Raw genomic sequence first — 115,343 nt, 5'->3', positions numbered from 1 at the left:
TAAAAAGATGGAAAGACAAATGGCGCATTAAAACAGCAGTTTTTTCTGAAAAAGATTATGTGATGACAGTGAGTATTACTTTGGAAGATGGCACAATATATAAAAATCTTGACTGTACTCCGTTAGAAGAAACTGTTGTTACAAGTGAAGAAATCCCAGAAGAAGCACAGCGGAGATTATTCAGCATTTATACTGAATGGGATTCCGAACGCAAAAAGAATTCCTTGAAAGATTGTACTTTTAAAGATGAGTTTATGCGTACAACTTTTAGCTGCGAAACCTATGGCGGCGAAAAGTTTAACGATATTGCCTTCCGTTTCAATATGAAAGGGCAAATAGAAACAGAAACACCGGTACCTGAATATGTTTTGAAACAAATAATAGATGCATATCGTTTATATGAGATGCAGAATAAAGAATAATTAGGGGGATAATATGCAGGAATTGTTGGAGAAAATTGAGAAAAGGCGCACTTTTGCCATTATTTCTCATCCTGATGCTGGTAAAACAACCTTAACTGAAAAATTGTTGCTATATGGAGGGGCTATCCATCTAGCCGGCTCAGTAAAAGCGCGAAAAAGTAATAAACATGCAGTCTCTGACTGGATGGAAATTGAAAAACAGCGTGGTATTTCCGTAACATCTTCTGTTTTACAGTTTGATTATGCTGGGCACCGCGTAAATATTCTTGATACTCCTGGCCATCAGGACTTCTCGGAAGATACTTATAGAACCCTGATGGCCGCAGACAGTGCTGTAATGCTTATTGATGCTGCTAAAGGTGTTGAACCGCAGACTAAAAAGCTGTTTTGGGTTTGCCATCGCAGGAAACTGCCAATTTTTACATTCGTTAATAAATTGGATCGTTATGGAAGAAATCCGTTTGATTTGATGGCAGAGCTAGAACAGGTTCTTGGTATTCATGCTTACCCAATTAATTGGCCTATTGGCATTGATGGTAATTATAAGGGCGTTTATGACCGTATCAAAAAGCAGATCGAACTTTTTGAGGATGATAATAGCCATGGTTCTAAAATTTTAAAATCTACTACCGGTTCTCTTGATGACCCCCAGATTATTGAGGCATTAGGGCAAGAGTTATATGATAATTTGTGCAATGATATTGAACTTCTTGATCTGGCAGGCGATGAATTTGATATGACGCGTGTAAATAATGGCGAACTGACACCGTTGTTTTTTGGCAGTGCTATGACTAATTTTGGTGTTCGCAGCTTTTTAGAGAAATTTTTAGAGCTTTCTCCACAGCCACAGCCAAGAATTTTGCAGAATGGTGAAATTTTAGATCCTTCTACAGAAGAATTTTCTGCATTTGTTTTTAAAATTCAGGCTAATATGAACCCAGCTCATCGTGACAGAATCGCTTTTATGCGTATTTGTTCCGGCGTCTTTGAAAAAGGGATGTCTGTTTATCACAAACAGGGAGGAAAAGTGGTTAAACTTTCACAGCCACAGCAGTTTTTGGCTCAGGAAAGAACTATCGTAGAAAAAGCTTATCCCGGTGATATTATAGGCGTTTTTGATCCAGGTATCTTTGGAATCGGTGATTCCTTAAGCGATGAAAAAATGAAAGTCCAATTTGAGGATTTCCCTGTTTTTCCGCCGGAAATTTTTGCCAGAGTGCAGCCAAAGGATTCTCTGAAGCGGAAACAATTTGTCAAAGGAATTACTCAATTGGCACAGGAAGGCGCTATTCAGGTCTTTGAACAAAAGGATATCGGCATCGAAAGCTTTATTGTTGGTGTTGTTGGTGTTCTTCAGCTGGAAGTATTGGAATATCGGCTTATCAATGAATACAGTGCCCAGCTTTTGATGAATCAGCTTGCTTATACCGTTGCCCGTTGGGTTTATGCGGAAGATAAAAAACTTATTGATAATATTAAAGGACTGGATAGCGGTATGCTTGTATATGACCAAAAAGACAGACCTGTTATTCTTGTTAATAACGAATGGTCATTGAACTGGATTTTAGAACGAAATCCTGGCATTCAATTTTTGACAGTTCCTTCAGATGTTGCTAAAATTTAGATATTAAAATATAAATTATGTAATAATTTAAGTAAAGTTAATTGTAAAAACTTTAAAAAGTAGTTTATGCTATAAACAGTGGCAAAAGAATTTTTGGTGAGGTGAAAAGTATGACATATAAAAACGGAACAAATAAATTCACCTTATCACAAAAAATAGTTCTTCTGATAACGTTTGTTATAGTTGCATCATTATTGCCTGCCAGTTTGCTTATAGCTCATAGAGTTTCCGGTGTCGTTGATGAACGTATAAGTGTAAATGCTGTCAGTATTACTACTTTACTCTCTCATTCGCCAGCTGTAATCCGTTCGCTGACATATGAAACTGATATCAATAATACCAATGAAACTCTGAATAATGTCGTTAACATGGCGGCCAAGTCATGTAAAGCCAGTATTATTATTTTAGACCGCAATAAAAATATACGGGTATTTCACAATCCTACTTCGATAGACGGATTTGAAGATGAAGCGCGTCAGATAGTGGCTGAACAGGGACTGAGTACTAATCTAAACTGGTATGATACTTCAGTTTTTAATGAAAAGGCAGTAGGGGTCATTCGCGATGACCGTAATACTGTTGTTGGCTATATTGTAGCTGGAGTATCACCTAAAATGATTCAGGATTTGACAGTAGAATCAGTTCTGCTGATTTTTCTGGCAAGTTTATTTGGTTTGTTTGTAGGTATAGGCGGTGCTGTTTTTTTAGCACGTCATGTAAAAGCTACTTTATTTGGATTAGAGCCTGAAGATATTGCCACATTGTTACAAGAACGCAATGCATTGCTTAATTCTGTAAAAGAGGGTGTTGTTGCAATCAATAAAGATGCTGAAATAACTTTGATTAATACTGAATCAGAGTTTTTGTTTGCTCAGGCAGGAATACCTAATCCACACACACTTCTAGGCAAACCGCTTGAAACAGTTATGAACGGATTAACGCTGGATACTGTTTTAAAAGAGGGAAGAGCAACATTGGATATGCCGGTACAGGTAGGTTCTGTTCTATTTATCGCAACTCTTGTTCCGTTATTTGACAATGGACATATCGGTGGTGCCATTATAACATTTCGTAAAAAAACGGAATTAGAAGAATTGGCTAATCAGTTGACTGGTGTACGTAATTATGCTGATGCACTAAGAGCTCAGACACATGAATTTATGAATAAAATGCATGTTATCATGGGTTTGATTGATATGAAAGCTTATGACGAGTTAAAACAGTTTACGATGGAAATTGCCAATAACCGGCAGGCTGAAGCTGCTTATGTAGTCACCAGATTAAAAGATATTACATTAGCAGGTTTTATTTTAGGGAAAATCAGCAGGGCAAGAGAATTAGATATCGAGTTTTCTTTAACAGATGAAAGCGAACTTACAACCGAATTTATTCGTCCTACAGTACAGGAGCTGATTCTTATTATTGGCAACTTGATTGAAAATGCTTTTGATGTTCTGCGTGATCATCCCAGTGAAAGAATTGTAAATCTGAGTATTTTAACCTTTGATAATGAAATAATGGTCATGGTTGAAGACTCCGGACCTGGTATTCCTGAAAATAAACTTGAAACTATCTTTGAAAAAGGTTATTCTAGTAAGGGGCCCAGACGCGGTATCGGACTTTTTTTAATAAAACAGACAGTTACCCATTTAAAAGGTACTATCGAGGTTGAATCAACCGTAGGCGAAGGTACCACGTTTACCATAAGATTACCAATCGTAAGGACGGTGAAAACATCATGATCAAAGTTTTAGTAGTAGAAGACGACCCGATGGTAGGGAAGCTTCACGAACATTATTTGACCCAAATCAAAGGTTTTCAACTATGTGATATCGTTCGCAACAGTGATGAAGCTTTGAAAATTATGCAGACTAAAGAGTACAATCTTGTCATTCTTGATATTTTTATGCCAGGAATGGATGGTCTGCAGCTGCTGGCAAAAATCAGAGAACAGGAATATGATGTCGATGTCATTATTGTATCCGCTGCCAATGATAAAGATAAGATTAAAGCAGCACTGCGGTTAGGAGCATTTGACTACATTATAAAACCTTTTGAATTTGAAAGATTTAATCTGGCGTTAAATAATTATAAGAGCCGCTATAACTTGGTTGAAGAACAGTCCATCCTTAAACAGGATGAACTTGACAAAACTATCATTCATCAGGATACAGATGTAGAAGTTACTTTACCGAAAGGTTTGGACAAGAATACTTTAAATACTGTTTGGTCTGAAATTATTAAAATCGACGGAATGTTTACTACAGAAGAAATTTCGGCTAAAGTTGGTATTTCACGTGTTTCAATCCGTAAATATTTGGAATTTCTTAAATCCTTGAAACTATTGAGCCTTGATCTTCATCGAGGCAGTGTAGGTCGTCCTGTTTACAAATACAAATGCATTGATAAAAATGCAAATATTATTGATCTATATATTCAATAAAGGTTGTTGCTGATGGAAAAAATTACTGCTATTCAGGTTTTGGATGTACCTGTGCACCCATATAGTATGGATGCGGCTGTTCAATATCTTGATGATAAGATACAAGAACAAAAGCACTCATTTGTAGTTACTGCTAACGCAGAAATTATTATGATGTGTCAAGACGATGCAGAATATAAAAATATCTTAACTAATGTTGCCGATTTAGTCCTGCCTGATGGCGCCGGTACCGTTTGGGCAGGCAGACAGTTAGGATATGCTGTGCCGGAGAGAGTTGCAGGGTTTGACTTATTTAATCGTTTACTTAATCTGGCTGCTGAGAAAGGTTATAGAGTTTTTTTCTTTGGCGCGTCGCCTGGTATAGCTGAAGCTGCAAAGAAAAAAGCAGAAAGTTTATATCCTGGTGTAACTGTAGTTGGATGCAGGGATGGTTATTTTAAAGACAGTGATAACAAGTCTATAATAGATGCCATTAATAATAGCGGCGCACAGATTTTATTTATTGCGTTGGGAGCCCCTAAACAGGAAAAATGGCTTCAGACACATCTTCAAGAGCTAAAACCTTATATTACTATGGGAATAGGCGGTAGTTTTGATGTGTTGGCCGGAAAAATGGAACGTGCACCGTTATGGATGCAAAAATATTCTTTGGAATGGCTTTTTAGGCTCTACAAACAACCGAGCCGTTTTACAAGAATGCTTGCTTTACCTAAATTTGTTATTAAAGTAATTTGTTCCAAATGAAATAAAAATGGACAAAAAGATATGGCTGTATTATAATAATGTGATGAACTAAAGGTTCATCACATTATTGTTTTCTTTTTCTTTTCTTAAACTTGCCGAAAGAGAGGGACTCTCTATGAATATAGTCAAAGACGGTCATCCGTTCATATTTGCTTTTGCTATTATTACTTTTGCTGTAGGTTATTGGGGTAGTTTAATATGGGCCGTAGTTCCTGCAGTGTTAATGCTATTTTTTATTTATTTTTTCCGTAATCCCAATCGTCCTACACAATCAGATGACTCTATTATTTATTCTCCTGCAGATGGAACAGTAATGGCAATAGAAGACTTTTATGATGAAGAATATTTAAATGAAGATGCTATAAAGGTTACTATTTTCCTTTCCGTTTTTAATGTGCATGTCAATCGCAGCCCTGTTAATGGTGAAATAAAATACCAGCGTTATACATGTGGGCAGTTTGTGCCGGCATATAAAAAATCTGCCTCTTTTGAAAATGAACGTCATGCTATTGGAGTTCAAAACGATAAGATGAGAGTTTTGGTTATTCAGGTTGCAGGATTACTGGCGCGTCGTATTGTATCGTGGGTGACTTTAGGTCATAATTTGAAACAAGGCGAATGTTATGGTATGATTAAATTTGGATCAAGTACTGAACTCGTTTTACCAAAAAATGTTGAAATTCTTGTAAAAAAAGGTGATTCAGTAGTTGGAGGAGTTTCTCTGATCGGGAGGGTTCATTAAAAGATGAATTATCGTCGTATCATACCTAACAGCATTAGTGCATTAAGTTTAACATTTGGCGTGTTATCTATTTTTGATACATTTGAAGGCAATTTTTCCAGAGCAGCTATATTTATAATATTGGCTGTTATTGCAGATTCTATGGATGGAAGAGCTGCTCGCTTTTTAGGAGTAGGAGGCGGGGAATTTGGTAAAGAACTGGATTCTTTATGTGATTTAGGTTCTTTTGGTGTCGCTCCTGCTATTCTTATTTATCAATATGGTATGACAGATTTAGGTTTACTTGGAAAACTCATTGCTTCCATTTTTACAATTTGTGGTGCTATGCGTTTAGCAAGATTTAATGTAAATGTTGGTGAGGTAAAGGGATATTTTCAAGGCATGCCGATTCCTGCGGGAGCCTGTGTTTTAGCAACGTATGTTCTTTCTGATTATTCCTTTTCCACTTATTTTGTTGCAATTCTAACTTTTGTAATTGGTTGTATTATGTATAGTAATGTAAAATTTCCGGATTTTAAAGGTAAAGGAAATCCAATGTTTTTACCTCCGGTAATTGTTGCTGCTGCTGTTGGCATATATTTACTTTATGTAAACCTTTCAGCATGGCCTTTTGCGGCCATGTTTACCTATTCGTTAGCTGGGATTATTAACTGTGTTTATGCAAAAATGCTAAACAAGCAGTAAATATTTTTAGAAAGCAAGGAGATTTTTGATGAGTACCTATTTTGACTTGATCATGATTCCGTTGCAGCTTTTAATTGTATTCTTCACGATCTATTATTTTACGCTTTCTTTCTTTGGCCTTTTTGGCCGCAGACCAGAAGAAAAAATTTATGATGAGCAAAAAACTTTTGCTATGATCGTTTGTGCACACAATGAAGAGCAAGTTATCGGTCAATTGGTCGAGAATCTGCATCTGCTCAATTATTCTGATCATTTATATGATATTTTTGTAGTTGCAGATAACTGTAAAGACAATACAGCGCAAATTGCCCGTCAAGCAGGAGCAATCGTTTATGAACGCTTTAATGATAATGAAAAAGGCAAAGGATTTGCAATGGATTGGATGTTCCAAAGGCTTTTTGAAATGGAACGTCAATATGATGCTGTTTGTGTCTTTGATGCAGATAATTTAGTTCATCCTGACTTTTTAAGAGAAATGAACAGCCGTTTATGTAAAGGCGAACGATTAATTCAGGGATATTTGGACTCTAAAAATCCTAATGATACCTGGATTTCAGGAGTATTTTCTATTTCTTTCTGGGTCGTAAACCATGTATGGCATTTAGCTAAATATAATATCGGTTTATCTAGCTGTCTTGGCGGCACTGGTATGTGTATTTCTACAGATATATTGCGCAGACATGGCTGGGGTGCTACATGCCTTACAGAAGATATGGAATTTACAATGAAAGCTTTGTTGGAAGGTATACCTACTACTTGGGCACATGATGCCATCGTCTATGATGAAAAGCCTCTTACTTTTATGCAATCCTGGAATCAACGTAAACGTTGGGCTCAAGGGCATTTTGATGTAGCAAACCGTTATATCGGTAAATTGTTTGTAAAAGGCATTAAGGAAAGAAATATCGTTGTTCTTGATGGAATAATCAATTTATTCCAACCGTATTTCTTACTTATTTCTACTTTTTTTGTCATTTGCAGTTATATCTATCAATTTTATCCTTTCTATACAAATGTCTTATATGCTATTCTACCGTTAGAAGTTTGGACGCTGATAGGTATAGGTCAGTATATTTTTCCTATGATTGTACTTTTTAAAATTCATGCTTCTTTTAAATCATGGATGTACCTTTTATTGTATCCGCTCTTTATTTACAGCTGGATACCTATTACTGTACTGGGGTATATTCACAGGCATGATCATGAATGGAGCCACACTGCTCATACTCGCGGAATAAGCTTTAACGAAGTTTTAATTCCGGAAAATGCTGAACTTGGCCCGAAACAAGTCGTATTTCCTAAAAAACAATAACTTTTGACCGCTCTTCTAAAGAGTGGTCTTTTTCTTTATAAAATGCTTGAATTCTTTATTTTATAAGGCTTTTATGTTATTATAAGATGATAAGATATAAAATATATAAGGAGAAGTTTGTGAAGATACGCGGTATTTTATTTGATTTAGATGGAACATTGATCGATACTATCGATTTGATAATCCAAGCATTTGAACACAGCTTTGCAGTTTGCTTGAATAAAAAGATGCCACGTGCAGAGTTGGTGAAATATTTTGGGCTGCCGTTACGCAGTGCTATGGAAAATTATGTAGATAAAAATCAGGTAGAAACATTATGTGCAGTTTATAGAGAGTTCAATCTAAAATATCACGATGAGCTTATTAAACCGTTTCCAGGGGTTAAAGAAACATTGTCTGTTTTGCAGCAGCGTGGAATAAAAATGGCTGTTGTTACTTCCAAAAAGGTACCAATGGCCAAACGCGGTTTGCAGTGTATGGGGTTGGAAACCTATATAGAAGCGGTTATTGGATGTGATATATGCCAACATCATAAACCACATCCAGAACCAATGGAGAAAGCCTTGAGCGCTCTTAAACTGAAAGCTGAAGAATGCCTTTGTATCGGCGACAGTCCTTTTGATTTACAAAGTGGACAGGCGGCAGGCTGTTATGGTACGGCAGCTGTTAGTTATACCAGCTTTGACTGGCAGGAAATGCTTGATGAAGGTAATCCAACGTATATTCTGAAAGAAATGCCAGATTTGATAAAGATTATTGATGATTTGAATAATAAACACTAAGGAGGACAATATGCGTAAAATAGCAATCATAGGTGGAACAGGAATCTATAGTCCGGAAACGTTACAATGTTTTGAGGAAAAGGTGATTCAAACTCCTTATGGAGCAGCTTTATGTAATATTGGAACAATGTGCGGCAATCAGGTAATTTTCATTACCCGTCATGGTGTGGGACATAAAACAGCTCCGCATAAAGTAAACTATCGTGCAAATATCTGGGCACTGAAAAGTCTCGGTACAGAAGAAATTTTTGCGACTACTGCAGTTGGATCTTTAAATCCTGATATGGAACCCGGACATTTCGTTGTATGTGATCAGGTTTTAGATTTTACGAAAAGCCGTATCAATACTTTTTACGACAATCCAGAACGTGGTGTCGCTCATGTTGATTTTACCAATCCTTACTGTCCAAGATTACGAGACAAAGTAATTAATTGTTTATATAAAACAGATATTATTTTTCATAAAAAAGGCTGCTATGTATGTACTGAGGGACCTCGCTTTGAAACTGCTGCTGAAATAAAAATGTTTGCAATGTTGGGCGGTGACCTCGTTGGTATGACTAATATGCCGGAATCCTTGCTGGCCAGAGAAGCAGAAATGTGTTATACAAATTGTTCCATAGTTACTAATATGGCTGCCGGAATTTCTCCGACACCTCTTTCTCACAGTGAAGTAGTTGAAGCTATGGATAAAAGTATTAAAAATATGGAACAGCTTATCAGCGCCTTTATTGCTGCTAATGAAGCTGATAGTATGGAGTGTGGATGCCCGCAGTGTATGACTGAATTTGGTGGTTTTACTTTATAAGGAGCCTGTAAAAATGGTTAAAACTATGGAATGGCAGGGACAGAGCCTGCTTTTATTAGATCAGACGAAGCTGCCATCAGAAATTATAACTATTCTTTGTAAAGATTACCGTAGAGTAGGAGAAGCAATAAAACGTTTGGAAGTACGAGGAGCACCTGCTATTGGTGCGGCTGCGGCCTTTGGAATGGTATTAGGATGGCAGGAGCTTGCATCAAGATATGCTGATTTCAGCCAGGAAACTCTTTTAATAGAGTTCAAAAAAATAAAAAACTTTTTGCTTTCTACTCGCCCGACAGCAGTTAATCTTGGTTGGGCAGTTGAAAAAATATATAAACATGCTGTTGCTATGATAAATGCACAGCAATCTTTAAAAGCTATTGAAACTTCATTGGGAAATTTAGCCTGTAAAATTTATCAGGAGGATATTGAAGTCAATAGAAGGATTGGTATCTATGGGGCCGCATTATTGCCGCAGCAAGCCAGAATACTCACGCATTGTAATGCAGGAGCTTTAGCTACCTGTGGATGGGGAACTGCCTTGGGGGTTGTCAGACAAGCTTTTTTAGATGGACGGCTGGAGATGGTATACGCAGATGAGACACGACCGTTATTACAGGGGGCGCGTTTAACAGCCTGGGAATTAATAGAAGATAATATTCCTGTTACTTTGATTACCGACAATATGGCAGCCTGGGTTATGCAAACTCAACATATAGACTCTGTTATAGTCGGCGCAGATAGAATTGCTGCCAATGGTGATACGGCAAATAAAATCGGTACTTATGGAGTGGCATTGGCTGCAAAATATCATCAGATACCATTTTATATTGCTGCACCGATCAGTACTTTTGATTTTACTTTAGAAACTGGCAAACAGATCCCTATTGAAGAACGTTCTGCTGACGAAGTACGATTGCTTCATAGTGTGGTAACAGCACCACAGCAGGTGAATGTTTTTAATCCTGCTTTTGACGTCACTCCGGGAGAACTGATTACCGGCATTATTACAGAATATGGTGTTATATCTGCGCCATATATAGAAAATATAAAAAAATTGCAGAAAATACTGCAAGAGGAGGACTAATATTAACTATGGAAAGTATGATTCGTGATATAGCTTTAGCACCATCCGGAAAGCAAAAAATCTCTTGGGTAAAGGAGCATATGCCTTTGCTCAATATTCTTAATGAAAAATATAGTAAAAATCAAATTTTTAATGGTTTGAATATGGTAGTTACCATTCATTTAGAAGCGAAAACTGCATATTTGGCCCAAGTACTCAAAAATGCTGGCGCTAATGTAGTGGTAACCGGCAGCAATCCGCTGTCTACTCAGGATGATGTAGCTGCAGCGTTAGCTGATAGCGGTGTTACTGTTTTTGCAACCCATAACTGTACTGATAAAGAATACGATATGTATCTCAGCAAAGCATTAGATGTTGAGCCTGATCTTATCATTGATGATGGCGGGGATCTTGTCAATATGCTGCACGGTGAACGCAAAAATTTGGTTGCCAAACTTATTGGCGGCAGCGAAGAAACTACTACTGGCGTGCATCGTTTAAAGGCTTTATCCAATAACGGTAAGTTGGCTTTCCCCATGATTGCAGTTAATGATGCTTATTGCAAATATCTTTTCGATAATCGTTATGGCACTGGCCAATCTTCTTGGGATGGTATTATGCGCACTACAAACCTTTCTGTTGCAGGAAAAACAGTAGTCGTTGCTGGTTATGGCTGGTGCGGCAAAGGTGTAGCAATGCGTGCTAAAGGATTAGGAGCTAATGTTATAGTTACTGAAATAGACCCTATTAAAGGGATAGAAGCTGTTTTTGATGGGTTCAGAGTAATGCCTATGCAGGAAGCTGCTAAATATGGCGATTTCTTTGTTACCGTTACCGGCTGTAAAGATGTTATCACAAAAGAACATTTTGCTGTTATGAAAGATGGAGCCATTCTTAGCAATGCTGGTCATTTCGATGTTGAAATAAACATCAAACATCTTGAAGAATTAACTGTAGAACCGTCGTATGAGGTTAGAAAAAATATCAGAACTTTTACGATGTCAAATGGCCGCAAAATAAATTTATTGGGAGAAGGCCGTCTTGTAAATCTGGCCTGCGGCGATGGACACCCTGTAGAAGTAATGGATCTTTCTTTTGCGATGCAGTTTTTAGCAATGAAATATCTGTTGGAACATAAAAATGAACTTGAAAATAAACTTTATGTTTTACCAGAAGAGTTGAATACAGAAATTGCTGCGCTTAAATTACAAGCTATGGGTGTAGGTATTGATAAGTTAACGCAGGAACAGGAAACATATCTGCACCAGGCCTAAAGGAAGTGTTAATCTTGCAGGATGATCTCATTATTGATGCGGCTCGTAGACAAATAGTTACTGCAGGCATAAAAATGGTCGAGCAAAAAATGATTGCAGGATCTTGGGGAAACCTAAGTATAAAAATAGATACTTCACGTTGTGCAATAACACCATCTGGACGTAGTTATGACAGCTTAAATACTGAAGATATTGTTGTTGTGGATATGCAAGGTAATAAAATAAAGGGAGCTTTGATTCCTTCATCAGAAACACCTCTGCATCTGGCAATCTATAATGCTATACCTGCAGCACAAGCCATAGTTCATACACATAGTGTTTATGCCAGTGCCTGCGCTGCGCTGCATAGATCGATACCGGCGTTAATTGAAGATCTGGTGCAAATAATAGGCGGTAGTGTGGACGTTGCCGAATATGCGTTACCGGGAACAAAAGTATTAGCTGAAAATGCCTTAATAGCTTTACAAAATAAAAAAGCTGCATTACTAGCTAACCATGGAGTTGTATGCTGGGGAAATTCTTTAGAAACTGCTTTAATGGCTGCTGAAATAGTTGAGAAAGCAGCACATATTTATTGTATTTGTGAAACTATGGGCGGTGCTAAATTATTACCGGAATCAGACATTGCTATAATGCATGATTTCTACAAGCAGCATTATTCTAAACGCCAAATAGAAAAGGGAGATGAAGTACTTGAGTAAATTACTAATAAAAAATGTAGAAATAATTTCTGCTCCCGATAACGAAAAATATTTTTTAGGCATTGATAATGACACTATCAGTGTTATCAGTAAAGAAATGCCGACAGGTTTTGAAAATGCCGAAATAATCAATGCTTCTGATAAGATTGCAGTGCCTGGTCTGGTAAACACTCATACACATGCTGCTATGACTTTATTGCGCAGTTACGCAGACGATATGGTATTGATGGACTGGCTGCAAAATAAAATCTGGCCTGCAGAAGCGGGATTAAATGATGAAGATATCTATTGGGGCACAATGCTTTCAATCGCAGAAATGCTTAAAACAGGAACTACATGTTTTGCAGATATGTATTTTGCAATGGATAAAGTTGCCCAGGCAGTGAATGAAACTGGTATTCGTGCTTCTTTAAGCCGTGGTCTGGTTGGACTTACACCAGATGCTGATGAAAAACTGCAGGATAATGAAATGCTTTTTAAAAACTGGCATGGAAAAGCTGATGGCCGTATTAGAGTAATGTTTGGTCCTCATGCTCCCTATACTTGTCCTGTCTCATATTTAAAGAAAGTTGTAGCTAAAGCCGGTGAATTGAATGCGGAAATTCATATGCATTTATGTGAAACGGCAGGAGAAGTAAGTGATTGTGTAAAAGAGCACAATATGACACCTATAAAACTAATGAATAGTTTAGATATGTTTGATTGCGGAACTTTAGCTGCACATTGCGTGCATGTAAGTGAAGCAGACTTGGATATAATGGCTGATAAAAAAGTCCGTGTAGCACATAATCCGCAGAGCAATCTAAAGCTGGCCAGCGGTATTGCTCCAGTGCCGGCAATGCTTAAACGTGGTATTATAGTCGGTTTAGGTACTGATGGAACTTCCAGCAATAATAATTTGGATCTTTTAGAAGAGTGCCGTCTGGCAGCTATGCTTCATAAAGGAATAAGCGGTGATCCATTGCTTATTCCCGCCCAGGAAGCTTTAAAATTGGCAACTAAACAAGGTGCTTCGGCTTTGGGATTTACTGATGTAGGAGAAATTGAGGTAGGTCAGAAAGCTGATATTGTTCTTTACGATATGCAGAAGCCTTATTGGTATCCACGCCATGATCGTGTTTCTTTACTGGTTTATGCTGCAAGCGCAACTGATGCTGATACAGTTATTGTCAACGGTAAAGTTTTAATGAAAAATGGCGAACTGTTGGAAATGGATGTAGAAAAAATTTATGCGGAGGCCAATATGCGAGGCCATCGCTTAACTAGATAAAGCAAAAAAACTTTAGGAGTGACGAGAGTGGCAAAAATACTTGTAAAAAACAATTTAGCACCTGCTGTTTATGAATTTATTATTGAAGCGCCAATGATAGCTCATAAATGCCAACCCGGTCAATTTGTTATGATTCGTACAGATGAAAACAGCGAACGTATCCCTTTGACTATAGCTGATTTTGATCGTGAAAAAGGGACAATAACTTTGATTGTGCAAACAGTAGGCAATACTACAACACATCTTTGTGAAACTTTTATTGTTGGTGATGAAATTTTAGATGTTCTTGGCCCATTAGGAATGCCTTCACATATGGGTAAATTCGGTACTGTTGTTTGCGTTGGTGGCGGTATCGGCGTTGCACCGGTTTATCCCATTGCTCGTGCTTATCATAAATTGGGTAATAAAGTCATTTCTATTATCGGTGCCCGCAATAAAGATCTGATTATTTTTAAAGAAAAAATGGAAGCTGTCAGTGATGAATTGATTATTACTACTGATGATGGAAGTGCTGGTCAGAAAGGCTTTGTTACAGATCCTCTGAAAGCAATGCTTGAAGCCGGTGAAAAAATTGATTTAGTCTTGGCTATTGGACCTGTTATTATGATGAAGAATGTTGCAGAAACTACCCGACCCTATGGAACTCCGACTACTGCAAGTTTAAATACTATTATGGTTGACGGAACCGGAATGTGCGGTGGGTGTCGTGTCAGGGTAGGGGATGAAAATAAATTTGCATGTGTTGACGGCCCGGAATTTGACGCACATTTAGTAGATTTTGCTAATCTTGTTCAGCGTCAGCAAATGTATAAAGGTCAGGAAATGCTTGAATATAGCTGCGGAGGTCATTGCAAATGCGTGGAGGAATGAGAAATCCTATGCCGGAACAACCGGCTGATATAAGAAATAAAAATTTTGAAGAGGTAGCGCTTGGTTATGATATGGCAACTGCTATCGATGAAGCACAGCGTTGCTTAAATTGTCCTAAACCGCGCTGCGTTGAAGGTTGTCCGGTTAATGTAGAAATACCAGCTTTTATTCAAGCTATTGCTCAAAGTAAATTAAATGAAGCTATAACTATCCTGAAACGTAAAAATAGTTTACCAGCTGTTTGCGGACGCGTTTGTCCTCAGGAAAATCAGTGTGAAAGTAAATGCGTTTTAGGTATCAAAGGAGAATCCGTTGCTATCGGACGTCTCGAACGCTTTGTTGCAGATTATGCTCGTGAGCAGGGAATTGATATCACCAAAACTGATATAGATTCATCAAAAGATAAAAAGATAGCAATTGTTGGCAGTGGTCCTTCAGGTTTAACAGCTGCAGGAGATCTTGCGAAAATGGGCTATGATGTTACTATGTATGAGGCTCTTCATGCTCCAGGTGGAGTTTTAATGTATGGTATTCCACAATTTCGCTTGCCGAAAGAAATTGTAAAACACGAAATTGACGCCTTAAAAGATTTGGGGGTAAAAATAATCCCTAATGCCGTCATTGGCAGAACCTTCACCATCAAAGAATTAATGGATGAAGAAGGATTCAGTGCCGTTTATGTAGGTACAGGTGCTGGATTGCCACATTTCATGCATATAGATGGCGAAAATTTAAATGGAGTCTATTCTGCAAATGAATTTCTTACTAGAGTTAATTTAATGCGTGCATACCAATTTCCTAATGTTGCAACTCCTGTATATGTAGGTAAAAATGTTGCCGTTGTCGGTGCTGGAAACGTTGCTATGGATGCCGCGCGTACAGCAAAACGTCTTGGCGCTGAACAGGTATATATAGTTTATCGCCGTAGCGAAGACGAAATGCCGGCTCGCAAAGAAGAGATAGGCCATGCTAAAGAGGAAGGCATTGAACTGAGACTGCTCAATAATCCTACCCGTATTCTCGGAAATGATAAGGGCTGGGTTAATGGTATGGAATGTATAAAAATGGAACTTGGTGAACCTGATGCATCAGGACGGCGCTCTCCTGTAGAAATCAAAGGTTCAGAATATGTTCTTGATGTTGATATGGTAGTTATGGCGATAGGCCAAGGGCCTAATCCTTTACTCAAACAAACAACACCTGAACTGGAAACTAATAAACGCGGCAATATTGTTGCTAATGAAGAAGGTGCTACATCTATTCCTGGTGTTTTTGCCGGTGGCGATATAGTTACTGGTGCGGCAACAGTAATTTCTGCTATGGGAGCCGGTAAAAAAGCAGCTCTGGCAATTGATGAATATTTGTCAAAACATTAATTAAAAATTTCTTTCTCTGATAATAATAACCGTATAAAATATCCGGCAAAAATTTGCCGGATATTTTTAATTTTCTATTCATATTTGTTTTTATTTTACTTAACTTCAGAATGGTAAAAACTTCTATGATATGTTAAAATAAGTAAGATAAGTTTTATATTAAAAAATTTTCTTCGAGGTGAATAAAATGCAATTTCCGTTAGTATTAGGAGTTTCTGCACGTCATGCTCATTTATGCCGCGAGCATATGAACATTTTATTTGGTGAAGGGTCTGAATTACACCCAAAAAAATATATTGGACAACCGGGACAGTATTCTTCGGAAGAGCAGATTACTTTAGTAACTGCTAAAGGTGAGATGAAATTAAGGATCATCGGTCCTTTGCGTAAATATACACAACTGGAGCTATCTTTTACTGATGCCAGAAAAGTAGGTCTGAATCCTCCAATTCGAAATTCTGGAGATATTAAAGAATCTGCTGGAGGAAAATTAGTAGGACCTAAAGGTGAAGTAGAAATTACAGAAGGTGTTATTATAGCTGCACGGCATATCCATTTATATCCTGAAACAGCAGAAACATATGGTTTAAAAGATGGCGATATCGTTTCTATCCAAACAAATGGAGAACGTGCTTTAATTATGAATAATGTTTTAGTGCGTGCCGGTGAAGGGAATGCTGATGAAGTACATATTGATACTGACGAAGCTAATGCATGCAATTTAGACAGTGGTATGATGGTTGAAATTATTACAAAATAATTAACGAGGTGGTAAAGTGATAAAATTCTTGATATTTCTATCCCTGTTAATTCAATTGTCATTACTAAATATCGGTTATGCAAAAGAATATCGTAATCCTGAAGCTGGCTTTAAAATAAACATACCACAACAGGAAATAAACATTGTAAGTAAAAATTTTTATGGTGGAATGCAGCCTAATGGTAATTTTATTTACGTTTATAGCCTGAATCAAAAACAGGCATCAGATTTATTAGAAGAAAATTTCACTACAGATGCTTTTAATGATGATTATACGGCAATTGAATTATTGGAACGTTCTGGTATTGATCCTCAAAAAGCCAGTCTTAAATTATTGGATCCTGTTCTCTACTGGCCTTCAGATAAACCTTTTATTAAACAGCTGCCCAATGATGTTGCTTTTAATATTCAAACTCAAAAAATCCATGGCAGAAAAAGTTTAAATATGCAGTTTACTGAAAATATGGAAAACGAAATTAAGGATAAAAATTCATATTTATGTTCAATCGATTTGCTTTCTGCAAATAACAGATTATACGTAATCAGTACCAAAGTCTTAAACAGCCAAAAAGAGTCTGAAGTATCAGCTGAATCAGTACGTAACGAGTATCGAAAAGGTGTGTTAATAACAAAACCTTCTGCAAATACTAATACATTAATTTACACTGATAAAATAGGAAAATTTAGATTTGATCTTCCTGAAAATTGGTATTATGTTCAAAGTTACTTTTCTGATAATCCGAAAGCTTGTTTGACTTTTGCCTTACCGTTGGAAACCTTGGAAAAAATTAAGGAAAAAACTCAAAATTTGGAAGCGAATGACTTAGATAAAGAGAAAATAGCTGATAATGTTTCCGAAGAAAATATAGCGTCATGGATGGATTTACTAACAGAAAGCGTATGGTCAGTTTCCTGTGAAACAAAAGAATTTGAGACAGCTGCTTATTTAGAAAATCCAGAAGCTACTAAAGCAGAGATGCAGTTGTTGTTTTCAGAGCTAAAAAACTATATTGAAAGCAGCCGCTACTATAAAAACAGTAAGTTTGATTTTGATGTCAATATTACTCCTAAAATAGGATATATAAATTTCGATCTATCATTTAATTTAAAAGATAAAAAAGATTTCGACAATACCGGCAGAATTTTCTTTACAAAGAAAAAAGGTGGTCTTGTAGTTTATACATCCACTCTTAGAAATACAGAACAACCAGCTTCTAAAGAACTCATAGAGAATATTAAGATGCTTGATTTACAGTGATTTTGATGCCCCTTTACTTAGCAGTATGAATGCAAAGGAGACATAAATATGAGAAAAACAATCTGTTCAGGAATCATCACATTCGGTATCTTGGTTAGTCTTTCCAGCTGCTATGCTTTCGACTATCGCAGTGAAGAAGCTGGTTTCAGTGTCGATATTCCAGATGATAACACTATTATTGTCAGTAAAGATCTGTTTGCGGCAGGCAGCAATAAGTCTGGCATGCATGGTATAGCAGCTATAAGTCAGCAATCTATTGAAAAATATACGAAAACAGCTTTTGCTACCAATAAATTTGAAAGTGATTTAAAGAAGATAGCTGAAGATATTAAAGCTGGAAAAGATATCTTAGCTGATCCTGCTTATGCTTATCTTACTGTACCGCAAAATGAGTTACAAGTATATATGCAGAAACTTATGCAGGATAATCCACAATCTTTACCTGGTAATAAAAACTATAAAATAACAAAGATTAACAAAATACCAGCATTAGAAATCAACAATGATATGCTGTTGAATTATGAAATAAAATTGCCAATTGCTTATACTCGGAAAGAACAGCAGAATATACAAAAATATAATCCTTATGTTAAATTCAGTGCTGATGGTAAACAGATGACAGCTCAGTACAATTTAATTTCTAAAATTTATATTTTGTCACAAAATAATCAATTATATAACATAAGCAGTGGATATGTTGAGTTTCCTGCAATAGAACAAAGTGAAACAGTGGTTGCAGAAAATAAAGCTGATAAATTTATTCAAAAGTTTACAGACAATAAAGTTGATAAACGTGCATATAAGAAATTCTCTAAAGCGTTTACAAAAAAACTGAATTTCTTTAAACCACAATTATCTAATTCTGAACTTATTATTAAAGATGGTATTTTTAACAATGAGTTCAAAGTCCCACATAACTGGCTGTACATTCAAAGCAATCAAAAAGTGGAAAATATGCCTGTCAGTTTCTTCGCTGCATTACCTGTCAGCAGCTTGGAAAAGATGGGGAAGGAGTATATAGATTCTAAATTATTTAATATTGAAACTACCAAAATAGGTATGAATGTGGAATCTAATAATATTGATGACTTTGATTTTAGCAAAATTTTAAAAGCTTATTCCGAAGGTGTTATAGGTATTTCGGCAGAATATAAGCCAGCTCGTCCTCATGACCAAGGCCCAAAGCAGTTTTTAGAAAATCCTGTTTTTACTAAAATTATGTTCGAAGAATTTATGAACAAACCGTTTTTGAATCCACGTGAAAAAGCAAAACTAGAAAAGTTTGTTCAGATTAAAAATTTTACACATGATATTGATATCAATAAAGAAAACTGCCTGCTTCAATTTACTTATGATGTAGATTTACATTTGCCACAAACTTTATCTAAAATCAACCGACCTGGTTATGACATTTTTCAAGAAACCGATTTAACAGATTTATCTATACATGGGCAAAAGAAAGTTTACTTTGATGCAGATAATCGAATTAATCTGTTATGTTATTTTACACAAGATAAAACGATGAAATCAAATTTGATCCAAAAAGAATACGACAGCTATAATTTATTCAAAAGTTCTTTGTTAAAAGAAAAATATTAAAAAATACTTTCTAACACCTGGATAATAAGTCTTAAAATATTATCCAGGTGTTTTTATCTAAAAATACATCGTCATAAATCGTTTTTAAGGCAAGTGAAAAACAAATTGAATAGAAGTTATAATACAATCGATTAAAACAGCTTAAAAGAGAAATTTACGCATATATGTGGATTTATGTTAAATATTTACGTTATAGAGTTTAACTGTATCAAAAATATCGTTAATACTTGCCGATGGCCGTGTTGCGGTTTATAATCTTTATGTAGCTGCTTTACATAATATATATACAAAGGACATAAACTATAGACTAATTCATTATAAGAAACTGACACACAAAAAGATTCGTAGGGGGTAGTTTTAGAATTTGGTGTCAGTCGGCACAGTTACATCAAGTGGGTAACTGTGCCGACCCCTTTATTCGGGGTTTTAACGAGTAATTTTACGAATCACTTTGAATAGGATTATCGTTGGAACTACTATTCCCAACAGGAATATCACTGAGTACATCAATAGGTTTATTAAATAATCCAAGTTTAACACCTTCTTCATGGTTTTCAGGATCTTTACAAAATTCTACCATGTTTAACGGATTATTGTCAAAACGTTTTCTTATGGACGCTGGGAGAGCGTCAAATTTCTCCTGAGCGTCGATTAATATATGTTGGGCTACCTGATAGTCTGGGATATCACTAAAATCGCCATAAAGGGGCTTTTTAGCCGTCAGATGGTCTATTACGCCTGTCTGCTCATAACGTTTTAGAATCAAATTAACATCACATTCATTTTTAAATTGTTGTTGAGTAAATGAAGGTGCATAGAATGTTTTACCAGGAACTAATTCCTTTTCATAGTTTTTTCTGAATTCCATATCATTCACCAATGGGGGACTTTTCGCCTACGGCGATTCCACTGTCTACAGGTGCAGACGCTACGCTGATTTCTGCACCTTGCGCCAGCGGCTTTTCATGAGGATGAAACTCAATAGCTTCATGTACTAAAATAGGAGTAGGGTAAGAAGCAAGGCTACCAGTATGTTCATCATATTCACCAAGAGAAAATAAGGCGAAATCATTAGGATATTTATAGATCATAGAATCCATACTTTCAACGGCTCCAGCAAAGGCTCGAACAGCTTCAATTTGAGCGGAAACAGCAATAATAGAACCAAAGAACATAGCTTTACGGTCATAGATAGCATACAATTTTTTCATAATAATTACCTCACATTTCAATAGGTCGAATTAACGACTCAAGTTGTTTATTTTTACATTTTTCTTTAACACCTAAACGGATATAGTCAACAGTTTGGTCAGTTTTAAGAGCTTTTAATTTACGGACTGTTAATACATCTTTAAAGGCAATAGGATCAATTTCATCAAATATTTTGTCATAGTATCGTGGGGGCCTAACTACTAATCCATCTCTAATAACGCATTTATCATTAGGAAATATATCATTTTTATAGCGTAAGAACCATTCGTGCGCGATACCAGGACGCCGACTCATGGTAACGTATTCTGGTTGTCGCCCTTTGTAGTGGGCTTCTTGAGCATCTCCTGTAACCTTTTTAAGGACGTATCTAGCCACATATGCAGCAGATTCAAAAGAAACATCACCAATAGAAGCATAGCCAAAAGGCCAAAGACGTGAGAGACTATCTGATACATATAATTTAAAGCCATTATTCACCTTCCATAACTTTTTATCCTCAAAATCATGATTAAACAATATAGCATGATAGTGGGGACGTTGATTTAAAGAACCATACTCTCCACAGTGAAAGAATCTAATACCTTCTCCGTAACGCTTTCTAAGACGCTTCATAAAATCTTGATAGTGTTTCATCTTAAGCGAACGGTCAGATGGTAAATTTTCATCATTGTAAGTAAGAGTAATAAAACAATTACGTTCATGGAGCGAAGCCTCATGAACGCAACGGACAGCCCATACTCGGGAACGTTCAAGGCGACAACCTACACACTGACCACATGGTATTTTCAATGGCTCACACTCCCGCCAATTAGCGGGAGCAGTGAACACCAAAGAAGACTTGCCAGTCTTAGGATTAACCTTAGAGGAATCACGCCATGCTAACAAAGGATGATAACAAGGCATTTTAATTCACCTAAATTCTGTAACCGCCACGCATTGGACGGGAACGGAGATTTTTGGAACGAGTACGAGAAGCAGTTTTACTAAATAGTTTTCTGGAACGTCTGCGGGACATTTTATGTCTTCGCACAATCATCACTCCTTAAAATTTAAATTGGGTAATACTGGAAACGATAGCGGCTAACAATGCAGATACAAAGGTAGCATACTTTACAAACTTGTCTATATTAATCACCTCCTTATCAATATCCATACATTGGGAAAACATTAGAAAACATTTCACCTAAACGAGCACCTTTTTGACCAACAGAATCATGTCCATTATCACTATCATAAATAGAATAACGAGTGCTTTTCTTTTTATAATCTAAATCCATATTAGCCATCTCTTTTTCAATCTTAGCTATTTGCTTAGCACTAAAACCTGCATTTGTCATAGCATTATGCCAAGAAGCTCCAGCATTAGAAAGAGCAGCATCTCCAGATTTGTAATAATAATCTGCTTGAGCAGCAGTAAGTATTTTACTGTTTTCAATATCCTGCGCTAACTTTAGTCCTTGTTTAGTAAGATACAAGACATTAGCGGCAGAATTAGCAGTATCAACAGCATTTTGTGTTTTAAGACGTTCAACGGTAGCATTGTTAGTACCTACAGTAGAGTTACCAACTTTCACTCTGTTTTCCATATCTTTAAGTTCAAGCTCTTTAAGACGTTTATACTGATAGCTTGATGTAGCTAAGCCAGCGGCAGGATTTTCAGCAGTAGGAGCGGCAACAGAGGGAGCACCAACAGAACCATGAGTAGCACTTAGAATAGGATTTAGACCAGCTTTTTTTAGATCTGCAACTTCCCATTGATGTTGGTTTTGATAGAACTCTTTTTGTCTGTTATAAGCGGCTTTTGCTGAAGAACTATTCATACCGAAGGAAAATAAAGAACCTGCGGCTTGTAAGCCTAAATCACTTCCAAAGCTCATATAATCACCCCTTAGAAGTGGTCAATTAAGCCAGGTACACTATACACAGGCATAGGACGCACACAGTTAAGCTGAATGTAACTATCAAACAAGAAATGAGGTTCGGACGGAACAGCAACAACTCGGTCAATAGGGGGTTCATCTACGATAAATTCAGCATTTAAGACGGGACGTGTTTCAAATTTCTGGCTAAGATGCCAAGCGTCCAAAGGCTGTGCGAAGGTAGAACGGAATTTCCCTGTAATTTTAGAGGGGAAATAACGATATTCTGCAAAACGTTCTTGATAACCAAAAACATCATCATCTGCGGCAGTACCATCTGCATATATCTCCTTATTGAGTACAGCTTGTTCTCCAAGATGTGCAAGGGCAGGCCAATAGAAGTCAAAGCGGGTTTGTCTGCTCCACATTCTGTTTAAACCTTGCTGATAGGTAAGATCGGCACGGACATTAACTAAACCGATAAGATAACCATGTTCAACGAATGATTTTGTAAAACCATGAACACGGCTACCAACAAGACCATAAGCGGCAAGATTGCCCTGGGGAGTGGTGTTATCTGTCGAAGACGTTTGCTGTACAGGGTTTATAACGACAGGTGAGGAGGAACCGCCGAGATATTCAGGACGCTGTAAGCGAGCGTCAGGAGAGACAACACCAAAGTGAGCAGTAAGCATTTCCGTGTAACGAGTACCGCCACGAGCATCACGCTCATACAATCGTTGTACTTGGAAAGCCATACGGAAAGAATTAATTGTTACGGCAGTAGCAGTAGAAAGGTCAGCAACTAAACCGCCTGCAGGCAATGAAGCCAAAGGATTATAAATATTAACTGATGCACCTTCAAAATTTCCTAGTCCACCAATTTGGGAAGAATCAAGACGAGGAACAATCCCATGACCTTGCTGGTCCGTATCCCAATAAGTAGCAGGATAAGGTTGTTGGTTAATATTAAAAGTCAAAGGAATAGGCGCATTAACATCATAATCATCTGCAAATTTAACATCTGCTAAACCACCTACAGGTAATTCAACTCCAGGCCCTTTTTGTGGCCAAGGCAAGCAGGAAGTAAAATAATCATGACGTTTGCCACGTCTAAGAAGTTGATAATCCATAACATCATCAGTACCATCATCTTTAGGAACATCAACAGAATCCTGTAAATTTTCATCTCTGAACCATTCGTTCCAGATAAGATTATAGGCTCGGAAAGGCATAGAATTGATATTAGATAATGAAACACCTGTAGGAATACCAAAGTAATCGCCTAAAGTACCAACATCAAAAGTCGTATTATCGGCTAATGTAGGGATTAAATAATCGGTACTATCTCCGGGGTTATCTTGTGCACCGTTAAAGCGTTCCCAGTTTTCCCAGAGTAAGCGACATGGAACAAAGAAAAAGAATGTATCCATGAACAGATTATCCATGAAGGGAACTATAGGAGTTGCCAAACGTGCAAACAAAGTAGCTCGACAGTTAAACGTATCACCGGGAAGCACTTCATCGACAAAGAAAGGAACTAAATAGCCAGCATCAAAAGTTGTCTTATGACCATGAGAACGATTAAAGCTTGACCGTTGTATTTCAGCACGAGGAACACGGCTAAAATTATGGGACATTACTGATTTCAAAATATCACTCCTTTACGTCAAAATAATTATTATGGGAATTTGCTTGTATATAGTCGCCACAATGATTATCAGAATTTCATTTTACATAATATATATTATCGGACGTAAAGTGAAAATTGATAAATTTCGTTGTAGATAGTTGTTGAAGAATAATTTCATTAAACGAACAATTGCAAACAGATGTTTTGACATTCTTACCTGTTCCTGATATAATAGAAACAATTAGAATAGAAATAAATGAACTTACTATCTTTAGAAATTTTTTGAGTATATGATGATTGGAATTGGAGGCTGGTTTTATGGCAAGAAGAGCACGTTTCAGCGATTTTGATGGAGTTATTACAGAGGAAATGCTTTCCGATCGGCAAAGAGCTATTTTAGATTTCATTCGTGAGCACGTTTATGCTAAGGGATATCCTCCTGCAGTACGTGAAATTGGTAAGGCAGTGGGTTTATCTTCAAGTGCCAGCGTACACACTCATCTGCATAAATTAGAAGAATATGGTTTTTTGCAAAGAGATCCAGCCAAACCACGCGCTATAGAATTGATCCAAGACAGCAGCTGGCGGCAGAAAACGGTCGTTCCTGTTCCTTTGGTTGGCAAAGTCACTGCAGGGCAACCTATTCTGGCAGTTGAAAATGTTGAGGAGACCTATCCCATTCCACTAGATTTGCTTGGCTGTCAAGAAGATGTTTTTATGTTATCTGTTTCTGGAGATAGTATGATCAAAGCTGGTATACTTGATCATGATTACATTGTTGCCAGAAAGCAAAATTTTGCTAATAACGGAGATATAGTTGTTGCTCTTATTGATGGTGAAGAAACAACAGTTAAGCGTTATTTTCGTGAATTACGTTCAATTCGTCTACAACCAGAAAATGATGCCTATACTCCCATAACAGGTACTGATAATATTCAGGTTCTTGGTAAGGTAATAGCAGTATTCAGAATGCTGTAATGTCTATAATACACCAAAAAAATATCATAAAGACAGCTATATGATGTCATATAGCTGTCTTTATTTTCTGAGATAATTAAAAAGCAGATAAGAGGAACAATAAAAATCCTCTTATCTGCTTTTCTATTGATATAAAATTTGAGTTTTTATTTCTCCCCTACCATTTTTGCAGCTGACATAATTGCAATACGCCCGTGCTCAAAAGTAAGTCCTCCTTGAAAATATACATTATAAGGTTCACGGCAAGGGCCATCAGCACTTAATTCTATTGATGCGCCTTGTACAAAAGTCCCCGCTGCCATAATTATTTCATCTTGATAGCCAGGAATTATTGCAGGAACTGGAACAACATGTGCATCAACTGGTGAATTTTTTTGTATGGCTATACAAAAATTACATAAACGCTCTTTAGTTTCCAAACGAATAGTCTGAATTATATCACTGCGTCTATCATTTGCAGAAGGAGTAACCTGATAACCCAGGCGTGAAAATACTGCAGAAGCAAAAATTGCTGTTTTAACAGCTTGCAAAACTATATGCGGAGCTAAGAATAAGCCCTGGTATAATTCTCTGGCCGTATCTCCAAGTGTAGCCCCCATTTCTCCGCCTAATCCTGGAGCGGTTAATCTATATGACGCAAGTTCTACTAAATCCTTTCGGCCAACAATATAACCACCAGTAGGTGCAAGACCGCCTCCAAGGTTTTTGATAAGAGAACCGGCCATTAGATCAGCTCCAACTTCTGTTGGTTCTTGTTTTTCAATAAATTCACCATAACAGTTGTCAACAAAACAAATAATATCAGGCTTTATTGCTTTTACTGCTTTACAGATCGTTCCTATTTCTTCAATTCTTAACGTTTTACGCACACTACTGTAACCGCATGAACGTTGAATATGTATCATTTTTGTTTTATCCGTAATTGCAGCTGTGATTTTTTCAAGATCAATTTGTGAACCAATCATGGGAATTTCTTTATAGACTACGCCTAAGTCAGTAAGAGAGCCAGGGGTTTTTACAGGTACGCCTATGATAGTCTGCATTGTGTCATATGGAGCTCCTGTAGCAGCGATTACTTCATCGCCTGCTTTCAAAACTCCGAGTAACGCAACGGCTAATGCATGAGTCCCTGAAACAAACTGAGATCGTACCAATGCCGCTTCCGTTTTAAAAATATCAGCATATATTTCATCTAATTTTTCTCTGCCAACATCGGAATAGGCATATCCAGTAGTTGGTTTTAAATAAAAATCTGATACCATATGCTTTCTAAAAGCTTGCATAACCTTTTCTGTATTATACAAAGCTGCTTCTTCATAGCTTTCAGCAGCATGTAATACTTCTAATAATGCTTCCTCTTCTATTTTTTTAAAATCAGTCATTTACGTATAGTCCTCATATTATAAATTTTTCGAAATCCTCTAACTGTTCTGATGCCAGACGTACCTTCATAAAAGTACCGTTTTCTTTATATTCTTGTTCTAAAACAGTACCTATAGTATGTAGTTTAGCAGCTTTTTCAGATTCTGTATATGGAATAAGCAGAGTGACTTCTATAGATTTTAATTTCAGATTTTCTGAAATCAGAGCAAGGAGTTCTTCGATACCAATACCACTCTTAGCCGATATACAAACACTATTTTCTTGCTGTGCTAAACGCTGTGCCAAAGCATTTTCAGAGGGAAGTTTATCTATTTTATTGTAAACGGTGAGTATTGTTTTATTTTGTGCACCTATTTGTTCTAAAACCTTATAAACAGCATCACTTTGTTCCTGATATAATTCATGGCTCACGTCAATGACATGCAGCAATAAATCTGCCTCAGCAACTTCTTCTAAAGTAGATCTGAATGCTGCAACTAATTGATGAGGCAAACGTTGTATAAAACCAACAGTATCAGTAAGTATTGCTTCGTGCTTGTCTGGTAATATTAACTGACGTGTAGTAGGATCAAGAGTTGCAAACAATTGATCTTTCGCATAAATATCAGACTGTGTTAATAAATTTAGTAATGTAGATTTACCTGCATTAGTATAACCAACAAGACTTATTGAAGGAACTTGGTTTTTGGCGCGCTTAATCCTATGTAAAGTCCGGACAGCGCGAACTTTTTCTATGGAGTCTTTGATAAAAGCTATACGATCGCGAATACGCCGTCTATCAACTTCTAATTTTGTTTCGCCAGGACCGCGGGTACCAATACCGCCGCCTAAACGTGATAAAATAAGTCCTTTACCCATAATTCGCGGTAGATTATATTGCAGCTGTGCTAATTCTACTTGTAATTTTCCTTCATTAGTACGAGCCCGCTGGGCAAAAATATCCAAAATTAAAGCTGTTCTATCAAGAATACGAACACCCATTACCTGTTCTATATTTCTTTGCTGCGCCGGTGTCAGTTCATCATCAAAAATGCACAGATCAATATTTTCCTGTTGTGCATGCAAGGCCAGCTCCTGTACTTTTCCTTTTCCTATAAAAAATGCCGGATCCGGTTTAGCACGACGTTGAATAAAACGGTTCACTACTACAGCACCTGCTGTATCCGCAAGCTGCTTTAACTCTTCAAGCGAATCTTCAGCAGTCCAACCGCCTTTTATCTGTCCCCAGTCCATACCAACTAAAATGGTTTTCTCTGCTGCTACTGCTAAACTGGAACTACTTGTTTGCTTGTCTAAAATCCGCTCTATTGTATTGATTACATTAAGAAAATTAATAGCTTCTGCTTCTTCCAGAGAAAAAGGTCCATATTCATCGCAGATAAACTGTTCTTCTTTGTCAAGCCCAACTATCATGCCAAAAGAAATTATGGACTGCGTGTAATCAGGTGCGGTAACACCTATTGTAACCATGGCATCGAATTTATTATTTTTTAACGCTGAAAAATCAACTCCACTCAACACTGGATTACCATTTGGATGAGTGTGGACACAACGGATTCCACTTAATCTGCCAATACCTCTGCGACCTTCTACTGCTGGCAGTTCTACACTGTCATTACCACCGATTACAATATTAGTTATTTGCCCGCTTCTAGAAATATAAAGAGAGATTTCTCTGTTTATAAATTCTGTAATATCAGCTAATTTTAAAGCTAATTCCGCAGAAATGAGCTGCCCTAAAGGCACTTGTACATCGTACAAAGCAATTAATTCATTCAAAACAGAATCCCGTATTCCTTTTTTGTTACCTAAAATTTCACGCATGATTTACACCTTAAAGAGCAGACATGGTATTTTACCATATCTGCTCTTCCTTTTCTTACAATTACTGACGAACGCGTGCCGGCTCGACATTTATTTTATAGCCTTTAATCGTGTTTTTGTGCATTACACCCAAAACTTTTTCGGCCATATCTTCTGGGACTTCTACAAAGGTAAACTTGTCATAAATATTGATCAAACCTACTTCTTTGGCAGGAATATCAGCTTCAATAGCAATAGTTCGAACTATATCCTGAACAGTAACTTTTTGGCTGCGTCCAATATTCATGAAAAGACGAACCATGCCAGGACGACCACCAGTATTACTTAAATCTTTCGCCAGAATATCTTCAGGCGAAGCTTCTAAAGCTTTATTACCTTCCTGCATCAGTTTTAACGCAGCAGCAACCACATCTTCAGCATCATATTCTTTTAATAAGCTTGCTGCAATAGGCATATAATCATGATAGTTAGACTGATCCAGCACACTCTGCATTTTGGAAACGATCATTTCACGCTGACGCTCAATAACATTGGCTGTAGTCGGTAATTGACGACGTGTTATTTTGGTTTTAGTAGTGCGTTCGATAAGTTTCAACTGACGGAATTCACGCGGCGTAATAAAGGTCATAGCAACACCAGTATTACCTGCACGGCCGGTACGTCCAATACGATGAACATAGCTTTCCGGATCCTGAGGAATATCAAAATTGATAACATGAGTAATATTATCAATATCTATGCCGCGGGCAGCGACGTCCGTAGCGATAAGAATATCAGCTGTTCCGTCACGGAATTTCTTCATAACACGATCACGTTGAGTTTGGCTTAAATCGCCATGTAAACCTTCAGCCATATAACCGCGGCTTCCCAATGCAATAGCCAGATCATCAACACCTTTTTTAGTGCGGCAGAAAATAATCAGCTTACCATCTATTTCTGCATCAAGCAAACGACATAAACCTTCGATCTTATCCTTAGTTTCAAAATAATATTGATCGATAAGCGGAACTGTGAGTTCCTCTTTGCTGATCGTAACATTTTTAGGAGCCTTCATATATTTTTTTGTGAGGCTTAGGATCGGTCTTGGCATAGTTGCTGAAAACAACAAGGTTTGACGTTCTGCAGGAAGATTTTTCATAATTTCTTCCATATCGTCTACAAAGCCCATATCCAACATTTCATCAGCTTCATCCAGGACTAAAAATTTAATATGATCAAGTTTGATAGTTTTACGGTTTATATGATCAATCAAACGGCCTGGAGTACCAATAACTATTTGCACGCCGCTGCGTAAAGCTCTGATCTGACGGTCGATAGGCTGTCCGCCATAAACAGGTAATGCTTTAATTTTAGAAGTACGTCCAATTTTACCAATCTCTTCTGCAACCTGGATTGCCAGTTCACGGGTTGGAGTCATAATCAGAGCTTGAATATGGCGATGATCGGTAATACTTTGTACGACCGGAATACCAAAGGCGGCTGTTTTACCAGTACCAGTTTGTGCCTGACCTATAACATCGCTACCCTCTAGTACTAAAGGAATAGTTTGCTCCTGGATCGGAGACGGTTCTTCAAAACCCATAGCTGTTAAAGATGCTACGATTTTTTTATCCAGCAGTAAGCTGCCGAACATTTCTTGTACATTAGTTGTCATTGTTTAAATTTCCTCATTTCTTCTTGCTTTTATTTTATCTATCACCATAGAAATAGCCGTTAACGCACTACGCAGTTTATTTTCAGTTCTGGTTCCGCCGAAAAGATGTTTCACACAATGTACGTCATTGCCATCAGCTACAGCCATATAAACTAAGCCTACAGGTTTTTCTTCTGTGGCACCACCAGGACCTGCAATACCAGTGATACCTACACCATAAGTTGTTCCAAAAAGATCTCTCACTCCGGACGCCATCTCACAGGCAACCTGTTCGCTGACAGCGCCGTATTTTTCTAAATTTTCCGCAGATACGTTGACCAGTTTTTGTTTGGCCATATTGCTGTAAGTCACAACACTGCCCAAAAGATATTCACTGCTGCCAGGAATATCAGTGATCATGCTGCTGGCTAAACCTCCTGTGCAGGATTCCGCAAAGGCAATCGTACTACCGCTTTTTAATAGTTCCTGACCAAGATATTCTGCTAAAGAAGCATCATCAACGCCATAAATAAATTTACTTAACCGTTCATAGATTTGTGCTTCTGTGCCGGAAATCAAGGCTTTGGCTTCTTCAACATCGGACGCTTTAGCTGTAATACGAACAATAATTTCACCGCGACGAGCATAAATGGCAATGGTAGGATTACTTTGTGAAGTGATAATATCATCAAGCTGCGCTGCAACAGATGATTCTCCAATGCCACGCATTTTTAAAATACGCGAATAGATTATACCTTGTTGAGCATAACGCTGCATAAGTAACGGTAAAAAGCGCTGTTCACATACGTAATTTAATTCTGACGGAGGTCCAGGCAGCAAAACAATTAGCTTGCCATTATGTTCTAATACCAAACCCGGCGCAGTTCCAACTTCGTTGATTAAAATTTCTGCACCTAAAGGAACCATTGCCTGTTTATCATTATTAGATGACATACAAAGACCTTTTTTAACAAAAAAACTATTAATCCTATCCCATGTATCTAAATCCAGATACATTTCCAGTCCCAGCATATCAGCAATAACTTCTTTAGTGATATCGCCTCTTGTAGGGCCAAGACCACCTGTAGTAATAACGATATCCGCTCTTTCTAAAGCAATTTCTAAAACGCTTCTAAGCCTGGTCTCATTATCGCCAACAGTCGTCTGATAAAGCACATCATAGCCTAGTTTATTTAATTGTCGTGATAAGTACTGAAAATTAGTATTAAGTATTTCTCCCAACAGCAGCTCAGTACCTGTATTTACAACTTCAACGATCATTTGTTTTGCCCCCTTGCTGGCAAATTAAATTCTCTCTCCTACCATTTCGTAGGTGAAACCCTGTAAAATTTTTACTTTAATAAACTCACCTGCTTGAACACTTCCTGCGTTTTCGACAAAAATACTGCCATCAATATTAGGAGCTTCTTTATATGAACGACCAAAAACAAGATCAGGGTTTTCCTCATCGCAACCTTCAACAAGTACTTCTAAAATCATATCTTCCATATTATGATGCATATCTTCTGATATTTGTGCCTGCAAAGACATTAATTCATGAAAACGTTCTTCCTTGATTTGCGTATCTATCTGTTCTGGCAAATCAGCTGCTACAGTTCCCTCTTCTTGGGAATAAGAGAACACACCGGCATTGTCGAAACGCTGTGCTTCAACAAAAGCTTTTAATTCTTGGAAATCAGCTTCTGTTTCTCCAGGAAAACCGACAATAAACGTAGTTCTGATAGTAATACCTGGTATACGCTGCCGTAATTTGTTCAGCAATGCCTCAACTTCTGATTTAGTATCATAGCGATTCATGCTGCTTAGCAATCTATCGCTGGCATGCTGAAGCGGAAGATCCACATATTTGCAAACCTTATCCAAGCTGGCAAAAGCTTCAATCAAATCGTCAGTAAAATTATTTGGATAACAATACATGACCCGGATCCATTTAAGGCCTTCCAGTTTATTAAGTTCAGACAAGAGCTCCGGCAGGCGCAGTTTACCGTAAAGATCTTCACCGTATCTGGTGGTATCCTGTGCAACAACTATCAGCTCTTTAACACCCTTATCAACTAATGCTTTGGCTTCGCCAAGCACTTGTTCAAACGGTTTGCTGACATAAGGTCCACGTAATTTGGGGATGATACAGTAAGAGCAGCAATTATCACAGCCTTCGGCAATTTTTAAATATGCCATATAATCAGGAGTTGTTAAAATACGCGGTGCCGGGATTGGCGGCGCCAGTTCTGCTTTTTTCAGAGACTCCAGCATAATGAACCGCTCTCCCTGAGTGACCCTTTGGATAACATAAGCAATATCTTCATAGCATTCAGTACCTATAACGGCATCTGCTTCAGGAATATTTTCTAAAAGTTCTTCTGCATAACGCTGCCCTAAGCAGCCGGTAATAATCAAATATTTACAGGTCCCTGTTGTTTTATACTCCCCCATTTGTAAAATAGTATTAATAGATTCTTCTTTGGCAGATTCTATAAAACCACAGGTATTTATAATAATCAAATCTGCTTCTGCAGGATCGTTAGTAATTGTTATCTGCTGTTCATGAATCAATCCCAACATTGTTTCAGAATCAACGAGATTCTTAGGACAGCCGAGACTTACTAAGCCTATTTTCACGTTTGTTCCTCCATCTATTTTACTGCAAATCTAGCCGACTGCAGCCATTTATTTGTTAAAATCTCCTGTTGTACCAGAGTATTATAAGCCGTATTAAGCCATAATTTTTCAGGCTGCTCAATATGATTGCCATTTAAACCATTGGATAGTAAAAACATATAACCTGTATTTTGCTCCAACGCAACTTTCTGCGGTGCCGATGACATTAAAAGCCAGTCTCTGAACATTTGTGCATCCTCATATTTTTTAGAAGCAGCATCAACGGCTACCCCATATAAGCTTACAGGAGTCCCTTCACTGGGAAAGACGATATATGCAGGAAAATCATTTTCCAAATATTTGAATACGTAGCTGCGCCGAGTAATAGCCAAGTCTGCATCACCAACAGTGGTCAGGCGAATTGGTGTGAAAGGAAAGCGGGAATATTGAGGAATTTGTCTGTTAAGACCTCTGAAATATGCCAGGCTTTTTTCCTCGCCTCGAACACTTGCAAAAGCAGCTAAAAAGTTACGCGTATTTGCCGAATCGGAAAGATTTTCCATAGCCACACGCACATTTTGAAGCTTAATGATATCCTGCCAACTCAAAATATTTTCCTGACCGTATTTTCTGGCATAACTTTGATTAACCAAAAAAACTACAGGGTCATAAAAGACACCGAACCATTGACTTTGTTCATCTTTAAAAACAGACGGTAATAAATCTCCAGCCTCACTTAAAATGGCATATAAACGCTGCTGTTTACTTAAAAGCTGCAGCTCATTATGCTCTAATAGATACAAATCAGGTAATTTTCCCTGTTCTCTTTCTTCCGGCAGTAATAGTTTTATCACAGCATTCCGATCAGAGTCATTATTATACTCGCTGATTAAAGCCTGTAGAAAACTGTTATCTAAATTAGAATATAATAATAATTCAGTTTTTCCATGCACCGCTATACTTGTTTCATTTTTGTCAGAATCAAAAATAAACCAGGCTATACATGCAAACATCAGAGCAATGATTAACAGTATTTTTTTTTGAGGCATCTTTAACCTCCTGTTTTACCGCCGTTTGTTAATTTTAGGGTTAAATGCAATTTTGCTGTGTCGTGCTTTTGGATTATGGGAAGAAGATATTTTCAGTAAACATTTCGCATCATCACCAATAAGGTCACCACGATTAGTCTGCTGTAAAGCTTCTTTAACCAACTGACGGTTTTTAGGATTTTTATATTGCATCAGAGCACGCTGCATCGCTTTATCATGAGGATTACGGGCAACAAAAACCTTTTTGCCAGTTTCAGGATTGATACCGGAATAATACATTGCTGTCGATGCGCTTCCTGGAGTTGGAATAAAATCCTGCACCTGTTCAGGCTGATGTCCGATATCCCTCAAAAATTCACTTAACTCAACTGCATCACGCAGAGTACAGCCGGGATGACTGGAGATAAAGTAAGGTACTAAAAACTGTTTGAGGCCTATTTCTTGATTTTTCTTATTAAAAGCACGCATAAATTTTAGATAAACAGATTTACCAGGCTTGCCCATATTAGCTAAGGCATGTTCTGCTACATGCTCTGGAGCAACTTTTAATTGCCCGCTGACATGGTAACGACATAATTCATCTAAGAAACGATCATTTTTGTCTGCCAGCAAATAATCGTAACGGATACCGGAACGAACGAATACTTTCTTTATTCCAGAAAGCGCACGAACTTTTTGAAGCAGTGCTATATAATCGCTGTGGTCAGTATCAAGATTAGGACATGGTTTTGGAAATAGACACTGCCTGTCGCGACAAACTCCTACTTTTAATTGCTTGGCACAGGAAGGATGTCTGAAATTGGCAGTCGGACCGCCAACATCATGTATATACCCCTTAAAATTTGGCAATTCAGTGATTTTTTTTGCTTCACGAATGATAGATTCATGACTGCGTGTCTGGATTATTCTTCCCTGATGAGAATGAATAGCACAGAAAGAACAACTGCCAAAACAGCCACGGCAACTGATCACACTAAACTGTACCTCTTCTATTGCAGGCACTCCTCCGTATTTTTCGTAAGACGGATGATAAGTACGCACATAATCCAAATCATAAATAGCATCCATTTCTTCCTGTGACAAAGGAAATGGCACTTGATTTTGAACAACGAATTTTTTGCCGTTCTTTTGGACAACAATCTTCCCGGAAAATGGATCAAGTTCTTTACTTTGTAGGTTATAAGCTTTAGCAAACGCTTCCCTATCTTTTAATATATCTTCTAATGAAGGTAATTCAATAAATTCATCTAACGCTTGCAAATCATCTGCTAAATAAGCTGTACCCCGCACATAATGGATATCTTCGATAATAGCTCCGCCAGCTAAATAGTCAGCAATTTCAACGATCTGCTTTTCACCCATACCATATATCAAAAGGTCGGCATTGCTTTCGACTAAGATGGAAGGCAAAATTTTATTTTCCCAATAATCAAAATGCGCAAATCTGCGCAAACTGGCTTCAATGCCTCCGATAATAACCGGCATTTCCGGCCATAAGCGTTTTATTTGCTGCGCGTAAACTACAGTAGCATGATCAGGGCGCTTCCCCATCTCGCCACCAGGTGTATATGCATCTTTTTTTCTTGGTTTTTTAGCCGCAGTATAGTGGCAAAGCATCGAATCAAGATTTCCACCTGAAATAAGCACTGCCAGACGAGGCTTGCCCAGCACCTCAAAATTTTTCAGCTTGCGCCAATCTGGCTGACACAACAGTGCGACTTTATAACCCTGCGCTTCTAATACACGACAAATAACAGCCGGTCCAAAAGAAGGATGATCAACATAGGCATCGCCGCTGATAAACAAAAAATCTATTTGTTCCCAACCACGAGCATTGATATCTTCCTGGGAAATCGGCAAAAATTCTTTCATTAGGATTTATGGCCTCCGATATTATTTCTTATATTCTTTAATGACAACTCCATCAACTTTTTCAGCTGGAGCAGGCTTTCCGTTAACAGCAATCTGCATTGCCTTGATGTTGCCATATTTTACAATAATTTTTTTATCAGCAGAGAAGTTTTTTTCCTGATTGCTTACTAAAGTTCCTTCAAAAACTTTTTCTCCATCTACAGTAACTTCTACCCAGCATCTGTCATTACAAAACATATAGAGATTTAGATTGTTTTTATCAGGAACAGCTTGCTGCTTCTGCTGTACTTGCTTATTGTCAGCAGGCGTTTTCTGTGCTTTAGCAGCAGCCGCTTGTTCAGCGCGTTCTTTGGCTTTTTTTGCATCTGCTTCTATTTTTGCTTTTTCCTGCTCAGGTATTTCATTGCTTTTGGCAGTATCATCACTTAAAGCTGATTGTTTTGGTGTCACAATATTTTCCGGCTGATCACTGCTGCTGAATAAGAAAATATAACCGGCAGCAGCAATTATAACTAACAACACAAATGACAGCAGATAAGTAAAAATATTCGAAGAATTTTTTTGCGGTTTTAGATGAGGAGCAACACTTATTTTAGAAGTTGTACGGATTTCAGCAGGTTTTATTTCTTCTGGATCAACACCTGCACAAGCAGCTTTGTAAAGCGTAACTAATTCTGGACCGTTGAGCCCCAGATAATTACCATAGGTGCGTATTATTCCTTTAGTAAAAACATCACCTGGAATTTTAGCGTAGTCACCTGTTTCAATAGCCGCTAGATAGATTTTTCGGATACTGGTAGCTTCTTCTACCTGCTCTAAAGAAAGTCCTTTATCAAGTCTGGTATTTTTTAGAATTTCTCCTATATTATCCATAAGCTTACCCTCCTCTATCATACTTTATTGCGCTGTAAAAAAACGTTCTTCTATTTCATGACGCGACATAATTAATTCGCGGGGTTTGCTGCCAACAGACTGACCTACGATACCAAGTTCTTCCATACAATCAACTAAGCGTGCAGCACGCGTATAACCAATTCTAAATTTACGCTGCAGCATTGAAGAAGATGCCTGACCAGTATCCATGACTAAACGGACTGCATCTTCAAAAAGTTCGTCACTCATCAGATCGTTGCCATTTTCAGATGCTGCGTTAGAACCTTTAGTATCACTTTCTAACACCTGCTGAGTAACTTCTTCTGAATATTCGACTGGTATGGATTGCTTCTTGATAAAATCAACAATCTTATTTAATTCTCCATCACTCACAAAAGCACCTTGTACACGTACAGGTTTATTTGTACCGATAGGATAAAAAAGCATATCGCCTTTGCCCAATAGCTTTTCAGCACCGCCCATATCCAAAATAGTACGGGAATCGGTCTGTGAAGAAACAGCAAAAGCAATACGTGAAGGAATGTTTGCTTTTACAATTCCTGTGATAACATCAACAGACGGACGCTGAGTTGCCAAAATAAGATGGATACCAGCTGCGCGGGCTTTTTGAGCCAAACGCAGAATAGCATCTTCTACATCTACTTTAGCCACCATCATCAAATCTGCTAATTCGTCAATAATAATTACGATAAAGGGCATTTTTTCCGCGGCCTGTGCATTATAGCTATTGATTTCCCGCACATGATTATCAGCAAAAGCCTTGTAACGGCGTTCCATCTCGGCAACAGCCCAATGTAAAGCTGAAGCAGCTTTTTTGGAATCAGTAACAACAGGAGTCAGTAAATGCGGAATACCATTATAATTAGAAAGTTCAACAACCTTAGGGTCAACTAAAATCATTTTGACTTCTTCAGGACGGGCTTTGTATAAAATACCGGCAATGATCGTGTTGATACATACAGATTTACCGGAACCGGTAGAACCGGCAACAAGCATATGAGGCATTTTAGAAAGGTCTACCGTAATAATATTACCACTGATATCCTTGCCAAGACCTACACAAAGTTTTGACTCTGTTTTACGAACTAAATCGCAGTCGACTACCTCCCTGAAAAATACCGGATCATTTTTTCGGTTCGGGACTTCAATACCGATGGCAGCTTTGCCTGGTATCGGCGCCTCAATGCGAACACCTGAGGCGGCAAGTTTGAGCGCTATATCGTCTGCTAAGTTTACTACTGAACTTACTTTAACGCCAGGAGCAGGTTCCAGTTCAAATCTGGTGACGGAAGGACCGCGGGTAACAGCGACGACGCTGGCGCGAACGCGGAAATCTTCAAGTGTCTGTTCTAAAATAGCACATTGTTCTCTGATATCCTCTTCGGTATGCTTATCTTTGGAAACATACGGAGGATTAAGTAACTCCAAAGGTGGAAACAAGTATGTACTTGCTTCTGCTGCCGGCAGAGTTTCTGTTTTTACTTTTTCACTGACAGCCTTTTTAGGAGCCGGGTTGGCAGCAGAAATATTTTTATCAGCAGTATCAATGATCTTTATATCGCCAGGATTCTGATTTTTGTAAGGATTAAGAAAATCATGCTCTGGCATTTGTACTGCTGTTTCCTTTGGTTTATTAAAATCTATAATCGGCCTTGTAATAATATGAGGCTCATTTTTCTCAGCAACAGGAAATTCTTCGATAAATGGCTGTTCATCATCAAAAAACGCTTCTTCATCTTCAGCTTTACTTTCATTTTTGCCAACAGCTTTTCGAATGATCTGTTTAAACTGGCTTTCTTTTTTGATTCCTGAAGTAAAGCCTGCAAAATCATCACTGTTGTAAGGATTAACAGTGTTCAAAACTTCCATATTCTTAAAATCAGAAGTTTCAGCAGTAGTTTCATTATCTGAATTTTGATAAGTTACAATATTTTTAGCTTTTCTACCAGCTGTTTCTGCCGAAGCCTTTAAAGACAATTTCCCCGTTAATAAAACGCTGCAGATGATACCTGCAATCAAAATTATCAATGCTCCAGCTGTTCCTGACAGACGTCTTAATGCTAAAAGAAAAGCTCCGCCCAATAGACCGCCACCTTCTTTAAGCTGTTCAGGAACCAGCTCTTCCCCTACAGGTACAAAAACATGATGAGCTGTGCCTAAAAGGCACAGCATCAATAATGTTAGGGCTAATCCTTTTTTTGAAAAACCAATTCCCTTGTGGGAAAAAGAAAATCTGATACCAAGAACTATGCATGCGAGCGGAAACAAAAATGCCCCTTTACCTAAAGTATAGTTCATAACTTTATCTATAAAAGCACCTATTGTTCCTGTAGGAAGCCCAAAATAAGCTGCTGCTGCAAAACATCCTAACGCAAGCAAAAGAACGCCGCTTATTTCCAAACGACTGTTATTCTGTTGTTCCGTACGTTCTGCTTTGGTTCTTCTCAAATTAGGCACCTCATTTACAACATTAGATCTCCATTATAATAGGCAAAATCATTGGTCTTCTGCGTGTTTTTTCGTATAAAAATCTGCCAAGTGAATCGCGGACAGCAGATTTTATAACAGACCATTCAGAAACATTGCTCTGTTCGCATTTATCAAGAGCCTGCTGAACTTTCTCTTTAGCAGTTTCCATCAAGCCCTCTGCTTCACGCACATAAACAAAGCCGCGAGAAACTATATCCGGACCGGAAACTACAGTGCAGGTATCCTTATCGATAGTAACGACAACTATCATGATACCATCCTGGGACAGCTGTCTGCGGTCACGCAGAACGATATTGCCAACATCACCTACGCCGAGTCCGTCTACAAGTACTTTTCCGGAAGGAACGCGGCCATTGATACCAATACTATTGCGTGTCAATTCAATGATCGAACCGTTTTCGCCTACGACGATATTCTCGCGCGGCATACCCAGACTGCCTGCAAGCTGTGCATGCTTGATCAAATGCCTGTATTCGCCATGCACAGGAATGAAAAATTTAGGACGCACCAGATTGTGCATCATTTTGATTTCTTCCTGACTGGCATGACCTGAAACGTGTACACCATTGCTTTTTTCATAAATAACATCGGCACCAAGTTTATACAAGTGGTCTATTGTTCTGGAAACCAGCTTTTCATTGCCTGGAATAGGTGTTGCGGAAATAATAACAGTGTCTCCGGGAACAATATCAACTTTTTTATGATCGGACATAGCCATTCTTGTTAAAGCAGACATAGGCTCTCCCTGGCTGCCGGTAGTAATGATAACTATCTTATCAGGAGTATAGTTGTTGCTCTCATCAATGTCGATCAGTACGCCTTCAGGTATTTTTAAATACCCTAATTCCATGGAAATATTTACTACATTTACCATGCTGCGCCCGATAACTGCTACTTTACGTTTATAACGAACAGCGCTGTCAACTACCTGCTGGATACGATGTACGTTTGACGAGAAGGTAGCGACAATAATACGGTTTTTGGCATAACGGAATTCATCATCAAAAGTCTGCCCGACTATTTTTTCACTTTGCGTATAACCGGGGCGTTCGGCATTGGTACTGTCAGCCATTAAAGCCAGTACACCCTGATCACCGAACTCTGCGAATTTATTAAATTCAGTTACCTGTCCATCTACAGGAGTCTGGTCAAATTTGAAATCACCGGTATGAATGATAATACCAATAGGAGTATGGATCGCCAATGCAACTGCATCTGGAATACTATGGTTGACACGTATAAATTCCACTTTGAAATTTCCTGCGTGAATTTTATCTCCAGGTTTGATAATTTTGCATGCTTCAGAGCTGACCCCGTTTTCTTTCAATCTTCCCTGAAGAATACCTAAAGTCAAAGCAGTTCCGTAAACAGGAGCGCCGATCTGTTTCATAACATACGGCAAAGCACCTATATGATCTTCGTGCCCATGAGTCAGGAAGATAGCTTTAACCTTGTCTTTGTTCTCCACTAAATAAGTAATATCAGGAATAACAAGATCGATTCCCAGCATATCATCTTCAGGGAACATCAAGCCGGCATCAACGAGAATTATATCGTCGCCATAACGGAATACCGTCATGTTCTTACCGATCTCCCCCAATCCGCCCAAGGGAATAATATTTAATTTACTTTGTATTTTACTCAAAAAAAATACACCTCCAAAATTTTTTTAATTTATTTCCGTACAAGTATTTAGACCTCTAGTAATAAAATCTATTAACCGCACACCTACTCTACGGTATATTATACATTAAATAATGCAGAAAAACAAATGTTTAATCAATTATCAATAAATTTTTATTGTAAAGATTCAGTGAACTGAACATAAAAAAACAAGCATACCTTAAAAGGTATGCTTGTTTGAAGCTCTTACAGATCCTCACCATGGTTTTCGATAGGACCTTTATTTTTATTCATGCGCTGCCAGAAGAAAGCAACTGCAAGAATTGCTACGCCAATAGCATCAGTAACAGCGCCAGGAATAATCATATTTAAGCCGCCAACAAAGAACAGCAGTCTTTGCAAAAAGCTGAGCTTGGACTGACAGAACCCAATCATGGCGACAGATACGCCCCACATGCCGATAATCGCCGTTGCACAGGCAAAAGTGATCGTAAATGGAGTTGCATCAATCATAAGCAGTTCAGGTGCCAGAACAAAAATATACGGAACGATAAAAGCCGCTATTGCCAATTTTGCTGCTGCAAAACCTGCCTTCATTGGATCGGCACCGGAGATACCGGCACCAGCATAAGCAGCCAAAGCAACCGGAGGAGTTACGTCCGCAACGATACCAAAGTAGAAGGCAAACATATGCGCTGCCAAAACAGGAACATCCATCTGCACCAAAGCAGGAGCAGCAATCGTAGATGTAATAACATAGTTAGCAGTAGTCGGAACGCCCATACCAAGGATCAAAGACGTGATCATTGTAAAGAACATTGCCGGCAATAAGTGTCCACCTGCAAGATCCAGCAGTGCCGTAGCCAATTTAAGGCCAACGCCTGTTTTGGTTACAACACCGATAATGACTCCGGCTGTAGCACAGGCAATCAAAACACCGAGAACACCTTTAGAACCTTCGATCAAGCCTTTGACTACATCACCAAAGCTGATACGTGTAGATTTTCTGAGGCAGGAACAGATCAGAGTAAGACCAATCGCCCACAAAGCAGCACGCATCGGCGTATAACCGGATACCAACAAGTAAACGATGATCGCCAGCGGTAAAATCAAATGGCCTTTTTCCATAAACAGTTTACCAAACTTAGGTAATTGATCACGCGGCGTCCCTTTAAGCCCAAACTTTTTAGCTTCATAATGTACGCCTATCCAAACACCAATGTAATATAACAGCGCCGGAATGACGGCAGCTTTAACAACTTCGATATAAGGGACTCCGACAAATTCAGCCATCAAGAATGCAGCCGCACCCATAACAGGAGGCATCAGCTGTCCGCCAGTAGAAGCAGCAGCTTCTACCGCGCCTGCAAAAGCAGGACGATAACCTAATTTCTTCATCATCGGAATCGTAAAGGCGCCTGTACCGGCTACGTTAGCAACAGAGCTGCCTGATACTGTGCCCATCAAACCAGATGATAATACGGCAACCTTGGCAGGTCCGCCTGCGGCCCAGCCGGCAACAGCGTTAGCCAGGTCGATAAACAACTTGCCCAAACCCGTAGCTTCCAAATAGGAACCAAATAAGATAAAGAGATAAATAAATGTTGAAGATACGCCAAGCGGAGTACCAAAAATACCTTCTGTGGTAAAGAAAAGATGATCGAACATCTCCTGCACACCAACTCCGCGATGTGCCAGAATCCCCGGCATATACGGGCCGGCAAAAGCATAAAACATAAAAAACAGTGCAACTGTAAGCATCGGCCAGCCGACAACACGGCGAGCTGCTTCAAACAGAAGCAATGTACCGATAAAAGCGATACTGAAATCAAATTCAGTATTCATACCGGCTCTTAAAACAAGTTCGTCGTAAAAAATTACGATATAAAGTGCACTGGCAACACTTAGAACAGCGAAAATAACATCAAGCGGATGCATTACAGATCTGGACCAGTTTTTCCTGCCGGGATACAGCAGATAAATCAAAGAAAATCCAAATGCCAAATGGATTGCTCTCTGTAAGTGTGCATCAAGTACACCGAAAGTTGCGGTATACAATTGAAAAACGGCGAAGGCAATACAGATAAAAGAAATTAATTTGTCCCACATTCCTGTTAAATTACGTTTGTCAGACTCTTTGTCAAACTTTTGCAGGACTTCTTCTGCTGACATAGTTGTTTTATCTTGTTCACTCATTCTGCCCTCTCCTCCCCTTTTGCAAAATTTAATTTAACCAATATTGATAACGTTTTTCTGCCTTGATTTCAACCAAGGTTCCTTGTCCATATAGATCGCAAAGATCATAGACTTTATTTTTATGTATAATACGAGGCTTTGCTTGTACGGCAGTTCTTAATTTTACAGTCTTATAAGGCCGATCCATTTTTAAGATAAACTTACCGTCAGGAGTATTAGTCAAAATTCCTTCTGCAGGTGAATATGGCAGTCCTACTCCCAGTGATTGATACCGAGTATGTGTCATAACCAGATCATCTGCACCGTCAACTCTAAAAAATTCTTCCACCGTTGTCAACTGGACCGAATGGGTAAATTCAATATTCCATTCTTCTCCTCTTTTTGCAGTAAAACATTGTTTTGGCAATCCATCTTCGGGATTAATAGAAACTACTAATTGGTTGGCATACCAAAACAATATTCCCAAACCAACTAATACAGTAACTGATATCAGAATCATTTTTTTAGAAAAAGACCGATTACCGGAAGTTCCCGGCAACCGGTCTCTCAGGTTCATCATATAAAATATTTAACTCTTATTTTTCTTTCAAGTATTTTTCTGCGCCCGGATTAACAGGAACGGACATACCGTCCAATGCGGTTGCTTTAGAAACTGCATTAGCTACAGAATGAGCTGCTTTCAAACGATCGAGATTGCTGAAAATAGCTTTGGTGATAGCATAGCCGGTATCAGCATTCATTTTATCAGTTACTGCCAACATAGCACGAACTGCGATTGCCTGAACGTCGGCTTCTTGATTCGGGTAAGTTTTGGCTGCAATAGTAAGTTTGGTATAGAAAGGATATTTTGCAATCAAAGCGTCAGCTTTATCGCTGTCAACCGGCAGTAAAACTACATGGTTTTGAGTCGCGATATCCTGAATAGCTGCGGTCGGATGGCCTGCAGTTACGAATGCAACGTCAACATTGCCGTCTTTTAATGCATTGGAAGCTTCTGCGAAAGAGAGGTATTGGACTTTGATATCGTCATAAGTGATACCATAAGCTTCGAGGATCTGGCGGGCATTAGCTTCAGTACCGGAACCTGCGGCACCTACTGCAACGCGTTTGCCTTTAACATCGTTCAGAGATTTTACGCCAGTTTTATCCAACGTTACGATTTGTACGGTTTCAGGATACAAAGTCGCCAAGCCCTGGATACTGGGGACTTTTTTATCTTTGAACATTTCTGAACCGTTAACAGCATAATAAGCGATGTCATTTTGTACAAAAGCGATATCGACTTTATCCTGCTGCAACAAGTTGATATTTGCTACAGATGCACCGGTGGATTGTGCTGAAGCATTAGCTCCGGGAACATTTTTATTCAAAATGTCAGCGATAGCGCCTCCCAATGGGAAATATGTACCAGCTGTACCGCCAGTAGCAATATTAATGAATTTTTGCGCAGCCGGTTTTTTTTCGTCCTTTTTGTCAGAACCACCGCCGCAGCCGGCTGCCATAGTAGCAAAGACCATGATCGCCATCAGAAAAGCTAAAAGTTTTTTCATAGGATCCCCTCCTCATTTTTGAGTGTACACAGTTGTATCATGAAAAATAAAAGCTCATTTTTCAAATGACTATGCCACTTTACTTACTTAGTTTAATTCGATAAATTTCTATAAAATCCTGCAAGTTAGAAGAAGCTCTATATTGTATACAATATACTTTATCTGTTTTTCTTAAATTTTTGCCGCTTTGCTAAAATTAAAAGAATATGGTATCATATATATCGTTATCAAATATTCAGAGGGCAATAAATTCCCTTGCCAATAAGAGAAAAGGATGTGTGTTTTATGAGTTCCGGAGCTTATACTCTCAAACTTTCACGTACGCTTTACAACGATACTTTCCGTGCCCAGCTGCTTGACGAAAATCAGCAGGTCATCGGCCATCTTCGTATCGTTCCAGGTGTCCCGCTTGACCGCAGCCTGGTCCCGGAAGACGCGCCCAGCGTTCCGGCTTATCTTTTGGTCATTGTCGATGACGCCGATATCAACAAGGATAATCTGATCGATTTTGAAGAACGTGCCAGTTATGCTTTACTAAAACGTTTTTCAACAGAAGCAATCAGTTTCCAGCATTGCCAATTCTATTATCCTTCACCTGCTTTCATTTTTGAACAGGCAGATGCACTTACTAATCCTGTTATGTGAAAAAATCCCTTCAACATTTTTGTTGAAGGGATTTTTTTTTATACATTTTTGTTATTTTATTATCTTCAGATAAATTTGTCACTGCCTTCGGCGCTTTCCCCGTTTTTAAAGCTGCGGTATTTGTCATAAATTATCCGCATAGCCGTTGCAACGGCTTTTTTAGCACTGCCCTGATATTGACGTTCTAAAATATTCTGCAGCTCTTCGTGCCCATTGGAAAGATTGTAACCAATAAGGCACTGCGCAATATATTGCCGTGCCAGTTCAGTCGCCAGTGTGCAGTCTGCCTTTACGATAAGTCCACTCTTCATATCTACAACCACAATCACGCCTATTACCTTATACATTTCCGCAGCTGTAATTCCTACCGGTAATTTTGCATACCCCGAAAAAAGTACTCTTTCATTACTTTGTTCGTTTAACATAAAAATCCTCCTGTTTTTTTACCGACAAGCTGCGGACGGAAACATTGATTGTTTTGACCTGCATTGCCGTCATATATTCTACTTTTTCTTTTATTTTGTGTTGGAACAATTTTGTTACTTCAAAAATCTTAACGCCGTAATACAATACGACATCGACATAAATGCTGATGCCTTTCGTTTCGGCACGCCTGCGCACTTTGATGCCTGTTACTTTATCAATGCCCATCATTTTTTCGGCAATGAGATTGATAATGTCATAAATAGCGTAATCGGAAATCAACAGCTTGCCATAGTAGCTGAACGCCGGTCTGACTATCGAACGGTCTTCCCCGCTTTTCTTCCTTTGCTTGGAAAATAAATTATATGGTAAATCAGCAAAATAACCTGTAAAATGCGGCTTCAACTCGACAGTCGGTACCGGAACAATATGCTTGCCGTCGCGCAGCCGGGCCTGTTTCGCCTTTTTGATCTCCTGCTTGGACGCAATCTGCTGAATATAAACGGTCTTTTCAGGCTCAGGTAACTCCAAACGCTTAACTATTTTCTCTATCATATTGTCGGAAGTTGCCAAAATCAGAAGCCGCCGGACGTCATTACCTGCCAAAGCCTGACGCACTGCTTCTGCATGATCTTCTTCAGTAAAAATAGCGCGCTTGACCGCCTGTATTCTATTCGTTTCATTTTTAGCAGAAGTTCCGGCTAATATTTTGGTTCCTTTGATAAGTAATCCGTCATCAATAATAGCATCACAATTATTTTTATGGGCAATACCTATTGCTCGATGACTTTTACCAGTACCGCTGGGACCTACAAAAGCTACTACTTTCATAAAGGCCTCCGCAAATCCGACTTAAATTTATTGTTTATATTCTATCACATTTTTGACATTTGTATATAAAACTTCAAAAATTCCTAATTGCTCAGGAAAACGCCCGCTCACTCCGTGAAAATCTGAACCGCCAGAAACCAGCAAATCAAAATTCTGCGCCAGCTCCAGCCAGTATTTCTGCTCATTTATATCTGCGGAAGGATGATAGACTTCGATACCGTCAAATTTTACATTCTTCATCAAACAGTTCACCAGCGGCTTATCCTCCAACTCACTTGGATGCGCGAGCACCGCCAGGCCTCCTGCCTGGTGCAGCAGCTCTACGGCCTCCTCCGGCGATAATTTAGGCTGCGGTTCATAACCGGGCCTGCCTCTCTTTAAAAGCACGTCAAAGGCTTCCTGCACCGTAGCAAAATACCCTTTGGCAACTAAAGCTTTAGCCACATGGGGACGTCCGACTGCTCTGTTGTCAGGATCACATTCGGCCACCTCGACATAATAGCCCAGAGCAGCTATTTTCTTAAGAATCTTCTGCAGCCTGAGTTCGCGCGCATGGCGCATTTCATGCATTTTCGTCAGCAAACGCTCATTACTGATATCAATATGATATCCTAAAATATGTACGCTGGCTTCACCGGCCTGAGTACCAAGCTCTACGCCTCTGATGATGCGGGGAGCGTTTTTTATATTTACAGCAGCGGCTTCTGCCTGAACAATGCCATTTACAGAATCATGATCAGTCAAAGCCAGTACGCCTATTTTAGCAGCAGCTGCCGCTTCTACCAGCTTTGCCGGAGTATAAGTTCCATCTGAACTTGTGCTATGAGTATGCAGATCTACTAACATTTTACATTTCCTGCGCCAGCTTAATCAAAGTGCTGACGCCAAATCCGGTACCACCCTTAACTTTAAAACCCGCAGTTTTAGCAGCGGTAGAAGTACCGCCGATATCAATATGGGCCCAGGGTATCCCTGCTTCGACAAATTCACCGATAAACAATCCGCCGCTGATACAGCTGGCTTCACGTCCGGCACTGTTGAGCAGGTCAGCAACATCACTTTTCAACGCTTCCTTGCATTCCGGCAGCGCAGGCAGCTGCCAGTAGCTTTCGCCTGCTTTTTTACCAGCTTCGATAATCTGTCTGATCAAAACATCATCGTTGCCGACAACACCAGCTGTTTCTGTCCCCAAAGCAACAATAACGCCGCCAGTCAGCGTTGCTATATCAACTACCTTGTCTGCGCCCTGCTTGCAGGCGTACCAGACCGAATCCGCCAAGACCATACGTCCTTCGGCATCTGTTGAAATAACCTCGATCGTTTTACCGTTAGCTGCTTTTACAACATCTCCGGGACGCTGAGCGCTGCCGGAAGGCATATTTTCAGCACAGGCAATGATCCCCATCACATTGCAGGGTATTTTCAGTGCGGCAATAGCCCTTAACGCGCCTAAAACTGCACCAGCACCAGCCATATCGTCTTTCATCTCACCCATATTGTCACTGGGCTTGATCGAAATACCTCCGCTGTCAAAAGTAATACCCTTACCGACATAAGCAGTATAAGGCGCAGCACCTGCTCCATTATATTTGATTGTAACCAGACACGGAGGATGGATAGAGCCCTGCCCTACAGCCAGTAAAGCATGCATGCCCATCGCTTCCATCATTGTTACGTCTAAAATTTCAAATTCCATATCATATTCCAGAGCCAATGCTTCTGCTTCTTCAGCCATAACGCTTGGAGTCACTAAATTGCCGGGCCGGTTGACCAGATCGCGTGTATAACAAACCGCATCTGCCACAACCTCAGCTTCTGCAAGCACCCGTTCAGCATCAGGAATACCGGAAATAATAGAAAAATCAAGTTCCGGTTTAGCTTCAGGTTTACCCTTACATTCCGTAAATTGATACCCTCCCAAAACCAGCCCCTCTGCCAAAGCAGCTAAGTAATGGACCCTTGCCGGATTAGAAAGAATCGGTGCCACAACAGCAGTCTGCTTTATTTTGGCAGCAATTAGAGCCCTGGCAGCACTGCCTGCAGCTTTACGTAGATTGTTCGGCTTGCATTCATCACCTTTGCCAAAGCCGGCAACAATAACTCTCTGCAACCTTCCATCCTGCGCTATAACAAGATCAGTCAAGCTTCCTGCTGCTGTCAAATCTTCATTTTTTTCAGCCAGCCCATTGACAGCCTGCACTATATTAGCTGGAATATTCATTTTTGTTAAGTACGGCAGACATTCCCTGCACAAAAACAAGGTAACAGACTCCGCATTAACTATACTTTCTTCTTCAAAACCATCTATCACTGATTTTACTAACTCTTTTGCTGTTTCCTGATCTAAATCCATAATACTGCTCCTTTATACTTTTTTATTTTTATCTGAAAGTTACACAGGTAGTCAACTCATCCAAATAGGTGTTGCCATTTGATTTCTGCAGATTCAAATCACTGACAACGACCTTCATTACACTATGACGCGTACCGCCCGTATAATGGCTGCCCAGAGAATGAATAGCATAGGGAATCTCGTTGGAGGAACCGAGATACAACATCACGTGTCCGTCCATATGCAGTGTAGAACCAGGAGTTAAACCTTTTATGACATTGGCACGCTGAGCACTGCTCATATTGCCCATTTTTTTATGAATACCAGCGCTTGTTTCCTGCTCGTCAGCATTGCGCGGCAGAAAAATACCTACTGTACGGTAAGCATTACTGATAAAACTGGAACAATCGACGCTTTGCTGCAGTCCGCCCCAACCATATACAGAATCGTAAAATTTAAAAGCGCTGCGGATAATATTATTAGTCGTATAAGGCAGATAACCTTCGTGCAGCGAAGCATTGGCAGCCAAAACTACCTTCTCTTCCTGCAGCTTGCCCTCTTTAGTCCTGACAGGAACCTTCACCGTATAAGCAGATGCTTTTTTATCAGCCAGCTGCAAACGAGCGCCCTGCTGAAATAAAACCTGAGCTCCGTCCGCCTTTAATGTGTAATCCTTAGCAACTACGGTCAGAAAATTCTTAGGCTCCGCATAACGCAACCAGATACTGCGGTCAGTTTCGGCAACATCAAATTTAGACAGCCAGCCACGGTAATTATACGCTTGCACATAATAAAAATAACCGTTAGTACTGGTATGCAAAATAGCGACAGCCTCGCCCGGATCCAAAGCGGTTTCCTGCAAAGCATCAAAATTACGGTCACCGGCATAAAAAAACAAACCTTCACCTGTCGGCAGATTACGCAGATTAGCACGCCTTACAGTAACGCCATAACGCACAGTGACCTCAGCCGGTATTGCCGCCGCATTAGTTTGCGAACGCAGAATATTTTTATAATTATCACTGACGAGCTTACCTTCCCGGTACAGTTCATCACTCAAATCTGTATGCGTATTGACATAAGTTGCTACCGTTTTACCGCTCAGGGTTTTAGGATAAGCGGCCATATCATAAACTGTCGGCGATGCGGCAATGATCTTTTTATTGAAAGCCTCTACGCCCGCCGCATTTAGCACTACTTTATCACCGTCGGCATTATGTTCCGTCCAGTAGGCCGGGCTGATAAATTTTTCATAAGCAGTAATACCTGCTGCCTCCACAGGTCCTTTAGGCATCAGCAATATCATCAGCATCATACACAAAAATAAAATTTTTTTAATCACAAAAAACTACCTCCTAAACCAATCTTCACAAATATTATTGCCGACAAGACCGGTATATTTGCCGGCATTCTCCGCGGCCTCAGCCTGTTTGCTGAATCTGACAGCTTTAAGCGTCTTATTTAATTCGATAATTATTAAATTCTGTACCGAGGGTAAAAATCCTGCCCCAAACACAGAAAAACTACCGTAGTTTTATAATAAAACTACGGTAGCAGCAAGCATTAAAAAGCTTCGTAAATGCCGTCCTGACGTTTTTTCTCTGCAGTTTTGGAAATATACGAACCAAAAATAACAGGGTAACCTTTACGTTCTACGATTGTCTTGATGTAGTCTCTATGTGGACAAGGCGGACGGTGATAATTGTCTGATACGACGCACGATGCTAAATGTACCACAACATCCCTGCGATCATCACCCCAGCGTTTAAGTTTACGGTTCAAATCTTCGATTTTTCCGGCTACACCAGCACCACAGCAGCCGCCGCAGGTAATCGTCATATATTTGGTATCGGCATCATAACCGGTAAATCTGCCGCTGCGCTCATAAAACGATTTCATGCAGGCATAACCAACGCATTTTTTCTGCACGATGTCACACTGAATTATCACTACTAATTTCGCCATTATTTTACAAGGCCGTATTCTTGGAGAACGGCGACCATTTTTGCTTTATTTGCCGGTTCCATCGGGGTCAGCGGCAGACGCGGCTGACCTGCATCAATGCCAGTAACGAGCGTTACCGCAGCTTTTACCGGGATAGGATTGGTTTCGATAAACATAGCGTTTGCCAACGGCACCATTCTGGCATTCAATTTTGCAGCTTCGCGTACGCGGCCGTCTTCATAAGCCTGCATAACGTCCTGCAAGATACCGCCGCCAATATTGCTGAGCACAGAAATAAGCCCGGTCGCGCCGACAGACATAAACGGAAGAATCAGTCCGTCGTCACCGCTGTAGATCGTAAACTCTTCCGGAAGAACCGAATAAAGCTCGGCAACCTGAGCAACATTGCCTGCAGCTTCTTTGATCGCAACAATATTCTCAAAATCAGCAGCCAGACGTGCTACTATTGCCGGAGAGATATTGGAAGCTGTACGTCCCGGAACATTATAAACAATGATAGGCAATCCTGTACTTTGCGCTACAGCTGCAAAATGCTGGTAAAACCCTTCCTGTGTCGGCTTGTTGTAATACGGACCAACTATCAAAGCGCCATCGACACCCATTGCCTCGGCCATTTTCGTCATTTTGACAGAATCAGCAGTGTTATTAGAACCTGTACCAGCAATAACAGGCACGCGTTTATTGATACGATTAACAACTACGCGGAACAATTCCAGTTTTTCCTCCGCACTCATAGTAGCAGCCTCGCCGGTAGAGCCTGCTACGACCAAGCCGTCAGAGCCATTATTGATAAGCCATTCAGCCAGATCAGCCGCCTTTTCATAATTGACGCTGCCATCAGCATTAAAAGGAGTGACCATAGCGGTCAAAAGTCTGCCAAAATAAGGATTTTTCATTACTTACACCTCGCTTATAATTTAAACGCTTTATGAAGCGCCTTCACAGCATCGATCAGATGTTCCTGTTTGATTATCGCGGAGATAGTCGTATCAGAATCCACAGTCTGCAGGATGCTTATTTTGCAGCCGGTAAGCGCTGCAACAAAATTAGCCATAACACCGGGTACGCCGCGCATCGCCGAACCGACAACCGAAACCTTGGCACAATCCTCGGTTAAAGTATATTCAAAATCTGTACCATTTAAAACTTTATTTGTATGTTCCACATCATCGGCAAAAACCGCAAACATAGCATTGCTCTCGGATAAATTCAAACAGCCGACGCTGATACCGGCATCAGCCAGATCCTCAAACAGCTTGCGGCCGCTGGCGATATCCTCAGGATTGAGCGCAACCCGGAACTGAGCCAGATCGGTCAGATGAGTTACACCGCTGGCCAGCCTGCGCTCATTGATAGAAGTATCCTCTTCCGTTTCTGCACAATCATTTGTAATGAGTGTGCCGGGAGCATCGCTGAACGTAGATTTTACGATCAGCGGTATATTTTTCTTCATTGCGATCTCTACTGCGCGCGGATGGATAACCTTTGCGCCCTGATGCGCCATTTGACAAACTTCGCCGTAGGAGATCTGCTTCAATATCGAAGCCTCTTTTACCAAACGCGGATCCGCTGTCATAATGCCTTCGACATCAGTATAAATCTCGACACATTCAGCATGCAAAGCGGCGCCTATTGCAGCAGCCGTAGTATCACTGCCGCCGCGGCCCAAAGTAGTAAACTTGCCGTTATTTTCCGTCATGCCCTGAAACCCGCAGACAATAGGAATAACGCCTGATTCCAATAAATGATGCAAATTGCTGACATTGATATTTTTGATCCGTGCCGCACCAAACTGAGAATCCGTAATAATCCCGGCCTGACCGCCCGTAAGCGCCATAGCATTGATCCCGAATTTCTGCAGCGTCGCTGCCATAACGCAGGCTGCCATGATCTCGCCGCAGCACATCATCATATCCAGTTCGCGCACGTTGACTGAAAGATTCGTTTCCTTCAGTACCTTGATCAGGGTATCGGTAGCGTAAGGTTCTCCTTTGCGTCCCATCGCAGAAACAACTACAACCGGAGCAAAACCGCTGCGTACGGCTTTCTGCACCTTATCCTTAACAGCGATGCGCGCTTCCTGTGAAGCAACGGAAGTACCGCCGAACTTTTGCACTAAAATTTTCATGAACTGTGTCGCTCTCCTATCTTAGATCCAGCCGTTTTTGATCATCGTTTCGGCGATCTGTAAAGTATTCAGCGCAGCGCCTTTACGGATCTGATCGCCGACGACCCATATATTATAAGACTTCTCACATGATTCGTCCCTGCGCAGACGTCCTACATAAACATCGTCTTTTTCGGAAGTATATAACGGCATCGGATATTCCTGCTTAGAAGGATCATCCTGAACAGTAACTCCCGGGAATTTTGCCAGCGCTTCGCGCATAGCCCCCAGATCGACTTCTTTTTCCAGCTCGATATTTACAGACTCGGAATGACTGCGGTAAACAGGTACGCGGATCGTAGTAGCAGTGATCCGCATTTCATAATCCTCCATAATTTTTTTCGTTTCATTGACCATCTTCATTTCTTCCTTAGTATAAAGATTATCGCAGAAAACATCTATTTGAGGAATCAGATTAAAAGCAATAGGATAATGCTTCTCAGCGCTGGCGGAAGGAAGGATATTCGCAGTCATTTCCCTGCCCTCACTATGATCCCGCACCTGAGCGTCAAGCTCGTCGATACCTTCTTTGCCGGCACCGGAAACAGCCTGATAAGTAGACACGATGACACGCTTTATTTTTGCCAGGTCATAAATAGGTTTTAAAGCCATAACCATAATAATAGTAGAACAGTTTGGGTTGGCGATAATACCTTTATGCTTCAAAATAGCCTGCGGATTGACCTCCGGCACTACCAACGGTACCTCAGGGTCCATACGAAAAGCACTGGAATTATCAATGACCACCGCGCCGGCTTTCACCGCATGCGGAGCGAAATCTTTAGAAATGGAACCGCCTGCAAACAAAGCGATATCTATACCTTTAAAGGAATCGAAAGTAGCTTCTTCAACAGTGTAGGTTTTACCCATAAAAGCTATTTCTTTACCGGCGCTGCGTTTAGAAGCCAGCAGGCGTAATTCGGAAAACGGAAAGTTCCTTTCCTCGATAAGTTTCAAAAACTCGGCTCCTACCGCTCCGGTAGCGCCTAAAATAGCCACATTATATTTTTTCATCTGCTTCCCCTCCATAAATTTTATTATAACAGCTTATCCAAGCCATAAGTCAAACCAACTTTATCCATCATCTTGCGGCAGCCAAGCATCACACCGGGCATATAACATTCACGGTTGACCGGTTCGTTGCTGATGCGGAGAGTTTCGCCCTGACTTCCGAAAATGACCTCCTGAGAAGCAACATATCCGGGTAAACGCACGCTGTGGATCTTCATACCTTTATAATCAGCGCCGCGGGCACCTGCCAGCAACTCTTTTTCTTCCGGATGTCCCTGGTGCATTTCCTGACGCACCTCGGCGATTTGCTGGGCTGTAATAACCGCAGTCCCTGAAGGAGCGTCAAGCTTTTTATCATGGTGACGTTCAATGATCTCAACATTAGGAAAATATTTTGCTGCCTCGCAGGCCAGCTTGATCATCAATATTGCCCCCAAAGCAAAATTAGGAGCGATCAGAATACCTGTATTATTAGCTTTAGCCAACTCATCCAGCTCTGCCAGATCAGCCTCGCTGAAGCCTGTTGTACCAACAACCGCACGAACTCCTGCCGACAGCACTGTGCGCAGTGATGCCATTACTACATCAGGACGGGTAAAATCAACAACTACATCAGGCTTTACTACCATCAGTTTGGCTTTAAGATCAGTAGCTACTGCCATCTGATTACCGTTTTTAACCGGAATCATTTTATCGGCGCCGAAAGCATCGACTGCGGCAACAAGCTCCATATCCTCCTGTTCAAGAACAGTTTTCACGACCTCGCTGCCCATACGTCCCAAAGCGCCATTAACTAAAACCTTAATCATTAATTTCACACTCCTTATAAAAATCAAAAACCGTTGAGAGCAATACTCAACGGTCAACAGCATTGTTACATACAAATATAATCTGCATAGTTGAGATAGCCCTCCGCCTGTAAGGCGACAGTCCGGCGGTTTTTTACCGACGGCCCAGCATAACCGCATGGCTGCCGTTATACTTCGGCGGTTACCCTTTCCTTCGTTTCAGCGATCCCTCTCCGCGAAGTACTCTTGCTTTCCGCTCCTCTATCTAATAATATTCTGTTGGATTTATTATATCTCTGCGCTATACACTTGTCAAACAAAAACGTTAAATTTCTTTAAAATATAACATTTTTTACTTTTTTTGTAACTAAAGGCGATTTAAGGCCTCTATCACTATTTAAAATCCGGGAAACAAATTTTTTCCCAAACTCCTCAAAGCTCCTCCAATCTCCTTCAATCTCCTCAATATTCCTCATTTGCTTTAATATTACCGCTAAGGTAGGATATAGATACAGGAACTTGCGCAAGTTTCGGAAAGGGTGTCCCAAATGTACAGCAAAATAAATGTAAAACAAAGTTTCTCGGACTTCATCTTATATATTTTCCCGTCCGTAGTTACAATGGTTCTGGTATCGTTCTATTCAGCGATCGACAGCTGGTTCCTGGCACAATACGTATCAACTAACGCCATGGCCGCTATCAATATCGTCCTGCCTTACTCAAACCTTATCTGGGGTCTGGCCGTCATGTTTACCTGCGGCTCCTGTGCCCTGGTCGGCATTAAGCTGGGCGAAGGCAAACGCAGTTTAGCCAATACCTACTTCACCTCAATGTTCTGGTTTCTGACGGGATTTACGGCAATTTTTGCAATCGTCGCTTACTTTAATATGGACCGTATTATTTATTCTCTGGGTTCTACAGCGCTGCTGTTTGAAGATTGTAAAACTTACCTTAAATATATGATTTTAGGTACGCCGATCCTGGCGGTCAAGCTGTTCCTCGAATATTATATCCGTCTGGACGGCAGACCTGCCTATTCTCTGGTAATGTCCTTAACAGGATTTATCCTCAACATCGTCTTAGACTATTATACTATCGTTGTTTTAGGCTGGGGAGTTTTCGGCGCCTCGATTTCTACGATCACCTCGATCGCCATCTCCACGCTGATGGGTCTGGTTTATTTCAAACTCTACGAAACAAACCTGAAATTTACCAAATTCCACTGGAACAAATGGTACTTTATCAAGTCCAGCTTCAACGGCGCCGGCGAAATGCTCACCGAGCTTTCCTCGGGTATCGTAACGATTTTCTTTAATATCGCTATTATCAAATTTGCCGGCGAGGATGGCGTTGCGGCTATGGCCGTCAACATCAACATCTTCTACTTCCTCATCAGCATCTATCTTGGTATAGCAACAGGCGCACAGCCGGTTATCAGTTATGCCTACGGCGCGCAAAACAAAAAACGCCTGGGCGAGATCATCGATCACTGTAAAAAAGCCATTCTTTTTGGCTCCCTGGCGGTCTTCACCTTAGCCCGTTTTTACGGCGCCAACATCATCTCCTGGTACATCGGCGATAACCAGCAGGTCATTGATTTAGCAGTACACGGTTTCAGGATGTTCTCCTACTGCTTTATCTTCCTGGGCTTCAATATCTTTATCGCCGGCTTCTATACCGCTATAGGTAACGGACTGATCGCAGGCATCATCTCGCTGCTGCGTTCGCTGATATTCGTACTGGCAGCCTTATTTACCCTGCCTTCACTGATAGGCATCAACGGCATCTGGCTCTCTGTACCTTTCGCAGAACTGGCAACAATGGCGATTTCGATAGTCTTTTATCTGATGTTCGTCAACAGCTACTTCAAAAAGCTGGTGTAATAAGCAATAAAACTCAATCGTCCGCAAAACTCTGCCCTCATCGGCAGAGTTTTTTTGTTTTTCTGTATGCTGTTAAAGTTTTATATAGCCTTTTTATTTTGTAAATCTGCTAGAACGTGAATCTCAACCCGGCGTTAAACTGCCAGTCGGTACGAACCGTACTATTTAAAGTTTTCAGCGCATCAAAATACAAATTGCTGTTTTTGGTAATGCCCAAATTTGCGCCCAACCCGATTTCATACCAGCTCCCAGTCAGGTCGCCTGTCTGCATAGCCAAACTTTTAATGCCATAATATCCTGTTGGACCGCCGTTGCCGCCGAAGTCGTGCAGCAGTGATGCTTTGACATAGGCATTGCTCGGGCGCCCGCCAATGCTAAACTCTTTACCACCCAAGAAGCCTAAACGTACAATAGCGCTGTTAACTCCATCCTGCCGGATGCTGACACCATTAGACGTTGTATAATCAACTCTACTAATATGGCCCAGGCTAAGTTCGGCCTGCGGTTCTACGAACCAGCCTGCGTTCAGGTCCTGTCTGTAGCCGTATTCGGCGCTGATACCGTAAGCCCAGGTATCATAATCGGCTTTGGCGGCATTGCCGCTTAAATCGACCAGTTTAAAGTCATTAGTCAGCTTGCTGCCGCGGGCGATAACATCCAGATAATGTCCCTTGCTGCCCAGCCAGCTGCCATACAGGCCCACTCCTGTGCTGCTCAGATCACCGCTGCCTACCGTATAGCCGGCGTTGCTGTCGATGCGGTTGACGGCGATACCTGTATAAAGCTTACCGCCTTTGTAGTCCTGCACTTTGTCTATACCGCCCTGAAAGCCTGTGTAATCCTGACTGAAACTACTGTCATAATTACTGTCAGCACTCAGCTCACCGCGATAGTAGCGGGCCCAGACGCCGCCTTTTCCCGCTTCGGTACCACTGCGCAGCTCACCCATACGTTTCATAACGTTGTTGCCTTCGATCCGCCAAACATTGCGCAATGCCAAACTCGCGTCATTACTGATAATCATCGTATCAGACGGTCCAATATCTTTGTTCAAATCGATTTTACTTATCCGAACCTCTGTATCATCAACTACTACAGTCGGTGTTGCCGAAAAACGAGAAAGCGGGTCATCCATTATACTTTCCTTCCCAACGAAATTACCCAGTGTCTGACCGTTCAGGTCAGCAACACTCAAAACTACAACATTACTGCCGCTGATACTATCAGCACTGCTGCCGTCAAAAGCTTTGTCATAACCAACAGTAATGTATTGTTCTTCCATACTGCTGCCAGATGCCAGCTTAGCAAAATTAAATCTGTCCGATTTGTTATTTGCCAGGTCTGTCGTTACCCTAAATTCATTACTGCCTGACAGCTGCAGGGTGCCGCCGGTAACCTTCCTGTCGGCACTGGTACCGCTGAAGCCAAGGGTAGCATTGTTCAAAGATGTCAGTACATTATTATCCGGTGTTGAAGCTCCGTCACTGGTATTCAGCTCGGCATTACTGCCAAATAGAACTGTACCTTTATCGGCATAAACTGCGTAGGCTTCGTTAGTCACACTACCAGCGGCAGCTTTAGCACCGATCTTGATAGTGTCGCCGCTTTTCGCACTCAAATCGATTACCGCCCCCTGATTGGCATACACACCATAAGCTTTCGCTTCTTTTCCAGCGGCTCCGTCACTGCCTGATGTAGCGACACCACTATCATAACCATCATTAGAACTAGTAGCTCCTGCACCGCCAGCACCAGCAACAGCTTCTGCACTAATCTTATCTGCAACGATCACAGTACGGCTGCTGCCACTGCCAAAAACACCGTAAGCATTGGCACTGCCGCCATCACCGCCGTCACCGCCTGTACCTGCAGCAACGTAAGAGGAACCATCTGATTTATCTACGCCACCGCCTGCGCCGCCAGTGCCGCCGTTAGCACTGATCGTAATTTTAGCCACTGTTACGCCGGCACTGCCGCCGCTGTTACTGACGCCATAGGCAGCAGCAGCCCCGCCTTTACCGCCCTTGCCGCCGGTTACTCCAGCCCCGGTAGCATTTACAAAACCACTGCGAGGTTTTTGGCTGGTACCACCGGTAGCCTGCACTGTAATTTCAGCCACTGTCAAATTTTCTGCTAATCCGCCTAAAACATTGATACCGTAAGCGGCCGCAGCTCCACTGTCTGCGCCAGCGCCGCTGATCGTACTATAGGTGCTCAATCCCGCGCCGCCAGCACCACCGGTAGCAGTTATTTCCAGCTTCTGTACATCTGCCGTCAGGCTGCCGTCCGTATTTTGTAAGCCGATAGCTGTCGCCTCGCCGCCTTCGCCGCTTACCCTTTCGGCAGCTAATATTGCCGCATCAGCCTCTGATACGTTTTCTAGTCTATAAGCACTAGTGCCGCCACTGCCACCAATGGCCATGATCTTGATATCTTTAGCTGTAACATTACTGCTGCCGCCCCGGTTATCAATGCCGGCGGCCAATGCCTCGCCGCCTTTGCCTGCAGCAGACTGCACCGCTCCTGTCGCTGTCAGTAAACCTTCACTTTCCAGTTCTAGCCAGTTTAACTTGCCACCGTTACCGGCAGTAGCTTTAATGTCAATTGCCTCCGCAACATTCAGCTGTACTGCTCCGCCTGTACTGCTGATACCGGCTGCATAAACAGCTCCGCCGGCACCGCCGTTGCCACTGATCCTGTTTACAACATCGCTGCTGTCATTACCATTCTTATTCGTAAGTTCAATTTTTATTGTTTTTATGTTACCGTCGGTCTGTCCACCTTCGGCATTGACGCCAAATGCAGTGATCTTTCCGGTATTGCCGGTCTTGCCGGCTGCAGCCGCTGAATTACCGGTACCAGCACCTATACCACCGACGCCGCCATTTATATAGTTACCACTGTATGTTACGTTATCGATGGTTATGTTTTGCAAATCTAAATGAGCTATCCCGCCGTTTACATCAACGCCGTAAGCATAGGCATTGCCACCGTTGCCTCCGTCAACACCTTTACCAGTATTGACCTCTGTCCTTGTGCCGCTGCCATCTGCACCGAGAACCTTATCAAACACTATATCTCCGGTCAGCTTTGCGCTTACCTCGCCGCCATTGACCTGGATACCATAAGCTGCTGCATCACCGCCATCAGACAATTTAGTTCTTTCTGTCGCGATTACATCAACATTTAAATTATAAACTTCACTATCAGCGATAACCTTGATCTTACCGGCAGTAAAATCAACAGTACCGCTGTCCACCTTAAGGCCTACTGCCATCGCTTCGCTATGTTTGTCTCCAGCTATATCCGTTCTACCACCTATTCCCGGAGTATGATAAGTCATTCCAGCTTTTACAGTGATATCAGCCGCTGTAATAGTAAGATCATGCTTAAGCTCGAGCCCGTAAGCCGCTGCCGCGCCGCTAACGCCGGACGTTCCCTGGTAAGCGCTGCCATTCGCTCCTGCGTAAGCACTTACTGCTATATCTCCTGTTGTGACGCTGCTCAGAGTTCCGTCTATCGTTACTTTAGCGATAGCGTCGCCGCCTTTAGCCCCCTGCTTTACTGTTGGGTCGTCGGCATTATCCTCACCACCCTTGCCGCCAGTCGCTTTAATTGAGATGAGCTGACCGGAAAGATCGCTCGTTTTGATCACTCCGGTATAACTTAGATCTTCACCATCAGTAATGCCTCCGCTGGCACTAAAATCATTGCCGGGAGTTCCGCTTTTCGTAAACTCACCGCCGTGCTTAATTTCTTCATTTTCTAGTAATATTTTTTCTGCGGCATACACCTCATTGACGACTATATTGATGCCGCTGGAATAGACGATCGACATCGCCATCAGGGTATGGGCTATTTTCTTGGCTAAACCTGCTTTACGAGACATTTGCATACTTCCTTCCCAAATTCATCATTCATATTTGTCTTTCAAAAAATATTTTAATAAGGCTTCGTAATACGACGCCGATTCGGCATATTTACCCTGCTTATACAGCAGCCGCGTTGATGACAATACCGTTATAAATTTTCGGCAGTTCGGTAAACCAGCCATCGATAACGCCGTTGAGTGCGTCCTGGTCGCCCCAGAGTATTTTGGTGTTGCCTACCTGTTCCAGCCATCGGAACAGCTTCTGCGTCAGCTTTTGCTGCCGCCACTTTACCAAATCCATTAAAAGCACGCCGGAATTGAAATAACGGCCGTTCTTCAAACCGATACGCCCGCAGCTGCGATCCTCACCCCAGTCACGTACAGCTCCTAAAACTCTGCCCTGCAGATCGGTATGCCACAACGGCAGGATGTCGTCTTTGCAGATGATGTCGGCATCCAGATAGATAAGCCGCTTAACTGATTTTGGCAGCAGATCGACAAACAGATAGCGGTAATACATGGCCTGCGTGATATGACCCGGCGGTACGATAAATGTCATCCCCTCGGTGCTGGTGATCTGGTAGAAGTGCAGTGTCAGGTTACGGTATAACTGCTCCGTCTTTTTTAATCTGTCCATATCCTCCGGCAATAATTCGTCATAGACGATATGGATATTTAAATCATGTTGAATGTTGTTATGCACCAGTGAGGTAATGGTGATCCCGGCGAATCTGCCGAAGTTTTTGTCGATCCCAAAACCGATATGTATTTGTTCTGCCACTTTGCGCCTCCTTTCTTTCCCAGTTCAGTCTTTTTCGGTCTTTACTGCTTTTTGTTCTGCCGCGCTGCCCCCTTAGAAAAACTTGTTTATATCCTCGCAGTTATTACTGCGGAGCTGGTATTGAGAGTTTTTATCCAAGCTGCAAAAAGTACAGCCGCTGCTTTCAGCGGCCCTTACTCAGCTGCAGCAGCTTCAGCAGCAGGCGCACTTCCTCCAGCGAGTACTTCTCCTGTTCGTCAGTTTCTGCGGCGGCAGTTTCAGGAAAACGCTTGCTTTTTGCACCCGCCGCCTGTTCGTCAGCCTCGGCATCATGTGCCTGTGCCCACTCGGCCGCCGCTTTTCTGTCCAGCAGTGTTTCCAGCGTGCAGTCCAAAACATTGGCGCTGCGCACCAGCAGCTTTAGGCTGACCTGCACATTGTTATGCTCGATATTGCTCAGATGGGTCTGACTGATGCCGATACGTTCGGCAAACTGCTGCTGGTTGAACTGACAGGCACCGCGCAGCAGGCGGATATTACTGCCGATACGCGGCAGGCAGCTTTCATCGTACATACTTCACCTCAGTTTTCGAGAATATTAGTATTTTAATTTAAAATATCGAAACCAAAGCATCACTTTTTTTTTTATATCAAAAACATTTGTTATAGTAATAACCGTAATCATTATAGCACGTTTGTACCCCCCCGCAAGACACTTGCTTTGAGCCTGTGTAAAACGTCTGCGAGTCTTGCCCGGCGCATTACGCCAGCGGCTTTAAAACTGTTGACGTCTGCGCGTTTTTTTAAGGCCTAAAAAAACCGCCAGCCGAAGCAAGCGGAAATAATTATTTTAAATTTTTTGCTGATATAGCATAATTCTCTGCTCTTAATATATAAAGGGGATTTTAGAAAACAAAAAACACAGGCTTGCTAGCCTGTGTTTTTTTATGTTTTTAAAGATATTATACAGCGATCAAATCATTAGGACTTGGTACTGCCAAAACCGCCGCCGCGAACAGCTTTGTCAATATCGGCATCTCCGTCTGCTACAAGATATTTATAAAAGATGCCTTGGGCCACACGCTCATTTTTGGCAAGCGCTACAGGTTCAGTCCCCATATTAAGCAACGCCAGCATGATATGGCCCTCGTTATCTGCATTATTATAATAGTCGGCATCAATGATGCCCTGATTATTAACAAGAGAAATATGCTTTTTTACGGCGATGCTGGAACGGATATGCACGCCTAAATATTCGTCATCCTGCATATAGGCCTTGATACCAGTCGGTACCAGCTGCAATTTTCCTGGCAGCAGTTCTATATCTTCCGGCAGACAGATATCATAGCCTGCAGATTTCTGTGTTTTACGCTCCGGCATCGAAAACTCGACCGCAGCATATTTAGTGATTTTTTCAAAGCCTCTTACTTTCATAGTACACCTCGCTTATAAAAAATCCCGCCGAAGGAATCAGCGGGATCTTAAATTTCTTGCTTATTTTTCCAAACCGTTAGCCAAAACAGCTTTGCGGGAAAGGTTGATGCGACCTTTTTGGTCGATCTCGGTTACTTTGACAACGATTTCATCGCCAACAGAAACCACATCTTCAACCTTGCCTACACGTTCGGTAGAAAGTTGGGAAATATGGACCAGACCCTCTTTACCCGGCAGGATCTCGACAAAAGCGCCGAAATTCATAAGGCGGGTAACTTTACCGGTATAAACCTTGCCAACTTCAGCATCAGCAACGATACCGTGGATCATATCAATAGCTTTAGCAGCAGACTCGCTGTTTACTGCAGCGATGAAAACCTTACCGCTGTCGTCGATATCGATTTTAGCACCGGTTTCTTCAACGATCTTTTTGATCATTTTGCCGCCGGGGCCGATTACTTTGCTGATTTTTTCAGGATCTACGCTGATCGTAGTGATTTTCGGAGCATATTGAGACAGCTCTTTGCGCGGTTCGGAAATGCATTCCATCATGATACCCATGATATGATCGCGGCCGCGTTTAGCCTGTGCCAAAGCCTGGGTGAAGATATCTTTATTGATACCGTCGATTTTGATATCCATCTGGATTGCAGTGATACCTTTATCAGTACCGGCAACTTTAAAGTCCATATCGCCCAAGGCATCTTCCAGACCCTGGATATCGGTGAGGATAGTGAAATATTCGCCGTCCTTGACCAGACCCATGGCTACGCCTGCTACAGGTGCTTTGATAGGCACGCCTGCATCCATCAAAGACAGGGTGCTGGCGCAGACGCTGCCCATAGAGGAAGAACCGTTAGATTCCAGAGTTTCGGAAACCAGACGGATAGCATACGGGAATTCGTCTTCGGAAGGAATGACCGGCAGTAAAGCACGTTCTGCCAAAGCGCCGTGACCGATCTCACGACGTCCGGGACTGCGCATGGGTTTGGTTTCACCAACGCTGTACGGAGGGAAATTATAATGATGGATATAACGTTTAGTATCTTCTACTCCCAAACCGTCAAGGATCTGTGCTTCACGCAGCGGAGCGAGTGCCAGAACGTTGAGGATCTGAGTTTGGCCGCGGGTAAAGAGCGCACTGCCATGCGGACGTGCAAGCAGGCCTACTTCGCAGGTAACAGGACGTACTTCATCCAGCTGACGTCCGTCAGGACGGATCTTATCAACGGAAATAGTACGGCGAACGATCTTTTTCACCAGCTTTTGCGTGATGTAAGCTACGTCTTTTGCATTATCAGGATATTTTTCAATGAAAACTTCTGCGATTTCAGCTTTTACCTTAGCAACGTTTTCTTCACGCTCTAATTTATTAGCATCCATCAAAGCTTCTTTCAGTTTATCTGCGCCATAGGCTTCGATCTCGGCAGCGATTTCAGCAGGAGGTTCATAAACAGGAACTTCCATTTTAGGTTTACCGACTTCAGCCATGATTTTTTCCTGGAAGGCTACCAGCTCTTTAATAACGCCGTGGGCAAACCAGATAGCGTCAAGCATTGTTTCTTCAGAAACTTCTTTCGCACCGGCCTCAACCATCAAAATAGCGTCTTTAGTACCGGCAACAGCCAAGTTCAGCAAGCTGACCTTAGCCTGTTCCACAGTAGGATTGATAACAAATTCACCATCGACAAGACCAACGCGTACACCTGCGATCGGACCTTCGAAGGGGATATCGGAAATAGATAAAGCGCAGGAAGCGCCGATCATTGCCGGCATATCCGGAGCATTATCAGGGTCAACAGATACAGCAGTAGCTACTATCTGCACATCATTATGATAACCGTCAGGGAACATCGGACGGATCGGACGGTCGATCAGACGGCTGGTCAAAATGGCCTGCTCGCCGGGACGACCTTCACGTTTGATAAAGCCGCCGGGGATTTTACCGACAGCGTACATTTTTTCTTCAAAATCTACAGTCAACGGAAAGAAGTCTACTCCTTCCCTGGGTGTTTTTGTACCAGTTACCGCAACAACTACTGCGGTATCGCCATAACGAACCAATACGGCTCCATTTGCCTGCTTAGCGATCTTACCGATTTCCATGGTAAGCGTTCTGCCGCCAAGCTCCATACTGTAAGTATGCATTCTTCTGCCTCCTCTAAGTTTTCACAATTTAGGTTACCTGATTGTATTCGCCATAAATTGCGTTTCTCCTTTTACTTTTTTAAATTTTCTTAAAAAATCTTTACTGTAACTCCCTGCTTTTTCTGTAGACAAAACTATATAAAAAAGCACAGGCACTAAGCCTGCGCTTTTAAGCAGTTTGCTTCAGATCATCTTTCCCGCTAATATTTCTCGATAATCCTGATAGTTTTCTTCCAGCAGTCTGGGAGTATCCAGGCCATAAGGGCATTTTGCCTTACATTTACCGCAGTGCAGGCAGTCTTCGATCTTTTTCATCATAGCCTGGGCCTTGTCAGTAAGCTGCGCTGCCTGCGGTGCTCTCCTGATCATCAGCGACATTCTGGCACAGGAATTGATCTCTATTCCTACCGGACAAGGCATACAATAGCCGCAGCCACGGCAGAAACTGCCGATCAGCTCCTGCCGGTCTTTATTGATTACTGTCTGCAGCTCTGCTGTCAGAAGCGGTGGGCAGTCGATATAGTTCAAAAATTCATCCAGTTCATTTTCACGCTGCACACCCCAAATAGGCAGTACATGATCAAATTGCGCCAAATAAGCATAAGCGGCTGCAGAATTATTTATCAGCCCTCCCGCCAGTGCCTTCATGGCAATAAAGCCCATGCCGTGAGCAGCACATGCACGGACAAGCTCCAGTTCCTTCTCAGTCGTCAGATAACTGAAAGGAAACTGCAGCGTTGCATACAAGTCAGATTCTATGGCCTCGCCGGCTACTGCCAAACGATGGTTAGTAATGCCGATGAAACGGATCTTCCCCTGTTCCCTGGCCTGCTGCATCGCTTCATACAAGCCGCTGCCGTCACCCGGTTTAGGGCAAAAGGCAGGATTATGAAATTGATAAATATCTATATAATCAGTTTGCAGCAGGCGCAGACTGGTTTCCAGGTCATTCCAGAATCCTGCTGCTGTAACAGACGGTGTTTTAGTCGCAATAAATACCTGCTCGCGGATACCCTTTAGCGCGACGCCAAGCTTTGCTTCACTGTCCGTATAACTACGGGCCGTATCAAAAAAATTTATACCTCGTTCAAACGCCCTGCGCACCAATTTTACTGCGTCGTCCTGCGGTATCCTCTGGATCGGCAGTGCGCCAAAACCGTTTTTATTGACAGTGATCCCTGTTTTGCCCAAGCTAACTTCAGTCATCGTAACGCCCCATTTCTCACTCGATTTCTACTACAAATATAGCATAGAAATAAATAAAAGTCGAACAAAGCGCCGCAGCTCTATGTTCGACTTCACTTTTGAACCAGCTTTAAATATGCTGAGTTTTAGTAAAAATATTTTTATTAGCTTCGATACTTTGGCTGCTGCCCACAACACACAAATACTTCTCGCTTAGTGTATCCCTGATCAGCGGCGCCAGCTTCTGCAGGTCGGCATTCGTCAGGTCTATGATCTCACTGCGCATTTGCTGCCGCATTGCCGTATCTACCTGTTTTAGATGATAAACTCCAGCCTGCTCCAAACGCATGGAGTTGGTCAGAGGCGTATCCAGACCGCTGATCGTGCCGATGATGTATTTTGTCAGCTCACGTTCCGAGAGCTCCAGTTTTTCGAGCCAGGACGGCATATCATAATATGCCTGCAGCGATTCTTTCAACTTCGGATCACGGTAGGAAGCAAAAAACATGGTCCCGTTACGGTCAAAACGCGCCGTCGCACCGTAAGCGCCGCCCTGTACCCTGATTTTAGTCCACAGATATTCGTAACGCAGGATAGTTTCCAGTACCTTCATTGCGCCGTGGAACTGATAGCCAAATTTGTGAAAATCACCGCCGGCAGCAACATATTGTACCTTGCCGGGTGTCATGATCCCTTCATTTTCTCCCGGCGCCTCTAAAAACTGCGGTGTTTTACCGGCAACAGCTGACTGCGGCAGTAAAGCTGCAAAATTCAGAGCCTGCTCTAAAACCAGCATCCGTTCGCTTTCTTCACAGGAATAAGCCAGAAGATATTTGCTGCTTTCAAAGAAAATACCCAACAGCTGCCTTAATTTGGCTAAGGTATCCTCTGCCCTGCCAGCAAAGTCGGCTGACAGCTCTTTTAAAAATTCGTAATAGCTGAATTGATCCTGTTCATTGACTCGGGCTGCCGTTGAAAAATATGAAGCCAGACGGGTACAGGCTACAATCTGCCCCCGAGAAAAGAAGCTGCTGTCCCAATCTGTTTTTACTTCGTCTAAAATTTCCTGCAGTCGTTTGGCGTCGTCTATTTTACTGCCAAGCGCAACTGCCTGCAGAATGTCGAACAATTTATCCAGATTAGCCGTCAGCGCTTTAGCCTGAACGGTGAACTTGATCGTATAATCGTTAGCGTCGTCGGCAGCTGAGTAAGCATGCATCTGGAAAGAAACACCGCCGGTATATTTGTTAGAGGCCGTGGCCAGCTCCTGATAGGTATACTTGTCGGTATTAAATTTTCCAAGCACATCACTGAGCAGATAACAGTAAGGCAACAGGTCTTTATCAATACCTGTCAGATCAAAATACCAGTTCAGATAAGCTATTTTATTGGTAAAAGCCGGTACATATAAGATATCGTTTGTTCCCAGCTGTTTCAAAACAGTTTCTGTAACTTCTACTTCACGTCTGATATCGCTGCGTTCCAACAGCGGGATCGTTTCCAGCGCCTCGGCAGTATCAGCTGCAGCCTGGCGTTTGTGCAGTTCGCTGCACAGTTCGATATTTTGGGCAATAGTTTCAGTATCCATCGACGCTTTGAGCGCAGCCATTTTTTCTGCCAGTACTTCCTGCTCCCGTTCCTCTTTCCCCTGCTCAGGATTCAGAGTCACTATAACCTTATGGGTATTGTCCAGCAGATAATTTTCAATCAGCTGCTCATAATAACGTGTTTTGATACCTTCGCGCAGCTGCTGTAAAGCCTCAGTATAGCGCAGACCTGCTAAAGGATCTCCGTCATACAGCCAGGAATCCATCACGCTGATACCATAAATCAAGCCTTTGGGATAAGCGCCGAAATCAGCTTCCCGCAGCTTAAATTCCAGATAATTGAGATGTGCCTCTAACAGCTCTTTATCGATGCCATTGATCGTCAGCTGCTGCAGCGTGTGATAAATAATACTGATAAATTTATCGCGCTGTTCCGGTTTGGAACCGGCGGCTTTAATCGAAAAGATCGGCTGGCGGTAGCTTCCGGCATAAGAGCCGCTGATGTCTTTGGCAACACCGGATTGCAGCAACGCCAGACGCAGCGGTGCCGAATTGCCTTCCAGCAGAACACTTTCCAATACTCTTAATGCCATCGAGGTTTTAACATCACGTGCATCACCAGTAACTATATGCAGTTCGTGATAAGTTTTATCTTCGGTAGCTTCGTCAGCTCCAACCGGATAAGTGCCAAGAACTTCCTGCGTTCTGGCAAAAGCATTCTGCAGAGGTATTTCCGAGTTCACTGCGCCGGTGCGTTTAAAGCCGCTCAAATATTCGTCGTTCAGATACTGCAGTGTTGTTTCGATATCCATATCGCCATACAGATAAATAAATGAATTTTCAGGGCTGTAATAAGTGGTATGGAAATGCTCGAAAGCTTCCTGAGTCAATTCTGGGATAGCATCCGGATGGCCGCCGGATTCAAAGCTGTACGGCGTGTCGGGGAACAATGCCTTCATTGCCTCATAGTCAAGCAAAGCATCAGCAGAAGAAAATACGCCCTTCATTTCATTATAGACGACCCCGTTATAGCTCAAAGCGTCCGTCGGTGCCTCAATATTATAATGCCAGCCCTCCTGGCGCAGGGTATAGGGATTTTCATAAATCAGCGGATAAAAAACAGCGTCCAGATAAACATCCATCAGATTTTGAAAATCTTTGGCGTTGCGGCTGGCAACCGGATACATAGTCTTATCAGGATAAGTCATTGCGTTCAGAAAAGTATTCATTGAACCTTTAACCAGTTCTACAAATGGCTCTTTTAAGCGATACTTGCGCGAACCGCACAACACTGAATGCTCTAAAATATGCGCCACACCTGTATCATCATACGGTGGCGTCCTGAAGCTGATCGAAAAAACCTTATTATCATCATTGTTACCTAAATATAAAAGTCTGGCACCGCTGTAAGTGTGCTCCATCACATATGCTTCTGACTGAATCTCGTCGATATAAGCAGCCTGCCTGATCACAAAGCCGCTGTATTGTTTATTTACGTCTAATTTCATTTTTGCCTCCGAATATTTAACATTTGTCATTATTTTATCACAAATCGTCCACACCAACTAAAAAATCTTTGTGACAACTTGTCAAAATAAAATATTTTCTTTATAATAAACTTAGCGACGTTAGATTGACGTTTCTTTGATGTCATATTTTTAGGAGGAGCAATTATGGACCAAACTCGTTTTACTCTGCGTATTCATCCCCTGATTATGAAAAAATTAAAAGTAATTGCTGATCACAACGGCCGTTCTGTCAACAAAGAGATTGAACAGATTTTGAAGTGGATCATCGACGATTTTGAAAATAAATGCGGTAAAATACGTACTGAAGAACTGGATCTGATCGACCACCCTGAAAAAAAAGCTAAAATCGAGCCTGTTAAAGACCGCCCGATGGATATGCTTTTTAAATTGTAAGTCCACAAACTAAAACGCGCATCTGCATTGCAGGTGCGCGTTTTCATTTTATTATTTAAAGTAGTTGACACCGGAAACAAAGATTTTCTGATTTTTATTGCCGGTAATATTGCGATACAGACCATCTACAAAGCGTTCACTGTGGCACATTTTACCGAAAACGCGTCCGTCGGGACTGGTAATGCCTTCGATTGCATACAGCGAACCATTGGGGTTATAGGGCATTTCCATAGTAGGAACTCCCTGTGGGTCTACATACTGCGTTGCGACCTGTCCGTTTTTGAACAGCTCTTTGATAACAGATTCAGGCGCATAGAAACGGCCTTCACCATGAGATACTGCTACCGCATGGATATCACCGGGTTCTACTTCGCTCAGCCATGGAGATTTATTGGAAACGATACGGGTGTCGACGATCTGCGATACATGACGGCCAATATTATTAAAGGTCAGTGTCGGAGATTCTGTTTCCAGATCTCTGATTTCGCCATAAGGCAGCAAACCTAATTTTACCAGTGCCTGGAAACCATTGCAGATGCCAAGCATTAAGCCGTCACGTTCATTCAGAAATTCAGTTACCGCTTCTTTGATCCTGGGATTACGGAACATGGTAGCGATAAACTTACCGCTGCCGTCCGGCTCGTCACCGGCACTGAACCCGCCTGGCAGCATAACGATCTGAGAATTTTTGATCATGCTGACCATCTTTTCTACTGACTCATCAATAGCCTGGGCAGTAAGATTTCGAATGATAAATACGTCTGCAACCGCACCGGCTTCTTCAAAAGCTCTGGCACTGTCATATTCGCAGTTTTGTCCCGGGAATACCGGAATAAAGACCCGCGGTTTTGCTAAGGTCACAGGAGCTGTCAGCGGCAAATCAGCTCTATATAACGGCTGATTTAATTCACCTTGAGCTTTTTCTTCGATTTTATAGGGGAAAATTTCCTGCAGCGGTTCCAGATATTCTTCCTGAGCCGCGTCAAGCCTGATAGCGCTATCGTTGATGGAGATAAACTGTTCTGCTGTCAGATGACCCAGAAGCATACAGTCCAGACCGTCAAACAATTCTTCGATACTGGTTCCGTCTGCCATTTCCAGCACCATACCACCAGGCTGCAGCGTAAATAAACGCTCAGTATCCTGGAACGGTTTAATGAATTCAAAACCCAGCTGATTGCCAAGGCACATAGTAGTAACGGCAGCGGCAATACCGCCTTCTTTTACAGCAGCAGCGGCAAGCACCTTACCTGCCAGAACCGCTTTATGTACAGCACGCATATTTTTACGCAGCGCTGCAAAATCCAAAACTTCAGCATTATCGCGCGGACAGGACAAGAATACCACTTTATGACCAGCTGCTTTAAATTCTGCAGAAACAGCTTTTTCTCCATCGATAACATCAACAGCAAAAGAAACAAGTGTCGGCGGCACTGTTTTATCCATAAAAGTACCAGACATACTGTCTTTACCGCCAATAGCCGGCAAATCAAGCGCGTCTAAAGCTGTAAAAGCACCTAAAAGAGCGCTGAACGGCTGTCCCCAAACTTCAGTATTATTAAGCTTGGGGAAATATTCCTGCAAAGTCAGACGCAGTTTATCAGGGTCAGCACCCAGGCATACTGCACGCACAACAGACTCAACTACTGCATACATTGCGCCGTGGAACGGGCTCCAGCATGCAACATCAGGATGATAGCCGCAGGCCATGACAGAAGCGGCAGTAGTCGTGCCATTGAGCACCGGCAATCGGCAAACCATACCTTCGCTCGGCGTAAATTGTGTTTTTCCGCCGAATGGCATCAATACCGTGCCGCGGCCAATAGTGCTGTCAAAACGTTCGGAAAGTCCTTTCTGACTGCAGACATTTAAACGGTTTAAATTTCCCAGCCAGGCTTGTTCCAGAGAAGCAGCTTTATTAACACATTCAGGTACTTTATCAAAAGCATTTTCGCCTTCAGCAGCTTTAACTGTGATATTAGTATGCTGCGCTACACCATTGGTATCGAGGAATGCCCGTGCCAAATCAACGATTTTTTCTCCGCGCCAGTACATAACCAGACGTGGGTTATCAGAAACCTCAGCTACAACTGTGGCTTCCAGGTTTTCTTTATCAGCATGTTTAATAAAATCATCAAGATCTTTGGCTTCAATTACGACGGCCATACGTTCCTGCGATTCAGAAATCGCCAGTTCCGTACCGTCAAGCCCTTCATATTTTTTAGGAACTTTATCAAGATTTACGACCAGACCGTCAGTCAGTTCACCAATAGCAACGGAAACGCCGCCTGCACCGAAGTCATTACAGCGCTTAATCATCGCCGTAACAGCAGGGTTACGGAACAAACGCTGGATTTTACGTTCTGTAGGAGGATTACCTTTCTGGACCTCAGCACCACAGGAAAGCAGCGAATCTACAGTATGTTCTTTAGACGAACCGGTTGCGCCGCCACAGCCATCACGTCCGGTACGGCCGCCCAGTAATACGATCAGATCGCCTGCAGACGGACGTTCACGACGTACAGTATCACGCGGAGCAGCGCCAATAACAGCGCCGATTTCCATTCGTTTAGCAACAAACTTATCATGATAATATTCCTGTACATGACCGGTTGCCAGACCTATCTGATTACCATAAGAACTGTAACCGGCAGCAGCACCGACAGTTATTTTTCTTTGAGGTAATTTACCTGGCAGAGTTGCTTCGATCGGTACGCGCGGATCAGCAGAACCGGTAACGCGCATAGCCTGATAAACATAGGAACGTCCTGAAAGCGGATCGCGGATCGCACCTCCCAAACAGGTAGCTGCGCCACCAAATGGCTCAATTTCCGTAGGATGATTATGCGTTTCATTTTTAAACATAACTAGCCATTCTTCTGTTTTACCGTCTATTTCTACCGGAACAACGATCGAGCAGGCATTGATCTCTTCAGAAACGTCCAAATCGTCAAGTTTACCTTCCGAACGCAGTTTTTTCATACCGATAACAGCGATATCCATCAATGTTACCGGGCGCTCGGTATCCTCTCCGTAAACAGCATCACGGGTAGCCATATACTTATCGAAAGCCGCTTGAATAGGTTTATTATACTCGCCAGCTTCAATTTCAACATCTTCTATCTGCGTCATAAAAGTCGTATGACGGCAGTGATCGGACCAATAAGTATCAAGTACTTTTATTTCGGTAATAGTAGGTTCACGGTGTTCTTCATTAAAATATTTCTGACACCACATCATATCTTCCAAGCTCATTGCCAGACCCATTTCCTGGCGCAGCGCTTCCATTTCATCGCTGTTCTTGGTCAAAAAACCGGCAACCGACTTGATCCTGGCAGGTTCTTCACAGGTTGCGATCAAAGTGGCAGGTTTCTCCCACTCTGCTTCCCTGGCTTCAACAGGATTTATACAGTAGCTTTTGATTTTAGCGAGTTCTGCTTCGGTCAAATTTCCTTCTAAAATATAAATTTTAGCAGAAGCTACCATCGGACGTTCTTTTTGCGTAATCAGCTGAATAGCCTGTTCGGCAAAATCCTCCCTTTGGTCATATTGTCCGGGAAGATATTCCACGGCAAAAGCACAGCAGCCTGCAGGCACTTCAAAAATTTCGTCAGTAACAATATCTACCGGAGGTTCCGACAACACTATTTTTCTTGCAGCAGCAAATTCTTCATCACTGACGCCCATCACGTCATAACGATTTAAGATTCTGATGCCTGTCAGATTTTTCATGCCTAAGTTATTGCGCAGATCGGATAATAATCCATGTGCTTCAACAGCAAAAGCATCTTTCTTTTCCACAAAAATACGTCTGATTGTACTCATAAACTCAGCCTCCAAAATAAGATGCGGTTAAAAATACTCGTTAATATAATTATGACACTTGGGAAACAGCCTGTCTAACAATGAAGCCGCTTCCTGATTATGTATCTTCAGCCTGTTTTCAGCAGCCAGTTCCTGTACGGAAAACTGACCAAAATATAACTGTGTAAAGGCTGCTACATCCATTTCAATATCCTGCATATCCACTGTACTCTTAATATTGATCTGACTGGCATTTATTTCCAGTTTCAATAACCCGTTATTAAGAGGCAGGGTTTTATCATTTATCAGCAAAGATAATGTTCCCTGTACATCTGCAGCTATGTCAGTCAGCTGTAAAAGTGCCTGACGCACATTAATGCAGCGTGCCATCATAAACGGCTGCAAACTGCCAGCATATTTCTGATCCTGTAAATGCAGATACGTTTTATCCCAGACTTCTGCCAGCCAGCTGAAATTTTCAGCTTCAGTAACATGCTGTCTGGCAAACTGCAGCAGAGAATCACGCGCCGCTGTTTCTTCTGCCATAAGTTCCTGCACAGCAAATGTTTTATCATCAATACTGTAAAACATATAGCCAGCAACTTTTTCGCCGCGTTTAACAAGCACCGCTTTAATCTGTTCACCCTGATGAACTGTCAGTAAATGCAGCCAGTTTTTTAAATCACGTTTTACTACGCCGTGATAAGCTGCAGTCACGGTATCATAGACCTTTTGGAAAACTTCGGCCTTCTCCAGTCCGGTTCGGTGCAGTGTCATATCAGAAACTTTATCGCCTTTGGGTAATGCGGCCAAAGGCATCTCGTAACGATGCCTGTAATAACAGTAATCAAACTGATATGGACGGTAAATACCGGCACTGATCGGCATTAATAAAACAAATGCCTGACCCTGAGCCCGTAAAACCGAAAAAGCAGTTTCCAGAAGCGGAGCAAATAAATGTCTGCCCCTGTATTCCGGCGCTGTTGCAACGCCGACAATATAAGGCAATTTCAAATCCCTTCCACGCAAATTGATAGTATAAGGGTTCAAATGCAGCATATTCATCAAATTGCCGGATTTTTCATCAAAGCCGCCAAGCACCATATTTTCTTTTAAGCAGTATTCATTAAAATACCACTTAAAAAAAGGAGTATCGTTTTTTTCAAAGCAATAATCCCATAATTCCATTATTTTAGGTAAAGTTTCGTCATTAATAATACGAAAATCCATATTTACACCTATTTAAAAACAGACGAATATTTTTTGATCATAAATTCAGGATGATATGATTCCTTAGCAGTACGCAGCCCTTCATGCCCCATATCTTCTTCTCTGTTTAAATAAACTACATCCCCCCATGCATGTTCGGCAAATTCTTTATTGATTGCCGCATAAATACCACGGATATCAGGATTTGCTTTTTCTACATGCAGAACGGCCGTGTCGTCATTGATTTTTTTACCGAAGCTGAATGCTTCAATTTTTCCGTTGACACGGATAGCGCCGCCGCGCAAACCAAGTGCTTCAAAATTATCGATCGCTTCATGGATAGCACATTGCTCACAGCGCAGGCTCTCGTCTTCGCCAACACGTTTTTCGCACCATTCATCACCAAAAGCCTTGCACTCTTCGTAATTCTCTGGTCCGATCGGTTCGTAAACATAATCGGGATATTCTTTTTTAAACGCATTGTAATGATTTTTTTTACCATGATATTTACGCCCAGACAAACTAGCCAGTTTTTCACGCAAATAAACATAATCCCAATTATCACGATCTTCAATAAATTCCATCTCTGGAAAAGCTTTTGCCAGCCGCTCTTTGCCATCGTCATAAATACCATGGATCTCAAAAGGCTTGCCTTCATGATATTCTTTAATTTCTGCAAACAATTTAGGCAGATCTTCATCTTTACCGCCAAAAGGCTGCAAAAAGAAATCCACTTCGTTGCGTTTCACCTTGATCACCAGAAAGTCATGTACTACTGTCCAGTAAATGCCATAACAGTCCTGCCATACAAATAAATTTGTAAACGCACATTCAGAACCCCGTTGGTCAGGACGTGATAAATAACTTTCGAACAAAGGCCTGTCAGCCAATGTTATTTTTTTTAGTTCTAAAATAAAAAGGACCTCCTTAAGATACACAACTTTCCTATTCTGATATTATACCATAAAACTGTCTATTTACTAAAGAAAAAACCAATTGCCTAAGCAATTGGTTTTTTAACTTCATTAATTATTAGCCTTTGCGAGCATTGAAGCATTCGCGGCAATATACCGGACGATCCATGGAAGGACGGAACGGTACTTCGGTGTCTTGACCGCATTCTGCGCAAGTAGCATGGAACATTTCGCGAGCCGGGCGCTCGTTGTTGATGCCCATACGTTGTTTGCGAGCTTGACGGCAACCAGGGCAACGGCCGGGTTCATTTGTGAAGCCTTTTTCTTCGTAGAATTCTTGCTCGGAAGCAGAGAATACGAATTCGGTGCCGCATTCACGGCATACTAAGGTTTTGTCTTCTTTCATTGGTTAATCACTCCTTACATTAAACATACCCCATAAGGACTTATAGATGTTACCACTGCTTCCTCATGTTGCGTATGTAGCATGGAAGAAGTTCGGAACCCTACCCGGACCACTGAGATATACTATAAGCAGTATATCTAAAAAAAAGATAAAAGTCAACAAGAAATGTACATTTTAAAATTTATAATTATTTAGGATATTTTATTCCGTCGGAGTTTACATTATCATTTAAATAATGTGTATCATTTACATACTCAATTGTAAAGCGGTCCTGCCATTTACCAATACAGGTTGTGCTGGCATTATGTACGCCAAACACCCACAGTTTATTGATATCAAGCCCCAGTAAAAGGCAAAGCTGTACTCTTATAACGCCGCCATGAGAAACAATTGCTATATTTTTATCGCTGTTATTTTTAAAAAGGTCTTCACAGACAGAACGAACCCGCAATGCAACATCGTCGAATGATTCCCCGCCTGGCATTCTGCACTGTGCCGGCTGTTTAAAAAACAACTCTAACTGATCACTCCATTTTGCTTTGATCTCATCATAGCTCAAACCTTCCCATTCGCCAAAACAAACTTCCTTCAGTTCATCTAAAGGCTGAACAGTAAGTCCATGAGCTTCAGCCAAAGGTGCTGCAGTCTGTCTGGCTCGCTGCATGGAGCTTGAATAAATTTCGTCCAATACAATATTTTCATAATGCTGTCCCAATGCTGCAGCCTGACACAGACCCTTGCTGTTAAGAGGATTATCTATGTGCCCTTGAAATTGAAATGTTTTATTAGCTTCTGTTTCTCCGTGCCTTATAAGATATATCTTGCCCATATTGCCTCCTTATTATTTACTTTTTACCTGTACTGAATGCGCAAATTCTTCCACTTCAGCATGTACTCCTGCTTCAGCAAATGTTTCCATTTCATTATACGCCTTAATGCCTGCATCAAACAAGGTAAAAGCTAAAACTGCGCCTTCTCCCGCCCCACTGTTAATATCCAACTTTAGCGGTGCAGATAGCTCCAGCCAATTCAATAATTTTTCCATACCCGGTTCTGCCGACACATGCCCTGCCATACAATATTCAAGAACTACCGGAGCTAATTTGCAGGCTCCGACAGCAGCCAGGCATGTAGCGATACCATCCAGCATTACAGGTACCTTGCAGGCAGCAGCCTGTAAAACAGCACCAGTCATAGCGGTTATTACCGGATCGTTAAGCTTTTGCAGAAATTCAATTCCTTCCAGCCGTAAAAATGCTTCTGTTTGTTCTGTAAGAGTATATTTTTCCAGACTTCCCAAGGCCAGCATTTGCAGTTTATCACTGACAATATATTCTTTTGTCAGAATAGCGCCTTCTTCAAGCGCTTCCTCAAGATTACAAGATGTGACCAGCAATGGGTAAACCTCTGCTTTAGCTTCTCGTGCCAGCAAAACAACAGGCAGCTCCTCCTGCATCGCTTTAGCAACAGAATCTGTGTCAGCACTCCACAAAAACAAAGCTTTTTTAGGATATTGAACAGATTTTTTATCAGCACTGCCGATAATACCGGCGTAACGCGAAACCATAGCTTCCAGTTTTGCAAGTGAACCGACCGGTTTGATAAGATTGTCAAATCTGTTTTGTGCTTCCGCTACTTTTTGACGATCGATTGGTTTTATTTGTTCAATAATATTATTTATATCCATCTTTAAACCTTCCTTATCTTAGTAAGAATACTGCTGTCAGTAAGTAAATCACATTGCCGCATTCAGTCAGTGCACCATATGTATCACCGGTAAGTCCGCCTAACTGTGTTTTTAAATATTGCGCTATTATCAAAGTGACAGTAAAACATATTCCTGCCACCGCCAGATATTGTAAACCACAGGCCGCAATAATACCTGCGCATACTGCAAAAGCAATATACGTATAAAATGGTTTGGCATACTTGGTAAACATATGCCCTATTCCTTCTTTACGCGCATAGGGAAAATTGACAATAAAAACTACCATAAAAGTTCGTGTCGCAACGGACATCGTCAGTAAAACCCAGGTCAGTGTTTCACCGCTAAGTTCAAGATAGGCAGCTATTTTGAGCAGCAGCAAAATAATTATTGCCAATACAGCATTAGAACCAACATGGCTGTCTTTCATTATTTCCAGCATTCTCTCGCGGCTGCGGGCAGAAAAAACGCCGTCAGCAGTATCCATAAAACCATCGTACATCAACCCGCCGGTAATAATGATCTCGGCCAGCAGCAAAAGCGTTACCCGTAAAAAAAGCGGCGTTTCGATATAAAATAGGCTATAGTTTACTGCTGCCAAAAGGAATCCGATAACCAAACCTACCAGGGGAAAATACGGCACACTGCGCGAAAAATCTTCGTCACGCCAATCTGTCCGTTTTGAAAAACGCACTCGCGTCAAAAATTCCAGGCAAGTGATAAAATCACGCATGCATGCCACCACGCTTATACAGTTCTTTATAGGTATTGATCGCCATCTGTAAAATAACAATCGCCAAAGACGCTCCTGTACCTTCGCCAAGACGCATACCCGCGTCAACTATCGGCGTAAGTCGCAAAACCTCCAGCATCTTTGCATGTGATATTTCAGCAGAAAGATGTGAACAAAGCATATAATCAGCACAGGCTGGTTCAAGTCCGTATGCAAGCAAAGCAGCGGCAGTCGCATTTACACCGTCTACCATTGTAGGAATACGGCGTCTGGCGCCAGCTAAAATCATCCCCGCCAACCCGGCATGGTCATAACCGCCAACCTTACAGAGGATGTCCATGGCATCGCCCAAACGTGGTTGATTTTTAGCCAGACCATCAGCGACGACCTTTCTTTTTATCGCCATGCGTTCATCGTTGATACCAGTTCCCCTTCCTACTGTAAGCTCGGGCGGCAACCCCAGAAATGCAGAAACGATTGCTGCGGTCGATGTAGTATTCCCGATTCCCATTTCTGCTGTTACTAATAAGTTATAACCTTTATCAATACATTCATCTGCTACCTTCATACCAACTTTCAATGCTTTTTCGGCCTGCTCCACTGTCATGGCCGGTCCCTGTGTAAAATCTTTTGTACCCCAGGCAACCTTCTCCTGATGAACTTTAGGCATTGCACTCAAGTCAAAAGCCGTACCTGCATCGATCACAAAAACATCGGCACCGGCATGACGTGCCATAACGTTAGCGCCGGCAGTTTCTCTCATGTAACCGTTTATCATCTGCATAGTTACTTCCTGCGGATATGCGCTTACGCCATATTTGGCAATTCCATGATCGCCGCACATTAACAGCATTGCACTTTTGATTTTATCAGGCAATGCCGTCCCAGTCATGGCAGCATATTTTTCAACCATTTCCTCCAGCTTACCTAAACTATGCAGCGGCTTATCCATTTTAGCCCAGTTATTTTTTATTACTTCTGCAGCGTTGCTATCCAACGGTGGAATCATTATTTTTTCCATTGCTCTGCTCCTTCATCATCAAAACTAAATGCCATTTTCTTTAGATCAACAGCTTGACCGGCGACACAATAAAAGACCCTGTCACATACATCGGCAACCTGCTGGTTTATCCATCCGGCAAGATCTCTGTACTCACGTGCCATAACATTATCCGGTACGATACCACCGCCAACTTCATTAGTAACAAATACTACCAGTTTTTCTGTTTTTCTGGCGGCTTCCAGTAATTTTACAATTTCACCTTTGACAAATGTTACCTTTTCTTCAAAAGTTCCTGCAATTGCAACCTTGCCATACATCAAATTACTCATATACAAAGTAAGACAGTCAAACAAAATTGCATCCGCTTCCTTACCTGCCTCAACCATCACCTGTTCGGCAGCATAAGGTGCTTCATAATTATTCCATCTTTGGGGAGAACGACGTTCCTGATGTAGCCGAACACGTTCAGCCATCTCGTCGTCAAAGATTTCAGCCGTAGCTATATAAGCGCATTTAGATCCATAATGCAAAACAAAACGCTCTGCGAATTCACTTTTGCCGCTTCGTGCACCGCCAGTTACTAAAATCATTTCTTTACACATCCTTAAGCCTCCCTTCAAAATAAAAATACCCTCTCGAGAGAGGGCATAAATAAACAACCTATGCAAGTATCCACCTATCTCCCGTAGGTGTAAGATACCCGTAACAGGCAGGTCTCCTGGCTCAGGTTCAACATTCAGCTGCGCCTTCCCAGTTTCCCAGTGGCATATTGCAGTGAACTTCCCTTTACAGTAGCGGGACTGCGCCGGATTTACACCGGTCTTCCCTATTAAGCGCCGACCGCAATCGGCACACCTGTTGATTTTTTCCAATACTATATATTCTACATTCTTTTGCAAAGTCCTGCTGACCTGCAAAGCATTTTTTCATATTCTTCATCTAAATAATCATGGGCGTCATTAACATTCCTTACGGTAATCAATACACGGCTGCGTCCAAACCAGTAATACACCCTGATTTCATACCATTGAGCTACACCATCCGCTCCGACGAAACGACATTCGCAGCCAGAATAATCAGGAGTATTATTGTAATTTGCAGATAAAACGTCAAAATCAAGCTGAGCCGTAAATTTTTCAATATCTTCAGGATAAAGCAATTCCTGAACGATATGCTTGTAATCATTTTTATAATCACCTGTATACGGAATAAAAACATTCCCTGTAGGATTAAAAGCCATTCTTGAATAGCGTCCATCTTTTAGATTCAATTCAATTGCAAAATCATACATCTGCGGGAATAAATCGCCCAAATCTCTGTATGATGGTAATTTTACAGTACGTCCGTAACCGCTGATGCTGCGACGTTCAGCATTAACTATTTCAATCTTACTTAAATTAAGCAGATTTTCAAACTGCGGCCTTCTCAACGGCTGGCAATAATAGAATCCCTGAGCTATATTGCAGGAAACACTTTTCATTATCGCAACCTGTGCCTCAGTTTCAACACCTTCACAAATCATCGTGATATCCAATTCTTTTGCAATAGCTGCCATCCCTTTGATGATTTTGATATCTTTATCATTATCACAGGCGGCAAGCATTCTTTTATCTATTTTTAAAATATCAACGCTGATATCACTTAAAATACGCAGAGACAAATACCCGGCGCCAAAATTATCAACAGCAATCTTAAATCCCTGATTTTTCAGCTCGTCAACCTGCATCCCAGCAAAATTCACATCATCAGCCAATAATCTTTCAGCAAGCTCAACTACCAAAAGCTTGTGCGGAACATTATGCTTATCGGCAGCTTCTTTTAAAGAATCAATAAAATTTTCATCTTTAAAATGTTCAAATGAAAAATTACAGGAGATTGGAAAAACCTGTAACCCCAAGGCAAGGCGTAATGCTAAGAAATGGCAGACTTCTTCAAAAACAAAATTTTCAAATTTAGATAACTGGTTATTATCTTCAAGGATAGGGATCAAAACTTCCGGAAGAATTATCCCGCGCGTAGGATGCTCCCAGCGCAGTAAAGCTTCCGCACCAACAATCTCATTAGTATAGATATTGTATTGCGGCTGAAAATAAACAGTGAACTCTTTATTATTAAGAGCACTGCAAACTTCTTCAGAAAGAGAATTATAACCAGTTGTGAATTCAAAATCATTGATTATAAAGAAACTGCGGCAGCATTTGTGAAAAACTTTTTTGTTGAGCTGAGCAACAGTTTTTACCATTGCATCTTCCAGCGAGTCTTCGACTCGACATACATAAAGATCTCCGCGCAATTTGATGCTGACATTGCAAATACGCTTGACTTCGCTTTCTACCATATCAGATAATCCGTCAAACCAATTATTATGCGTTTCTTCATCTGTAAAAGGAACAAGGCAAAAGAACTTATCTCCGGCCTGTCTTGTTGTAAGATATCCCTTCACAACACGTCGGTTAAGCTCTGTTCCCAAAATGCGTAAAACATTATCTGCTGTCTCACGCCCATAAATATCAACGATATCATGGTAAGGGTCAATATCTAAATGTATTAGCGCCAAAAGCTCTTTTTTGCGCTGCAGCATTTCATCCGCTTTTTCTTTAAACTTATCAAATCCCAGTGTACCGCTTACTTTATCACGTACATATTTCTGCGAATACAACATTCTTTGATGTTCAGAAGACTTAAGGTAGAGAATTGCTACAAACACACCAAAAGCAATTATCGACAACAGGTAAAAATTCATAGTAATCTCCCATTATCTTTCAATATAATTATAGTAAGTATATATCTTTCGTATAAAAAATACTACATTTTTAACTACTTCAAAACATTTTTAAAGTAATTTAACCCAAAAGAAAATGACCATACAGTTCTTACCGAACCTATGGTCATTTTGTTTTAAGCTTCTACTTCTACTTCAACTCTTGATAAAATGAAACATAAATCAGAAAGTCTGTTCAAACAGATAAGAACCTGCTGATTGACTTCTTCTGTTTCAGATAAGCGGAGCAGACAGCGCTCGGCACGACGAGTAGTTGTACGCGCGATGTCCAAAGCAGCTGATCCGGGGGTGCCTCCGGGGATGATAAAATGACTCAAAGGCTGGAGCATATTATCGAATTTATCGATAGTTTCTTCAAACATTTTCACATGCTCTTCTTTGATATAAGGCTCAGGCAAATTCAAGCTTGCTATATCAGCCATCAGTGACATCAGAAGCTGCTGAACTTTGTAAATCGTTTCCCTGACATCTTCGCGTCTGACTGTAGCTCTTGCCAGGCCAAGCGCCGAACTGATCTCATCAACTGTACCGTAAGCTTCAACTCTCATGCTTTGTTTTGGTACACGTTCGCCTGTATAAAGTCCGGTAGTGCCTTTGTCACCAGTTCTGGTATATACTGCTGCTTTCATTTTGTCACCATCCTTCCGGAAAATTTTAAATTAATAAATTTCTTCAGCTTTAAAGAAATTTTTGATTTCGCGTGCAGCGGATTCTTCACTGTCACTGCCATGAACGATATTTTCGCCGATAGTCAGCGCGTAATCGCCGCGGATAGAACCAGGAACAGAATCTAACGGATTAGTAGCACCCATCTGGCCACGAACCGCTTTAATTGCATTCTCACCGGAAATAACCATTGCTGCAACAGGGCCGGAAGTAATAAATTCAACCAATTCACCAAAGAAAGGTTTGCCTTCATGTTCAGCATAATGATATTTAGCTTGTTCTTCAGTGATTTTTACTAATTTTAAAGCCGAAACTTTCAAGCCGCGGCGTTCAAAACGAGCGATGATTTCACCAATCAGATTTTTTTTGACACCATCGGGTTTTACGAGTACGAGTGTTTGTTGCATTGGAATCTCTCCTATCTAGACTATTTTAATTTATACTAAATCGCAAAACGATTTTAGCCTTTTAAAAGCTGCTGATACTTTTTCTTATCCAGTTTCTCGATCATTGCTGTGATCAGCTGAACAGCACCTTGATAATCATCCATATGAATAATGGATTGATGACTATGTATATAACGGGTAGGGATACTGAATGTTAATGTCAAAACACCGGCATCGTGTAAATGTATACGACCGCCATCAGTAGCACCGCCCTCTGAAATACTGATCTGTGTTGGCAGCTTCAATTCTTCAGCAACTTCTTTTGCAAAATCACGCAATGCTGTATTGGGAATCATACCAGCATCAAAAATTGTTATAGCAATACCCTTTCCCAATTTCGCAGGAGCTACATCATCACTTACACCTGGCGTACCACCAGACACACATGTATCAATAACGAAAGCAACATCAGGGCTCAGCAGATTAACGCTTGTTTGAGCACCACGTAACCCGACCTCTTCCTGTACTGTCGCTACACCATATACAGTATTAGGATGCTTTGTGCCGATATTTTCCATAACGTCTGCCATGACTGCACAGCCGATGCGATTATCCCAGGCTTTACCAAGCAGAGTTTTACCATCGCCCATAACTGCAAATTCAGCATATGGCGTCACTGGACAGCCTTCGAAAACTCCTAAATTGCGAGCCATGTCTTCGTCGGCAGCTCCAATATCAATATACATATCGCGCTTGGCAACCACTTTTGTTCGTTCTTCCGGTGTCAGTATATGTGGAGGTTTACTGCCGATAACGCCAACAAGATCACCCTTGCTACCGTGTACAGTAACGCGCTGGCTCAGCATAACCTGCTCCCACCAGCCACCTAAACAAGTAAATTTTAAAAAACCTTCTTTTGTTATATGCTTAACCATAAAACCAATTTCATCCATATGGCTGGCAAGCATAATTTTTGGCAAGTCCTTGCCTTGACCTTCATTAGTAAAAACAGCGCTGCCTAATTTATCATAAGATACTTTGGCTTTGCCCTGCAGCCGCTTTTGAAGCAAATTTTTAATTGGTGTTTCAAATCCTGAAACACCGCAGGTTTCAGAAAGCTGTTTTAACCAAGTTAATTTTTTATCCAATTATTTCGCACCTCCACTGCTGCGCATAGCTTTGGCCTGCGCGCGTAACCGTGCCACACGGTCTGCGGTGCTGGGATGTGTACTGAATAACTGCTGCATATCTTTTGCGCTAAAGGGGCAAATGATAAACATATGAGCAGTATTTTCAGTAGCTCCCGGCATCGTTCTGTTTTTTGCATACGATTCTATTTTCAGCAAAGCGTCAGCCAAAGCATCCGGATTACCGCTTAACTCACCACCGGATTTATCAGCCATATATTCCCTCGAACGCGAAACAGCCATCTGAATAATACCTGCAGCCAAAGGCGCCAGTATCATCATAGCCAAACCAACAATAGCACTGCTGCTATTGCGGTCTCTGTCGCCACCACCAAAGAACATCCCCCAGTGAGATAGCGTCGTAATAATACCTGCCATAGATGCAGCTATTGTACCGATTAAAATATCACCATGTTTGACATGACTCAATTCATGTGCCAAAACGCCTTCAATCTCATCTTTATCTAAGGCATTGGCCAAAGCGGTAGTTACTGCAACCGCAGCATGTTCAGGGTTACGGCCGGTTGCAAATGCATTCGGCACAGGGCTGTCAATAATATATACTTTAGGCATCGGCAAATTGCCTCTTTCCGCCAAACGCTGCACCATTTTATATAAAGCAGGCGCACTTTTTTCATCAACCTGTTTGGCATTATACTGTGCCAAAACCAGTTTATCGCTGTTCCAGTACGAAAATAGATTCATGGCGAGGGAGATGATAAGCATCATCATCATACCGCGGGCACCGCCGAAATAATCTCCGACCAGTACCAATAACACAGTAAGAGCCGTCATTAAAAAAGCTGTTCTCATACTTTTTTGTTCCTCCTCAAAATAAAAACTATCGAACATTATCTATAAGACCTGCGTAAGTCTTATAGCATATTATACCAATTACTGCACTATTTTTCAATTTGCGCTTTAACAGCTGTCAACATATTTTCACTGTTTTCACGAACTTTTTTCTTTAAAATAGGATTTAACAGCCCGGCAATCATCGGAATACCAAATTCAAAATCTACCAGCAGGGAAACTTCTGTCCCTTCACTCACGGGTACAAGTCTCCATTCCCCTTCCATTTTTTTCAAATCACCCTCGGTCTGACAATAAGTGATACGCATTTCTTCCGGATAAAAGGTATCGCGTTCAGTCCAGACGATTTTACGACCATCAACATTAGATACCCAATGTGAAACAGTAGTATTTTCTCCGCGTTCTAAAATTTCTACACTCACCAGATCATGCATAAAAGAGGGGTAAGCTTCCATATTTTTTATAATTTCAAAAATAGGCTTACTATCGCCGTTGATCACAATCTTTGTTTCTACGCAAGGCATAATTCTGCTCCTTTTATAAATCTTCAATCACTTCAGCCGTACTGCTGACAGCTTCTCTAAAGATAGTCAAAACCTGATCAATAACATCTGTAGGCATGATCAGAGGCGGTTCAATACGAATAACTTTAGGATTATTTAGAGTATAAGCAATAATAACTCGTTTATCGATCATCAGCGACATCAGCATTCCACCGGCGCCTTCTTTTGTAAGCTCAATTCCGATCATCATTCCGCGGCCGCGGATCTCTGCGATGACCGAAGGATAATCTTTTTGAATTGATTCCAACCCTTTTTTAAAGTATGCCCCCGCCGCAGCACTGCGATCCAGCACATCATTTTTTTCAATGTAATTCAGCGCAGCATTGGCAGCAGCACACGCTAATTGATTACCGCCAAAAGTTGAAGTGTGTAAAAAAGGTGCTTCTATTAATCCAGCCCAGGCATCAGCCGTAGCGGTTATAGCTCCGATCGGCATCACCCCTCCACCTAACGCTTTAGCCGTAGCCATGATATCCGGAGTTATCTGCTCATGTTCAACCCCAAACCAGGTCCCGGTTCTGCCAATACCAGTCTGTACTTCGTCCGCAATCAGTAAAGTACCGTATTGGTCACATAACTCTCTTACTGCTTTAAAATAACCTTCCGGCGGAACGATAATGCCGCCTTCCCCTTGAATCGGCTCTAAAATAATGGCAGCTGTTTCTTCATCAATAGTTTCAGCAAGATCATCTATATCCCCATATTCTACATGTGTAAAATTATCCAGCAGCGGTTTAAACGGATCTCTAAACAAATCTCTGCCAGTAGCTGTCAACGAACCAAAAGTTTTTCCGTGAAACGCATTCCTTGCCGCAATAAACTTTTTCCTTTTTGTAGCCAGTCGCGCAACCTTCAGGCATCCCTCAACAGCTTCTGTACCGCTGTTAACGAAAAAACTGTATTGCAAAGCACCGGGAGTAATTAAAGCCAGTTTTTCAGCCAGATCTGCCATAGGTCTGTTAAAAAGCACTTTACCGCTCATTGGCATTTTATGCAGTTCTGCTTCTACAGCAGCTACGACATCAGGATTGCGATGTCCTAACGCAAACATTCCGTAGCCGCCAAGACAATCAATGAATTGTTTGCCCTCGCTGTCAGTTATAGTCCACCCCTCTGCATATCTTTCAACGCTTGCCAATCCCATAAACCGAAATAATTTCGCCTGAGCAGGGTTAATATATTTTTCATATTTACTGATCGTTTCTTCAACATACATATGTATAATCCTCCGACTACTTCAATAAACTACTTACAGGAACTAATTGAATACCAGATGCATTTACCTCGTCGATAACTTTGCTCCACGCTGCGGCAGTATGCGGTCTGGCATGACAAATGGCAATAGCGCTTCCATTTCTGTCCGCCATTTCTACAGCCTGCCATATTTTAGCAATAATGTCATCTTCGTCGGAACTGTTGTCCAAAAATATATTGTTACGGGCAGTAGGAACACCCATACTGCGTGCGACCTGATCACCTATAGATTTAGAGTATGTACTGCTGTCTACAAAAAACAAGCCTTGTTGTTTTAAAACTTTCAGTACAGCTTTCATCGTTGCTTCATTACTTGTTGCTTTAGAACCCTGATGATTATTGACACCTTCGATACCTGGTAAACTCTCTACCGCTTTCCGAGTTAATTGCTGCGCCTGTTCAGCAGTCATATCAGTCAAGATTGTAATCTTACCCTCAGACATAGCTGCTCTGTCCATAGGTTCCATAGGCAAATGCAGCATCGCAGTCTGACCGCCGCCTTTTATAACATGCAAAGCGTCACTGCTGAAATCTTTATAGGGAAGAATAGCGTAACTGAAAGGCGCATTCAAATTGACCAGCTTTCTCACCGGTGCCAGATCGTAACCACAATCGTCAATAATGACAGCCAATTTTCCATGATATTTCTGAGCAGTTTTTTTGTCATCTTTCTTCGTACTTTCGTCTTCTTTGATATCTTTATCTTCTTTAGTCAGATTTAAGTTATGATAAAAGTAAACCGTATCGGTGATAAAATTCATTTTACCAGTTCCTGCTTTAGCTGAAATAGCAATTTCCATACGTACAGCTTCCCAACCATTATAAGTAGCCTCACGCTGATTGAGAACAATCATTTTCGTACCGGAAATCTTTTCGCCAAGCCAGGCTGCCGCACCTTCTAATCCAGTACTTGGCGGAACTCCAATAGCCAGCTGCCGCTTATTCCAGACAACTTCTCCACCTGTTTCTTTCATACGTTCGTGCTGATCTTCACGACCATTATCAGTTAACTGCCAGTTATCCTTCGATAATAAAATATCATCGACTGCCCTATGCGCTTCTTTGGACTCTTCCCGCAAATCAACCGAAGAAGAACCAGTCAAGCCTTTATCAAGCACATCTTTTTCTCCGTCTCTGCTCGCCGCATAATAAATGCCTCCAGCAACAGCTATAGCTAATAATACTAAAATCAAAGTCAGTACAAAACCTCCTCCTGACCCTTTTTTTCTATTAGTCCTTCTTGCCATAGTAGCCTCCTCTATGCCCGCGGATGCGCTTTTTCATAAATATCGCGCAGGCGTTTATTTGTCAAATGCGTATATATCTGTGTCGTAGAAATATCCGAATGCCCTAAAAGCTCCTGGACAGACCGCAGATCAGCACCATTGTCAAGTAAATGTGTTGCAAAGGAATGCCTCAGCATATGTGGTGTAAGCTCCTTATTTAATCCTGCCTGATGCCCATAACCGCGAATGATTTGCCAAAACCTCTGCCTTGTCATTTCATTTCCGCTCATACTTAAAAATAAATTCTTTACATTAGGATTTTTAGTATGAAGCAGTTTGGGCCTTACCACATTCAGATATTTATCCAAATATTCAACTGCTATGCCGCCAATGGGTATTAACCGCTCTTTAGATCCTTTACCGAAAGCGATGATATACTTCATTTGCAGATTAACGCCGCTGACAGGCAAACCCAATAATTCAGAAACACGCATTCCCGTTGCATAAAGCACTTCCAGCATCGTTCTGTCACGATAGCCTTCATCCGTTCTCAAATCAGGCTGTTCCAAAAGCTTCAAAACCTCTTCCTGATTTAAAACTTTTGGCAGCTTGATACCTTTTGTTCCAGCTTCTACAACTTCCGCAGGATCAATCTCCAAATACCCTTCTGCTGTCATAAAACGATAAAAAGATTTTATAGCAGCAAGTTTTCTGGCAATCGTTGCTGCGGCTAAACCTTTATTTTTCAAACCTGTCATATAGCGAATAACCTGCTCACGCGATACAGTTGCCAAGGCGTCATTATCCTTTAATCCTAAAGCTTCTTTAAACAAACGCAAATCACGCTCATAAGCTAATCTTGTATTTGACGCTAAGCCTAATTCAACTGTCAGATATTCAAAAAACAAATTTAATTTATCGTTCATATTTCATCCTCAAAAAAGAAAAACAACGCTCAAGCGCTGTTTTTCAAAACATTATTGTTCGCGCTTCTCTGGCTGCATAATTGTAATATTAGCAGCCGGCGAAATAGTCGATATAGCGTGCTTATAAACAAGCTGTTGTTTGCCTTCATTTTCAATAATAACAGTAAAGTTATCAAAACCTCTTACCAGACCTCTGATTTGGAAACCATTAATCAGGTAAATAATGACGCCAAGGTTTTCCTTACGCACATGATTTAAAAAACTGTCCTGTAAATTCATTGCTGGCTTTGATCCACTATTATTCATAGCTTTCCCCTCCAAAATAATTTCTATCTATTGTTATAATTTTACCGCAGTTTAAACTTTTCCACAAGCGTTTGCTGCATCTCGTCAATAATCTTTTCATACACAGGCTCTTTTTCCAAATCAAACCATTTAATATACGGCATCTGACGATACCAGGTAAATTGGCGTTTAGCAAAATTACGTGTCGCCTGTTTCAATTTCTCAACTGCTGCCAATTTATCCATCTGGCCTTGTAGATACCAGACTATTTGTCTGTAACCAATGCTGCGCATCGACTGAGCATCCAATGATAGCCCACTGTCGAGTAAAGATTTAGTTTCCTCTACCAGACCATCTGCCATCATTTTATCAACTCTGGCATTGATCCGCGCATATAAACTTTCTCGTTCCATTCGCAGACCAAAAACAACAGTTTCATAAGGCCATTCCTCCGACTTCCTATGAGCTATTTTTTCACCACTCTGTGCTGCTTCAATAGCTCTGATAATTCTTCTGCGATCATTTATATGTAATCTTGAAGCGGTCTCCAGGTCAAGTTCCTGCAGTTTTTCATACAAGGCGCTGTTGCCGTGTTCTTCAGCAAATGCTTCCAATTCACTGCGTAGTTCACTGCATTCTTCAACAGTATTAAATTCATAATTTTCAAGCAGGGCCTTGATATAAAGACCGGTACCGCCAACAATTACAGGTAATTTACCACGACTATTGATATCAGCAATTATTTTTTCCGCTTTTTCTTTAAAATCAACAACGCTGAAAGCAGCATCCGGCGGCAAAATATCGATTAAATGGTGCGGTACTGCCGCCAGTTCTTCAGCAGAAGGTTTAGCTGTACCAATATCCATTCTTTGATATACAAGCATGGAATCACCGGAAATTATCTCGCCATTCAGACGTTTGGCTAAGGCTATCCCGCAATGGCTTTTGCCTGTTGCAGTAGGACCTAAAATGACTGCAACTCTCGGTTTCATGCCGTTACCTCCTTCGGATACCATATTTTACACGGCTATAACGGCCGCCCAGAATTTCCGTACACCCTAAAGCTTCCAATAATTTTTGTCCGCGTTCTTTAACCACTACACAAGGAGCTACTCTAAGTGCCGCCTTAACAGTCGCTTCTGTTAACGGTTTCTCACAGGAAATAGGCCTCAATGGCTCCATATTTGAAGAAGCATTTATCGGGATTCGAAACATTGGGTCAAAATAAACAACATCAAAGCTGTCGGCAGGCAAAGTGTACAAATACTCATCTGCTTCCGCATATACCGTTTCTATTCTGCGCATGGCATTGTTTAAATCAACATCTTCAGCCTGATAATTCTGCAGGCCTTCGCTAACTACAAAATGTAACAACGGCGAAGCCTCAACAGCACAAACACTTCCTGTCCGGCCTGTAATAAAACTGGCAACAACAGCATCACTTGCCAGCCCCATCGTACAATCCAGTACTCTCATTCCCGGTTTAAGAGCCAATGCAGCACTAAAGTGATCAGGCTCGTGCTTTTTTAAACGCTGTACCCGCAAAACGGCCATACTTGGATGAAAAAAGAAAGTTCCAGAAGCAGTATATACCTGCGGGCCTTTATTTGTTGCTACTAAAAGTGCTTCTACCCGTTCTTGATCTAGTAAAAAACCCAAAGACCCCCTACTGCCACGTTCCACATATTTTACACCAAATTTTGCTGCCCATGTTTGCGCAAGTTTTTCTAAGGCAACATTTTCACTGCGTCCAACTGTTACTGCAAATTTAAACGTTTTCTGCATGTTTAAGTTCGCTTAAACATCTTGTATAACTCGGCAGAATTTATTTCAACCATACACGGTCTGCCGTGAGGACAAGTAAAAGGATGCTCTGTATTGCAAAGATCAATAATCAGTTGTCGCATTTGGCGCATATTCAGCACCTCACCGGCTTTAATTGCTGCTTTGCAAGCAGTCATATGTAAAATATTCTGACGCAAATCACTTGGATTAATCGTTCTTAATTCACTCAGCATTTGAGTAATTTCACGCACAAAGTCCTCGGCATCATCAGCCTTAATATCTGAAGGCAAGCTTGAAACGCGCAGCATAGATTCGCCTGCAGCCTCAATATCGACACCCAAGCGCAGAAATTCTTCCCGATGTTCCTCTATCAAATTTACATCCTGGGCAGTAACATCGATATATAAAGGAATCAACATCTGCTGGGCCGGAATATCATTATGGGACGCAACAAGCTTATCGTATAAAATGCGCTCATGCGCGGCATGCTGGTCAACCAAAAACAAAGAATCATCAGATTGGGCAACAATAAAAGTTCTGTCAATCTGTCCCAATGGCCAAATCGTATCAACACCACTATCGGTATCAGTGAAGTCGATAATATTAGAAGCAATGTTATCCTGCTTGTCAAAAACATCACGAGTTTCACTGATCGTATAAACAGGCTCCGTTTTTGGAGGCCTGTATGTGTATTCAGGTTCTTTCCAAACGCTTTGCTGTTGTGACTTGTAAGCCGAGTAAACCTCAGCCTTTGCTGTACTGATATTTGTCTCAGTTGTTTTTAAGGCCGGCAACTCTGTCTCAGGCACTTTAGTTTCAGCGACTGGTGTTTCAACAACTATCGATGGTTCTGTTGCTGCCACAACTGCTTCAGCAGACTTGAATACCTGCAGTTCAGAATCATCCAATAATGTCAGGTCCTGAGGTTTAGCGCTCATAGGTCTTGTCAATGCATCAGTCAAAGCTTTATACATCGCTTTATAAACAGTACTGTCATCGCTGAACTTAATTTCACTCTTCTGAGGATGTACGTTAACATCAATACTTTCAGTATCGACGGTAATATTCAAAACAGCAAAAGGGAAACCGCTTTTCGGGATCTGAGACTGATAGGCATGATCAATCGCCTTGGCGATCATTCTGTTAGTAATGATACGTCCGTTTACCAGCAACGTCTGCCATTGACGCGTGCCTTTTAGTAAAGTAGGTTTACCAATAAAACCTCTTACCTTAACTTCGCTGTCAGCAAAATCAACGGTCAAAAGCTCCTCACTAACATTTTTACCATATAGTGCCTTAACAGTATCAACTAAATCTCCGTTACCCGGCGTACTCAAAACCTCTTTATCATTGCTGACAAGCTTAAACCGCACATCAGGGCGTGATAAAGCCAATTTTGTGATCAATTCACTGATATAACGGCTTTCAGTCTGTACAGTACGTAAAAATTTACGCCTGGCCGGAACATTAAAAAATAAATTCTCAACAATGATCGTCGTACCCGTGTGCCCACCAGTAGCAATACATTCTGCCTGATCGCCGCCTTCAATTTTTATTGAAGTAGCAAACTCCTCGGTAACAGGACGTGTCAGCAGCTGGAAGTTACTAACAGAAGCAATACTCGGCAACGCTTCACCGCGAAATCCTAAAGTGTTCAAATGCAGCAGGTCTTCAGCAACTCTGATTTTGCTTGTAGCGTGCCTTAAAACTGCTAATTTTGCATTTTCTTCCGACATACCGCTGCCATTATCGACAACACGAATATATTCTGTACCACCGCCAAAAATAGTGACCTCGATATTATCTGCACCTGCATCCAAAGAGTTTTCTACAAGCTCCTTTACTACAGAAGCAGGTTTTTCAACAACTTCACCGGCAGCGATCTGATTCGCTGTATTTTGATCTAATAATTGCACTTTTTGTTCGTTCATAATCCACCGCCTTCCCTTTTTGCTTCATCCTGCAATTTATACAAAGCATTCAAGGCTTCGATTGGCGTCATCGCCATAACATCCATTTTTAAAATCTGCTGCTGCAGACTGCTGGCAAACAATGATCCCATAGGTGCTGTTTCTTTTTCTGCCCTGGGTGTTATCTGAACGCTGCAGGCAGTTTCACAATTATCATATTCTTCCAGAATATCCTGGGCCCTGTCAATGACCTTTTTAGGCAGTCCTGCCAGCCTTGCCACATGTACGCCATAACTGCGGTCAGTACCGCCAGGCACGATTCTGCGCAAAAAGACAATATCATTACCACGTTCTTTAACTGCCACAGAATAGTTTTTTACTCCGTTCATCACGTCTTCCAACGCGATCAACTGATGATAATGTGTAGCAAATAATGTTTTTGCTTTTATTTTCTCATGAATAAACTCCATGACAGCACGTGCAATACTCATACCGTCAAAAGTACTTGTACCACGTCCAACCTCATCCAAAATAATCAAACTGTCTTTAGTTGCGTATCTGAGAATCTGTGCAACTTCATTCATTTCTACCATGAATGTACTTTGACCAGTCGCCAAATCGTCACTGGCACCTACACGGGTAAAAATCTTATCTACCGGGCAAATAGTTGCCTGACGTGCGGGAATAAAGCTGCCCATCTGTGTCATCAAGACCAGCAGAGCAACTTGGCGCATATAGGTCGATTTACCTGCCATATTCGGTCCTGTAATAATAATCATACGTTCATCATTATTATTGAGGGTTGTATTATTAGGAACGAAAATCTCACGTTCCAATAAACGCTCTACAACAGGATGACGACCGTCATAAATCTTTATTTCACTGCGATTATTCAATTCCGGACACACATAGTTGTATTTAAATGCTACTTCCGCCAACGATACTAAAACATCAATATTGGCCAAAGCACGAGCAGTTTCCTGCATTTGAATAATCTGAGACCTTATTTTTTCGCGCAGCTGTGTAAAAATATAATATTCAAGCTGTTCGATTTTTTCTTTAGCGCTTAAAATTTTATTCTCAAAATCTTTTAATTCCGGGACAATATACCGTTCAGCATTTACAAGTGTTTGCTTACGTACAAAATAATCCGGTACATTTGCACTTTGACCTTTAGATACCTCGATATAATAACCAAAAACTTTATTATAACCAACCTTTAAGGTTTTGATACCAGTTTCTTCTTTAATCTTAAGTTCAAAATTCTGCATCCATGTTTTGTTATCACTGGCAATTGAATGCAGTTCATCTAACTCTAAATCAAAGCCGCTACGGATCATGCCCCCTTCACGTACAGAAAAGGGCGGCTCATCAACAATTGCTGCCAGCAAAGTAGTAAACAGCTCCTGATGCAAATGTACATCTTCGCATAACTGCTGTAAAAGTTTACTGTTACAATATCTTAGTAAGCTTTTTATTTCTGGAAGCACCGCCAGCGAAGAACGCAATGAAACCAGATCACGTGCATTAGCACTGCCAACTTCGATACGTGAAACTATTCGTTCCAAATCAAAAATTGCTTTTAATTTATCCTGCAGATTACCGCGCATCTGTACATTTGTCAGCAATTCTCCTACCGCATCCTGCCTTGACCTTATCTGTGATAAATCAAGCAAAGGACATTCTATCCAATTCCGGAGTTTACGGGCACCCATGGAAGTAGCGGTAAAATCAAGCACATCTAATAATGTACCTCGTTTAGAACCATCACGCATATTCTTTATAAGTTCTAAATTTCTAACAGCTGTTGCATCCAAATTCATAAACTGCTCTTTAGCTATGCGCGATAAGCTGTTAATATGCGACAAATCAGCTTTAACGGTTACATGCAGATAACGCAGTAAATGTTCTACTGTATCATGTACTAAAGTATCGGCAACATCATCACTGCCAAAATGCTGCGCAAAATACTGCGGTGCACCTTCTTCTTCCTGATATACAGAAACAGCACACTCTGGAACTTTACTTTTGATCCAAGCTGCTAAATTTTCCCAGTTTACAATACCGCTATACGCAACTAACTCTGCCGGTTGAATGCGAAACAATTGTTCCTGTATCGCCATTAAACGCTCTTCACCAGCAGCACTGAACCATTGGCATTCGCCGGTAGAAATATCGGCAGCAGCAAGACATAATTCACTGCCATCCTCCTGCAGGAAGACTAAATATCTGTTGTGCTTATCATCTAAAAGCTGTTCACTCAAAACAGTGCCCGGTGTAATGATCTTAACAACCTTGCGTTCAACTATCCCTTTAGCCGCTTTAGGGTCTTCCACCTGCTCACAAATTGCGATGCGGTAACCTTTTTTGATCAGTTTTGCAATATAATTATCGACAGAATGATAAGGCACACCACACATCGGTATCTTTTCTTCCATACCGCCGGCACGCCCAGTCAAAGTAATATTTAATTCTCTGGAGGCAGTCAGCGCATCCTCAAAAAACATTTCATAAAAATCGCCTAAACGGAAAAACAGCAATTCATCATCATGCTGACGCTTTACTTCAAGGTACTGCTGCACCATCGGCGTATAAGCAGTTGTCATTCTACCGCCTTCCCTTTCACAAGCCAGGTCTGCGCAGTTTCAATTTGCACCTGCACTTTATCCCCCAGCTCAAAATCACGACCTTCGACTGGCCATAAAACCAGCTTATTTGTACGCGTTCTTCCGCTCCATACTTTATTATTATTATTACTTGGGCCTTCAGCTAAAACTTCCAGTGTTTTGCCAACCATGGCTTCATTACGCTGCAAGCTTGAAATATTCTGGGCTTCCATCAATAAATTCAGCCTAGCTTTTTTTATCTCTAACGGAACCTGTTCTTCCATCGCCGCAGCCGGTGTTCCAGAACGCTTGGAATAAATAAAGGTGAACGCAGCATCAAAACCAACTTCTTTTACTAAATTCAACGTATCACTAAAATCAGCTTCTGTTTCACCCGGAAAACCGACAATGATATCCGTTGTAATAGCAGCTTCAGGCACATAACGTCTGATCATGGCTACAAGCTCTAAATATTTTTCTCGTGTATAACCGCGGTTCATTGCTTTCAAAATTTTATTGCTGCCAGATTGAAACGGGATATGAAAGTTTTCGCAAATATGCTCACATTCGGCAACTGCTTTGATAACATCTTCGTGCATATCACGCGGATGACTCGTCATATAGCGAATCCGTTCCACTCCAGGGATTTCATTTACACGGCGCAGTAATTTAGCAAACTGGTCTTTCACACCAAAATCTTTCCCATAAGAATTTACATTTTGCCCTAACAACGTAAATTCTTTATACCCCTTAGCAACAGCCTGCCTAACCTCGTCTACAATATTTTCTATACTGCGGCTGCGTTCACGCCCACGTACATAAGGAACAATGCAATACGTACAAAAATTATTGCAGCCATACATAATAGGAATCCAGGCTGAAAAACCGCTTTGACGAATACGCTCACCCTCAAATTCGCTTTCTTTTACTTCTAAACTATTATAAACACGCTCACCCTTTTCAGACAAATACTCAGCAAGTATTTCTTTAAATCCGTTGACATGAGCCGTGCCGATCAACAAATCGATTTGCGGATGTTTTTTTATAAGCTTCTCACCATCTTTTTGTGCCATACACCCAGCAACACAAACTATCTGCCCTGGATGATTAGCTTTGACCCCTTTCAATTCACCAATTTTCCCTAAAATACGCTTTTCCGCACTCTCACGCACACAACAGGTATTTACTACCACAACATCTGCATCATGAAAATCCTCAGCAGCTTTATAACCAAGCTCCTGCAGCTGCCCAGCATAATGCTCAGCGTCACTTTCGTTCATCTGGCAGCCATAATTTAAAATTGCATAAGTTTTTGCAGTCACTGAATACACCTCATATTAAAATTGAAACTGCATATGGGCAGCCTCTCAAAATTATCTATATTATATTATTATACCTTTTTCGGTTAGCAGTGGCAAATTTTAACAATTAAAATTTTAACCAAAAAAGCAGAGCATATGCTCTGCTTTACAACATTCTACTTCTATACCAGGCCACAGTTTCATCCAACGCTTCTTTAAAAGCATATTGCGGAGTCCAGTCCAATTCATTTTTTATTTTTTCACAATCCATAGGATATCTTAAATCATGCCCTGCTCTATCTTCTGTAAATTCAATTGCATTTTCATCTTTGGCTAAAATTTTCAGTACTAATTTTATAAAGGTCAGATTAGACATCTCAGTACCGGCCGCAACATTATAAATATGACCTGCTTTTCCATGTCTGATGATTTTATCAACAGCAACACAATGATCCAGCACATATAACCAGTCACGTTTATTTAGTCCCGAACCATAAACAGGTACCTTTTGACCATGCTCTGCTAAAGATATGATTTTAGGCAAAAGTTTTTCGGTGTGTTGCCACTTGCCGTAATTATTACTACTGCGACTAACAGTAACATTTAAATTATACGTTCTGGCATATGCCAAGCATAACAAATCTGCTGATGCCTTTGAGGCTGCATAAGGACTGGAAGGCTGTAATGGAGACTCTTCTGTAAACCCACGCCAGTCATAATCAAGCGGTTTATCCCCATATACTTCATCTGTCGATATCTGATGGAATCTTTCTACTGCAAATTTAACACAGGCATCTAACAACACACCTGTACCTTCGACATTAGTTTTAGTAAAAATAGACGGAGACTTGATAGAGGTATCGACATGGCTCTCTGCCGCAAAATTTATCACTGCGTCGAACTTATACTGCGCAAAACAACTTTCAACAAATTGCTCATCACAAATATCGCCCTGGATGAAAGTGAAATTATTTAATTTAACGACATCTGCCAGCGCCGCCATATTAGCAGCATAGGTCAGCTTGTCCAAACATACAATTTCATCACTCGGATACTGCTGTAAATGCCAATTTATATAATTGCTGCCAATAAAACCGGCACCGCCGGTAATCAATAAACGCATAAGTACCTCTTTATTTTTTATATTTACTACCGCTCTATTATATAACAAAACACCGTATTATAAAAACCTATAAATTTATTTACTAAAATAGTCATCATATATAAAAAACATAAACTACTTTAAAAAACTATTTAGTTAAATGTATTTGTTTCGCATTTAAGAGATCATCTACATTATCTACTTCTGTCCAATGATAATCACAAACATCAAAATATTTTAGTTTAAAATTATGCATAAAAATCATCTGTACCAATGCATTTTCATACCATTGGTCATAATAACCTTTATTTACCATACTATTTACCTCATCTAATAATAATTTACTAGAACAACTATCTAATTTAGTTATTCCGGCATATTCAGCATAATATTCCTTTAAATCTTTACTCATTACTGTAACAGCATCATCATGTATCTGAACATTATAATCACCATCCGTTTTAATAGAACTGTCAACTAAAACAAATGCACCTTCAAATTTTCTAATAATAATTTCTTCACAAAGTCTCTTATCAAAAACAATATCCGCATTTAAAATCGTTACATCACCAGTTAAATACTGACGAGCAAACCATAACGAAGCAATACTGTTAGTTACTTTATAAAATGGATTATATATATACTTTACATTTTTTAAATGTTTAGTTTTCTCTCTTATTTTTTCTTCAAAAAAACCTGTTACAATAATGATCCTACCATTACAATCATTATTATTAATCATCGACACAGTTCTTTCTAATATTGTCATTATATCATCTAATTTATACAAACATTTAGGGCTTTCATTTGTTAATGGATGTAATCTTGTACCTACACCAGCTGCTAAAATTATATAGTTCATTCCATACTCCTTTCACCAAGCAATTAATCCAAATCTATAAAATTTATTTATTAATGGAAATTCTATTTTTATGCCAATATTGTCTAAACTTTTTATAACATTAACTCCTGTAGCTTCCAATGGTATTCTAGCCATTCCTGGGTTATTACATTTATCTTTTGCACAACCATTTTTACAAAGTTTACATGATCCCCCAATAAATGATATAGCCAAACTATCGTTATGTTCATATAAATATTTTTCTAATTTCAGTAACATTCTATGAACATCATTTGTTGATTGATTACGAATTAAATCAAATTCCTCTTTTTTAAAAACTCTCTCATATTTTAAGATTGCAATATTTTGGTATTCTTCTATAATCGCTTTGTAATCAAATTCTGGAATTCTCGGTGGACAGGTCCACTTAGTATTATATTTAGTACAATAAAAACAATTTAGCCTAACCCTTTTTTCAAAGATAAAACTTTCAGATCTTATTGACTCTAATGTAAGATATGGATTAACTTGTATTACTTTTTTCAATTCTTCTAATGCAGTCTTACTCATAACAATAACCTCCGTCAATTTCCAGTAAACTGCCATTAATATATGCATTCTGAGAAATATCCCAACACAATTGAGCGATCTCTTCAGGTAAAGCAAATCGCTTTAATGCAATTTTATTTTCGATACGAATTCGTTGTTCTAATGGTTTACTTTTTTGCCAAGGTGTATCAACAAATCCTGGAGCTATAGTATTTACAGTAATTTTGTATGGCGCTAAATGCTTAACCAACTGCCTACTAAGCATATGCACTCCTGCTTTTGATACAGCATACGGAATACTTATTGCATGAGGATAAATACCCATAACCGCACCTATAAAAAGAATACTACCACCCTTGATAATGCAATCAACTAAACTCTGTACTATAAAAAATGGCATCGTTAAATTCACATTAATTACATAATTCCACTCATCTATTGTCATATCACTAAAACTATTTCTATTAGTTGCCCCTGCATTTAATATCAAATAATCTATTTTTCGATACTTACACCTGATAATGTTACACATAATTTTTACTTCTTCTATTTTTGAAAGATCAGCTTTTATAATTTCATATTTATCTTTGTAGTTCACATCCAATTCTCGTTGAAAAAGTTCTGCTGTTTCGTCATCACTAGAATAAGTAATTATTGCATAACAGCCTTGATGTAGATATTTTAGAACTATTGCCTTACCAATTCCTTTAGTTCCACCAGTCACTAACACTATATTCATCATTCACCATACTTCCCAAGTAAATATATACTCAAACTCGCTCTGAATTTTTATTTACATTCAACGCCAAAATGCCACAAATCCATGTTTAGGTTTTTGCTCTTCTTCAGTTGGTAAAATCATATATTTACCATACCACAAATTCAATAATTTTTTATAACCAGATGGAACGCTTACATTTAGGCATTCAAATATTTTCAACATCCTCTTCTCAAAATAAACTCTATTTAATGCAAATTTTCCTAACGGCCAATCTGCTAAAATTATCCCTAAATATTTTGAACTACAATTTTTTGAAGAGTAATATTGTGCTGAATGTATTATCATATTTTTAAAATATTTAAACCCCATAATTTTTGCAACTATAATGAGTGGTAAAAATATCAATTTTAGGCAAAACTTTATAATCGAAGAACTCCTCAATTTGGCTCTTGATAAAATTAATCCTTTTTTGTGAACCCAAATCCATCCAAACCATAATTTTCTTATCATGATATTCTCAGGAAATACATCTAATGGATGGATATCAATAAAAACACCTATTTCAAAATCAATTTCTGTAATTACGGTCCTATTATCATACACTCTAACTATTAAGCTTGAACTATGAGTATTATGCAAAGGATTATCAATTTTTATAAAATCATTAAGACCATTCTTTTCTGTCAACTCTATAAATCTTTGGTAATCATACCGAGGCATACATACATCAATGTCGTCATCCCAGGGAATGATTCCATTATGTCTTATTGTTCCCAACAAAGTACCATACACTACAAAATATTTGAGATCATTATCATCACAAAATTTGATAAATTCGTTTAGTACATTTACTTCTACCATTTGTAATTCTTGTAATGTAATTCTTGAATTCATGCTTTTTCCTCACTCATTAATAAATCACACCATTTATCTAACCAATTCGAATCTGTTCTTATGTACCCTTCACAAAATTCCTTTTTTATTTGTTGCGTAAAAGGATCATCCCACCATTTCTCCAAATCATCATAGACTAAATTTAAATGCTTCGCTGCGTCCTCAGGTGAATAAAATAAAATCTTAGCACATTCCAATTTATCTAATATTTCATAATTTGCTTTATAAAGTGTTTTTTCAATTATTTTTTTATCTAAAAAAATAATTGTTGGGATATTATTAATCAGTGCCTCAGCAATGCAAGTAGATATGTTATCACAAATAAAAATTTTTGTATCTATAAGGTCATGCACAAAACTATGAATATTGGCATTAGAAAATTTGACCCAAGGACATTTTACTCTTATTTTTTCCGAATATTGCCAATTTTTTTCTGCAGTATTTCTTAAACGTACAACTACATTATCACGTTTTTTTTGATCAATACTATTTAAAAATATTATATTATTGTATATATAATCAATAAATTTACTATATTGTATCGAAACTTTACAACGATTATAATCTGTCAGTCCATATAGAATATTCGAGCCTTTTCCTTTAATATTTTTATTTTTTTCTAAATCCCAAGCGCAAAATTTTTTTATTTTTGTATTATCGTTTTCGTACAAGTTACCCCAAGTATAGAATATATCAGATAGTATATATTCCGTCCTTCCAATATCTTGCTCAAATTCATAATTAAGCCCATGTTGTGCCCCTATAATTTTGATACCTTTTTCTCTCCAATATGCTGTATACATATTAAAATCATCACTTGTAAAAAAAGGAGATACTCCAAAAATTTGTCGTGGTCTATCCTTTATAAAACTAGAGACAAAATCAACCATATTATTATATCCTTCTAAATAGGATTTAGGTAAAGCATAAGGAATTAGTTCAGTTAAAATACTACAAAATCTGTCATCTTTATCAGTATTTTCTTTCAGATACATTATTAGTTTATTTCTATCTTTTGCAGAATATTTAGATATTAATTTATTATTTTTATCCATATAAGAAATTATTTTAAATTTAGATTTAAACAACAATTTCAATAAGTTTAGTCTTCTATGAAAAGAGTCCGGAAATGGAAGCCGCAAAATAATTCTATCATCACACCCGAGTAACTTCTCACTATTTTTCAAAATTATTAATGATAAATTACGTCCTACATATTCAAGTATCTTCTCAGGATGCTTTAATAAGCTTTTTATTTTACCTACATAAGACCTTTGATTGCATTGTACAAACGAATAAGAAAGTTCTTTCTTTACAAATGAAATATTTTGAAAATATTTCATTTGTAAAGAATATGTTATTTTATTAAAATTTTTATCACTACATAATTTATCAAACGAATCATTTATATTTTCTGCAGTTAAATATTCATTATCTTCATAATAATCACTAATGTATTGTTCATCATCAAGCACTATATTAATTCCTTTATATATGTATAACTCTCTTGAAATGAACTCATATAGCCACGGTGTTAATATAGTTTCCCAATATATTTTTTTATGTTTTTCATTATGTTTGTTATTAAGCCATTTACTCAACAACTCCAAAAACAGTTTATAATAGTAACCTATTTCACCATTATCTATATTTATTTTTTTTAATTCTTGCAGACTTTTATCTTTCAACATTTCTTCTATATCTTTATTACAAGAAAGAATTGATTCAATATTAAGGAAGATATGATTATTAATTTGTTTCTCAGTCGTATCAAAAATTAATTTTTTCACCACACACCTCCTAAAATATTTGGATTCTATTATTTAAATCCAGACTTAATTGCAACAATGACGTTTTGATTTGAATAATATGTACCATTAATAAACTTTAAAAGTGTTTTATTTATGGAACAACAAAAATTATTTTAAAATCATTCTTACATTCATTGATTTGACACTCTATCAAACTCTTGTAATGCAAGTTTCTCCTTACCGCCATTTGATTTTACCCAAAAATATCAAATTCATAAACATTCTTAAAGAAATTATCTGAAATATCTAACAATAATGGTAACAATGTAGCACCTTCACTACTTCCTGTTTCTCACAACGTCCCTCATCTCTACATTTATGCTAATAAAACCACCTATTTTTTACAAACTCAGTTTTACATTGTATGTTAAGTTGATGTTCTTTAATATATGATCCTGCCTGAAAAACATATGCTATCATTATGTCTTCTAAATTGAGTTTGCATTTTAACTATCAAATTCTTTTAAACAAACAATAATATTTATATTTTTATCATATATTTTTAGTTTATTTAATAATGCTAATTTCTCCATATAAACAACTCTTTTTGCTTATCTAAATCATATCCCATGTTAGCGCCGTCCCTCGTTTTACATTTTCTTTCACTTTTTTGCCCAGCAAAATATCATAATACTTTGGAGCTAAACCCAATCCTGGCCTTATACTGCGCATATTGCGTTCGCTAATAACATCCCCGGCCTGCATGTCTTCTACAATATATAGACTTCTTCTGAACTGGAGTGATTTCTGCTCCTGTTCATTAATACCATATTTAATACTTCCAAGTGCTGCATGAGCAGCTTTAGCTTCCATAACCAACTGTTTCATTTCTTGTGGTTCCAACGAAAAAGCTGCGTCTACACCACCATCAGCTCGTGAAATTGTAAAATGTTTTTCGATTACAGTCGCTCCTAATGCAATACTTGCAATGGCTGCGCCAATTCCTAACGTATGATCAGACACGCCAACTTTGCAATCAAACAATTCACGCATATGTGGTATAGTAAGCAAATTGCTTCCCTCTGGGGTAGCTGGATAGCTACTTGTACATTTTAATAATGTTAGATCCATGCAGCCGTTTTCTCTTGCAGTACTTACTAATTCACCCAATTCTGCCAAACTGGCCATACCGGTTGAGGCTATAATCGGTTTGCCTGTTTGTGCAACCTTTTTTATCAAAGGCAAATCCACATTTTCAAAAGACGCAATTTTGTAGAAAGGAACATCCAGTTCTTCCAAAAAATCAACCGATGAGAAATCAAAAGGCGTACTAAAGCCGATAATTCCTTTTTCTTTACATCTTTGAAATATCGCTTGATGCCATTCCCAAGGAGTATATGCTTTTTGATAAAGCGAATATAACGATTCACCCTTCCACAAACTTCTCTTATCTTCTATAAAAAACTCACCGTCATTTTTGTCAATAGTCATGGTATCTGCTGTATAGGTTTGGATTTTTAAAGCATCCACACCAGCCTCAGCTGCCAAATCAACTATTTCTAAAGCTCGATTTAATGACTGATTATGGTTGCCAGACATTTCTGCAATAATAAAAGGCTGCCTCATGTTAAACTGGTTCATTTCTTTAAATATCCTCTCTTTAAAACAAATCTTCATTTGATTATTTACCATACATTCTAAAGAATTTTAATATATGTTTTAAAAATATCTCTATTTGTATTTTGAAGAATATAACCAAGTCTCTCAAAAGCTACCTGCGAAGAAATATTATTTTCTTTTACTAAAGCTTTTAACATATACTTGTTTTTAAACCGCTCATATAGCTCGGTTTCTGCTAAATGTAAAATTTGCTTTCCATAACCCAAACCTCTATATTTTTCTGCAATACTATAATTGATAATTGCAGTATTATCCAACTCTAAATCTATTCGTATTTGACCAACTTCCTGTTCTTTACATATCAGAATAAAAAATAGTACCGAAGACTTTACTAAAGTAGTATTAAACCATTTCACATGCTCGTTCCACTCAACAGGGTCCATACAAAAAGAATTTTTACGAACAAGTTCATTATTCCGCCAATCAAATAACAGCTTCATATCCGTTTCTTTAACTCTCCGTAAATATATCTTTTCTTCCATAGCAAGCTCCTTCGATCAAACAATTTTGTGCAAGCCTTAATAGTTCTCCACCTTCCAGCTTATAAATCTCTTTACTTAAAAGAGTAGTTGTAACCTTACTCTTATCACCCAAAAATACAAGAATCCCTTTACTGGCACAATTGACAGTTAATTCTACCTGGTTTTCAGCAATCGCTATAACCAATGCCGGCAAACCTAAAAAACAACGTTCCCAAGTCACTGTACCACCTGCTCCAATTGCCAAGTCAGCTTGATTCATAAATTCTGCTATATTATCTATTTGGCAAAAATAATACATATTATTTTTTTTGCAAAAATTTTCTATAGCTTCTTTGTTCGGATTACTTTGTCCTACAATGACATTGACCCTAATATCCTGACGTTGAAGTAAAACTATAGCTTCCAGTGCCTTTATCGTTTCATTACTCAGATCGCTGCCGCCAAAAAAAACTAAAATATTCTTTATTTTTCCATCGCGAAGGCGCATTTTTTCTCTTGCTTTATAAAACTCTTCACGTAAAATAGCATACCGCGCCCCTAAAAGCAGCTTGCAATTTTGCGGTACCAGACCTTCATATCGCTTATCTTTATTAAGATATTCATTTTGATCTAATAAAATATCACAATCATGCTTCCTGTTTGCTAAATCATCAATAACCATGATTTTTTTTACGTGAAGGCGCAATATACTTTCCCATTTTATATCTATTGCATAGCTGTCGATAACCAATACATCCGGTGTTCCTATGGCTTTCATACTTGCAATAGTTTCTGCTGCATCCTGCTCCTGTGTAACTGTAAGCCATTTTGCATAACCAGATAATGCTGAAGACGATCCAGCTTGCGGCAATTCCAAAACAGAAATTTTTTTTTGCTTCACCAAATCTATTAAATTGCCACTTAAAGCACGCATAACAAAATATACATCGGCGTCATTCTCTTTTTTCAATCGTTCAGCCATGGTAAGACAACGCATTAAATGCCCGCTGCCAATCTGCAGCGATGAATCTACGCGAAAAACAACTTTCATATATATGTTACCTCTGTTGCGCCAATTGGTATTTTATTTCTGCAATTTGCCAATCTTCTATATTGTCGATATCCTGAACTTCTAGATCAGATAAGATATAGGGTTTTATTGATAATTCAGTCGTTTGTTTTTGCTTGTAAAATACTTCAGCATCAAAGAAATAGAATTGTCCGGCATCATGATAAAACGGCTCAAGATCCTGTGACCGTTTACGTTGATTTTCAGGCCATTTATACCGTAAGGCTCCAGCAGAATCAATGATAAATCCCCTTTGAGGTGGAAAAGAAAACTGCACTACGGGGATAACCTGATCTGTCTTACAATCCTTCAGCATATCATAAGCCTCTCTAAGCTTTTTAGCAGATACAAATGGTGCTGTCGGATAAATACAGCAAACGTAATCAAATCTTCTTTTCAGTTTTGTTTTATATGTTGCTATCACTTCATCTAATACATCTCTGGTAGTCGAAAAATCATCAGAGGTTTCATTGCTACGCAGAAACGGAACTTTAGCTCCATACTGGATAGCAATATCAGCAATCTCAGGATCATCTGTCGATACCATAACTTCAGTAAATATTTTGCTTGCGAATGCCGCCTCAATAGAATAAGCAATTATCGGCTTACCGCAAAACTCTTTGATATTCTTTTTTGGAATACGCTTGCTGCCGCCTCGTGCAGTTATAATAGCTATTGCTGACATTGACAAACCTCTTTTTTTATAACAAATCTTTCCTACGCCATTTGCCATTGGCATCTTTTACTAAAATATCCTTATTGGCAAATTTATCAACAGTTTCATCAAATTCTTGCACAGTTATACCAATCGTTCTACAAAAATCTTTTTTCGCAAGCGGATCGCAAATATAATCAGAATCTTTTATTAATTGCAGTGCCTGTTCTTTTGTCAATTTCCCTTCTCGTACAAATCTACATGCCATGTCTGATACGCGCTGGAATCCAAATTTAATAAATTTGGTCCAATGCTGTATCATATAACCTTTGCTATCTATTTGCGTAAAATCATCAATGCTGCCCTGTCTTTGCCAATCATCAAAATCAGATAACTGCTTGAACCCCATTTTTTCTGCCTGTTCAAGTGAATCAATATTTGAATATGGCCAAATGGATCCCATAAATATTACTTTTGTTTTCTCATTACTTGCAGGATGAAAAATCTCACACTCCTCACTTTCACCATACTCAAAAGCAGGATTTTCTCCCATAAATACCAGTGGTATATTAAATGCTGCAGCAATTTCTAAAGGCTTTGAATATAACTGTGATTCTATCCATTTCAACGGATGTAATTCCTCAAAAAAGCTCTTTTTCGTTTCTTCAACAAAGGTTTGAGGCGCACACCTAAAGTTTATTAAGTCTAGATTATATTTTTTAGCCAGATTATCCAAATTATGTAACCCTGCCAATGACGGTGTAAATTCATCGCAAACATGTACCAACAATGCTTTTTTTACACCATGACACTCAAACAATCTTTTTACAATGGCACATGAATCTTTCCCGCCAGATACACCAACTACACAATCCCACTCTACATTTCTATTTCTAGTTTTTTCTATATATGCTGTTAACCACTTTTGCCTCTCTTTCCAATCAATACTATTTTTCCTGTCTTTATTTAAACAAGATAAACATATACCATTTTCAGATTTCATATTAGGCCTGGTATCAAGAATAAAACCACACGCTTTACAAACCTTTATCTCCATGATAATTACCTCCATAATAATTAAACTATTCGCCTAACACCTCAACTAAACTTTTTACGATGTGATCCTGCTGCTCATCAGTCAATGCATAATATAACGGCAATGTAAATGCTTCTTCATAATATTTTTCACTGTTGGGAAAGTCCCCACCTTTAAAGCCCAAATTTTCATAATACGGCTGCGTATGCACAGGAATATAATGTAAATTTAAACATATCCCCTTCTCTTTCATCTCGGCAAAAATTTGGTTCTTAGTTTTACTTATTTTAGAAAAATCCACCCGGACAACGTATAAATGCCAGGAAGATTTAGTATCTTCATTTTGATCTGGCAACTGAATACCATTGATGTTTTTTAATAATTCATTATATCGTTTGACTAAATAACGTCTTTTACTGACAAATTCATCAACTTTCTGCATCTGGCTATATCCCAAGGCAGCCTGCATATCAGTCATACGATAGTTAAATCCTAAATCTATCTGTTGATAATACCAGGGACCGTCAGCAATCCCAGTCATAAGTTTTGGATCGCGTGTTATGCCATGACTGCGATACAATACTAACTTTTCATACAAATCTTTATCATTAGTCAAAACCATGCCGCCTTCACCAGTAGTTACTATTTTTACCGGATGGAAGCTGAATACTGTCATGTCGGAATACTTGCAGCAGCCAACCTTAGTTTCTTTATAATCAGCTCCTATGGCATGTGAAGCATCTTCAATTACTTTAAACCCATATTTCTGTGACAATTTATAGATTTTGTCCATCTCACACGATTGACCAGCCAAATGTACCGGCACTACTACTCTCGGCTTTATCTCTGCCGCTTGTAGTTTTTTCTCCAGCTCGGCAATACTCATGTTATATGTAGATGGATCTATATCTACAAAATCTACATCAGCACCACAATATCTTCCACAATTAGCAGATGCAGTAAAAGTTATTGGGGATGTCCAAAGGATATCATCTTTGCCCAACCCAGCTGAAAGACAGGAAATATGTAAAGCAGCCGTAGCGCTGGTAACCGCTACAGCATATTTAGCACCACAATACTCCGCTACACATTTTTCAAATTTTTCAATAGCAGGTCCCTGTGTCAAAAAATCAGACTTTAAAACCTCCACTACTGCATCTATATCATTTTCGTCAATGCTCTGCTTTCCATAAAAAATCACTATTTATTCATCTCCTTCAACTCTTCGACGGTTAAGAAATGAGGATTATTACCAGAGCTGTAGTCAAACCCATCAGCTACATAATAGCCTGTTTCACCTAAAGCATTTGTTGTATAATCAACAGCCGTAGTAAAGGTAATACTTGGTTTGATAACAAAATGGTCATCAAATTCAATAGTATCGTAGTACAAATCAGAGGGACACATGACCTCATGCAATTTTTCACCAGGACGAATACCAATAACTTTGATTGGCAAATTCGGAGCAATCGATTTAGCCAAATCAACTACACGCATAGAAGGGATTTTAGGTACAAAAATTTCTCCGCCCTGCATCCGTTCAAAATTCTTGAGCACAAATTCTATCCCATCCTCCAATTTCAACCAGTATCTGGTCATACGCTCATCTGTTATTGGCAGAAATTCTGCACCTTCTTCAACAAGCTTTTTGAAAAAAGGTACTACAGAACCACGAGAACCTACAACATTGCCATATCTTACAACAGCAAATCTTGTTTCTCTGTCACCAACTAAATTGTTAGCAGCTACAAAAAGTTTATCCGAAGCCAGTTTAGTCGCTCCATATAAATTAATTGGATTCGCAGCCTTGTCTGTTGAAAGCGCGATCACTCTTTTTACATTACAATAAATCGCTGCATTAATAACATTTTGTGCGCCATGCACATTCGTTTTAATACACTCCATTGGATTATATTCTGCTGCCGGAACCTGTTTAAGAGCAGCTGCATGAACTACATAATCGATCCCATTCATAGCCTGCTTTAATCTATATTCATCACGAACATCACCAATAAAGTAGCGCATACAGGGTGAATTGAATACTTGCTGCATTTCAAATTGTTTAAGCTCATCTCGAGAATAAACAATTATCTTTTTAGGCTGATATTTTTCTAAAAGAATCTTTATAAACTTCTTACCAAAAGAACCCGTCCCACCAGTAATTAAAATTGATTTGTCATTGAACATTGATTTCATCCCTTATCTTAATTTATTATTTCTGCTTTACCATTTTCAAATTTAACCTTAAAATCACACTGTTCCAATGTCGTTAATCTGTGGGCAACAGCTATAATTGTTATTTGCCCTTTAAGTTTTAAAATGGTATCAGTAATACTTTTTTCTGTTTCGTTATCTAAGGCTGATGTTGCTTCATCAAGCACAAGGACTTGTGGCTGATAATACAACGCCCTTGCAATGCCAATCCGCTGCCGCTGTCCGCCGCTAAGCTTCACACCTCGTTCGCCTACGGTTGTATCAATACCTGCTGGCAGTTCCTGTACAAAATCATAAAGTTCTGCCATATGCAGTACTTTATTGATCAAAGCATCATCTATTTCTTTTTCATCTATCCCCAAGGCAATATTTTCTCGGATGGTACCGTCTATTAAATAAATGTTTTGGGGAACATATGCTAAATTGGCCTGCCATGTGCGTATATCGTCATAAATATTCTTCCCGTCCACACTGATTCTTCCACTGCTTGGTGGTAATAGACCCAACAAAATATCAACAAAGGTCGTTTTGCCAGCTCCGGAAGGTCCAACTATACCAACAAACTTTCCTTTTGGGATACTAAAACTTATATTCCTTAAAACCTGCTTTTCTATTTCTGGATAAGTAAAACCGAGTTCTTCTACAGAAATCACATTTTCAAACTTCATTTTTTGCTTATTATTCTGTAAAACAATCTTTGTATTGTGTTCGATTTTACTTTTTATAATCAGCAAATCATCATATAATTCGTTGAATAACGGCATTTGAAATCTGATGTTATTAGATAAATTCACTATCCTGTTAGCACTAGGCATTAACCTGAAGGCCGCTAATGCCAACACACCCAATAAGGGAACTATTTCTGCCGGCTGGCTACCTAATAACAGCTTTGTTATTATCAAGAGCAGCAAACCGCAGACAATAATTGTCTCAATAAGCATCCTGGGCAACTGATTCATAAACAGAAACTTACCATTGGCTTTACCATATTCAAAATATGCTTTTTGAAAAACGTCCAGAAAAAATTCTTCTTTACACGATACTTTTGTTTCCTTAATGGCACCTAAGCTTTGATTTATACATTTTATATATAAAGCAGAATATTCATTTTGAATTCTGCCCTGTTCAGTAATTTTTTTACGAAATCCTTTAATAATAAAATATAAAAGACTTCCGATAAAGCCAGCTACTATAATTGCAGTAAAAGCGTCTATCACAACCAACAGTAACCATATAGTTACAGCTGTTATTACTTCAGTCAATAACGTAAAAGTTGACACCATTATATTGGAAAAAACAACAACACCGCCAGCATTAACGTTTCTTAATAACGTAGCTGTGTTATGATTAAGATGATAAAGATATGGCTTATGCAAATATTCTGCTAACAATCCTTCTGAATAATAAATTTGGTTTTGAATAGCAAAGTCAATCTGCATTTTATTTTGCCATACTAAATAAATATTTTTTATAACATATAGTATTAAAAGCAAAAATGTAGCTGCCATAATAAATTCTATATGTGTTGTTATACCAAAAATTTCCGCATATTGAGCGACATTTGGATATACTGTTAAAAAATCTTGATTTCCCATAATGGAGATCAATGGTAAAATTGCTCCTATACCTATTGCCTCTAAAATAGCACCTATAATCATTGCCAATACTATAAATACGCATTTTCTTAGTTGTGACGGTGTAAATATTGTAAAAATCTTAAATAAAGATTTCATTAAGTTTTTCTCCCCATTAAGCTACGCTAAAAGCATTCTTTAGAATATAGTCGCAACATGGTATCATATATTCTTAAATTTACCGAAAGTAACAAGGCTGCCAGTTTTTTCTTAATATTTATATCCTCATCCAACAAAAACAAATATAAATATTTACGCAAATTTTTCTGTTCTTTCTGCTTAATTTCATAATCATCACATATTTTCCTTAGAAATGTAAGATAAGAAAGAGCTCTATATGCCCTTCCAATTTTTACTGCTGTAAGCAAATCAGGGTATGCCTCTAAAATCATTTGTTCTCTTTTAGCAATTGTTATATTATTTTCTGAAATTATTTCAACATTTACATTATGCGTAATACTATTAGAGTTTTGTCGATAAAAGTATAAGTTATTGTCGATAAAGACCATCCTATTAATTTTTAGAAACACACTCGTTAAAATTTCATAATCTTCTAACATTACCTTTTGAGATGAGAATCTTAATCCATTATACAAACTCTTTTTTATCACCTTATTCCATAAAAAACTTGGCATTTTTACTTCTTTGGCGAGATGCTTTAATATATCTTTAGATGTTAATATATCCATTTTTTTAAATAACTCTATTGTTTTTAGTTTACTGGAAGGACTTCCAAAGCAAGTATAATTAAAACTATATGCATCATCACCACTGCATGAAATTTTTTCCCAAAGAGTGTATAGTAAATCCATATCTACAAAATCATCAGAATCCACCCATACAATATATTCACCGTTTGACATTTCCAGCAATTTATTACGTGTATCAGAAATTCCTTTGTTACTTTGAGATATAACAGTAAATCTTGCATCATTTTCGATAATGTCATTTATTAAATCCAGACTATTATCCGTAGAACCATCGTTAACAATGATGCATTCAAAATTTTTATAGCTTTGATTTTTTATCGATTTAATACATTGCTCTATATAAAGAGCAGAATTATAAACAGGAATCAAAATACTAAACAACATATCTCTTCACCGACCAAACACCCATCTCTTAAAATACAGTATCTTTTTCACATGAGCTACACCTATTAAATTTATTAATATTTTCCTTATCATTATTTTTCTACTCTCACATTTGTTAAGCCACGATCCATTAAAATGATGTATCGTATAAGTGTTTTCTGTCTTGCTCACTTTCCCTGAAAAAAAATCTTTCGCACAAAAATACTCAAATGGGAAGATAGCATAATTTTCTCCAAATATTTGAAATGTATTATTTAGTTCAACATTATATTTGTCCTTTATCATCTTGGTAATTGTTATGACATTAGTAGTAGTATCATAACTGCCATCTGCGTCCTTAAAGTGTTTTTCATTATAGTAGGATAATAAATATCCCAATAATTCATTATCCCGACAGGAAGCCATGATTCCTGTCGGGATCTGACTCTCCGACTCAAATCCCGACCAAAAAGCATAACCTGCTAAGTGATCTAATGGTTTGCATACTTCAACGTCAGTATCCATATAAATACCACCATAGTCATATAAAATCTTTAATCTAGCATAATCACTGACAAAAGCCCACTTTCTGGCTTCGTATGCTTCACTGCAATATTTATTCTGATTGACATCAAAATTATTTTCATTCCACTCTTTTATTTCATAATCGGGACAATATTTCTTCCAAGTTTCAATATATTTTTTTACTACATCAGGTAATGGACTACCGCCAAACCAGCAATAATGGATCTTTTTAGGTATCATTGTTTTTCTCCAGATTCAGCTTTTTCAAATTTTTTTCGTTAACTTATTATCAAAAATACCGCTCAATATGTTTTTTAATGCACCAAAAATACTAATATCTTTTTTATATTGATTATGCTTAGAAATTGCATAATACAATCCATATGTACAGCTTAACCCAAAACCCAATATATATCTGGTTGACATACCTTGTTTATAAAAGAAATCCGCATCAAATCCAGTAAACCATGTTGATTCATTTTCTGTCATTACTGCAATCTTTTCGGGCACATGGTATATTTTTAAACCTTTATCATAACAATCCAGTAAAAATTTATTTTCTTCTCCGGCTCCATTTCCTGTACCTGCGCCAAGTTTTACATCGAATATAAGTTTATTATCAATTATTGATGCCCTTTTAAAGGTTATTTGACAAGAACATACCCTCAACATTTCCAACCTTTTTGGTAGATAAATTTTAGGCTTTAATTTTGTAGGTTTATTATGTAAATCAAAAATAATAATATCTGCATCTGGTAAATCCTCATATGCTTTTAATATCTTCTGTTCACAATCATCATCAAATTTTTCATCATTATCTGCGATTAAACATATGTCCGCACAAGAATTATGAATTGCCATATTTCTGCTTTTAGACAATCCTCGCTCTGTACTATTTATCCATTTTACATATTTATTATTGTTGATATTGATTTGATTCATAGAATTTTCACTGCATTGATTTATGATTACTGTATTCGTTTTAATATTCGATCCTGAAATTATTGAATAATCTTCCTCGTTCATACAGCTTAATAAAATTTCTACTGAACGCATGACTTTCTTTAACTCCATTTCTTAAGTCCACTTTTAATGTAAAAAAACATGTAATAAATAGATTGTACAATAGATAATCTTTGCGATGTTCTATAGACATTCCATGTCCAATACGCACTTTTAAACTTATTGCTACTTACCGATTTTTTACCAACTCTGTAATATGCCAAACATTCACTTATACCATAACCGACAATGCCATATTTTTTTAAAACATTTAACCAACAAATAAAATCTTCATGTTTATCATTAGGCATATAAATTTCTTCAACTATATTTCTATCTATACAGGTGCTTAAGCAGCTTCCAGTACTATTTCCTTGTAATAATTTTTCATAATTCACTTGTATAGGTACGTTGATAATCTTTCCCAACGAATTATCTGAAACTATAAATATTCTATATGAATGATATGTAAAACTATAACCATTCTTTTTCATAAAATTTATTTGTTTTTCTAATTTTTCCGGTAACCACATATCATCACTATCTAAAAAAGCTAAATACCTACCTACTGCATTTTTTATTGCTGTATTCCTGGCATTTGCAACACCTTTATTTTTAATTAAAGAACAAAGTCTAATACGCTGATCCTGTTCTTGATACTTTTTTATGATCTGTTCTGTCTTATCGGTTGAACAATCATTAACAATAATCAGTTCCCAATTTGTGTATGTCTGCTTTAATACGCTTTCGATAGCTTCTGCAATATATTTTTCTGCATTATAGGCAGGCATTATTATGGAAACTAAACCATCAATCATTTTCCCTGTACTCCTTCGGTACTGCTTTTTGTCAGCAAAACTTTGAATGTCTGCAGCATGATCATCAGGTCTGTTTTGACGCTGACATCCTGTATATACAGCAGGTCGTAGATCAGCTTGTCATAGGCACTGGTATTATATTTGCCTGCTATCTGTGCCAGGCCCGTGATGCCTGGTTTTACGTTGTGGCGATAGTCATATTCAGGTTTTTGGGCAATAAACTGCTTAACGAAGAATGGTCGTTCCGGCCTGGGGCCGACGATGCTCATTTCGCCTTTCAGCACATTGAACAGCTGCGGCAGCTCATCAAGTCTGGTAGCCCTCATAAATCTGCCGAATTTTGTGATCCTTGGGTCCCCTTCCGCAGCCAGTACCGGCCCGCATTTGGCTTCCGC

The 115,343-nt window shown here is 39.9% G+C and carries 101 protein-coding genes and 2 riboswitches (1 of these 103 running past the window's edge); of the genes, 23 read left to right on the top strand and 78 right to left on the bottom strand.

Annotated features, from left to right (window positions below; translation table 11 throughout):
* The 19 genes from C8D73_RS00510 to C8D73_RS00420 form a co-directional block, all read left to right on the top strand.
* Nucleotides 1-422 carry the 3' portion of a hypothetical protein gene (locus C8D73_RS00510; RefSeq protein ID WP_021718482.1) on the top strand. The gene continues 130 nt to the left of window position 1, outside the view, so only the last 422 of its 552 coding nucleotides appear in the window; the start codon falls outside the window, past its left edge; the stop codon is at nucleotides 420-422.
* 13 nt (nucleotides 423-435) lie between these two features.
* Nucleotides 436-2,046: a peptide chain release factor 3 gene (locus C8D73_RS00505; RefSeq protein WP_021718483.1), complete on the top strand. Its 1,611-nt coding sequence runs from the start codon at nucleotides 436-438 to the stop codon at nucleotides 2,044-2,046.
* A gap of 110 nt (nucleotides 2,047-2,156) precedes the next feature.
* Entirely contained in the window at nucleotides 2,157-3,788 is a 1,632-nt protein-coding gene (locus C8D73_RS00500) for an ATP-binding protein (protein WP_021718484.1), read from the top strand.
* Nucleotides 3,785-4,489, top strand: coding sequence for a response regulator (locus C8D73_RS00495; RefSeq protein WP_021718485.1), 705 nt, complete (start codon nucleotides 3,785-3,787; stop codon nucleotides 4,487-4,489). The genes C8D73_RS00500 and C8D73_RS00495 overlap by 4 nt, the downstream gene beginning before the upstream one ends.
* A 12-nt stretch (nucleotides 4,490-4,501) precedes the next feature.
* Nucleotides 4,502-5,233 carry a WecB/TagA/CpsF family glycosyltransferase gene (locus tag C8D73_RS00490; RefSeq protein WP_021718486.1) on the top strand — a complete coding sequence of 244 codons (732 nt, stop codon included), beginning with the start codon at nucleotides 4,502-4,504 and terminating at the stop codon, nucleotides 5,231-5,233.
* Between the two features lie 115 nt (nucleotides 5,234-5,348).
* On the top strand, nucleotides 5,349-5,975 hold the full coding sequence (locus tag C8D73_RS00485; protein WP_021718487.1) for a phosphatidylserine decarboxylase family protein: 627 nt from the start codon (nucleotides 5,349-5,351) through the stop codon (nucleotides 5,973-5,975).
* 3 nt (nucleotides 5,976-5,978) lie between these two features.
* Entirely contained in the window at nucleotides 5,979-6,659 is a 681-nt protein-coding gene (gene pssA / locus C8D73_RS00480; RefSeq protein WP_021718488.1) for a CDP-diacylglycerol--serine O-phosphatidyltransferase, read from the top strand.
* Nucleotides 6,660-6,687: 28 nt separating this feature from the next.
* Nucleotides 6,688-7,971 carry a glycosyltransferase family 2 protein gene (locus tag C8D73_RS00475; RefSeq protein ID WP_113076980.1) on the top strand — a complete coding sequence of 428 codons (1,284 nt, stop codon included), beginning with the start codon at nucleotides 6,688-6,690 and terminating at the stop codon, nucleotides 7,969-7,971.
* Nucleotides 7,972-8,090: 119 nt separating this feature from the next.
* Nucleotides 8,091-8,753, top strand: a complete 663-nt coding sequence (gene ppaX, locus C8D73_RS00470) for a pyrophosphatase PpaX (protein ID WP_021718490.1) — start codon at nucleotides 8,091-8,093, stop codon at nucleotides 8,751-8,753.
* Nucleotides 8,754-8,763: 10 nt separating this feature from the next.
* Nucleotides 8,764-9,561 carry an S-methyl-5'-thioadenosine phosphorylase gene (mtnP, locus tag C8D73_RS00465; RefSeq protein WP_021718491.1) on the top strand — a complete coding sequence of 266 codons (798 nt, stop codon included), beginning with the start codon at nucleotides 8,764-8,766 and terminating at the stop codon, nucleotides 9,559-9,561.
* A gap of 13 nt (nucleotides 9,562-9,574) precedes the next feature.
* Nucleotides 9,575-10,645 (top strand): S-methyl-5-thioribose-1-phosphate isomerase, encoded by a 1,071-nt coding sequence (gene mtnA / locus C8D73_RS00460; RefSeq protein WP_021718492.1) that lies wholly within the window; start codon nucleotides 9,575-9,577, stop codon nucleotides 10,643-10,645.
* A gap of 8 nt (nucleotides 10,646-10,653) precedes the next feature.
* The gene (locus C8D73_RS00455) at nucleotides 10,654-11,898 is read left to right on the top strand and encodes an adenosylhomocysteinase (RefSeq protein WP_021718493.1); all 1,245 of its coding nucleotides are present in this window, start codon (nucleotides 10,654-10,656) and stop codon (nucleotides 11,896-11,898) included.
* A 14-nt stretch (nucleotides 11,899-11,912) separates the two neighbouring features.
* The gene (locus tag C8D73_RS00450) at nucleotides 11,913-12,599 is read left to right on the top strand and encodes a class II aldolase/adducin family protein (RefSeq protein WP_227202233.1); all 687 of its coding nucleotides are present in this window, start codon (nucleotides 11,913-11,915) and stop codon (nucleotides 12,597-12,599) included.
* Nucleotides 12,592-13,869, top strand: coding sequence for an amidohydrolase (locus C8D73_RS00445; protein ID WP_206671973.1), 1,278 nt, complete (start codon nucleotides 12,592-12,594; stop codon nucleotides 13,867-13,869). Before C8D73_RS00450 ends, C8D73_RS00445 begins: the two co-directional genes overlap by 8 nt.
* A 27-nt stretch (nucleotides 13,870-13,896) precedes the next feature.
* Nucleotides 13,897-14,739 (top strand): sulfide/dihydroorotate dehydrogenase-like FAD/NAD-binding protein, encoded by an 843-nt coding sequence (locus C8D73_RS00440; protein WP_021718496.1) that lies wholly within the window; start codon nucleotides 13,897-13,899, stop codon nucleotides 14,737-14,739.
* Nucleotides 14,724-16,115 (top strand): NADPH-dependent glutamate synthase, encoded by a 1,392-nt coding sequence (gene gltA / locus C8D73_RS00435; protein WP_021718497.1) that lies wholly within the window; start codon nucleotides 14,724-14,726, stop codon nucleotides 16,113-16,115. The genes C8D73_RS00440 and gltA overlap by 16 nt, the downstream gene beginning before the upstream one ends.
* 187 nt (nucleotides 16,116-16,302) lie before the next feature.
* Nucleotides 16,303-16,875 (top strand): phosphate propanoyltransferase, encoded by a 573-nt coding sequence (gene pduL, locus C8D73_RS00430; RefSeq protein WP_046430500.1) that lies wholly within the window; start codon nucleotides 16,303-16,305, stop codon nucleotides 16,873-16,875.
* 16 nt (nucleotides 16,876-16,891) lie between these two features.
* Nucleotides 16,892-18,133, top strand: a complete 1,242-nt coding sequence (locus C8D73_RS00425) for a hypothetical protein (protein WP_113076978.1) — start codon at nucleotides 16,892-16,894, stop codon at nucleotides 18,131-18,133.
* Between the two features lie 48 nt (nucleotides 18,134-18,181).
* Nucleotides 18,182-19,732 (top strand): hypothetical protein, encoded by a 1,551-nt coding sequence (locus C8D73_RS00420; protein WP_113076977.1) that lies wholly within the window; start codon nucleotides 18,182-18,184, stop codon nucleotides 19,730-19,732.
* A gap of 439 nt (nucleotides 19,733-20,171) precedes the next feature.
* On the opposite strand, the gene C8D73_RS00415 is transcribed toward C8D73_RS00420, so the two are convergent.
* The 5 genes from C8D73_RS00415 to C8D73_RS00390 all read right to left on the bottom strand — a co-directional run bounded on the left by C8D73_RS00415 (nucleotide 20,172) and on the right by C8D73_RS00390 (nucleotide 24,443).
* A complete protein-coding gene (locus tag C8D73_RS00415; protein ID WP_113076976.1) occupies nucleotides 20,172-20,600 on the bottom strand; it encodes a scaffolding protein in 429 nt (142 codons plus the stop codon).
* A gap of 1 nt (nucleotide 20,601) precedes the next feature.
* On the bottom strand, nucleotides 20,602-20,943 hold the full coding sequence (locus C8D73_RS00410) for a phage ORF5 protein (RefSeq protein WP_113076975.1): 342 nt from the start codon (nucleotides 20,941-20,943) through the stop codon (nucleotides 20,602-20,604).
* Between the two features lie 10 nt (nucleotides 20,944-20,953).
* On the bottom strand, nucleotides 20,954-21,733 hold the full coding sequence (locus tag C8D73_RS11265; RefSeq protein ID WP_211305753.1) for a rolling circle replication-associated protein: 780 nt from the start codon (nucleotides 21,731-21,733) through the stop codon (nucleotides 20,954-20,956).
* Between the two features lie 353 nt (nucleotides 21,734-22,086).
* On the bottom strand, nucleotides 22,087-22,821 hold the full coding sequence (locus C8D73_RS00395; RefSeq protein WP_113076973.1) for a hypothetical protein: 735 nt from the start codon (nucleotides 22,819-22,821) through the stop codon (nucleotides 22,087-22,089).
* A gap of 11 nt (nucleotides 22,822-22,832) precedes the next feature.
* The gene (locus tag C8D73_RS00390) at nucleotides 22,833-24,443 is read right to left on the bottom strand and encodes a major capsid protein (protein ID WP_113077346.1); all 1,611 of its coding nucleotides are present in this window, start codon (nucleotides 24,441-24,443) and stop codon (nucleotides 22,833-22,835) included.
* Between the two features lie 311 nt (nucleotides 24,444-24,754).
* On the opposite strand from C8D73_RS00390, the gene lexA reads away from it, so the two are divergent.
* Nucleotides 24,755-25,414: a transcriptional repressor LexA gene (gene lexA / locus C8D73_RS00385; RefSeq protein ID WP_346265856.1), complete on the top strand. Its 660-nt coding sequence runs from the start codon at nucleotides 24,755-24,757 to the stop codon at nucleotides 25,412-25,414.
* A 146-nt stretch (nucleotides 25,415-25,560) separates the two neighbouring features.
* Here lexA and C8D73_RS00380 read toward each other — a convergent pair whose 3' ends face one another.
* From C8D73_RS00380 to C8D73_RS00320, 13 genes are all read right to left on the bottom strand, one after another.
* A complete protein-coding gene (locus C8D73_RS00380) occupies nucleotides 25,561-26,796 on the bottom strand; it encodes a methionine gamma-lyase family protein (RefSeq protein ID WP_113076972.1) in 1,236 nt (411 codons plus the stop codon).
* Nucleotides 26,797-26,809: 13 nt separating this feature from the next.
* On the bottom strand, nucleotides 26,810-28,621 hold the full coding sequence (gene hflX, locus C8D73_RS00375) for a GTPase HflX (protein WP_021718503.1): 1,812 nt from the start codon (nucleotides 28,619-28,621) through the stop codon (nucleotides 26,810-26,812).
* A gap of 61 nt (nucleotides 28,622-28,682) precedes the next feature.
* A complete protein-coding gene (locus C8D73_RS00370) occupies nucleotides 28,683-30,275 on the bottom strand; it encodes a DEAD/DEAH box helicase (RefSeq protein WP_113076971.1) in 1,593 nt (530 codons plus the stop codon).
* Nucleotides 30,276-30,278: 3 nt separating this feature from the next.
* The gene (locus C8D73_RS00365) at nucleotides 30,279-31,535 is read right to left on the bottom strand and encodes a competence/damage-inducible protein A (protein WP_021718505.1); all 1,257 of its coding nucleotides are present in this window, start codon (nucleotides 31,533-31,535) and stop codon (nucleotides 30,279-30,281) included.
* A gap of 24 nt (nucleotides 31,536-31,559) precedes the next feature.
* Nucleotides 31,560-32,894, bottom strand: coding sequence for a 30S ribosomal protein S12 methylthiotransferase RimO (gene rimO / locus C8D73_RS00360; protein ID WP_021718506.1), 1,335 nt, complete (start codon nucleotides 32,892-32,894; stop codon nucleotides 31,560-31,562).
* Nucleotides 32,895-32,908: 14 nt separating this feature from the next.
* Entirely contained in the window at nucleotides 32,909-33,922 is a 1,014-nt protein-coding gene (locus C8D73_RS00355; protein WP_021718507.1) for an ABC transporter substrate-binding protein, read from the bottom strand.
* A gap of 15 nt (nucleotides 33,923-33,937) precedes the next feature.
* The gene (locus C8D73_RS00350; RefSeq protein WP_113076970.1) at nucleotides 33,938-35,794 is read right to left on the bottom strand and encodes a YgiQ family radical SAM protein; all 1,857 of its coding nucleotides are present in this window, start codon (nucleotides 35,792-35,794) and stop codon (nucleotides 33,938-33,940) included.
* Nucleotides 35,795-35,815: 21 nt separating this feature from the next.
* Complete coding sequence (locus C8D73_RS00345) at nucleotides 35,816-36,667, bottom strand: helix-turn-helix domain-containing protein (RefSeq protein ID WP_021718509.1); 852 nt, start codon at nucleotides 36,665-36,667, stop codon at nucleotides 35,816-35,818.
* A gap of 24 nt (nucleotides 36,668-36,691) precedes the next feature.
* Nucleotides 36,692-39,136, bottom strand: a complete 2,445-nt coding sequence (locus C8D73_RS00340) for a DNA translocase FtsK (protein WP_113076968.1) — start codon at nucleotides 39,134-39,136, stop codon at nucleotides 36,692-36,694.
* 22 nt (nucleotides 39,137-39,158) lie between these two features.
* Nucleotides 39,159-40,823 (bottom strand): ribonuclease J, encoded by a 1,665-nt coding sequence (locus C8D73_RS00335; protein WP_021718511.1) that lies wholly within the window; start codon nucleotides 40,821-40,823, stop codon nucleotides 39,159-39,161.
* Nucleotides 40,824-41,047: 224 nt separating this feature from the next.
* Nucleotides 41,048-42,997 carry a TRAP transporter permease gene (locus tag C8D73_RS00330; RefSeq protein ID WP_113076967.1) on the bottom strand — a complete coding sequence of 650 codons (1,950 nt, stop codon included), beginning with the start codon at nucleotides 42,995-42,997 and terminating at the stop codon, nucleotides 41,048-41,050.
* Between the two features lie 28 nt (nucleotides 42,998-43,025).
* Nucleotides 43,026-43,556 (bottom strand): DUF1850 domain-containing protein, encoded by a 531-nt coding sequence (locus tag C8D73_RS00325; RefSeq protein WP_113076966.1) that lies wholly within the window; start codon nucleotides 43,554-43,556, stop codon nucleotides 43,026-43,028.
* Between the two features lie 16 nt (nucleotides 43,557-43,572).
* Complete coding sequence (locus tag C8D73_RS00320) at nucleotides 43,573-44,547, bottom strand: TAXI family TRAP transporter solute-binding subunit (protein WP_113076965.1); 975 nt, start codon at nucleotides 44,545-44,547, stop codon at nucleotides 43,573-43,575.
* A gap of 285 nt (nucleotides 44,548-44,832) precedes the next feature.
* Here C8D73_RS00320 and C8D73_RS00315 point away from each other — a divergent pair, with 285 nt between their 5' ends.
* Nucleotides 44,833-45,192, top strand: coding sequence for a hypothetical protein (locus C8D73_RS00315; protein ID WP_021718515.1), 360 nt, complete (start codon nucleotides 44,833-44,835; stop codon nucleotides 45,190-45,192).
* A 65-nt stretch (nucleotides 45,193-45,257) separates the two neighbouring features.
* Here the strand turns inward: C8D73_RS00315 and C8D73_RS00310 are convergent, their stop codons facing one another.
* From C8D73_RS00310 to dapB, 10 genes are all read right to left on the bottom strand, one after another.
* Nucleotides 45,258-45,617: a DUF3870 domain-containing protein gene (locus tag C8D73_RS00310; protein WP_021718516.1), complete on the bottom strand. Its 360-nt coding sequence runs from the start codon at nucleotides 45,615-45,617 to the stop codon at nucleotides 45,258-45,260.
* Nucleotides 45,598-46,446, bottom strand: coding sequence for an Asp23/Gls24 family envelope stress response protein (locus C8D73_RS00305; protein WP_021718517.1), 849 nt, complete (start codon nucleotides 46,444-46,446; stop codon nucleotides 45,598-45,600). The genes C8D73_RS00310 and C8D73_RS00305 overlap by 20 nt, the downstream gene beginning before the upstream one ends.
* 27 nt (nucleotides 46,447-46,473) lie before the next feature.
* Nucleotides 46,474-47,292, bottom strand: a complete 819-nt coding sequence (locus C8D73_RS00300; RefSeq protein WP_113076964.1) for a PHP domain-containing protein — start codon at nucleotides 47,290-47,292, stop codon at nucleotides 46,474-46,476.
* A 1-nt stretch (nucleotide 47,293) separates the two neighbouring features.
* Entirely contained in the window at nucleotides 47,294-48,799 is a 1,506-nt protein-coding gene (locus C8D73_RS00295; RefSeq protein WP_113076963.1) for a leucyl aminopeptidase, read from the bottom strand.
* A 28-nt stretch (nucleotides 48,800-48,827) separates the two neighbouring features.
* Nucleotides 48,828-50,120, bottom strand: coding sequence for an SH3 domain-containing protein (locus C8D73_RS00290; RefSeq protein ID WP_113076962.1), 1,293 nt, complete (start codon nucleotides 50,118-50,120; stop codon nucleotides 48,828-48,830).
* A gap of 221 nt (nucleotides 50,121-50,341) precedes the next feature.
* The gene (locus C8D73_RS00285; protein ID WP_021718521.1) at nucleotides 50,342-50,743 is read right to left on the bottom strand and encodes a CGGC domain-containing protein; all 402 of its coding nucleotides are present in this window, start codon (nucleotides 50,741-50,743) and stop codon (nucleotides 50,342-50,344) included.
* Nucleotides 50,743-51,639 carry a 4-hydroxy-tetrahydrodipicolinate synthase gene (gene dapA, locus C8D73_RS00280; RefSeq protein WP_113076961.1) on the bottom strand — a complete coding sequence of 299 codons (897 nt, stop codon included), beginning with the start codon at nucleotides 51,637-51,639 and terminating at the stop codon, nucleotides 50,743-50,745. Before dapA ends, C8D73_RS00285 begins: the two co-directional genes overlap by 1 nt.
* Before the next feature lie 14 nt (nucleotides 51,640-51,653).
* Nucleotides 51,654-52,871 (bottom strand): aspartate kinase, encoded by a 1,218-nt coding sequence (gene dapG / locus C8D73_RS00275; protein WP_113076960.1) that lies wholly within the window; start codon nucleotides 52,869-52,871, stop codon nucleotides 51,654-51,656.
* Between the two features lie 21 nt (nucleotides 52,872-52,892).
* Nucleotides 52,893-53,924 carry an aspartate-semialdehyde dehydrogenase gene (locus C8D73_RS00270; protein WP_113076959.1) on the bottom strand — a complete coding sequence of 344 codons (1,032 nt, stop codon included), beginning with the start codon at nucleotides 53,922-53,924 and terminating at the stop codon, nucleotides 52,893-52,895.
* Between the two features lie 23 nt (nucleotides 53,925-53,947).
* The gene (dapB, locus tag C8D73_RS00265; protein WP_113076958.1) at nucleotides 53,948-54,730 is read right to left on the bottom strand and encodes a 4-hydroxy-tetrahydrodipicolinate reductase; all 783 of its coding nucleotides are present in this window, start codon (nucleotides 54,728-54,730) and stop codon (nucleotides 53,948-53,950) included.
* A gap of 88 nt (nucleotides 54,731-54,818) precedes the next feature.
* A riboswitch (Lysine riboswitch) is annotated at nucleotides 54,819-54,981 on the bottom strand.
* A gap of 276 nt (nucleotides 54,982-55,257) precedes the next feature.
* On the opposite strand from dapB, the gene C8D73_RS00260 reads away from it, so the two are divergent.
* Nucleotides 55,258-56,592 carry an MATE family efflux transporter gene (locus C8D73_RS00260; RefSeq protein WP_113076957.1) on the top strand — a complete coding sequence of 445 codons (1,335 nt, stop codon included), beginning with the start codon at nucleotides 55,258-55,260 and terminating at the stop codon, nucleotides 56,590-56,592.
* A gap of 109 nt (nucleotides 56,593-56,701) precedes the next feature.
* Here C8D73_RS00260 and C8D73_RS00255 read toward each other — a convergent pair whose 3' ends face one another.
* From C8D73_RS00255 to C8D73_RS00225, 7 genes are all read right to left on the bottom strand, one after another.
* Nucleotides 56,702-60,481 carry an autotransporter outer membrane beta-barrel domain-containing protein gene (locus C8D73_RS00255; protein WP_170123139.1) on the bottom strand — a complete coding sequence of 1,260 codons (3,780 nt, stop codon included), beginning with the start codon at nucleotides 60,479-60,481 and terminating at the stop codon, nucleotides 56,702-56,704.
* A 100-nt stretch (nucleotides 60,482-60,581) separates the two neighbouring features.
* Complete coding sequence (locus tag C8D73_RS00250) at nucleotides 60,582-61,244, bottom strand: glycosyltransferase family 8 protein (RefSeq protein ID WP_113076955.1); 663 nt, start codon at nucleotides 61,242-61,244, stop codon at nucleotides 60,582-60,584.
* A 163-nt stretch (nucleotides 61,245-61,407) separates the two neighbouring features.
* Entirely contained in the window at nucleotides 61,408-61,797 is a 390-nt protein-coding gene (locus C8D73_RS00245; protein WP_113076954.1) for a helix-turn-helix domain-containing protein, read from the bottom strand.
* Nucleotides 61,798-62,204: 407 nt separating this feature from the next.
* Complete coding sequence (locus C8D73_RS00240; protein WP_113076953.1) at nucleotides 62,205-62,657, bottom strand: dCTP deaminase/dUTPase family protein; 453 nt, start codon at nucleotides 62,655-62,657, stop codon at nucleotides 62,205-62,207.
* A gap of 60 nt (nucleotides 62,658-62,717) precedes the next feature.
* Nucleotides 62,718-64,805 (bottom strand): polyribonucleotide nucleotidyltransferase, encoded by a 2,088-nt coding sequence (locus C8D73_RS00235; RefSeq protein WP_113076952.1) that lies wholly within the window; start codon nucleotides 64,803-64,805, stop codon nucleotides 62,718-62,720.
* A 183-nt stretch (nucleotides 64,806-64,988) separates the two neighbouring features.
* The gene (locus tag C8D73_RS00230) at nucleotides 64,989-66,011 is read right to left on the bottom strand and encodes an aldo/keto reductase (protein WP_113076951.1); all 1,023 of its coding nucleotides are present in this window, start codon (nucleotides 66,009-66,011) and stop codon (nucleotides 64,989-64,991) included.
* Nucleotides 66,012-66,120: 109 nt separating this feature from the next.
* Nucleotides 66,121-69,045, bottom strand: coding sequence for an insulinase family protein (locus C8D73_RS00225; RefSeq protein ID WP_113076950.1), 2,925 nt, complete (start codon nucleotides 69,043-69,045; stop codon nucleotides 66,121-66,123).
* Nucleotides 69,046-69,210: 165 nt separating this feature from the next.
* Here C8D73_RS00225 and C8D73_RS00220 point away from each other — a divergent pair, with 165 nt between their 5' ends.
* Nucleotides 69,211-69,459, top strand: a complete 249-nt coding sequence (locus C8D73_RS00220; protein ID WP_021718537.1) for an Arc family DNA-binding protein — start codon at nucleotides 69,211-69,213, stop codon at nucleotides 69,457-69,459.
* A 51-nt stretch (nucleotides 69,460-69,510) separates the two neighbouring features.
* On the opposite strand, the gene C8D73_RS00215 is transcribed toward C8D73_RS00220, so the two are convergent.
* The 43 genes from C8D73_RS00215 to C8D73_RS00005 all read right to left on the bottom strand — a co-directional run.
* Nucleotides 69,511-73,284, bottom strand: coding sequence for a phosphoribosylformylglycinamidine synthase (locus tag C8D73_RS00215; RefSeq protein ID WP_113076949.1), 3,774 nt, complete (start codon nucleotides 73,282-73,284; stop codon nucleotides 69,511-69,513).
* A gap of 27 nt (nucleotides 73,285-73,311) precedes the next feature.
* Complete coding sequence (locus tag C8D73_RS00210; RefSeq protein ID WP_113076948.1) at nucleotides 73,312-74,493, bottom strand: GNAT family N-acetyltransferase; 1,182 nt, start codon at nucleotides 74,491-74,493, stop codon at nucleotides 73,312-73,314.
* A gap of 8 nt (nucleotides 74,494-74,501) precedes the next feature.
* Complete coding sequence (locus C8D73_RS00205; RefSeq protein ID WP_113077344.1) at nucleotides 74,502-75,347, bottom strand: DUF2156 domain-containing protein; 846 nt, start codon at nucleotides 75,345-75,347, stop codon at nucleotides 74,502-74,504.
* Between the two features lie 157 nt (nucleotides 75,348-75,504).
* Nucleotides 75,505-75,792: a zinc-ribbon domain containing protein gene (locus tag C8D73_RS00200; RefSeq protein WP_021718541.1), complete on the bottom strand. Its 288-nt coding sequence runs from the start codon at nucleotides 75,790-75,792 to the stop codon at nucleotides 75,505-75,507.
* 187 nt (nucleotides 75,793-75,979) lie between these two features.
* Nucleotides 75,980-76,621, bottom strand: coding sequence for an alpha-ribazole phosphatase (cobC, locus tag C8D73_RS00195; RefSeq protein WP_113076947.1), 642 nt, complete (start codon nucleotides 76,619-76,621; stop codon nucleotides 75,980-75,982).
* Between the two features lie 12 nt (nucleotides 76,622-76,633).
* On the bottom strand, nucleotides 76,634-77,479 hold the full coding sequence (locus tag C8D73_RS00190) for a nicotinate-nucleotide--dimethylbenzimidazole phosphoribosyltransferase (RefSeq protein ID WP_113076946.1): 846 nt from the start codon (nucleotides 77,477-77,479) through the stop codon (nucleotides 76,634-76,636).
* Nucleotides 77,480-77,492: 13 nt separating this feature from the next.
* The gene (cobS, locus tag C8D73_RS00185) at nucleotides 77,493-78,230 is read right to left on the bottom strand and encodes an adenosylcobinamide-GDP ribazoletransferase (protein ID WP_113076945.1); all 738 of its coding nucleotides are present in this window, start codon (nucleotides 78,228-78,230) and stop codon (nucleotides 77,493-77,495) included.
* Nucleotides 78,223-79,251, bottom strand: coding sequence for a nicotinate-nucleotide--dimethylbenzimidazole phosphoribosyltransferase (cobT, locus tag C8D73_RS00180; RefSeq protein ID WP_113076944.1), 1,029 nt, complete (start codon nucleotides 79,249-79,251; stop codon nucleotides 78,223-78,225). Before cobT ends, cobS begins: the two co-directional genes overlap by 8 nt.
* Entirely contained in the window at nucleotides 79,239-79,835 is a 597-nt protein-coding gene (gene cobU / locus C8D73_RS00175; protein ID WP_113076943.1) for a bifunctional adenosylcobinamide kinase/adenosylcobinamide-phosphate guanylyltransferase, read from the bottom strand. The genes cobT and cobU overlap by 13 nt, the downstream gene beginning before the upstream one ends.
* Before the next feature lie 89 nt (nucleotides 79,836-79,924).
* A riboswitch (cobalamin riboswitch) is annotated at nucleotides 79,925-80,107 on the bottom strand.
* 9 nt (nucleotides 80,108-80,116) lie between these two features.
* Entirely contained in the window at nucleotides 80,117-81,976 is a 1,860-nt protein-coding gene (locus C8D73_RS00170) for an EAL domain-containing protein (protein WP_113076942.1), read from the bottom strand.
* 155 nt (nucleotides 81,977-82,131) lie between these two features.
* Nucleotides 82,132-82,644 carry a cob(I)yrinic acid a,c-diamide adenosyltransferase gene (locus C8D73_RS00165; protein WP_021718548.1) on the bottom strand — a complete coding sequence of 171 codons (513 nt, stop codon included), beginning with the start codon at nucleotides 82,642-82,644 and terminating at the stop codon, nucleotides 82,132-82,134.
* Between the two features lie 30 nt (nucleotides 82,645-82,674).
* Nucleotides 82,675-83,088: a nucleoside-diphosphate kinase gene (ndk, locus tag C8D73_RS00160; RefSeq protein ID WP_021718549.1), complete on the bottom strand. Its 414-nt coding sequence runs from the start codon at nucleotides 83,086-83,088 to the stop codon at nucleotides 82,675-82,677.
* Between the two features lie 53 nt (nucleotides 83,089-83,141).
* A complete protein-coding gene (locus C8D73_RS00155; protein ID WP_113076941.1) occupies nucleotides 83,142-84,215 on the bottom strand; it encodes a M42 family metallopeptidase in 1,074 nt (357 codons plus the stop codon).
* Complete coding sequence (gene htpX / locus C8D73_RS00150) at nucleotides 84,216-85,067, bottom strand: zinc metalloprotease HtpX (RefSeq protein ID WP_113076940.1); 852 nt, start codon at nucleotides 85,065-85,067, stop codon at nucleotides 84,216-84,218.
* Nucleotides 85,068-85,156: 89 nt separating this feature from the next.
* Nucleotides 85,157-85,591: a type II toxin-antitoxin system RatA family toxin gene (locus tag C8D73_RS00145; protein ID WP_021718552.1), complete on the bottom strand. Its 435-nt coding sequence runs from the start codon at nucleotides 85,589-85,591 to the stop codon at nucleotides 85,157-85,159.
* Nucleotides 85,592-85,604: 13 nt separating this feature from the next.
* Complete coding sequence (locus C8D73_RS00140) at nucleotides 85,605-86,846, bottom strand: aspartate aminotransferase family protein (protein ID WP_170123138.1); 1,242 nt, start codon at nucleotides 86,844-86,846, stop codon at nucleotides 85,605-85,607.
* Nucleotides 86,847-86,862: 16 nt separating this feature from the next.
* Nucleotides 86,863-88,131 carry a divergent polysaccharide deacetylase family protein gene (locus C8D73_RS00135; RefSeq protein ID WP_113076938.1) on the bottom strand — a complete coding sequence of 423 codons (1,269 nt, stop codon included), beginning with the start codon at nucleotides 88,129-88,131 and terminating at the stop codon, nucleotides 86,863-86,865.
* Nucleotides 88,132-88,142: 11 nt separating this feature from the next.
* On the bottom strand, nucleotides 88,143-89,036 hold the full coding sequence (gene xerD / locus C8D73_RS00130; RefSeq protein ID WP_113076937.1) for a site-specific tyrosine recombinase XerD: 894 nt from the start codon (nucleotides 89,034-89,036) through the stop codon (nucleotides 88,143-88,145).
* A 51-nt stretch (nucleotides 89,037-89,087) separates the two neighbouring features.
* On the bottom strand, nucleotides 89,088-89,342 hold the full coding sequence (gene hfq / locus C8D73_RS00125; RefSeq protein ID WP_021718556.1) for an RNA chaperone Hfq: 255 nt from the start codon (nucleotides 89,340-89,342) through the stop codon (nucleotides 89,088-89,090).
* A gap of 41 nt (nucleotides 89,343-89,383) precedes the next feature.
* Nucleotides 89,384-90,313, bottom strand: a complete 930-nt coding sequence (miaA, locus tag C8D73_RS00120) for a tRNA (adenosine(37)-N6)-dimethylallyltransferase MiaA (protein ID WP_113076936.1) — start codon at nucleotides 90,311-90,313, stop codon at nucleotides 89,384-89,386.
* A gap of 4 nt (nucleotides 90,314-90,317) precedes the next feature.
* The gene (locus C8D73_RS00115; RefSeq protein ID WP_113076935.1) at nucleotides 90,318-91,106 is read right to left on the bottom strand and encodes a class I SAM-dependent methyltransferase; all 789 of its coding nucleotides are present in this window, start codon (nucleotides 91,104-91,106) and stop codon (nucleotides 90,318-90,320) included.
* A gap of 2 nt (nucleotides 91,107-91,108) precedes the next feature.
* Complete coding sequence (gene mutL, locus C8D73_RS00110) at nucleotides 91,109-93,037, bottom strand: DNA mismatch repair endonuclease MutL (RefSeq protein ID WP_113076934.1); 1,929 nt, start codon at nucleotides 93,035-93,037, stop codon at nucleotides 91,109-91,111.
* Entirely contained in the window at nucleotides 93,034-95,622 is a 2,589-nt protein-coding gene (gene mutS, locus C8D73_RS00105; RefSeq protein WP_113076933.1) for a DNA mismatch repair protein MutS, read from the bottom strand. Before mutS ends, mutL begins: the two co-directional genes overlap by 4 nt.
* Nucleotides 95,619-96,944: a tRNA (N6-isopentenyl adenosine(37)-C2)-methylthiotransferase MiaB gene (gene miaB / locus C8D73_RS00100; protein WP_113076932.1), complete on the bottom strand. Its 1,326-nt coding sequence runs from the start codon at nucleotides 96,942-96,944 to the stop codon at nucleotides 95,619-95,621. Before miaB ends, mutS begins: the two co-directional genes overlap by 4 nt.
* 145 nt (nucleotides 96,945-97,089) lie before the next feature.
* Nucleotides 97,090-98,046, bottom strand: a complete 957-nt coding sequence (rfbB, locus tag C8D73_RS00095; RefSeq protein WP_113076931.1) for a dTDP-glucose 4,6-dehydratase — start codon at nucleotides 98,044-98,046, stop codon at nucleotides 97,090-97,092.
* 127 nt (nucleotides 98,047-98,173) lie between these two features.
* On the bottom strand, nucleotides 98,174-98,887 hold the full coding sequence (locus C8D73_RS00090) for a phosphocholine cytidylyltransferase family protein (protein ID WP_113076930.1): 714 nt from the start codon (nucleotides 98,885-98,887) through the stop codon (nucleotides 98,174-98,176).
* A gap of 12 nt (nucleotides 98,888-98,899) precedes the next feature.
* On the bottom strand, nucleotides 98,900-99,436 hold the full coding sequence (locus C8D73_RS00085) for a DUF2284 domain-containing protein (protein ID WP_170123137.1): 537 nt from the start codon (nucleotides 99,434-99,436) through the stop codon (nucleotides 98,900-98,902).
* On the bottom strand, nucleotides 99,429-100,157 hold the full coding sequence (locus C8D73_RS00080; RefSeq protein ID WP_113076928.1) for an SDR family NAD(P)-dependent oxidoreductase: 729 nt from the start codon (nucleotides 100,155-100,157) through the stop codon (nucleotides 99,429-99,431). The genes C8D73_RS00085 and C8D73_RS00080 overlap by 8 nt, the downstream gene beginning before the upstream one ends.
* Before the next feature lie 57 nt (nucleotides 100,158-100,214).
* Nucleotides 100,215-101,030: a LicD family protein gene (locus tag C8D73_RS00075; protein ID WP_113076927.1), complete on the bottom strand. Its 816-nt coding sequence runs from the start codon at nucleotides 101,028-101,030 to the stop codon at nucleotides 100,215-100,217.
* A complete protein-coding gene (locus C8D73_RS00070; RefSeq protein ID WP_113076926.1) occupies nucleotides 101,027-102,820 on the bottom strand; it encodes an LIC12162 family transferase in 1,794 nt (597 codons plus the stop codon). Before C8D73_RS00070 ends, C8D73_RS00075 begins: the two co-directional genes overlap by 4 nt.
* Before the next feature lie 576 nt (nucleotides 102,821-103,396).
* A complete protein-coding gene (gene pseI, locus C8D73_RS00065; RefSeq protein WP_113076925.1) occupies nucleotides 103,397-104,422 on the bottom strand; it encodes a pseudaminic acid synthase in 1,026 nt (341 codons plus the stop codon).
* A 56-nt stretch (nucleotides 104,423-104,478) separates the two neighbouring features.
* Nucleotides 104,479-104,943, bottom strand: a complete 465-nt coding sequence (locus C8D73_RS00060) for a GNAT family N-acetyltransferase (RefSeq protein WP_113076924.1) — start codon at nucleotides 104,941-104,943, stop codon at nucleotides 104,479-104,481.
* A complete protein-coding gene (pseG, locus tag C8D73_RS00055; protein WP_113076923.1) occupies nucleotides 104,912-105,973 on the bottom strand; it encodes a UDP-2,4-diacetamido-2,4,6-trideoxy-beta-L-altropyranose hydrolase in 1,062 nt (353 codons plus the stop codon). Before pseG ends, C8D73_RS00060 begins: the two co-directional genes overlap by 32 nt.
* A 7-nt stretch (nucleotides 105,974-105,980) precedes the next feature.
* A complete protein-coding gene (gene pseF / locus C8D73_RS00050) occupies nucleotides 105,981-106,676 on the bottom strand; it encodes a pseudaminic acid cytidylyltransferase (protein ID WP_113076922.1) in 696 nt (231 codons plus the stop codon).
* 16 nt (nucleotides 106,677-106,692) lie between these two features.
* A complete protein-coding gene (locus tag C8D73_RS00045) occupies nucleotides 106,693-107,703 on the bottom strand; it encodes an adenine nucleotide alpha hydrolase family protein (protein WP_211305751.1) in 1,011 nt (336 codons plus the stop codon).
* Between the two features lie 25 nt (nucleotides 107,704-107,728).
* Complete coding sequence (gene pseC, locus C8D73_RS00040) at nucleotides 107,729-108,883, bottom strand: UDP-4-amino-4,6-dideoxy-N-acetyl-beta-L-altrosamine transaminase (RefSeq protein ID WP_113076921.1); 1,155 nt, start codon at nucleotides 108,881-108,883, stop codon at nucleotides 107,729-107,731.
* Nucleotides 108,883-109,869, bottom strand: a complete 987-nt coding sequence (pseB, locus tag C8D73_RS00035) for a UDP-N-acetylglucosamine 4,6-dehydratase (inverting) (protein ID WP_113076920.1) — start codon at nucleotides 109,867-109,869, stop codon at nucleotides 108,883-108,885. Before pseB ends, pseC begins: the two co-directional genes overlap by 1 nt.
* A gap of 17 nt (nucleotides 109,870-109,886) precedes the next feature.
* Nucleotides 109,887-111,629: an ABC transporter ATP-binding protein gene (locus C8D73_RS00030; protein WP_113076919.1), complete on the bottom strand. Its 1,743-nt coding sequence runs from the start codon at nucleotides 111,627-111,629 to the stop codon at nucleotides 109,887-109,889.
* 26 nt (nucleotides 111,630-111,655) lie between these two features.
* The gene (locus C8D73_RS00025) at nucleotides 111,656-112,624 is read right to left on the bottom strand and encodes a glycosyltransferase family 2 protein (protein ID WP_113076918.1); all 969 of its coding nucleotides are present in this window, start codon (nucleotides 112,622-112,624) and stop codon (nucleotides 111,656-111,658) included.
* Nucleotides 112,625-112,630: 6 nt separating this feature from the next.
* Nucleotides 112,631-113,368, bottom strand: coding sequence for a glycosyltransferase family 32 protein (locus C8D73_RS00020; protein ID WP_113076917.1), 738 nt, complete (start codon nucleotides 113,366-113,368; stop codon nucleotides 112,631-112,633).
* A 24-nt stretch (nucleotides 113,369-113,392) separates the two neighbouring features.
* A complete protein-coding gene (locus C8D73_RS00015; protein WP_113076916.1) occupies nucleotides 113,393-114,202 on the bottom strand; it encodes a glycosyltransferase family 2 protein in 810 nt (269 codons plus the stop codon).
* Nucleotides 114,193-114,948, bottom strand: a complete 756-nt coding sequence (locus C8D73_RS00010; RefSeq protein ID WP_211305750.1) for a glycosyltransferase family 2 protein — start codon at nucleotides 114,946-114,948, stop codon at nucleotides 114,193-114,195. The genes C8D73_RS00015 and C8D73_RS00010 overlap by 10 nt, the downstream gene beginning before the upstream one ends.
* Nucleotides 114,945-115,343: sugar transferase (locus C8D73_RS00005; RefSeq protein WP_146739211.1), on the bottom strand; the 399-nt coding region annotated here is incomplete at its 5' end. The genes C8D73_RS00010 and C8D73_RS00005, both read right to left, overlap by 4 nt.

The organism is Phascolarctobacterium faecium DSM 14760, from assembly GCF_003269275.1.
Taxonomy (GTDB): Bacteria; Bacillota; Negativicutes; order Acidaminococcales; family Acidaminococcaceae; genus Phascolarctobacterium; species Phascolarctobacterium faecium.
This window is presented reverse-complemented; position numbering and strand designations above follow the sequence as displayed.

What these genes read in the sequence shown, in the direction of transcription:
- C8D73_RS00505 (WP_021718483.1), top strand. Translation starts at nt 436, where the DNA reads ATGCAGGAATTGTTGGAGAAAATTGAGAAAAGGCGCACTTTTGCCATT.
- C8D73_RS00500 (WP_021718484.1), top strand. Translation starts at nt 2,157, where the DNA reads ATGACATATAAAAACGGAACAAATAAATTCACCTTATCACAAAAAATA.
- C8D73_RS00495 (WP_021718485.1), top strand. Translation starts at nt 3,785, where the DNA reads ATGATCAAAGTTTTAGTAGTAGAAGACGACCCGATGGTAGGGAAGCTT.
- C8D73_RS00490 (WP_021718486.1), top strand. Translation starts at nt 4,502, where the DNA reads ATGGAAAAAATTACTGCTATTCAGGTTTTGGATGTACCTGTGCACCCA.
- C8D73_RS00485 (WP_021718487.1), top strand. Translation starts at nt 5,349, where the DNA reads ATGAATATAGTCAAAGACGGTCATCCGTTCATATTTGCTTTTGCTATT.
- pssA (WP_021718488.1), top strand. Translation starts at nt 5,979, where the DNA reads ATGAATTATCGTCGTATCATACCTAACAGCATTAGTGCATTAAGTTTA.
- C8D73_RS00475 (WP_113076980.1), top strand. Translation starts at nt 6,688, where the DNA reads ATGAGTACCTATTTTGACTTGATCATGATTCCGTTGCAGCTTTTAATT.
- mtnP (WP_021718491.1), top strand. Translation starts at nt 8,764, where the DNA reads ATGCGTAAAATAGCAATCATAGGTGGAACAGGAATCTATAGTCCGGAA.
- mtnA (WP_021718492.1), top strand. Translation starts at nt 9,575, where the DNA reads ATGGTTAAAACTATGGAATGGCAGGGACAGAGCCTGCTTTTATTAGAT.
- C8D73_RS00455 (WP_021718493.1), top strand. Translation starts at nt 10,654, where the DNA reads ATGGAAAGTATGATTCGTGATATAGCTTTAGCACCATCCGGAAAGCAA.
- gltA (WP_021718497.1), top strand. Translation starts at nt 14,724, where the DNA reads ATGCGTGGAGGAATGAGAAATCCTATGCCGGAACAACCGGCTGATATA.
- pduL (WP_046430500.1), top strand. Translation starts at nt 16,303, where the DNA reads ATGCAATTTCCGTTAGTATTAGGAGTTTCTGCACGTCATGCTCATTTA.
- C8D73_RS00420 (WP_113076977.1), top strand. Translation starts at nt 18,182, where the DNA reads ATGAGAAAAACAATCTGTTCAGGAATCATCACATTCGGTATCTTGGTT.
- C8D73_RS00415 (WP_113076976.1), bottom strand. Translation starts at nt 20,600, where the DNA reads ATGGAATTCAGAAAAAACTATGAAAAGGAATTAGTTCCTGGTAAAACA.
- C8D73_RS00410 (WP_113076975.1), bottom strand. Translation starts at nt 20,943, where the DNA reads ATGAAAAAATTGTATGCTATCTATGACCGTAAAGCTATGTTCTTTGGT.
- C8D73_RS00395 (WP_113076973.1), bottom strand. Translation starts at nt 22,821, where the DNA reads ATGAGCTTTGGAAGTGATTTAGGCTTACAAGCCGCAGGTTCTTTATTT.
- C8D73_RS00390 (WP_113077346.1), bottom strand. Translation starts at nt 24,443, where the DNA reads ATGTCCCATAATTTTAGCCGTGTTCCTCGTGCTGAAATACAACGGTCA.
- lexA (WP_346265856.1), top strand. Translation starts at nt 24,755, where the DNA reads ATGGCAAGAAGAGCACGTTTCAGCGATTTTGATGGAGTTATTACAGAG.
- C8D73_RS00380 (WP_113076972.1), bottom strand. Translation starts at nt 26,796, where the DNA reads ATGACTGATTTTAAAAAAATAGAAGAGGAAGCATTATTAGAAGTATTA.
- hflX (WP_021718503.1), bottom strand. Translation starts at nt 28,621, where the DNA reads ATGCGTGAAATTTTAGGTAACAAAAAAGGAATACGGGATTCTGTTTTG.
- C8D73_RS00370 (WP_113076971.1), bottom strand. Translation starts at nt 30,275, where the DNA reads ATGACAACTAATGTACAAGAAATGTTCGGCAGCTTACTGCTGGATAAA.
- C8D73_RS00365 (WP_021718505.1), bottom strand. Translation starts at nt 31,535, where the DNA reads ATGATCGTTGAAGTTGTAAATACAGGTACTGAGCTGCTGTTGGGAGAA.
- C8D73_RS00355 (WP_021718507.1), bottom strand. Translation starts at nt 33,922, where the DNA reads ATGCCTCAAAAAAAAATACTGTTAATCATTGCTCTGATGTTTGCATGT.
- C8D73_RS00350 (WP_113076970.1), bottom strand. Translation starts at nt 35,794, where the DNA reads ATGAAAGAATTTTTGCCGATTTCCCAGGAAGATATCAATGCTCGTGGT.
- C8D73_RS00345 (WP_021718509.1), bottom strand. Translation starts at nt 36,667, where the DNA reads ATGGATAATATAGGAGAAATTCTAAAAAATACCAGACTTGATAAAGGA.
- C8D73_RS00330 (WP_113076967.1), bottom strand. Translation starts at nt 42,997, where the DNA reads ATGAGTGAACAAGATAAAACAACTATGTCAGCAGAAGAAGTCCTGCAA.
- C8D73_RS00325 (WP_113076966.1), bottom strand. Translation starts at nt 43,556, where the DNA reads ATGATGAACCTGAGAGACCGGTTGCCGGGAACTTCCGGTAATCGGTCT.
- C8D73_RS00320 (WP_113076965.1), bottom strand. Translation starts at nt 44,547, where the DNA reads ATGAAAAAACTTTTAGCTTTTCTGATGGCGATCATGGTCTTTGCTACT.
- C8D73_RS00315 (WP_021718515.1), top strand. Translation starts at nt 44,833, where the DNA reads ATGAGTTCCGGAGCTTATACTCTCAAACTTTCACGTACGCTTTACAAC.
- C8D73_RS00310 (WP_021718516.1), bottom strand. Translation starts at nt 45,617, where the DNA reads ATGTTAAACGAACAAAGTAATGAAAGAGTACTTTTTTCGGGGTATGCA.
- C8D73_RS00305 (WP_021718517.1), bottom strand. Translation starts at nt 46,446, where the DNA reads ATGAAAGTAGTAGCTTTTGTAGGTCCCAGCGGTACTGGTAAAAGTCAT.
- C8D73_RS00300 (WP_113076964.1), bottom strand. Translation starts at nt 47,292, where the DNA reads ATGTTAGTAGATCTGCATACTCATAGCACAAGTTCAGATGGAACTTAT.
- C8D73_RS00295 (WP_113076963.1), bottom strand. Translation starts at nt 48,799, where the DNA reads ATGGATTTAGATCAGGAAACAGCAAAAGAGTTAGTAAAATCAGTGATA.
- C8D73_RS00285 (WP_021718521.1), bottom strand. Translation starts at nt 50,743, where the DNA reads ATGGCGAAATTAGTAGTGATAATTCAGTGTGACATCGTGCAGAAAAAA.
- dapA (WP_113076961.1), bottom strand. Translation starts at nt 51,639, where the DNA reads ATGAAAAATCCTTATTTTGGCAGACTTTTGACCGCTATGGTCACTCCT.
- dapG (WP_113076960.1), bottom strand. Translation starts at nt 52,871, where the DNA reads ATGAAAATTTTAGTGCAAAAGTTCGGCGGTACTTCCGTTGCTTCACAG.
- C8D73_RS00270 (WP_113076959.1), bottom strand. Translation starts at nt 53,924, where the DNA reads ATGAAAAAATATAATGTGGCTATTTTAGGCGCTACCGGAGCGGTAGGA.
- dapB (WP_113076958.1), bottom strand. Translation starts at nt 54,730, where the DNA reads ATGATTAAGGTTTTAGTTAATGGCGCTTTGGGACGTATGGGCAGCGAG.
- C8D73_RS00260 (WP_113076957.1), top strand. Translation starts at nt 55,258, where the DNA reads ATGTACAGCAAAATAAATGTAAAACAAAGTTTCTCGGACTTCATCTTA.
- C8D73_RS00255 (WP_170123139.1), bottom strand. Translation starts at nt 60,481, where the DNA reads ATGTCTCGTAAAGCAGGTTTAGCCAAGAAAATAGCCCATACCCTGATG.
- C8D73_RS00245 (WP_113076954.1), bottom strand. Translation starts at nt 61,797, where the DNA reads ATGTACGATGAAAGCTGCCTGCCGCGTATCGGCAGTAATATCCGCCTG.
- C8D73_RS00240 (WP_113076953.1), bottom strand. Translation starts at nt 62,657, where the DNA reads ATGAAAGTAAGAGGCTTTGAAAAAATCACTAAATATGCTGCGGTCGAG.
- C8D73_RS00235 (WP_113076952.1), bottom strand. Translation starts at nt 64,805, where the DNA reads ATGCATACTTACAGTATGGAGCTTGGCGGCAGAACGCTTACCATGGAA.
- C8D73_RS00230 (WP_113076951.1), bottom strand. Translation starts at nt 66,011, where the DNA reads ATGACTGAAGTTAGCTTGGGCAAAACAGGGATCACTGTCAATAAAAAC.
- C8D73_RS00225 (WP_113076950.1), bottom strand. Translation starts at nt 69,045, where the DNA reads ATGAAATTAGACGTAAATAAACAATACAGCGGCTTTGTGATCAGGCAG.
- C8D73_RS00220 (WP_021718537.1), top strand. Translation starts at nt 69,211, where the DNA reads ATGGACCAAACTCGTTTTACTCTGCGTATTCATCCCCTGATTATGAAA.
- C8D73_RS00215 (WP_113076949.1), bottom strand. Translation starts at nt 73,284, where the DNA reads ATGAGTACAATCAGACGTATTTTTGTGGAAAAGAAAGATGCTTTTGCT.
- C8D73_RS00210 (WP_113076948.1), bottom strand. Translation starts at nt 74,493, where the DNA reads ATGGATTTTCGTATTATTAATGACGAAACTTTACCTAAAATAATGGAA.
- C8D73_RS00200 (WP_021718541.1), bottom strand. Translation starts at nt 75,792, where the DNA reads ATGAAAGAAGACAAAACCTTAGTATGCCGTGAATGCGGCACCGAATTC.
- cobC (WP_113076947.1), bottom strand. Translation starts at nt 76,621, where the DNA reads ATGGGCAAGATATATCTTATAAGGCACGGAGAAACAGAAGCTAATAAA.
- C8D73_RS00190 (WP_113076946.1), bottom strand. Translation starts at nt 77,479, where the DNA reads ATGGATATAAATAATATTATTGAACAAATAAAACCAATCGATCGTCAA.
- cobS (WP_113076945.1), bottom strand. Translation starts at nt 78,230, where the DNA reads ATGCGTGATTTTATCACTTGCCTGGAATTTTTGACGCGAGTGCGTTTT.
- cobT (WP_113076944.1), bottom strand. Translation starts at nt 79,251, where the DNA reads ATGGAAAAAATAATGATTCCACCGTTGGATAGCAACGCTGCAGAAGTA.
- cobU (WP_113076943.1), bottom strand. Translation starts at nt 79,835, where the DNA reads ATGTGTAAAGAAATGATTTTAGTAACTGGCGGTGCACGAAGCGGCAAA.
- C8D73_RS00170 (WP_113076942.1), bottom strand. Translation starts at nt 81,976, where the DNA reads ATGAATTTTTACCTGTTGTCGATAATTGCTTTTGGTGTGTTTGTAGCA.
- C8D73_RS00165 (WP_021718548.1), bottom strand. Translation starts at nt 82,644, where the DNA reads ATGAAAGCAGCAGTATATACCAGAACTGGTGACAAAGGCACTACCGGA.
- ndk (WP_021718549.1), bottom strand. Translation starts at nt 83,088, where the DNA reads ATGCAACAAACACTCGTACTCGTAAAACCCGATGGTGTCAAAAAAAAT.
- htpX (WP_113076940.1), bottom strand. Translation starts at nt 85,067, where the DNA reads ATGAGAACAGCTTTTTTAATGACGGCTCTTACTGTGTTATTGGTACTG.
- C8D73_RS00145 (WP_021718552.1), bottom strand. Translation starts at nt 85,591, where the DNA reads ATGCCTTGCGTAGAAACAAAGATTGTGATCAACGGCGATAGTAAGCCT.
- C8D73_RS00140 (WP_170123138.1), bottom strand. Translation starts at nt 86,846, where the DNA reads ATGTATGTTGAAGAAACGATCAGTAAATATGAAAAATATATTAACCCT.
- C8D73_RS00135 (WP_113076938.1), bottom strand. Translation starts at nt 88,131, where the DNA reads ATGGCAAGAAGGACTAATAGAAAAAAAGGGTCAGGAGGAGGTTTTGTA.
- xerD (WP_113076937.1), bottom strand. Translation starts at nt 89,036, where the DNA reads ATGAACGATAAATTAAATTTGTTTTTTGAATATCTGACAGTTGAATTA.
- hfq (WP_021718556.1), bottom strand. Translation starts at nt 89,342, where the DNA reads ATGAATAATAGTGGATCAAAGCCAGCAATGAATTTACAGGACAGTTTT.
- miaA (WP_113076936.1), bottom strand. Translation starts at nt 90,313, where the DNA reads ATGAAACCGAGAGTTGCAGTCATTTTAGGTCCTACTGCAACAGGCAAA.
- C8D73_RS00115 (WP_113076935.1), bottom strand. Translation starts at nt 91,106, where the DNA reads ATGCAGAAAACGTTTAAATTTGCAGTAACAGTTGGACGCAGTGAAAAT.
- mutL (WP_113076934.1), bottom strand. Translation starts at nt 93,037, where the DNA reads ATGAACGAACAAAAAGTGCAATTATTAGATCAAAATACAGCGAATCAG.
- mutS (WP_113076933.1), bottom strand. Translation starts at nt 95,622, where the DNA reads ATGACAACTGCTTATACGCCGATGGTGCAGCAGTACCTTGAAGTAAAG.
- rfbB (WP_113076931.1), bottom strand. Translation starts at nt 98,046, where the DNA reads ATGCGTTTATTGATTACCGGCGGTGCCGGTTTTATTGGCAGCAATTAT.
- C8D73_RS00090 (WP_113076930.1), bottom strand. Translation starts at nt 98,887, where the DNA reads ATGAACTATATAATTTTAGCAGCTGGTGTAGGTACAAGATTACATCCA.
- C8D73_RS00085 (WP_170123137.1), bottom strand. Translation starts at nt 99,436, where the DNA reads ATGAGTAAGACTGCATTAGAAGAATTGAAAAAAGTAATACAAGTTAAT.
- C8D73_RS00080 (WP_113076928.1), bottom strand. Translation starts at nt 100,157, where the DNA reads ATGATGAATATAGTGTTAGTGACTGGTGGAACTAAAGGAATTGGTAAG.
- C8D73_RS00075 (WP_113076927.1), bottom strand. Translation starts at nt 101,030, where the DNA reads ATGAATTCAAGAATTACATTACAAGAATTACAAATGGTAGAAGTAAAT.
- pseI (WP_113076925.1), bottom strand. Translation starts at nt 104,422, where the DNA reads ATGAACCAGTTTAACATGAGGCAGCCTTTTATTATTGCAGAAATGTCT.
- C8D73_RS00060 (WP_113076924.1), bottom strand. Translation starts at nt 104,943, where the DNA reads ATGGAAGAAAAGATATATTTACGGAGAGTTAAAGAAACGGATATGAAG.
- pseG (WP_113076923.1), bottom strand. Translation starts at nt 105,973, where the DNA reads ATGAAAGTTGTTTTTCGCGTAGATTCATCGCTGCAGATTGGCAGCGGG.
- pseF (WP_113076922.1), bottom strand. Translation starts at nt 106,676, where the DNA reads ATGTCAGCAATAGCTATTATAACTGCACGAGGCGGCAGCAAGCGTATT.
- C8D73_RS00045 (WP_211305751.1), bottom strand. Translation starts at nt 107,703, where the DNA reads ATGGAGATAAAGGTTTGTAAAGCGTGTGGTTTTATTCTTGATACCAGG.
- pseB (WP_113076920.1), bottom strand. Translation starts at nt 109,869, where the DNA reads ATGTTCAATGACAAATCAATTTTAATTACTGGTGGGACGGGTTCTTTT.
- C8D73_RS00030 (WP_113076919.1), bottom strand. Translation starts at nt 111,629, where the DNA reads ATGAAATCTTTATTTAAGATTTTTACAATATTTACACCGTCACAACTA.
- C8D73_RS00025 (WP_113076918.1), bottom strand. Translation starts at nt 112,624, where the DNA reads ATGTTGTTTAGTATTTTGATTCCTGTTTATAATTCTGCTCTTTATATA.
- C8D73_RS00020 (WP_113076917.1), bottom strand. Translation starts at nt 113,368, where the DNA reads ATGATACCTAAAAAGATCCATTATTGCTGGTTTGGCGGTAGTCCATTA.
- C8D73_RS00015 (WP_113076916.1), bottom strand. Translation starts at nt 114,202, where the DNA reads ATGGAGTTAAAGAAAGTCATGCGTTCAGTAGAAATTTTATTAAGCTGT.
- C8D73_RS00010 (WP_211305750.1), bottom strand. Translation starts at nt 114,948, where the DNA reads ATGATTGATGGTTTAGTTTCCATAATAATGCCTGCCTATAATGCAGAA.